Raw genomic sequence first — 115,343 nt, forward strand, 5'->3', positions numbered from 1 at the left:
CCGGATACTTCCTGTTCGCTGCCACTGCACACTTCCTTCCTCCAGGCTCTCAAGATCAAACCTGGTTCGGAAGTCTCCGAGAAACCGGGGGAAGCACAGGTGCCGATGGCCGTGGTGTTCTGGCCCAGAACATTGGTTGCCACCAGCGTCGCCAACTGGTCGCGGTTGGCGATCACCAGAGCCGGCGGCACCGTCGCGGCGAACGCAGCCTCATAGGCGGCCGCTGCCGCACGAGCCCCGCTGGCAGCCTGCTCGGCCTGCGCTCCCGTCGCCGTCGCCCATGCCAGGTATGGTGCGACGGCACTGCCCATTGCCGCCGACGCACTGCCCGACCAACTTTCGCCTTGCAGCTGCGAGATCACGACGCAGTACGCGCGCGATGTGGACTCCAAGCCTGCGGCGAGTGCCTCCCAGGCTGCGGCGGCCGTCGGCATTGACGCCGACCCAGGACCCGAATACATTCTGCCCGAGTTGATCTCGGGCGCCAGGGCCCCGTAGTCAAGTATCAGTCTTTCACCTTCCTCAGTTCCGCCCTCGGTTCCGCCCTCAGTTCCGCTCAGGTCGCGACAAGCCGAGCTGCGGGACTCGCTGAGCACGCGTGGCTAGGTCAGGCAATCGGCGGCTGACCGGGATGTTGCCAAACACAACGGATGCCCCTACAGCGGTTGTGTTGCAACGACTGTGGCTGTCAACGACCACGCGCAGTCAAGGGCGAGCGGGGCTGCTAACGGACGTTGACCATCCGCTGCGTACTCACCTTGACAGCGCCAGTCTCACTGACCAGTCAATAGTCGCATGCAATTATTGCATATAGACATCAAAAGTCGACGACGCACAGGAGATTTACAGCTAACCTTCGGGTGTAACGATGTGGCCTGGCGGCCCGCCGTCGGGGAACTGTCCGGAAGCCCGATCGGCGTGACACGAATTGCATTGGGGGTGGAAGTATTTCGAATCACGGATTGCTGGCAGCGGGACATGTCCGCGGCGACTCTGCTACGGCAGTACCGAATTGACTGTTCGACTGGGTTTCAGTGTTTACGAAAGTCCGGGTATGGTTACGCGGCAAGCTATTTCGACCAGCCAGGCGAGTGCCGCAATTCGGCTGAGGGCTAGATCGGCGGAAAGCGGTGCGGCTCTGCATCATCGCCGCTGCTCGGGCGTCGGCCGTGGCCCGAGGCCGAGCCGGGCCCGAGTGAGGTCCCGAGTGATGTGAAGCCTCGGCTCGGCTGGCAGTACTGGCCGAGTGAGCTGAAAATCTCCTGTGCGTCAGCGATGTCTAGTTGTCGGGTGACCGCGATTGGGCTTCACTATCGGGTGGTCGGTGTGACGGCGTGCAGCGGTGCCGTGTTCGTCATTGCCCAGGTACCACCGGTCGTCTCAATAAGCCCCTGAGAACCGCATTGCGTGGCTGTCCGAACGGGTGGTCATTCGTGACGCGGAGGAAGAGCAAACGCACCGACCCACTGTTGCCTGATCTTCCCGAGTGAATGCACACTAAGCCACCCATGTATTGCCGCTCGGTGGTACGCCGGCATCGTCTGTGAAAGGTAAGTACCGTATGGCGCGACCACACCGCATCGCGGATTGGGATGCGGAGGACGCCGCCGCCTGGCGCGACGGCAACAACGTGATCGCCCGTCGCAATCTGATTTGGTCGAACGTGACCGGGCACATCGCCTTCTCGATCTGGTACCTCTGGTCGGTGATGGTGCTGTTCATGCCGGAGAGCGTCTACGGTTTTTCGACCGGCGACAAGCTGCTGCTGGCGGCCACCGCGACGTTCGTCGGGGCGATCGTGCGCATCCCCTATGCGATGGCTACCACCAGGTTCGGCGGACGCACGTGGGCCGTTTTGTCGTCACTGGTGTTGCTGATCCCCACCGTCGGCGCGATGGTGTTGCTGGCTAACCCCGGCCTGCCGTTGTGGCCATATCTGGTGTGCGCCGCGCTCACCGGATTGGGCGGCGGCAACTACGCCGCATCGCTGGGGCACATCGAAGCCTTCTACCCGCAGCGGCTCAAGGGCTTTGCGCTGGGCTTCACCGGGGGTTTCACCAACCTCGGGTCGGCGGCCATTCAGGCAGTCGGGCTCGTGGTGCTGGCGACCGCCGGCCACCAGGCGCCCTACCTGGTGTGCGCGGTTTATCTGGTGCTGCTGGCCGTGGCGGCTGTCGGCGCGGCACTGTTCCTGGACAACCTCAGCCACGTGATCGACGTGGGCCATGTGCGATCGGTGCTGCGGGTTCCCGACTCGTGGGCAATCTCATTTCTCTACCTGTGCTGCTCCGGCTCGTTCCTTGGCTTCGCGTTCGCTTTCGGCCAGGTGCTGGTGCACAATTTCGTGGCCGCGGGGCAAACCCACGCACAGGCGTCGCTGCACGCGGCGGAGATCGCCTTCATCGGTCCGCTGCTGGGATCGGTGGCGCGGATAGTCGGCGGCAGGTTGGGCGACCGCTTTGGTGGTGGTTACGTGACCCTCAGTGCGGTGGCCGCCATGGCGGGAGCCGGTGGGTTCCTGGTCGCGGTCAGCGCCCACGACGACCTCACTCAGGGGACTCGCGGAGGGCCCACCGTCCATACGATGATCGGCTACATCTTCGGCTTCATCACGCTGTTCATCTGTTGCGGCATAGGCAAGGGCTCGGTGTTCAAGCTGATCCCGTCGATTTTTCAGAATCGCAGTCGTGCGCTGAACGTCACCGCCGCCGAACGCCGCGACTGGGAGCGGGTCATGTCGGGAGCGTTGATCGGGTTCGCCGGGACACTCGGCGGGTTGGGTGCCATGGGGGTCAACCTGGTGCTGCGGCAGTCGTATGTGAGCGCCGGCACCGAAACCCCGGCATTCTGGGTCTTTCTGCTGTGCTATATCGGCGCCACGACGTTGACCTGGTGGCGCTACGTACGCCCACGCGGGCCGGCACCGGCGTTGCGACAACAAACTACGGGGGAGCCGGTCGGAGGGGCTGCCGCCTAACACGGGAGGGAGCATCAACGTGCTCTCCGTGGGAAACCTCCGGCAAGGCCGCAGCCGAATCCTGCAGCGCGCGCATCAATGTCGGTGAATTGATCGCCGGCCCAGGATAATTCGATTTAATGCGGTCCAAACAGCGTGATTTCGCAATGATGTACATAGCCAGGTGTTCCTAAAATACGGCATCACAACAGAATCTGATTCCGAAACGCCGTAAGTACAATATCGTTGACGCATCTCTCTCGTGTGTATGGGTTCGATCACCACAACCGAATAGCGTCGGCATCAACGCGATGTAGTCGAAACACGCAGGGAGTAAACGCAAATGACGAACCGCGTATTGTCTATTATCGGCACGGCAACTTTGATCCCTTGTCTTCAGGTCTTTCTTCCGATGGCTAACGCCTATGCGCATGGCTTTGTCTCGTCTCCGCCCAGCCGTCAAGCTCGGTGTGCACAGGGCGCAGTTCAGTGCGGCGCGATCAAGTATGAGCCGCAGAGTGTGGAGGGCCCCAAGGGGCTTAATTTAACAGCTGCAATGGCGGCCTCGGGCAGTTCGCCGACCTCAATGACGACAGCAAGCCGTGGCGGCCGACGCCGGTCGGCAATACCGTCTCGTTCACCTGGACCAACACCGCCCTACACCGGACCGCCGGCTGGGAGTATTACATCGGTGCCACCAAAGTCGCCGGCTTCGACGGCAAAACGCGCCTCCTGGTGCGACGGTCACGCACACGGTCAATCTGAGTGGGTTCAGCGGTCGCCAGAAGCTGTTGGCCATATGGCTTATCGGCGACACTCCCAACGCGTTTTATTCCTGTGTCGACCTGCAAGTCGGCGGCGGCCAACCGTCCACCAGCACAACGTCCCCGCCGGCCGGCACAACGACGACAGTTGCGCCGCGGGCCAAGGCGTGGGCCGCCGGCGCGACCTACGCGGTGGGTGACACCGTCACCTACAACGGCAAGACCTACCGATGCCTGCAGGCGCACACCGCCTACGACCCGACCTGGACCCCGGCTGCAACGCCGGCGCTCTGGAAGGAGACGTGACCGTTGCCGTCGAGCGTGGGCTCGGCTCCGACCCAGCGCCGGTAAGCGTGCCGAGCCGTCGTCGCGGGTGCGGCATGCGGCGGCGCAACCCGGCGATGTGCCGGGACGGCATCACCTAATCCTAATGAGGCAGCCCGTCCCTTTCGGCATCCGCTCGATAGCGGTCCACCCACTCGTCGGAACGCTGATCGGCCTGCCGCTCCAGCACCGGCGCGGGCGCCAGCCTCGGGTCGAGCCCCAACGCCTCGAGGATGGTGCCGACCAGTTCGGTCAGGTTGCGCCACAACACCGGATAGGCGATCTCCATCGGTGTGATGTTCTCCGCGGCGAACCAGCTGCGCCAGCCCGCTTCCTGGGCGCGCAGCATGGTGACGACATGGGCGATCGCCCCGGCGTGATAGACGGCACGAGCGTCGCGGACCGGATCGGGGCGCCCCCGCCAGACCCGCGTCTGCACCGCACGCCAAAACGACACCGCCTGCGACACGACGTCGGGACGGTAGACATAGACAAGGAACGGGTTCTCACCGACGACGTCGCGGATGGCCGCCTCGAGGCCCTCGCCCGAGCGATCGGGAAGCTCGCTCGCGCGATTCACCAGCAGCGGGGTCTGATTCCACATCAGCTTGCCGCCCCAGACACCGTTGGGCGTTCTGCCGACCGCGCGGATGTAGTCGCGCCAGATCTCGGCCGGAGCGAGGTTCGGCTTACCGCAGTCCAGCGGATCGAGCAGGCGCAGGATCGACTCGTCGTCAACTCCGGCGAACCACTCCCGCGGTTGCGGCGGCTGGCTCGTCGTCGACAGATATTGGAAGAACTCCTGGGGTTCGCCGGCTACGCCGGTGGCGCGCAACGATTCGACCAACAGCGTGCTGCCGCTACGCTGCGATGCCAACACCAGGTATGACGACGGGCGGTCTGCCACGAAAAAAAGAGTATCCGGAAGAAAACTGACTCCGCGCGTGATTCGGCTTCTGTCAACCAGACCGTTCGGTCACGCGCAACCCCAGCGAAAAGAGCAGCCGCACATCGGGATCAGCCAACGACGTCGACAGCAGCTTCTCGATCCGCCGTACTCGATAGCGAACCGTGTTGGGATGCACCTGCAGTGACTGCGCGGCGGCGCCGATATCACCGAAGCTGTCCAAGTAGACCCGTAACGTTTCGGCCAGCGTCGGATCCCGGGCGCGCAGGTCGGATATCCGCGGGTCGACCAGCCGCGCGTGGGTGCCGACCAGCGTGACGATTTCGTCGAGCAGTACGGCGGTGCGTGCTTCGGCCACCGAGGTCACCTGCCCTATCGAGATGGGGTGGCGCACAGCGCTGTCGAGCACGCCCTCCACCTCGGTGCGTGCCGCGGCGATCCCCCGCAGACCCGCGACCGGCGCGGCGATCGCGGCCCGCAGCTGCACGCCCAGCTCGGCGCGCAGCGAGCCGACCGTGCCGCGAACCCATGAGGTGACCGCGCGGGCCGTCGCGGTCTGCGGCAGCACCACATAGATCCGCGATCCGTTGGTCCCCACCTGGGCGTCACGACGAAAAGCGCTGGCGCTCAACGCCAAGACGTCGGTGAGCCGAGCTGGCTGGTTTTCGGCGGCAATGGTGTCGAAGCCGATCAGCGCGGCGTTCCCGTCGCCGGGCAGCCCAAGTTCGCGCGCGATGACGGCCACCTCGACCGGTTCACCATCGGCGAGGCCGAGCAGTTGCTGTACCCGCCGCGCGTGTGTGGAGGGCCGGGCCGCCAGCCTCGCCATGATCCGAGCGGCCAGCACCGCCGCGCCCTGCAACATCTCGTCGGCATCGTCGGCCAGCGGCTGCGAGCCCTGCTGGACCCAGATCACGCCGGCGAATACCGGTGAGTGCCGCGGGGTGATTGCTGGTTGGTGAATCCCGATCGCCAGCCGCGGACGCAGGGCCAGTTCCGGGCGCTCAGCCACCCGGACCACCTCGCTGCTGGCGCGAAGGGCATCGAAAATGCCCCATTGAGCCAGCCATTCCAGATGCTCGGGTGGGCCGGCGCGGCCCAGGATGGACAGCCGGCGCAGCTCGTCGGCGTCTTCGTTGGACGCCGAGTAGGCCAGCACATGAGACTGCGCGTCTTCGATGCTGACCATGCCGTGGATTCGGTCGGCCAGGGACTGAGCCAGGCCGAACAGGTCGGTGCCCGAGTCGTCCATGGGATCGCCGCGGTCCCCGTGATGCTCCAACACGTGATTGACCAGCCGGTAGAGGCGTTCCCAGCGAGCACGCGGTTCCACGGCAACCACCGCCGAGCCTGCTCGGACCGCTTGGGCCACCACCGCGTCGGACGGGTCCTTGACGAAGATCGCCACCGGCGCGCGGGCCTGGTCGTCGACCCAGCGCAGCGCCTCGTCGTCGGTGACGCCGAGCAGAAAGAAGGCGTCGGCCGAGCCCGCCGCTTCGGCCAGGCCCAGCCGTACATCGTCGGAATCGACCAGCGCCGCCGAGGCCACCGTGAGATCCAGCCCCCGCGGGGCTTCGACCAGGCTGACCAGGGTCGCATCCAGGGCAAGGAGTAACTGGCCCAATCCGACACCGGCTACCCGCATATTGTCCGATCCTACTAGCAGCGGTGGCAATCCCTGTCGAATCGGCCAATCGATTCCGGTCCTCGGACGGGGAACCTGGCAGGCATGGACGCGATTACCCAAGTGCCGGTCCCGGTCAACGAGCCGGTACATGACTATGCGCCGAAATCGCCGGAACGCGCCCGACTGCGCGCCGAGCTGGCCTTGCTGTCCGATCATCCGATGGACCTGCCGCACGTCATCGGCGGCCGGCACCGGATGGGCGACGGCGAGCCGATCGACGTCGTCGCGCCGCACCGGCATGCCGCGCGGCTGGGCATCCTGACCAATGCCGACCACGCCGATGCGGCGGCGGCGATCGCGGCCGCCATGGCCGCCAAAACCGCTTGGGCCGCTCTGCCTTTCGACGAGCGTGCCGCGGTATTCCTGCGCGCCGCCGATCTGCTCGCGGGGCCGTGGCGGGAAAAGATCGCCGCCGCCACCATGCTCGGCCAGTCGAAGTCGGTGTACCAGGCCGAGATCGACGCGCCCTGCGAGCTGGTGGATTTCTGGCGATTCAACGTCGCGTTCGCCCGCCAGATCCTGGCCCAGCAGCCGATCAGCGGCCCAGGGGAGTGGAACCGCACCGACTACCGTCCGCTGGACGGCTTCGTCTATGCGATCACGCCGTTCAACTTCACCTCCATCGCGGGCAATCTGCCCACCGCGCCGGCGCTGATGGGCAACACCGTGGTATGGAAACCGTCGATCACCCAGACCTTGTCGGCCTATCTGCTCATGCAACTGCTCGAAGCCGCGGGATTACCGCCGGGTGTGATCAACCTGGTCACCGGCGACGGCTTCGCGGTTTCTGAGGTGGCGCTGGCCGATCCGCGATTGGCCGGCATCCACTTCACCGGATCGACGGCCACCTTCTGCCACCTGTGGCAGCAGGTCGGCACCAATATCGGCCGCTACCAGAGCTATCCGCGGCTGGTCGGGGAGACCGGCGGCAAGGACTTCGTTGTGGCACACGCGTCGGCGCGCCCGGATGTGTTGTCCACCGCCTTGATTCGCGGAGCGTTCGACTATCAGGGCCAGAAGTGCTCGGCGGCGTCGCGGGCGTTCATCGCCCACTCGGTATGGCAGCGGATGGGTGATGACTTTCTGGGGGCCGTCGCTGAGCTGAAATACGGTGACATCACCGACCTGTCGAATTATGGTGGGGCGCTGATCGACCGGCGCGCTTTCATCAAGAACGTCGACGCGATCGAGCGGGCCAAGGGTACGGCCGGTGTCACGATCGCGGTTGGCGGCGAATACGACGACAGCGTCGGCTATTTCGTGCGTCCCACGGTGTTGCTGTCCGACGACCCGACCGACGAGGCGTTCGCAACCGAATACTTCGGGCCGGTGCTGGCGGTGCACGTCTACCCCGACGGGCACTACGAACGCATCCTCGACGTCGTCGATACCGGATCGCGCTACGCGCTGACCGGCGCAGTCATCGCCGACGACCGACGCGCGGTGCTGACGGCACAAGACCGGCTGCGGTTCGCCGCGGGCAACTTCTATGTCAACGACAAGCCGACCGGTGCGGTCGTCGGGCGCCAGCCGTTCGGTGGCTCGCGCGGATCGGGCACCAACGACAAGGCGGGTTCGCCGCTGAACCTGTTGCGTTGGACCTCGGCGCGCACCATCAAGGAGACGTTCGTCCCGGCAACCGACCACCACTACCCGCACATGGCTGCCGACTGATGGCCCGGTTGTTCGCCCGCACCCTGCGCCCGGCCCTGCTGGCGGCCGGCCGGTCCGATAGGTTGCGGCTCATGACCGGGCGCTCGTCGGTGACCCGACGGGTGGTGCGCCGGTTCGTGCCCGGTGAAACGTTGGATAGCGTCCTGGAAGTGGTTGCTGAGCTGCGTGATTCGGGACGTTATGGCAGCATCGACTACCTCGGTGAGAATGTCGCCGACACCGACGGTGCCACGGCCACCGTGCGGGCCTACCTCGACCTGCTCGACGCGCTGGGCCGGCGGGCGGACACGGCATTCGACGGTGTGCGGCCGCTGGAGGTGTCGGTCAAGCTGTCGGCGCTGGGGCAGGCGCTGGATCGCGACGGCCAGAAGATCGCCTTGGACAATGCCCGCACTATCTGCGAGCGGGCCGAGCAGGTCGGGGTGTGGGTCACCGTGGACGCCGAAGACCACACCACCACCGATGCCACCTTGTCGATCTCGGGCGACCTGCGGGTCGACTTCGGTTGGTTGGGCACGGTTGTGCAGGCCTACCTGCGGCGCACGCTTGCCGATTGCCGAGAGCTGGCCTCGGTGGGCGCTCGGGTCCGGCTGTGCAAGGGCGCCTACGACGAGCCCGCAGCGGTGGCCTACCGTGACGGCGCCGAGATCACCGACTCCTACCAGCGATGCCTGTACGTTCTGCTGTCCGGTTCCGGGTATCCGATGGTGGCGTCGCACGACCCGGCGATCATCGGCGCGGCCGGCAGCATGGCTCACGAATTAGGGCGTAGCGCGAGCGATTTCGAATACCAGATGCTGTATGGCATCCGCGACGACGAGCAGCGGCGACTGGCCGCCGACGGTAACCAGGTGCGGGTTTACGTGCCGTTCGGCAGCCAGTGGTACGGCTATTTCATGCGCCGCCTGGCCGAACGCCCGGCGAACCTGGCGTTTTTCCTGCGCGCCTTGGCGCAGTGAGTGCATCGAGTGTGCGTTGTTGGCGCCGAGTGTGTGTTGGTGGCGTCGAGTGCGCCCACCGGGCGGGTTTTCCGCGGCGCGGCCGCCCTGGCCGCACACTCGACGCCGCCGCTGCACACTCGACGCCGCCGCTGCACACTCGAAGCCCTGGCTGCACACTCGACGCCGCAACCACCCACCCGACGCCGCCAGCCGCACACTCAGCGCAGCTTCGACGCCGCGGGCAGACCGCGGCCGGTCACCGCAAAAACCCCGTACCACATGCGCACGCACGAAATCGGCTACGGCTTCCGGGGCATCGGGGTCGTCCAGATTGCGGATCGGCGATGGCGTGGTGAACAACGAGAATAGGATGCGCGCGAACCACTCCCCGGCGGCCTCGACATCGAGGTCCTTGCGTACCTCGCCGGTGAGCTTGGCCGCGGCGAGGTAGGGCGCGAAGAAGTCGATGCTTTCGCGCAGCAGCTCGGCGGCATCCTTGGTCAGCAACAGGTTGATCGCGTCTTCATCGACATAGGTTGCCGACGTGATCGCCCGCCGTCCCGAGTAACGAATACCGCTGCGCAGCAAAGCTTTTCCTCCAACGTGCTCACTCGGCTCATCGACTGGGCCATTTCGCGGTAGAACTGGTGGGAAGCGTGTTCGGCACAGGCCTCGACAATGGCTGCCTTGTCCGGGAAGTACTCGTAGACGGTGCTGCGGGATACCCCCGCCAGCCTGGCGATGTCGACAATGGTCGCCTTCTGCAGTCCGTGCTCGCGGAAACAGACGTATGCCGCCCCGATGATGAGCTCGCGCGTATCGCCCGCCTGGAGCACCGCGGAAGCCCGAGTCGTCACGCGCTCACCCGGCTGGCGCGAGAATCAGGCCGCTGGTGGGCACCCCGGTTCCCGACGTGACCAGGACATGTTCGACGCCGTCGACCTGGTTGCAGGAGGTGCCGCGCACCTGACGAACCGCCTCGGTGATGCCGTTCATGCCGTGGATGTAGGCCTCGCCCAGCAGACCACCGTTGGTGTTGATCGGCAGCATCCCGCGCAGCGACAGGTTCTCGACGGTGGCGAAGTCCTTGGCCTCACCGCGCGCGCAGAAGCCGAGTTCCTCGAGCTGAACGAATACAAAAGGCGTGAAATGGTCGTAAAGGAAAGCGGTTTGGATATCGGCGGGCTTGAGACCCGAATTCCGCCACAGCCGCCGGGCCACCACCCCCATCTCCGGCAGGCCGGTGATGTCCTCGCGGTAATAGCTGGTCATCATCTCGCCCTCGGCGGCGGCGCCCTGGGCGGCCGCGGTGATCACTGCCGGTGGCTGCCGGAGGTCCCGCGCCCGCTGCGTGCTGGTCACCACCAGCGCCACACCGCCATCGCTTTCCTGGCAGCAGTCCAGCAGTCGCAGCACGGGTTCGACGATCCAGCGTGAATTCTGGTGGTCTGCCAACGTGATCGGACGCTGATAGAACCACGCGTCGGGGTTGCGGGCCGCATGGGCACGGTCGACGACGGCGATCGCGCCGAAGTGTTCGTTGGTGACGCCGTAGGCCGACATGTAGCGCTGGGCGTGCAGCGCGACCCACGCTGCCGGAGTGAGCAACCCGAACGGTGCGTAATGCGCCATGAACAGCGGAGTTTCGCTGCTGGTGCGCCCGCTGCCGCCGAACCGCAGGCCGGAACGCTCGTTGAACGCGCGGTAGCACACCACCACGTCGGCCACACCCGTGGCTATCGCCATTGCCGCGTGGACCACCGTCCCGGCTGCCGCGCCGCCGCCGTGCGGCACCCGGCTGAAGAAGTTGAGGTCGCCGATTCCGACGTTGCGCGCGACGGCGATCTCGTCGCTGGCGTCCATGGTGAAGGTGACCATGCCGTCGACGTCGCCGGGCGCCACACCGGCGTCGTCGAGTGCGGCGCTGACCGCTTCGCACGCCAATTGCAGCTCGCTGCGCCCGGATTCCTTGGAGAACTCGGTCTGGCCGATTCCGGCGATGGCCGCGGCACCGGCCAGCGAGCCGGTCATGCACCTGCCTTGTCGAGCAGGCTGAGGATGGCGGTGCCGGACACGTGCTTGCCCAGGCTGTTGGCGGCCTGGAACGTCACTTCGACGAAGTTCTCGCCATCGGAGCCGGCCGACTTGCCCGTCACGCTGCCGGTGAAGCGCAGCGGGTCGTCCGGAAAGCACGGTACGCCAAGGCGAATCGAGAGCTTCGTGACCATCGCCTCGGGCCCGGCCCAGTCGGTGAGGAAACGGACGCACAACCCGTTGGTGGTCAGGATGTTCATGAACACGTTGGGCGAACCCTGCTTGTTGGCGTAGTCACGGTCGTGATGCACCGGCATGAAGTCTCGCGATGCGATCGCGCCGGCGACGATAACTGTTACAGTGACCGGGATTTCGAGCGGGGTCAGCTCGTCGCCCACGGCCACGTCGGCCCATCTCAGAGTACTGACCGCCGTCATCGAGATCCTCCCGGGACTCGCCGGCCGGGCCGGAATTGGTGCAGCACCAGGTCGTTCTCGAAGGTCTGGTAGTACACCTCGACCGGCATCCCGACTACGACGTCAGCCGGATCGATCTCACCCAGATTGGACACCAGCCGCACCCCTTCGGCCAGTTCCACCAGCACGACGATGTAGGGGTAATCGAAGAATGGAAACCGCGGCTGGTGCGGCATCACGTAGCTGTAGACGGTGCCGCGGCCCGACGACTCGACAGCCGTCCAGTCCAGGGAGCGGCACCCCGGACACATGGGACGCGGCGGGTGGCGCAACGCTGCGCATCCGTTGCAGCGCTGGATCAGTAGTTTGTGCTCACGCAGGCCGCGCCAAAAGAATTCGGTGTCCGGGCTGATTGCCGGGGCCGGGCGGGTCGCCATCAGCGCTTAGGCCTGAATCGCAGGACCCGGAATCGTTGGCGACCCAACACCTCTGAATGCTGGTCGACATAGGTCGTCACCCAGGTGAGGAAGAAGCCGGTGCCCAGCGCGGTCTCCTTTTCGTCGGAGACGTCCTCGTACACCGTCATCGCACTGATTACGTCGCCCAGCCGCGGGTAGCGTTCGATTTCGAACTCCGAGTTCACCGCCACCGTGCTGGTGTAGCCGGCCTCGTCGAGGAATGCCGTTGGATTGGAAGTGATTTCGGTCGGAGCTCCGCCCCGCTCCCGGATCCCCTCGAGCTTCGGGGCCGGCATTGTCCACGTCTGGAGCATGACCGGCGGCGACACGATGCCGCCGAACCTCGACGTGGCCGCGAACTCCGGATCCAGATACACCGGGTTCATGTCGTCGAGCGCATGCGCCCAGTGCCGAATCATCGGTTGGTTGACCGGATCCGGCGCCACCAACGGCTTTCCGGTACCACCGGTGTGCTGCCCGACGAGAGCCCGCACCTTGGCGCGGAACTCGGCTGACGCCACAGCGCCCTCCCGTTGCAGATCGGTCAGAGAACCAGCGAATCCGACACATCGACACAAGATGTTCGCCAATTGTTGTTTACCCGGGGGCGACGTTGCTTGTCAATATGCCTGAAATTGCCGGTAATTCGGGCTGACGCTCGTTGACTCCGGACTGCGGCCGGTGTACACCAGGGGTTGATATGACCGATATGCGGTTTGGGGATGCGGATGGCTGAATCACCTCTTGTCGACAGCTACCAGCTCTATATCGGCGGACGCTGGGTCGAACCGCACAATGGCCGCTACGACGACATCTCGCCATCCACCGGCGCGACGATCGCCACCGCGCCGGACGCCAGCGTCGGCCAGGTCGCCGAGGCGATCGAGGCCGCCCGTCGCGCATTCGACGAAGGCCCCTGGCCGGCGATGAGCCACCAGCAACGCGCCGGCTGCCTGACTCAGCTCGGCGAGGCGCTGAAACAGCACGCCGACGAGTTCTTCAGCTTGTCCCAGGCCGAATGGGGCTGCACGGCCAACGAGCGCATGATGCAGATCGACAGCGTGTCCTTCATCGTGCAGCGCGCCGGCCAACTCGCCACCACGCTGCGCGAGGAGCCGATCGGATCGGTAGGCGCCGGTGCCACCGTGCTGTGTCACGAGCCGCTGGGTGTCGTCTCCATTCTGACGCCGTGGAACTTTCCGCACAGCCTCAACGCCATGAAGGTCAGCCGGGCGCTGGCGGCCGGCAACACCGTCGTGCTCAAGCCGTCGCCGCTGACCCCGCTGGCCGGGTTGGCGCTGGCCAAGATGATCGACGAGCACACCGACATCCCGCCCGGGGTGGTCAACGTCGTCACGCCCGGCAGTATCGAGGCCAGCAAGCTGCTGGCCGTCGACCCGCGAATCGACATGGTCAGCTTCACCGGCAGTTCGGCGGTCGGGCGGGAGGTGATGGCCGCCGCGGCCGGCACCATGAAGCGGGTCCTGCTGGAGTGCGGCGGCAAGTCGGCGAGCATCGTGCTCGACGACGCCGCGCTGACCGACGAGTTGCTGCAGCGGATGCTGTTCGAGTCCTGCCTGTTGCATGCCGGCCAGGCGTGCATCCTGCAGAGCCGGCTGCTGCTGCCCGACGCGATGCACGACGACGTCGTCGACCGGCTGGTGGGGCTGGCGCGTCAGGTGAAGGTTGGCGATCCCGCCGATCCGGGGGTCCAGATGGGCCCGTTGATCAGTGAGCAACAACGGCAGCGAGTCGAACACCTGATCTCCCGGGCGCTCGGCGACGGCGCCACCCTGGCCACCGGGGGCCGGCGCCCGCCGGCGCTGGAAACGGGCTTCTATTACGAGCCGACGATCCTGACCGGCTCGACCCCGGACGCGACCATTGCGCAGGAGGAAGTCTTCGGGCCGGTGGTGACCGTCATGCGTTACCGCGACGACGACGAGGCGGTCGCGATCGCCAACAACTCGCAGTACGGCCTGTCCGGCGCGGTGTGGGGCACCGACGCTGAACGCGCCGTCGGTGTCGCGCGCCGCATCCGCACCGGCCAGATCGCGGTGAACGGTTTTGGTCCCGGCGACGCGCCGTTCGGCGGCTTCAAGCAGAGCGGCCTGGGCCGCGAGGGCGGCGGAATCGCCGGCCTGCACCAGTACATGGAGCCCAAGGCGATCGGGATGCCCGCCTGACCGGATGCGGCAAAACGGCCCGTGCCGGACCCATTCCGGATTGTCACAGCAAAGTTCGCATGCGAAGCTCTCGGGATGGTCGTCGCAATTGCCCGTCCCAAGATCGAGGGAAACATCGCGGTGGGGGAGGACCGCCAGATCGGTTTCGCCGAGTTCGGCGCCCCGCAGGGACGTGCGGTTTTCTGGCTGCACGGCACCCCCGGGGCCCGCCGGCAGATTCCGACCGAGGCCCGGGTCTATGCCGAACACCACAACGTCCGGCTGATCGGCGTCGACCGGCCCGGCATCGGCTCGTCGACCCCGCATCAGTACGAGACCATCTCCGCGTTCGCCGACGACATGCGGACCATCGCCGACACGCTAGGAATCGAGAAGATGGCCGTCGTCGGCCTGTCCGGCGGCGGTCCCTACACGCTGGCCTGCGCCGCCGGGCTGCCCGACAAGGTGGTGGCCGCCGGGGTGCTCGGTGGCGTGGCACCGACGCACGGTCCCGACGCGATCACCGGCGGCGTGATGAACCTCGGTGTGCGGGTGGCGCCGTTGCTCAAGCTGGGCGGTAGCCCGCTGCGGCTGTCGGCCAGCCTGCTGATCCGGGCGGCCCGGCCGGTCGCGTCCCCGGCACTGGACGTGTACGCGCTGCTCTCACCCCAGGCCGACCGGCATCTGCTGGCCCGTCCCGAGTTCAAGGCGATGTTTCTGGACGACCTGCTCAACGGCAGCCGCAAGCAACTGGCCGCGCCGTTCGCCGACGTCATCGTGTTCGCCCGGGACTGGGGATTCCGGCTCGAGGAGGTGAGGGTCCCGGTCCGCTGGTGGCACGGCGACCACGACCACATCATCCCGTTCTCCCACGGAGAGCACGTCGTTTCGCGCCTGCCCAACGCCGAGCTGTTGCACCTTCCGGGAGAAAGCCACCTCGCCGGGCTCGGCCGCGGCGAGGAGATCTTGGCGACCTTGATGAAGGTCTGGGACGAGGAGGGCTGACCCATGTCCACGACCAACCCCGTCAGCGCCCCGCCACTGGCGCTCTACCTCACCGACATCCCGCGCGCGGTGGCCGAGTACGGGCAATTGGTCAGTGTGCTGCCGCTGCGCCGGATGCTGCCGGTCGGCGACGGGCATCCGGTGCTGGTGCTGCCCGGCCTGCTGGCCGGCGACGGTTCCACCTGGACGCTGCGGCGGCTGCTGCGCCGCCTCGGGTATCGGGCCCACGGCTGGGGCCTCGGCCGCAACATCGGTCCCACGCCCGAAGCGGTGCGCGGCATGGAACTGCGCCTCGATGAGCTGCACGCCCGCTACGACGTTCCGCTCTCCCTGATCGGCTGGAGTCTGGGCGGCATCTTCGCGCGCGCGCTGGCCCGCCGTCATCCGTCGGCGGTGCGTCAGGTGATCACCCTCGGCAGCCCGTTTCGGATGGAGGACGAAGGCCAGACGCGCGCGACCCCCAGCTTCAAGCGTTACGCCCACCTGCACTCCGAACAGCATGTGCTGCCGTTGAAGTCCGAAGCCGAACCCATGCCGGTCCCCGCGACGGCGATCTACTCGCGCTTCGACGGTATGGTCGCCTGGCAGACCTGCATCAATCCGCCCGGGCCGCGCAGCGAGAACATCGCGGTGCTGGCCAGCCACATCGGTTACGGCCACCATCCGGCGACGGTGTGGGCCATCGCCGACCGGCTGGCGCAACCGCGGGGCAGCTGGACCCCGTTCCGTCCGCCGGCGATACTGCGGCCGCTGTTTCCGGCCGTCGACTGGTCTGGGTAGCCTGCTCAGGTGCTGCTGGCCTCGCTGAACCCCGCTGACCCATCCGCCGCCGACCTCGCCGACGCGGTCAGCATCGACGGCGTCACACTCAGCCGCAGCGACCTGGTCGGCGCCGCGACGTCGGTGGCCGAGCGGGTCGCGGGCGCGCACCGGGTCGCGGTGCTGGCCACGCCGACCGCCGCTACCGTGCTGGCCGTCACCGGTTGTCTGCTCGCCGGCGTGCAAGTCGTCCCGGTACCGGCTGACGTCGGGGTGGCCGAACGCCGGCATATGCTCACCGACTCCGGCGCGCAGGCGTGGCTGGGACCGGTACCCGGCGAAACCGAAGGGCTGCCGCACATTCCGGTGCGGTTGCGGGCCCAGTCCTGGCACCGTCATCCCGAGCCGTCTCCCGATGCCGTCGCGATGGTGATCTACACCTCGGGCACCACCGGCCTGCCCAAGGGCGTGCAGCTGAGCCGGCGCGCGATCGCCGCCGACCTCGACGCACTGGCCGACGCCTGGCAGTGGACCGCCGATGACGTTCTGGTGCACGGGTTGCCGATGTATCACGTACACGGCCTGGTGCTCGGTCTGCTCGGTTCGCTGCGGGTCGGAAATCGGTTCGTGCACACCGGAAAACCGACGCCGGCCGGATACGGGGCCGCGGGCGGCACGCTGTATTTCGGGGTGCCGACGGTGTGGTCGCGGGTGGCGGCCGACCAGGCTGCCGCCGAGGCGCTCAAGCCGGCGCGGCTGTTGGTGTCCGGCAGCGCGGCGCTGCCGGTGCCGGTTTTCGACAAGCTGGTCGCGGTGACCGGGCACCGGCCCATCGAACGCTACGGCGCCTCGGAGTCATTGATCACCGTGTCGACCCGGGCCGACGGCGAACGCCGCCCGGGTTGGGTGGGCCTGCCGGTGGCCGGTGTGCAGACCCGGCTGGTCGACGACGGCGGTGACCCGGTCCCGCATGACGGCGAAACCGTTGGCAGGCTTCAGGTTCGGGGCCCGACGATGTTCGAGGGCTACCTGAATCGACCGGATGCCACTGCTGAAGCCTTCGAAGCCGACGGTTGGTATCGCACCGGTGACGTCGCGGTCGTCGACGCCGGCGGCATGCACCGCATCGTGGGACGCGAGTCGGTCGACTTGATCAAGTCGGGCGGATTCCGCATCGGTGCGGGCGAAATCGAGACGGTGCTGCTGGGGCATCCTGATGTGGCCGAGGCCGCAGTCGTCGGAGTCCCCGACGCGGACCTGGGCCAGCGCATCGTTGCCTACGTCGTCGGCTCAGCCAACCCCGATGACTTGATTCAGTTTGTCGCTGACCAGCTTTCGGTCCACAAGCGCCCACGTGAGGTGCGGATCGTGGCGTCGCTGCCGCGCAATGCGCTGGGCAAGGTGCTCAAGAAGCAATTGCTGCCGGAAGGCTGAATCGGCTCGAATTGGCTCGAATTGGCTCGAATTGGCTAAGCCGGCACGCCGTCGTCGTGACGAGCGGGTGCGGGCAGATTGCCGATGTTGGTGCCGCGCCACCTCAGGGCTTCGAGCGCGACGGCGACCTCGACGGAGGTGCGGCCCAAAGGCCGCGGCAGGAGTCGTTGAGCGGACTCGATTCGGCGCAGCAAGGTATTGCGGTGTGTGTAGAGGCGCTTGGCGGCGCGGGAGGCGTTGCACTGCTCGTTGATGAACGTCAGTAGCGTCGTCTGCAGCTCCGGGCTGGCCGATTCCAGGTCCCCGAGCGTGCTGGAGATGAATTCGTTTGCGGTTTGCGGGTTTTGGGTGACCAGAGCGACCATCTGCACGTCGGAGAAGAATGCCACCCGCTGGCCGGACTGCAGTCGGATCAGGGTGCGCTGCGCGGTCAGCGCCTCGAGGTGGCTGCGCCGGAACCCGCCGGTCCCGGTTGCGGTGGTTCCGATGGCGATGCGCGCCCCGGCAGTGTTGTCCAGCGCCCGCTCAACCGCGGCGATGTCGAGGCCGGCGGCGTCGGCCAGCCACACCCAGCGGGTGGCCGCACTGGCGACCACGGTGAGCTGTTGCGCATAGCCCACGGCGTGGCTGAACGCGTCGGCGGCACGATCGAGATCGCCGTGGTCGCCGTCGATCTCGTCGCTCCAGACGATGGCCGCAGTGTGCGCCCGGTTCAAAGGGTAGCCCAGCCGAGCCTCGGCGCGCTCTCGGCTGATCGGGGCGCCCTCGAGAAGGAGCCCGACCACCTCGAGGCGCTCGGCATGGCTGCCACGGTTGAGTTCGTGGTGTTCGAGCTGGATTTGAGCGGCGATGCCGGCAAGTGTGGCCTCGATGAAGTCGTTGACCGACCGGGCGGAAACGTCGAGAAGCTCGCGCAGCTCCGCAGGATCGGCGGTGAGATCGAACGCAATATGCAGCCACAGCCTCCAGGCGATGTATTCCCCGGCTCGATAGACGTCGTGCGCCAAGGTGTCCAGGCCCCGGCGCACCAGGTCGCGGGCCATGCGAAGCGGCTCCGTACCCAGGTTGGGCGGCACCGCTGCGCCGGGGTCGCGCATATTGGCGGCCGCCCAGTGCACCAGGTTGGCGCGGTTGGCCTTTTGGACGACCTTGGACAGGACAGGATCATCGGCGATGGCCGGGTTGGCCGCGACCGTGGCACGATCCAGCTCCGCGATCCATTCCGGGCCGGGGTTGAGGGCGATCCGGGCTCCTTCTCGGATGAGCTCGCGAACTCGCGGCGAGGGTCGTTGCCGTACCACGCGCTGATTCTAGGATCGGCAGTTGGTGCTGTAGGTTATGGTTTTCCGCTGTCGGGTCGGACTTCCTTTTGTCGCCCTTGCCCTCTCGGATTCACGGCGGCAGTGCCATTGTCCGTTTGCCGCCGACGTGGTATGCGCCACGGCCGCAGTCGCGGATTCGCGAAGTCGCTGGTTGCGCGGGCGCCAAGCCACTTGGCCGCGTGGACCGGGGACACCATTGCAGTGGCCGGCTTACGGGACCCGACAATTGTGCTCGTCGGGAGGCGAAAGGTAACCCGGCAACCAGCCCCGGTTGCGGTGGTGCCGATCCGCTCAATTCAGGCTGAACATATCTCGGCTACTGCTTGATTGGCTCGATTGGCGGGGCGCCGCCGCCAGAACCGTGCTCATCAAGCATCCCCGTTTGGAACGGGTTGCGGCGCAGTGCGATAGCCGACCCGCGATGAACCCGCCGGCCGGTCCGGGACAACGTGCCGCGCTGTACACCCACGGTGCACTTTGCACCTGCGGCCGGGCCCAATGGGGAGGATTTCACCGCTGGCCGGACCCGTTGGTGCAGTTTGCACCTCCGGCCGGCCTGTTCGGGTGAGATTAACCTGTTGCGGTCGTTGCCTGTTCGCAATCATCAGCGCCAGTTCATCACCGCCGACCCGACCCGTGGCGGAGAGCGTGGGCCACCGGTGACCCGACGATCAACGGTATTGCCGGGCGGATGCCCGGCTCTCGAGGAGGTAACCGCATGTCCTTTCTGACGGCACAACCAGACGCGCTGGCGGCCGCAGCGGCCAATCTCGGGTCGGTCGGTGCGGCACTGAGCGCCGGCAATGCCGCTGCCGCGGCTCCGACGACGGGTGTGTTGCCTCCGGCCGCCGACGAGGTCTCGGCACTGGTCGCAGTGCAGTTCGCGGCGCACGCGGCCAACTATCAGGCGGTGAGCGCGAAGGCCGCCGCGATTCATGATCAGTTGGTCGCGACTCTTGCCGCGAGCGCCGGCTCGTATGCCGCCACCGAAGCCGCCAACGCCGCGGCCGCCCAGTAACCGGCCGCGTTCCGAGAATAGGACTGACGATGGATTTCGGAGCATTGCCGCCGGAGATCAACTCCGCGCGGATGTACACCGGGCCCGGAACGGGCTCGCTTCTGGCCGCCGCGCAGGTCTGGGATGGCGTGGCTGTCGATTTATACAGCGCTGCGTCCACTGTTCAGTCGGTGATCTGGGGATTGCTCGTCGGGCCGTGGCGGGGTTCGTCGGCGGGCTTGATGGCCGCGGCCGCTGCGCCGTACGTGACGTGGCTGGGGATCACCGCAACGCAGGCCGAACTGACCGCCGACCAGGCCCGGACGGCGGCGACAGCCCATGAGACGGCTTTTGCCATGACGGTGACGCCGGCCGTGATCGCCGAGAACCGTGTCCAGCTGGTGACGCTGATCGCGACCAACCTGTTCGGGCAGAACACCCCGGCGATCGCGGTCACCGAGGCCGAGTACGGCGAGATGTGGGCTCAGGACGCCGCCGCGATGTATGGCTATGCGAGTTCGGCGGCAGTGGCGGCCGAGACGCTGACGCCGTTCGACGAGGCCCCGGAGATCACCAACGCCGGCGGGCTGGTGCAGCAGGCCGCGGCGGTCGAGGAGGCCACCGACACCGCCGCGGCGAACCAGCTGATGTCCACCGTGCCGCAGGCGCTGCAACAGCTCGCCGAGCCCACCCAAGGCACCACACCCTTCACAACCGTGGGAGAGCTCTGGAAGGCGATTTCGCCGCATCTGTCGCCGATCAGCAACATCGTCTCGATGCTCAACAATCACGTTTCGATGCTCAACTCCGGCATGTCGATGACCAACACGGCGAGTTCACTGATGAAGGGCATGGCTCCGGCGGCCGCCAAGGCGGTCGAAGCCGCGGTCGAAACGGGAGCCAGGGCCATGGGGTCGCTGGGAAGTGGGTTGGCTCCCTCGGGGATCGGTGGCTCCGGGGTCGCGGCGGGTTTGGGCCGGGCGCTGTCGGTCGGCTCGTTGTCGGTGCCGCAAGGGTGGGCGGCGGCGAATCAGGCGGTCGTCCCGGCGGCCCGGGCATTGCCGTTGGCCGGCCTGGCCAGCGCCGCCGAAACTGGGCCCGCGCCCATGCTCGGGGGGCTGCCGCTGGGGCAACTGGCCAACGCGGGCGGTGGCAACGGCGTCAGCGGCGTCAGCGGCGTGCTGCGGGTCACGCCGAGGCCCTATGTGATGCCACGGACGCCGGCCGCCGGGTAGCGGCCGAATCCCGGCGCCGAGTGTATGTTGACGGCGCCGAGTGTGCCGTCAGGGACGGCCGATCGTGAACGTTGTTGCCCTACAGGCACACTCAAAGCCGTCACGGCACACTCGATACGCCGCCATGACGGCCCGGTGCGGGGTAGCTGGGATTCCCTGGGCTCGGGGGTCGGCGCTCGACGGCCGCACATCGGGAATCGGCGATCAGGACTCTCGAGCCCGGGGCACGTCCTCGGGCGTGCGGGGCAATGCATAGAGTGCCATCCGACGATTCGCCATGTCGTGTTCGCCGAGAAATACACAGCCGGCGCTCTCACAGAACCTGCGCGCCATCTTGTTTCGGTAGTCCGGGTCGAACATGACTCGCCGACAACGCGGTTCGGCGTTGAGCACACTGGCCACCAGGTGCGGCAACACGAATTGGGCGATTCCCTTGTTCGTGATCTCCGGGTCGGCCATGCCCGCGTGTATGCCCAGATCATATGGAGCCCACTCGTACCGGGTAGCGATGGAATCCTTGGCAGCCCAATAGAGTTCGACGTAGGCGTGGTCTTGTCCGTCAATGCTGCCGATCATCGGTCGCGAATAGCTGCCGTCGAGCTGGGCGCGCAGGTAGCGCTGCCACCGCGACACCGGCCACACGTATTCCCATGCTTCGGCCAGGTGGGGCCGGCGCATCCACTCGGCGATCATGTCCGCGTCGGCATCGGGATCGGCCAGCCGGAATGCATATGGTTCGGGCACTTCGGGTTTGGCGGGCGGCGGCGGGATGTTTCGGACCTCGTCGGGTAGGTCGGTCAATTCCCGCGGCAGGATCACGTCGGGTTCACTCATGTCATCTCGGGTTTCGGTTGATGTCCTAGGTGTCGCGATTCGGGAATCGAAGTCGCAGCGCGGGCTGGCCCGGCTAACGAGACTGCTGCGAATTCACTGCTTCGCGCAGGCTCTTCGGCCGCATGTCGGTCCAGTGTTCCTCGACGTATTGCAGGCAATCCGCCCGGCTGGCTTCGCCGTACACCTTGCGCCAGCCGGCCGGGATCTCGGCGAACGCGGGCCACAGGCTGTGCTGCTCATCGTCGTTGACCAGCACGCAAAAGGAGCCGGTCTCGTCATCGAAGGGATTGGTGCTCATCGTTTCTCCTAATCGAAGGGTCGTTTTCGGGCAGCTCGGCGCCCAGCACCCGGTCGGAAAGCAGGCCCAGGCAGCTGAGGTTGGGAAATCCGGGTCCCTGGTTGAGTCCGGCCAGGCCGGGTAAAAACAACTTCGGCGTGACGCTGTTGACGGCGAGGTCGTAGCCGATCGACTCCTGCAAGCGTTCGCTACTGAGCGGCCCGCCCAGCCCGAGTTCGAGCAGGTCGAGCGCATCCTGGCTCAGCAGCGTGGTAAACCACAACGCGTCAACTCCCGAGCCGTCGATGACCAGGTCGAAACCGTGCACGGTTTCGAAGTTTTCGGTGCCCCGGTCGGTGCTCAGGGTGAGCCGGATCTGCTGGCCGCGATCGACCGCGTGCGCAACCCGGCCGCGCAGGTGCCGGATCCGGTCGTCGGCCATCAGCGCATCCTGCACGCTCGACGAGAACACTCCGCGGTCGGTGCGTGCGATCGCGTCGCGTCGTTCCGGCAGAGTCAGGGCGGACCAGTCGGATGGGTCGGAGAACAGCGAGTTCTCGAAGAAGCCTTCGCCCCGGGTGAACAGCGTGACCTGCGGTGAGATGACGGTGATCGTCGAAATCGGGTGCCGGAACAGCTCATGGAGCATGGCCGCGGCCGTCTCGCCGCCGCCGATCATCGCGACTCGCTCGGCGCTGATCCGGTCGTGTTGGGCGGCGCGATGCCAGAACTGCGCGATGGAGAGCACCCGCGGATTGCCCGGCAGCAGAGTCCGTTCGGCTTGGCCGGGCCCGGTGATCATCAACCCGTCGGCGTGCACGGTGCGCTCGGCGGTGCGCAGCGCCCAGCGTCGGCCGTCGAGCGCGATTCGTTCGACTTCGCCGTAGACCACCGTCATGTCAATTCGCTCGGCGACCCAGCGCAGATACTGGCCCCATCGGCCGTGGGTCGGCGCCGGACGGCCGCGGTCGATCCATTGGGCGAATTGACCGGTGGCGATGAGATACGCCTGCCAGCTGTAGCGCGTCATCCGCTCGTCGAGCTCGGCGTTGCGGCGCGGCACCAGCGATGAGCGATACGGGAAGCCGACGTCCTTTTCCGGGCTGGTGCCCAGGCTTTGGGCGCCGTCGGTCCAGCCGCCGCCGGCCTGCCAGTTGGCGGCCACTGCGGTGCGTTCGATGGCGACGACGTCAGGTGTGTCGACACCCATGGCGCGTAACACCGACGCCTTGGCGGCGACGGCCACCGCCTTGGCCCCGGCGCCGACGACCGCTAGTGTAGTCATGTCACGGACTCCTTGAGAGATTCATTCCAAAGATCCTGCAGCGCAGCCAGATCCGACTCGCTGAGGATATCGGGCAGGGCGCGCCACTGCGTCAACAAGACTTGCTGGTCGCCGGAGCCCAGCAGGGTGGCCATGATGACCAGTTCGTGACGCACCGCCACGTTTGGTTCGGGCAGCGGTGGCAGTCCGCCCAGCAGCTCGCGGTCCAGGCGCACGCTGGCGCCGGCGTCACCGACGTCGGTGCGGCCCAGGTAGTTCAGCAGCAGCTGCGGCCCCGGAACACTGTTGAGCGCAGCCGCGGTGTCGGCGCGCAGGTAGCGCAGCAGACCGTAATCGATTCCGGCGCCGGGGACAGCCGCCAATTGCTCGGTCACACGATGCGGGTCGGTGGAATGCACTCGCAGCGGATAGATCGCGCTGAGCAGGCCCACGGTGTCGGTGGTGTCGATCGTGCCGTCGGGGTCGACCAAGGCGGCGGCGCGGCCGTGAGTTTCCAGCGCCAGCAGCGGCGCCGGCGTCGGCTGACCCCGGCGCTGCCGCCACCGGGTCACCGTCCGCGCTGCCGCCGCGACCAGCAGGTCGAACATCGGCACACCCGAGGCCAGCAGTCGACCGGTGATGTCGGTGTCGGTCACTGCGGCCCGGATCAGCAGGCCAGCGACCCGGTCACGGTGGGCATGGACCCGTCGGGCGCCCAGATCCGGGTCGTCACCCTCGAGCTGGGAAAGCCAAAACGACATGGTGTCAAGGGTTTCGGCGCGCCGCAGGAGCGCTTGCGCCCACCGCCGGTAGCTGGTGTGCTCGGGGACAGGCGCGGGTGAGTGGCCGCCGGCCAGCGCATGCAAGGCGGCGTCGAGTTCACCCAGCACCACCCGCCACGACGCCGGGTCCATCGCCAGCACATGCGCGGCCAGCAGCAGCACGCCCGGTCCGCTCGGCGGCCGCAGCCATCTGGCGGACAGCAGCGAACCACGTTCGGGGTCAAGGCGTTCCAGGGCCGCTTCGGCATGTACGGTGACCGCAGCCTGCAGATCACCGGACACCGCTGCCTCGTCGAAGAAGTCGCCGACCGGAGTGGGCACCAGGGTCATGCTGGTGCGGTCCAGGCGGGTGCGCAGCACTTCGTGGCTGTCGACAATAGCGGCCAGCGCGGCTCGCAGCTGCTCTGCGGTGATCCCTTCGGGCAGCCTGATGGCTTCGACCTGTCCCATCCGCCGCGGCTCGCCGAATTCATAGACCCAAAGCGCGTTGGGCAGCAACGGGATCGGTTCGCTGCTGTGCTCGGCGTCGCGGGCCGCGCCGGTGGCTTCGGCGTCGACCGCGGCGGCGAGTTCGCGAATATTGTTGCATTCCAGGGTGAGCCGGGCGCGTAGCGGGATGCCGCGGCGTCGCGCCGCCTGGACCACCGACAGCGCCACGATGCTGTCCAGTCCCAGTTCCAGGAAATCGGCGGTCACGTCGACCTCGGGAGTCTGCAACATCTCCGAAAGCAACTCGGCCAGAGCGGATTCCGTGGCCGTCTCGGGTGCCGAGCCAACGGCGCCGGCATCGGCGTCGGGCAGCGCGGCCTCGTCCAGCTTGCCGTTGGCGGTCAGCGGGATCTCATCGACGACGACGATGCGCTGCGGCACCATGTAGCGCGGCAGCCGCTCACCGAGCATGGCCCGCAGTTCGGCTTCGGTGGGCTCGGAGCCGTTCGCGGTCGCGGCGCAGGCCGTCAACCGAGCGCCGCGCTGGTGTTCGCGGACCACCACATGGGCGTGACGCACCCCCGGGTGCGCCTGCAGCGCCGCGGCGATCTCGCCGGGTTCCACCCGGTAGCCACGGATCTTCACCTGCTCGTCAGCGCGGCCCAGATAGTGCAGCGAGTCGTCGGGCTGGCGGCGCACCACGTCGCCGGTACGATACATCCGCTCCCCGGAACCGAACGGGTCGGCGATGAATCGATGTGACGTCTCACCGGGGCGTCCGAGATAGCCGCGCGCCAATTGCGCTCCTGCCACATACAATTCGCCGGCCACACCGTGGGGCACCGGGCGCAGCGCGGAGTCCAGCACATAGGCGCGGCTCTGCTGGGTCGGACGCCCGATCGACGGCGCGGGGTGCTCGGTGATGTCGGCGACCACTGCCTCGACGGTGGTTTCGGTGGGGCCGTAGCAGTTGTAGGCCGCCATCCCGTTGCGCGCGCATTCCTCGCGAATCAGGTTCCACGTCGGCGGGGCAACAGCTTCGCCACCCAGCGCGAGCACCGCCAGCGGAACGGTCGTGAGCAAGCCGAAGGCCCGCAGTTGGGCGAACATCGACGGGGTGGTGTCGATCATGTCGATGCGGTGCTCGGCGATCGCGTGGACCAGCGACTCGGCGTCGCGCTGGGTGCGTTCGTCGACGACGTGCACGGTGTGGCCGTCGAGCAAGGCGACCAGCGGTTGCCAGGCGGCGTCGAACGCGAACGACCAGGCGTGCGCGATACGCAGCCGACGCCGCAGTCGGGTGGCGGCCGGCCGCAGCACGGAGTCGATGTGGTCGTCGGCGTAGGCACCCAGCGCGGCGTGGGTTCCGATGACGCCCTTGGGTTCCCCGGTGGTCCCGGAGGTGAAGACGACGTAGGCGGCTTGCCGGGGGTCGACGTCGACGGGGCGGAAATCGTCGGCCTGGTCGGGCGCCTCGGAGGCTGTCACCAGGTCCTCGTCGACGACAACGGTGGCACCGGTCTGGCGCAGGATCGACTTCACCCGTTCCGGCGGCGTTCCCGGTTCCAGCGGCACGCACACCGCGCCGGATTTGAGCACCGCAAGCAGCGCGACGACATACTGCGGGCTACGGGAAAGCCGTACCGCCACCGGCGATTCCGGCTCGGCGCCGCGATCGATCAGTACCGCGGCCAGCCGGTTGGCCGCCGCGTCCAGCTCGCCGTAGGACATGGACCCGGAGGTCCAGCTCAGCGCCTCCTGGTCGGGACTGGCCTGCGCAACCGCGGCGAAGCGGGTGTGAAAGCAAGCTGTCGGGCGGGCCGGTGCTGTGCCGGCGGCGCGCAGCGGCCGGGTCTCTTCGTCGAACAGCACGCTGACCTCGCGCAGTGGGTCCTCCCATTTCGCCAGCAGCCGCTCGGCGGTGGCCAGCACGCGGCGGCCGAGCTTTTCACCGGTGGTAGCGCCGAGCGCGCCGTCGAGCACCTCGACGAACATGACCAGCTCGCCGTCGTCCAGGTGGGCGGCCAGCGCGACCGGGAAATGCGTCACGCTCTCCAGCCCCGCCGGCCGGAATGTCACACCGCGAGCCCTCAATTCACCGGATTCGGCCAGTCCGGCGGTAGGAAAATTTTCGTAGACCAGCAGCGTGTCGAACATCTCGCCGACGCCGCCGATCGCCCGCAGTTGCGCGTGGCTGAGGTAGCTGTGGTCCCGCAGCGTCGCTGCATTGCGTTGCAGCGCAACGCATTGCGAATCGACAGCGGCGTGCTGATCGAGTCGCACCCGCAGCGCCACGGTGTTGATGAACAACCCGATCATGGTTTCGACGCCGGACAGTTCGGCGGGCCGGCCCGACACCGTGACGCCGAACACCACGTCGTCGCGGTCGGTCAGCCGTGACAACACCAGCGCCCAGGCCATCTGCATCAAGGTGTTCACGGTGATTCCGCGGGAGCGGGCACCGTCGCGCAACCGCGCGGTGGTCTGACGGTCGGTGCGTAACTCGGTGCGCCGCGGCAATCCGGTCCGGGGCGCTTCGGAGGACATCGACGCCGCCAGCAGCGTCGGGCCGGGCAACCCGGCAAGGTGCTCGCGCCACACCCGCTCGCTGGCCGAGCGGTCACGCGCGGCCAGCCACCCGATGTAATCCCGGTACGGCCGCGGCTTGACCGGCAGCGCGTCCAGGTCACCGCCCGCCCCGTACAGCGCGATCATCTCCGCTGCGAACACCGGCAGCGACCACCCGTCGATCACGATGTGATGCGCGGTGATCACCAAATGCCAACGGGCATCCGGCAATTCGATTAGCAGGAAGCGGATCGCCGGTGTCTTTTCGAAGTCGAACGGCCGAGACCGTTCCGCGGCCGACAGTTTTTCGATATCCGCGGGCTCGGCGGCAACGTGACGCCAGGGCAACTCGACCCGCGACGGCACGATCTGCACGGGCCGGGGGATGTCGCGGCTGACGAAGCAGGCCCGCAGGTTCGGGTGGCGCATCAACATTTTCGCCGCGCAGTCCTTGAGCAGCTCGACGTCGAGCGGACCGGCGATATCGGCGGCGATCCCGACCAGGTACGGGTCGTCGACCGGAGAGCCGTCATGGGCATCGGCCAGCCCGGAAAGCACGGTCAGCGAATACAGCCCTTCCTGCAAAGGGCTCAGCGCCATCACATCGTCGATGCCTGATTGCGCACCGGTTTCGGTGGCGGTCATTGGTTACTCCACGATTGCGTCACCGCCGCCAGCTGTTCGGCGGACAACCCGGATGTGCTCATCGGCTCGTGGTGGGTATCGGCGTCGGCAGCACCGTCGCCGTCAACGGCGCCACCGGATGCCGCACGCGATTCCACTGCTGCAGCCAGCTGCTGCACGGTCGGGTTCTCGAACACGATCCGCGGACTGACCGGCAGACCGGCGGCCCGCGCCCGGGCCGCCAGCTGCACCGACAGGATGCTGTCGCCGCCGAGGGTGAAAAAGTCGTCGAAGCGCCCGATTTCGGTGATCGGCAGCAGGTCGACGAAGACCTCGGCCAGCGCCCGCTCGGTGTCGGTGGCCGGCGGCTCGCGGTGGCCGGTGGTGCTGACCGCCGGCCGCGGCAGGCCGGGCCGGTTCAGCTTGCCCGACTCGGTCTTGGGCATCTCGTCGAGCACGGTGATCGACGACGGCATCATGTAGCCCGGCAGCACCGCGGCGACTTCGGCCCGAACCGCCGATGCGAACGCGGATTTCGCTTCCTCGCCGGCGGCGCGGTGACGCGGCACCACATAGCCTGCCAAGGTGGTGCTGCCGTCGACGTCCCAGGTGCGTGCCGCCGCCACGGCCACTCCGTCCGCGGCCTTCAGGGCGGCTTCCACTTCGCCCAGTTCGACGCGGAACCCGCGCACCTTGACCTGATGGTCGGTGCGGCCAACGAATTCGAGTCGACCGTCGTGCGTCCAGCGAGCCCGGTCACCGCTGCGGTAGAACCGTGCACCGGGCTCGGCGGCGTACGGGTTGGCCACGAACCGCGCTGCCGTCAGGCCGGGCCGTTTCCAGTAACCGCGCACCAATTGACCACCGGCGTAATACAATTCGCCGACTACGCCGGGCGGCACCGGGTTCAGGCCATCGTCGAGCAGATACACCTGCGCGTCGGGCATCGGGGTGCCCAGCAGCGGCACCGGCGGGGTCATCGGTCCGCGGACCAGCGCGCCGGACGTTTCGGTGGCGCCGAAGTTGTTCAGCAGCTGCGGTCCCGAACCCGAACCGCATGAGCCGTAGTTGGCCAGCAGCCGCTCCTGCAGTGACGCGGTCAGCGGCTCGGCGCCGCACACCAGCCGGTACAACGACCGCAGCGCTTCGGGCCACGTGTCGACGATGGTCGAGACCAGGCTGGGCACCGCGGTGACCTGGGCCACCGAGTGCCGCTGGATCAGCGAGGCCAGCGCCTCGGGGTCGCGGTGCTCGGCGTCGTCGGCCAGGATCGTGGTGGCCCCGGCGGCCAGGCCGCCCAAGGTTTCCATGCAGCCCTCGAGGAAGGTCCACGACGCCTGCGCCAGCCGGATATCCCGGTCGGGCACCGGGTAATTCCATAGCTGCCAGTTCAGCCGGGTGGTCATCGCCCGGTGGGTGCCCAAAACCCCCTTGGGGGTGCCCGTCGACCCGGAGGTGAATACCAGATACATCGGGTCGTCGGGATGCGCGGCGGGCAACGGATCTGTCGACGGCTCGCGGTCCTGAGCTGCTTGCACCGCCGGGTCGTCGAGCGAAATGAACGTCACCTCAGGCGATTCCGGCATGGTGTCCAGAGCCTCGGACGTCACCACCACGACCTGCGGTGCGACGTCGTCGAGCATCAGCTGTTTGCGCGCCGCCGGATACCCGGGATCCAGGGGGAAGAAGCCGGCGCCGGCCTTCATGATGCCGACCAGCGCGACCACCATGTCGATGCCGCGCCGCGTCGACAGGCCCACCAGCGATCCGGGCCCCACGCCTCGCTCGACGAGTAGGTGCGCGAAGTTGTCCGAACGACCATGCAGCGTGGCGTAGTCGATCTGCTCGTCGCCGCAGCGCAGCGCGATGCGGTCGGTGCCCCATCGGCGGCTGGGCTCGAGCAGTTCGGCGATCGTGCGCGGACGCTCGGCCGGCGGCTCGGGGCCGCGGCTCCAGTGCGTGAGAATGCGTTGTCGTTCTTCGGCGTCGAGCAAGTGCACGTCGCGCAGCCGTTGATCGACGTCGCCGGCGAACGCGTCGATGACCTGCATCAGCCATCCGACTAGCCGCTCGATCGTGCTGCGGTGATACAACTCGGTGCGGTAGAGGATGTTGCCCTGATATGCGGCTTCTTCAGCATCGGCAGTGGCGAAGAAGTTGACGCTCAGGTCGGCGTGGGCGATGTCGAATGTCGGCTCCAGCGCGGTGAATACGGTGTCGCCGGCCGCACTGGTGTCGATCACCCGTTCGCCGGGCAGGTGATCGCGGACGTGTACGACGGTCTGGAACAGCGGGTTTCGCGACAGCGTCCGTACCGGGCTCACCGCGTCCACGACCCGGTCGAACGGCAGGTCCTGGTGGGCGTAGGCGGCCAGCGCCGTTTCGCGGGCCCGGGTCAGCACCTCGCGCAGCGACGGGTTGCCGTCCAAATCGTTGCGCAGCACCAGGATGTTGATGAAAAAGCCGATCAGTTGGTCGAGTTCGGGCTCGGTGCGCGCCGCGATCGGCGTGCCCAGCGGAATGTCCACGCCGCCACCGGCTTTGTGCAGCACCACGGCGACCGCCGACTGCAACAGCATGAATTCGGTGACGCCCAGCTCCCGGCACAGCCCGGCGAGCCTGGCGCGAGTCTGCGCGTCGATGCTGAATTCGACGGAGTCACCGGCCCCGCTGGGCATCGCCGGGCGGGGGAGGTCGGGCCGCAGCCCGGTGTCCTCGGGTATGCCTTCCAGCTGGCGCACCCAGTAGTCGCGTTGCGTCCGGGCGAGGCTGGAGTGTTCGTCTGGCTCCGACAACAACTCGCCCTGCCAGGCCGCGTAATCGGCGTATTGCAGCGGCAGCGGTGCCCAGGACGGCTGTTGCCGGGCGTGGCGAGCGCGGTAGGCGGTGAGCAGGTCGGCGAAGAGCACTCCGCCCGACCAGTGGTCGATCGCGATGTGGTGCACCACCAACGACACCACGTGCTCGTCACCGGTGTGCAGCACTGCGGCGCGGATCGGCCATTCGCGGTCCAGCTGGAAACTGTAGTGGCGCTCGCTGTCCAGCTGCTGCCGCAACCACTGTTCACCCTCCCCGGAGGCCTGCCGCACCGGCAGTTCAGCGGCCGGTTGCACCACTTGATATGGCACACCATCGATTTCGGTGTAGGTGGTGCGCAGGATCTCGTGGCGCCGGACCACGTCGCCGACGGCGGCGACCAGCGCGTCGACATCGCAGGGCCCGCTCAACCGGGCGGCGAAGGGGATGTTGTTGACCTTGCTGGGTCCCTCGATCTGGTAGGCGAACCAGGTTCGCAGCTGGGCGGCCGACAGCGGCAGCGGACCCCCGTGTGAGGTCTTGACCAGCTTGGGCCGTTTGAAAGTGACCGCACCCGACTGCAACTGGTCGACCCGTTCGGCCAGCCGCGCCACCGTCACCAGCTCGAAGACGTCGCGGATGCCGAGTTCGACACCGCATTCGGAGCGGATCGCGGCGACCAGCTTGGTGGCCACCAGCGAGTGCCCGCCGAGGTCGAAGAACGAGTCGTCCACGCCGACCCGGTCATGGCCCAGCAACTGGGTGAACAAGCCGGCGACCGTGCGCTCGGATGCCGTGGTGGGTTCGCGATATTCGGCGGCCGACGCGATCTCGGGATGCGGCAGCGCGTCCCGGTCGATCTTGCCGTGCGTCGTGATCGGGATTTCGTCGAGGACGACATAGGCTGCGGGGGTCATGTAGTCCGGCAGCGCGGCGGCCACCCGGGCCCGGATGCGGTCCACGTCGACGGTTTCGGTGTTGCCGTCGGACGGGGTGACGTAGCCGACCAGGCTCTTGCCGAGCCCCGGCAGATCGGTGGCGATCACGACCGCCTGCCCGACGCTGGGGTCGACCGAGATGGCCGCGGCGATCTCGCCGAGTTCGATGCGGAAGCCGCGGATCTTCACCTGTTCGTCGGCCCGGCCCACGAATTCGATGTCGCCGTCGGCGTTGCGGCGCGCCAAGTCCCCGGACCGGTACAGCCGGCCGCCGGGGGTGAACGGGTCGGCGACGAAGCGTTCGGCGGTCAGTGCCGGCCGGCGGTGGTAACCGTGCGCCATATGCGTTCCGCCGATGTAGATTTCGCCGATCACCCCGACCGGGACGGGCTGCAGCGCATCGTCGAGCAGATACACCTGGGTGTTGATCTTGGGCCGGCCGATCGGGACGATCCGGGTGCCCTGGGTGCCTTCGACCTGGTAGCTGGTGGCGTTGATGACGGTCTCGGTCGGCCCGTAGAAGTTGTACAACAGCGCGTCGAAGGTGGCGTGGAACTTGTCGGCGACCTCACCCGGCAGCGGCTCGCCGCCGATCGGCACCCGGCGCAGGGTGCGCCACTGGTTGACGCCGGGCAGCGACAGGAACAGGCCGAGCAGCGACGGCACGAAATGCATCGAGGTGATGCCCTCGCGGTAGAGCAGGTCGGTCAGATAACCGATGTCGCGCAAACCGTCCGGCCGCGGAATCACCAGCCGCCCGCCACAGATCAGCAGCCCGAAGATCTCGGCGATGGACACGTCGAACCCCGGCGAGGCCACCTGCAGCAGCCGGTCGGTCTCGTCGACCTGGTACTCGTCGCCGAACCAGACGAAGTATTCGGTGACCGGGGCATGCGGCACCGGCACCCCCTTGGGCAGCCCGGTGGATCCGGAGGTGTAGATCAGGTAGGCGGTGTTGTCCGGCCGCAGCGGCCGGACCAGTTCGTCGGGGGCCGGGTCGGCGGGCGAATACCCGGCCAGGTCGGTAACCGGTTCGCGCAGCACGAGTTTGGCCTCGGCGTCGCCGAGGATGTAGGACAGCCGGTCCTCCGGATAGGTCGGGTCGACCGGCAGGTAGACGGCTCCGGCTTTGAGGACGCCCAACGCGGTGATGACCAGCTCGGGAGATTTGTCCAGCAGCACGGCGACCCGGTCCTCGGTGCCGATACCCTGGTCGATCAGCCAGTGCGCCAATCGGTTTGCTTCTTCGTTGAGCTCGCGGTAGCTGTAATGACGGCCCTCGTAGACGACGGCGACGGCATCGGGCGACGTCGCTGCGCGTCGGGTCACCAACGCCGGCATGGTGGTCGGTGGTGTCGAGAACTCCTGGCCGGTGGCGACGTTCCGCAGCCACTCGGCCTCGCCGGCACCGAACAGCTGCAATCGATTCAGCTCGGTGTCGGGGTCGGCCAGGGCGCTGTCCAATAGGATGGCGTAATGCTCGAGCAGCTGAGCGGCCAGCGACGGATCGAGCACCTCGACGAGATACTCGGCCTCCACCAGCGCCCCGGTTCCGGACAGTTCCAGGGTGAAGCTCAGGGGCAACTGGCTGAATTGACCGCACAGATGGCCACGCTCACACTGCACGCCGGGCGGGCAGAAGCCGCCGCCATCGGATTCGCGGAGACCGAAGCTCACCCGGGTCATCCGGTCGGCGCCGTGGCGGCGGTCGGGGTTGGACTCCCGCACCAGCCAGTCGAGGTTGACGTGCTGGTGGGCGAAAGCCCCGGTAGTGATGTCGCGGGTGTGCGCCAGTAGGTCGCGGAATGTTTGCCGGGGTTGCGGTTGGGCGCGCACCACGACGGTGTTGCCGTAATAGCCGATAGCATTCTCGGCTCCGGCGTTGCGGTCCGTCACCGGTGCTGCGATCAGGAAATCCGTGGCATGGGTGTAGCGGTGGATCAGCGCGGCGAATGCGGCGAGCATCACCAGGTATGGGCTGGCGCCGCACTCGCCGGCCAGCGCCGTGACCCGGTCGAGAGTGTCTGCGGACAGGTGCGTCGACACCCGTTGCGCTCGCCAGGTGCTGGGCACCGCCGATCCGTTGGCGCCCGGAAGTTCCAGCGGCTCGGGCAGATCCGACATCAACGATCGCCAATAGGCGAGATCTTCGTCGAGGGTGCCGGCGGCAGCGGCCGATACCGGCGGCGTCGCGCCGTCGAGGCCGTCGGGGTCGGCATAGGCACGGGTCAGGTCCGTGAAGAACGGGCCCCACGATCCGTCGTCCCAGGCGATGTGATGGGCGGTGATCAACAGCATCAGCTCATCGGCGCCCAGCCGCACCGCGGTGACCCGCAGCGGGGAGTCGGCGGTCAGATCGAAAGGACGGCGAAACTCCCGTTGCGCCAGCACTTCCAGCCGCAACCGCCGGGCTTGCTCGGCCAGCCCGGAAAGGTCGTGTTGGGCCCAGCCGGGCTGTAGGTCAGTGTGCACCACCGGGCGCGGATCTCCGTCGTCGTCGGCGTGATACGTGGTGCGCAGCACCGGGTGCCGAACCGCCACGGCGTCCAGCGCCCGGTGCAACCGCCCGACGTCGACGGTTCCCGTCAGCCGGTAGGACGCGCAGACGTTGAGCAGTGAGCTGCTCGGATCGATCGACTGCACGAACCACAGCCGGCGCTGACCATCGGACAACGGGGGGCCGGGGTCCTGTTGTGAGTCCTGGGTAGGCGACGCGGACCAGGCCAAGTCAGGCTCGGCCAACCCACGGCGCAACGACGTCAAGTCTTGGTGGGTGTCAGTCACGCGAGGATCTCAACCTTTCTCGTGTTTCGGGATTTGCGGTAGACCCGGGCTCCGCCGTGGGTTCCGGGCTTGCGGCTGGGCCGTCCGCGCCGGGGGCCGACTTCAGAATCGCGATCAGCTCGGCGCCGGTGATACCGCCGAGCAGTCGGGACGCGGGCACCGATTGGCCGGTCCATCGGCGCAACCGGTCACGCAGGTCCAGCGCCAGCATCGAGTCCGCGCCGAGGTCGACCAGCGCCACGTTCAGGTCGACCGCCGCCGGACCATCGAGACTGAATGCCGCAGCGATCTCGGCGCGTACCAGCTCACTGATCGGTCGCTGGTCCGGACTCTGGGTGTCGGCCGCCGAATCGTCGTCGCGTTCGCTGGTTGCCGTCGCGAACGGCATTGCGGCGCCCTGGCTTTCGAAGAACACCCGAAGGCGGTCGAAGTCGGCGGCCAGAATCAGCGGGTCGCCGTGACGGCACCCGAGACTGGTCGTGACCGCCGCGTCGGGGTCCATGGCGATCAAGCCGGACCGCTCGATGCGGGCGACGTCGTCGGCGCCGGCGATGGTGGTGCCCTGCCATAAGCCCCAGCGCACCGACATGCAGTTCAGTCCGTTGCCGCGCAACTGGGCGGCCATGGTGTCGAGCATCCGGTTGGATGCCGCATAGCCGGCGTGCCCGTAGCCGCCCCACACTCCGGATACCGAGGAACACAGCAGGATCCGCGCATCCGGCCGCAGCGGCCATGCGTCGGTCATTCGGACCAGTCCGGTTACCTTGGCGGAGAACATATCTGCCCACTCCTGGTCGCCGAGTTGGTCGTGGGGGGCGAAGCGGGCCGCGCCGGCGGCGTGGATCAACAGCGACGCGCCGTCGCCGGCGTACTCGCCGGCAACCGCCGCCAGCGCGTCGGCGTCGGTGATGTCGCAAGCCGGGGCGTGCACCTGCGCGGGGTATCCCGCAGTCAACCGGTCCAGCTCGTCCCGGTCGACACCGTTGCGGCTCAACAGCGTGACGCGCCGGGCGCCGCGTTCAACGCAGTGCCGGGCGTACCGCAGGCCGATGGTGCCGTTGCCGCCGGTGATCACCACATTGTCCAGCGCCGCGGTGGCGACGCCCTCGGGCGCGGATTCGGCGGACTCGCGCAGCGTCCGCGTGAAGCAATCGAGCCCGGTGCCGGAATCGTGGGCGCGCACCGCGACTTCGGTGTGATCGTCCAGCAGCACATCGACGCACCGGCGAGCGGTCGCCTCGTCGATATCCCGGCTCGGCACGTCGAGGTGGGCGAATGTCTGATCGGGGAACTCGAAACCGACGCTGCGGTGCATCGCGGCCAGCGCGGCCTGCGCCGGCAACGCCGCCGGTGCGCCGGCGTCCACCTGCTCACCGCAGCTGGTGACCAGCCACACCCGTCGACAGCGCGCCCCGACCGCGTGGTGATAGTCGAGTTGACGTGCGCCGCTGCGGAGTTGGCCGGCTGCGGCGATCGCGTCCGGCTGCATCAGAGCCGGTGCGATGATCACAGCGATCTCCGCCTCAGCGGGTCCCGTCAGGTCGCACCCTGGATGCGCCGCGACCGCCTCGGTCAGCCGCCGCGCCACCGGATCGTCGGCGGAGTCGGGCGTCACGATCGCGACGGCGGTGGTCGGCCGATCAGCCGCGTGGTGTTGACTCTGGTCGCTCGGCGGCAATTGCTCCCACCGCTCGTGGGCGACCATCAGAGCCGACCCGGGTGCCGGCGGCAACGGCTCGGGGGTGGCCCACAGATGTATGGCCCGCATCGGCGCGGTCGGGAAACCCCGCAGCAGCGGCTGGTCGCTGACACCGGCGACGTCGCGCCAGCGGTAACCCGGATTGGCCACCGCGGCAGCGGCAATGTTGGCGGACAAGTGCTCCACGACGGGTTCGTCACGGCGGCCCGAACCCACGATCAGGGCGTCTTCGGCCAGTTCGGCGAGTGCGTAGCGCAGCGACGGATGCGCCGACATTTCCACGAACGTGCCCGCGCCGCGTTTGCCGGCCGTTGCCGCGGCCTGATCGAATCTGACTGTGTTGCGCAGGTTTTGGTACCAGTAGTCGGTGAAGTCGGTGTCGGGCGTGACCACGTCGCCGCGTGCCGAGCTGACGAACTCCACCGGTGCGTCCAAGAACTTCGATGCGGGCAGCAGTTCGCTCAACGTGTCGCGCAGCGATTCCAGCTTGCTGGTGTGCCCCGGATAGTCAACGGTCAGCTCGCGGGCGAAAATGCCATTCTGCTCGGCCCGTCGCACGATGGCGGCCACCGCGTCGCGGTCCCCGGAAACGACACTCGACGACGGCGAGTTGACTGCCGAAACTTCCAGCCAGCCTGGCGTTTCGGCGATCAATCGCTCAGCCTGATCGGCGCCCATGCTGAGGACCGCCATGCCGTAGCGGCCCGACAGCCGGCCGACCACGGTGGCCCGGGCGGCTACGACGGCGACCGCGTCCGCCAGCGTGATGGTGCCGGCCACATAGGCGGCCGCCGCCTCTCCCAGACTGTGCCCAATGGTGAGGTCGGGCAGCACTCCGCAGGATCGCCACAGCTGCGCCAAACTGGCGGCGTGGGTGAATTGTGCTCCCTGGATGTCGATCTGCGACCAGCCGTGGTCCGTGTCGGCTGACGAGCCGGCTGAGCCGGCTGGCACCTCGGCTGGCACGTGGCCCAATAGATAGGGCAGCGGCGACGGCAACCCCGCGGCGACGAACGCTTGCGCGCATCGGTCCGCCTCCGCCCGGTACGCCGGAAGACGCTGGTACGCCTCGGCTCCCATCGAGAGCCACTGATTGCCCTGGCCCGGGAACGCGAACGCGGTTCGCGTTGTGGCGTTCTCCGAAGACCGAGCGACCAGCGGATGCTGTTCACCAGCGGCCAGTGCGCGCAGCCCGGCCTCGAGTTCGGCGCGGTCGGCGGCCCGCACGACCGCGCGGTGGCGGCGCACCCGCCGGGTGCGCAGCAGCGTGGCCGCCACCGCCGGGGTCACGTCGTCGGTTCCGGGTTGCGCCCCGAGGTGCCCGAGGTAGTCGAGGATGGCCGCCGCGTCCTGACCGATCAGCTCTTCTTCATGTGCGCTGAGCAGTACCGGCACGCGGTTATCGGGAAGTCGGTGCGTCGCCATCATGCGGCCTCTGCCGTCGAGGCCATCGAGACGATGAGATGGGCATTGGTGCCGCTGATGCCGAAGGCGGAGACGGCACCGATCCGTTGCCCGTCCGCGGCCGGCCACGGGGTCAGTTCCTGCGCTAGTCGCAAACCCTGTCTGGCCCAATCGATTTCCCGACTCGCCTCGGCGGCGTGCAGGGTGGGTGGAACAGCGCCATGCTCGGCGGCGACCAGAACCTTGGCCAGCCCGAGCGCGCCGCCGGCGGCCTGCGCATGGCCGAAGTTGGACTTCACCGACCCCAGCAGGGCGCCGCGGCCCGGTTCGGTGTTGCCGTAGGTTTCGGCCAGCGCCTGCAATTCGGTGCGATCACCGAGCCGGGTGCTGGTGCCGTGTCCCTCGATCATGCCGATCTGCTCAGGCCCGAGCCCTGCTTGGGCCATGGCCCGCAGAAACAGGCGGCGCTGCGCCGCACTCGACGGGGCCGCGAGCCCCGCGCTGCGACCGTCCTGATTGAGCGCGCTGGCGCGGACCTCTGCGACGATTCGCCTGCCGTTGCGCAGCGCAGCCGACTTCCGTTGCAGGACAAACATTGCCGCACCCTCGGCCCAGACGGTGCCACTGGCCTGGGCGCTGTAGGGGCGGCAGTGGCCATCGTCGGACAGGGCGTGCTGCTTGGAGAACTCGACGAAGAAGCCGGGAGAGCCCATCACGGTGACCCCGCCGGCCAGGGCCATGTCGCAGTCGCCGGCCCGCAATCCCTGGATCGCAACGTGAAGTGCAGCCAGCGCAGACGAGCAGGAGGAGTCGATCGTCAACGCCGGGCCGGCCAGCCCCAACAGGTAGGAGATCCGGCCGGAGATCACGCCGGATGCGGTCCCGGTGAGCAGGCGTCCGCTGTGGCCGGAGAACTCCGCCATGTCGGGTCCGTAACCAGTGAGGTAGGCGCCGACATAGCAGCCGACGTCGTGTCCGGCCAGGTCGTCGGGGTTGATGCCGCTGCCTTCCAGGGCGCGCCAGGCGACTCGCAGGGCAACCCGCTGCTGCGGGTCCATCGAGATGGCCTCGCGCAGCGAAATGCCGAAGAACGCCGGGTCGAAGGTCGCCGCCCCGGTCAGAAAACCGCCGCAATTGTGGATCCGCTTGAAGCCCTCACGGCAGGATCCGGTTAGCAGGTCGCGAATCGGCCAGCCCCGGTCGGTGGGCAGCGGGCACAACCCCTCCCGTCGTTGCGACAGGAACTCCCAGTAGCCCTCCGCGGTGTCGACACCGCCGGGTGCTTCGATCGCCATGCCGACGATGACGATCGGATCCGGGTCGACGACGATGCTCGGCTGGTGGTCAGACATCTCAGGCATCTCAGACATTCCCGGGTGCCCCGTCTCCGCGCGCGGCGAACGATCGGCGCACGGCGGGTCTGGCGCGGCCGCACCCAACTGGGCCCCCTCCGGCCGAGCCATCGGTTCGTCCATACCCATCCCATGCTGGTCCCGGCCAAACCTCGGGGAACCCAGGTGCAATGCCGCCATAGCCACCTCCCCCCACCGATCAGCTCCGAATATCCATCTGTTGGCCGGCCGGCAGATCGGCTGGCGATACAACGCCGACGAGCCAGCCACCGGCCGAAGTTCCGAAATCAAACGCGTGTGCGATCAGCCCATAAGCTGACCGTTGAGACCCGGATACCCGCCGCTGCCAGCCGGTAAACACGCAGCTGAGAGGGCACTGCGACGGTATAGGGACGCACCCCGATGAACGGACGTCACCGCCCCGCCCGCCACACGTGTGCAACCATCTGCGCAACATCGTGCGGCGCATCCCGGTCATCGCCGTCGCCGACGCCGAGATGACCTGTCACGGACATCGTGAGGGCCCGCTATTTCGTTACCCACGTCATGGTTTTGACTGCGTCTGCGCAGGGAATCGCAGTGAATGTGTTCGAGCGGCTCGGCGGGCAGCAGTTGGCGCGGATTGGGTCCGCGTCGGTGTTGGTCGCGCCGGCCGCCTTTGAAGCCGATGACGCCGATGGCGCCGAATCCAGCCAGGGCCGCAGCGGCACTCGATCCCGAATTAGATGCCGTGTGACGGCGCCGTCGCGAGTCGAACACGACGCCCGCAACACACCAGAGCGCACCGACAACCAAGGAGGACCCGGTCAAGAAAGCCGGGCCGCCACCAAGCGATGCCCCACGCGGCACCCACTGACGCACTGACGATCGATGAAAGGACAAATATGTCAACCACATTCGCGCCCTGGATCAAACACGTCCCAGGGCCGGACCGACAACCGCACCGCGGCGCTATCGTAGTGTTCCCGCACGCCGGAGCGGCGGCCACCAGCTATCGGAAATTAGCGACGGCCCTAGCCGCCGGCGGCGACACGTTCATCGTCCAGTACCCGCAGCGGGCCGAGCGGCTGAACCATCCGGCGCCCAGAGATATCCACGACCTGGCCCGGGGGTTGTTCCAGGCAGGCCCCTGGCACCAGGCAGCGCCGCTGCGGCTGTTCGGGCACAGCATGGGCGCGGTGGTCGCTTTCGAGTTCGCCCGGATCGCCGAACAGCGCGGTATTGCGGTGCGCAAGCTGTGGGTGTCGGCCGGCCCGGTGCCATCGGCCGTCGCGGACCTGCCCCAGCTGCCGACCAGTGACCCGGAACTGCTTGCCGACCTTGCCAACATGGGCGGGACCGACCCGCGGTTATTGGCCGACGAGGAGTTCGCTGCGCTGCTGACCAATGCGGCGCGCTGCGACTACGAGGCGCTCAACCGGTACGGCTGCGGCTGCAGTGTGCGGATTCGCGCCGATATCCACGTCATCGGCGCCCGGGATGACAACCGCGTCGATGCCGGGTCACTGCACCGGTGGGGCAACCACACCCGCGGCAAATTCACGTTGTCGTTTTTCGACGGCGGGCACTTCTACATCAACGATCACACCAACACCGTCGCCAACCGCGTCGTGACCAATGTCTGATTCGCGTTCGGCCGCATCGGCAAAGCATGCGAAACGGATTCCGGTGGCCATCGCCGGCAAGGAAGTCATGCCGGCGCGAGGCGCCGGCCTGACCCGTTGACCGCGGGTGCGGGTGTTTGCCCGGCGACATAACTCGCAATCGATCGGAGGCCGACAAGTGCCAGTCCAGATACGTCCGGCGCGTGCGCTGCAGACGCTCCGGAAAGGCAATGCACCCATCGGCGAAGTACCGCCGGACAATCAGCTGTCGTCCATGGACCAAGCCATGTTTGCGCTGCTGCGCGCCATGGACCGGGCCGCTGTCGTCCAGTGTGTGTGGGTATACGAACATCCCGTCAACTTCGAGGCACTGAAACGCTTCCACCACAACCTCGGCTATGGATTGCTGGGGCGGCGCATCGAGCGTTCGCCACTGCCGTTCGCCCGCCATCGTTGGGTCTGTGACCGGGGGCCGGCTGAGATGGACGTGGCCGAGTGTCCGCGTCCGCGCGGTGAACTCAGCGACTGGATCGACGAGCGCGCTCAGCAACCGATCGATCCGGAGCGCGGGCCCGCCTGGCACCTTGGTGTGCTTCCGCTGACGGACGGCTCGACCGCGGTCAGCCTGGTGGCGTCGCACTGCCTGATCGACGGGCTGGGAATAGGTCTCGCGGTCGCCGAGGCGGCCATCGGCAAGACGCGCAACCTGGGCTATCCGCCGCCGCATTCCCGCACCCGGCTGCGGGCGCTGGCCCAGGACGCCCGCCAAACCGTGCGGGGCGCTCCCGAGGTTGGCCGGTCCCTTGCCGGGGCGGCGAGAGCGGCCCGGCGTCGTCGCCACGAGGAGGCGACTGCCACCGCGTCGACACCGTCGCGGTCCGTCGCCGCCGGGAGCGGCTACGGCGACGAACGTGTCGTGGTGCCGGCTATCGCCATCCACGTCGATCTGGATCAGTGGGATGAGCGCGCCAACGCCCTTGGCGGAACCAGTCACCACCTGGCTGCCGGGTTGGCGGCCAAACTCGGCGAGCGGATGGGGCGCCGACGCTCCGGTGACGGCACGGTCACCTTGCAGGTGCCGCTCAGCAACCGCACCGAAGACGACGCCCGGGCCAACACGCTGTCGTTTGTGAGCGTGAGTGTCGACCCGAGTGGGGTGACGACCGACTTGTCGCAAACCCGCGCGGCCATCAAGCGGGCGTTCAACACCATGCGCGAAACCCCGGAAGTGGCCTCGCCGATGCTTCCGCTTGCCCCGCTGGTGCCGTACGTCCCGAAGCGGGCGCTCAAACGGCTGGCAGAAGCCGCGTTCGGCTACGACGATCAGCCCGTGGCGTGTTCGAGTCTCGGCGATCTGGCCGCCGTGGCGGCCTGCCCCGACGGAACCGAAGCCGAATACGCGTTCGGCGGTGGTGTGATCCAACGGGTTATGCGGGAGCATCTCGAGCGCCACGGCGAACTATCGCTGGTGTTTGTGCGGATCAGCGGCAAGATGTGCATCACCGTCGTCGCCTACCAGGCCGGTGAGGTCTGCTCCAAGCCCCAATTGCGTGAGCTGGCGGCACGCACCCTCGCCGAGTTCGATCTCAGAGGGGTGATCGAGTAACCGAGATCCGCTGCCGGGCATAACAAACTCATAAAACTGTCAACTGTTTTAGACGTATTCTGCCGGGTACCCGTCGTTTATGACCCTCGCACCAGCCGCCGGGCTCGCGATCACCGTCTCCCATAGTTGCCGAGATGAGTGAACCGGTTGGCCCGGCAACCACCACGGCCAAGTTGCCGCCGGCGCCACCGCCGATAATCCCGAAGGGACTGCAGGGCATCGCATTCTTCGCGGCGCGGCGGTGGGCCACCGAGCAGCTCGCACGCCGCTACGGCGGTGCGTTTCGGCTCGATGTGCCGGTATTCGGACGCCTGGTCGTCGTGGCCGACCCGAGGTTGGCCAAAAAGGTATTCACCAGCACGACAGACGAACTCGGCGCCATTCAGCCCAACTTGAGCCGGCTGTTGGGCTCGGGTTCGGTATTCGGGCTCGACGGCGAAGAGCACCGCAGGCGCCGAAAGCTGCTGGCGCATCCCTTCCGTGCCAGCAACATGAGGAATTACGAGCGGATCGTCGAGCAGGAGACGCTGCGCGAAATCGCCGATTGGCCCGATGGCACGGCCTTCCCGACGCTGCCGGCGATGAAGCGCATCACCCTCAACGTGATCTTGCGCGCCGTGTTCGGCGCCGAGGGGGACGACTTCGACGAGCTGCGCCAGGTCATCGTGCCGTGGGCGAAGTGGGGTTCACGATTGTCGACGCTGCCCCTGCCCAACCGAACCTATGGTCGCTACACCCCGTGGGGCCGGCTAGCGGAATGGCGGGGCAAGTACGACACGATCATCGACAGGATCATCGACAAGTCCCAATCAGGCTCGGAGTTGGAGGACCGCGCCGACATTCTCTCGCTGATGCTGCGCAGCGCATACGACGACGGTTCACCCATGTCGCGCGAGGACGTCCGGGACGATCTGCTCACTCTTCTGGTCGCCGGACACGAGACCACCGCAACCACCTTGGCCTGGGTGTTCGAACGGCTGACCCGCCAGCCCGAGGTGTTGTCGGCGCTCGTGGAGGAGGCCGACACCGACGACAACGAGCTGCGCCATGCGGCGATCTACGAGGTGCAGCGCACCAGGTCGGTGATCGACTTCTCCGGTCGCCGGGTGCGCGCGCCGTCGTTCGAGTTGGGTGAGTACGTCATTCCCGAGGGCTATTCCATCGTCGTCAGCATTTCGCGGTGCCATGCCGACGCCGGCACGTTCCCAGATCCTGATCGGTTCGATCCGCAACGCTACATCGAGGGGAAACCGTCGCCCTTTGCCTGGGTTCCGTTCGGGGGCGGAACCCGGCGCTGCGCGGGGGCCGCGTTCGCCAAGATGGAAATGAACGTGGTGCTGCGAACCATCTTGCGCCACTTGACCATCGAAACCACCACGGCACCGCCGGAGAAGATTCGGGCGGGTGGCCTCGGCTTCCTGCCGAAAGACGGCGGGCGGGTCGTCGTGCACCACGTCAGGCGGTGAACAGTCGCCGGATTTCCGGCGTGCGCCCGGGCCGGTGACGTACACATGCCGGGCAAGTGCGGGCGACCGGCCGATCAACGGGGTTTGCCCCCGGCGCACGGGGGAGGGGGATGTGCCGGGGGCAAAGCAGCGGTTCGATCAGGGCACAAGTGCCCAGAACGGATGGGTGACCGACCAAATCGGGTGGGTCAAGTGATCGGTGTGGTGATAGATCGGGTGGGTTGGCGGCGGCACCGGGTGCATCGGAGCCACGCCCGGGCGCATCGGACCTGACGCGGGGTCCATCGGCCCCCGGCCCGGGTGAAGCGGACCTGCTGCCGAATTCATCGGAGCCCCGCCCGGATGCATCGGACCCGCGTTCGGTTGCCCCGGGGCGGCCGACGCTATAGCGGGTTCCGCTACCGTCCCCGCGAGCGAAAGGCCAAGGGCACAGAGGACACCCGCCGACAAGGTGCGAATGGTTGACATGTCGAACTCCCTTCGGCTCAGGGTGAGGCTGTTGGGCTCGAAAAGCCCGTCGTGTCGACGCTGAATGAACCGGGTCTGCTGTAACCCGTTGCCGTGTCGTCGAGCTCACCTCGGCTCCTGGCTGTCATACATGGTTGACAATCTGACGGTAGGGTGGCGCGTCTACAATGTCAACCTCGGTTGCTTAATATGACGATCGTCGCACACCGGACGAGCCGGCGCCTCAGCTTGCTGCGCAACGGGTTTCGCTGGGCTAGGTAGCGATCCGCGAGCTCGGAACGGCCTTGCTCAGCATATTGGCACTAAATTCACGGCCCTGGAGCGGAATCCGGTCGGCTTCGTAGCTTATCGTCATCGCCGTGTATGGAACCGCGGAGGCGGCCAGCGGCGCGGTGGCCGGTATCGGGACGAGTGAGCCCGGCCCGCTGGTAACACCGATGAGAAGGGTGGCGCTCGCCTGCGTCGTCGGCTCAGCGGTCGAATACTACGACTTCTCCATCTACAGCACCGCGGCCGCGCTGGTGTTTCCCTCGGTGTTCTATCCCGGTCTCGGCCCTGCGATGGCCACCGTCGCCTCGATGGGGACATTCGCCACGGCGTTTCTGTCGCGGCCGCTCGGTGCGGCGGTGTTCGGACATTTCGGGGACCGACTGGGCCGTAAGGCGACCCTGGTCGCCACGTTGCTGATCATGGCCGTGTCGACGGTCACCGTCGGCGTGGTGCCCGCGACCGCCACCATCGGGCTGCTAGCTCCACTGATTCTGATACTGCTTCGTCTGCTGCAGGGTTTTGCCATCGGCGGTGAATGGGCCGGATCGGCGCTGTTGAGTGCCGAGTCCGCGCCCACGCACAAACGCGGCTATTACGGGATGTTCACCGCGATCGGCGGGGGTGTCGCGCTGGTGCTGAGCGGCCTCACTTATCTGGGCGTGAACTACACCGTCGGAGCGGACAGCTTCGCATTCGTGGACTGGGGATGGCGTAGCCCGTTCCTGCTGAGCGCGGTGCTGATCGTCGTCGGTTTGTATGTGCGCCTCAAAATCGGGGAGACCCCGGTCTTCGCCGGCGAGATGGCCAAGGCCGACGCCGGTGAAGCAACCCGCAACCCCGCGCCGTTGGCCGAAGTGCTGCGCCGGCAGCGCCGCGAACTGGTCCTGGCTGCTGGCAGCGTGCTCGCGGTCTTCGGCTACCTGTATCTGGCCAGCACCTACCTGCCCTCCTACGCGCAAACCCGGCTGGGCTATTCCCGCGACTTCATCCTGCTGGTCGGGGTGCTGGGCGGGCTGACCTGCATCGTGTTCGCGTCGACGACGGCGACGCTGTGCGACCGGTTCGGGCGCCGGCGCCTCATGCTGGTCGGATGGGCAGCGGGCCTCCCGTGGTCGCTGCTGGTGATGCCGCTGATCGACTCCGGCGATCGCACCTGGTTCGCCGTGGCGATCCTCGGCGTCTACGCCATCGCGGCGGCTGGTTTCGGACCCGTCGTTGCACTGCTCCCCGAACTGTTCGCCACCCGCTACCGCTACACCGGCACCGCCCTGTCGATCAACCTCGCCGGCATTGCCGGTGGCGCGGCGCCGCCGTTGGTCGCCGGCACCCTGATGGCCGTCTACGGCAGTTGGGCGGTCGGCGTGATGATGGCCGCGCTGGTGGCGGTCAGCCTGGTTTGCACCTATCTGCTTCCCGAAACCACGGGCACCGCGTTCGGCTCGCTTATTTGAGGGTTAGTTGGCGTGCAGATCCTCGTTGAGTGTGATGCCTTCCCGGTCGCGGGCTACCACCTCGACGGCCCCGGTCACCGAATTGCGGCGGAACAGCAGGTTGCTGTGGTCGGAAAGTTCGCGCGCCTTGACCGCGGTTCCGTCCGCCATGGTGACCTTGGTGCCGGCGGTGAGGTAGAGGCCGGCCTCCACCACGCAGTCGTCGCCCAGGGAGATGCCCAGCCCGGCGTTGGCGCCGAGCAGGCAGCGTCTGCCGATCGAAATGACCTGGGTGCCACCGCCAGACAGGGTCCCCATGATCGAGGCCCCGCCGCCGATGTCGGAGCCGTCGCCCACGACCACGCCCGCCGAGATACGGCCCTCGACCATTGAGGCGCCCAGGGTTCCGGCGTTGTAGTTGACGAAGCCCTCGTGCATCACGGTGGTGCCGGGCGCCAGGTGGGCGCCCAGCCGCACCCGGTCGGCGTCGGCGATGCGCACCCCGGTGGGCAGGACGTAGTCGACCATCCGCGGGAACTTGTCGACGCCGTAGACCGTGACCGGTCCGTGGCGGCGCAGCCGTGCCCGCACCGCTTCGAACCCCTCGATGGCGCACGGTCCGCGACTCGTCCACACCACGTTCGTCAACACCCCGAACAAGCCACCGGCGTTCAGCCCGTGCGGCACCACCAACCGGTGCGACAGCAGATGGAGCCGAAGGTAGGCGTCGTACGCGTCGGCGGCGACCTCGTCCAGTGAGCCGATGACGGTGCGGACCGCGACGACTTCGGTGCCGCGATCGTCGTCGCGGCCGATCAGTGCGACCAGGTCGGGGGGAATGTCGGACAGGGCCAGTCGGGAGGTTCCGCTGCCATCCGATTCCGTCAGCTCCGGTGCGGGGAACCAGGTGTCGAGGACCGATCCGTCGGCGGCGAGAGTCGCCAAGCCGATGCCTGCTGCTCCAGTCACGCCTCGACACGCTACTTGCTGGCGCGAGCAGACATAGAATCGCATCCCGGGGCGCCCGGGAGTGCGATTCTATGTCTGCTCGCCGCAAGGGGTGACCCACTACCCTGGTCGCTGTGCTGGACTTACGCGGGGACCCGATCGAATTGACCGCGGCACTGGTCGACATCCCCAGCGAGTCGCGCCACGAGGCCCGCATCGCCGACGAGGTGGAGGCCGCACTGCGGGCCCAGACCACCGGCTTCGAGATCATTCGCAACGGCAATGCCGTGCTGGCGCGCACCAGCCGCAACCGGCCGTCACGGGTGCTGTTGGCCGGACACCTCGACACCGTGCCGGTGGCCGGCAACCTGCCCAGCCGGCTCGAGAACGGCGACCTGTATGGTTGCGGCGCCGCCGACATGAAGTCCGGTGACGCGGTTTTCCTGCATCTGGCCGCCACCGTGGCCGATCCGGTGCACGACCTGACGCTGGTGTTCTACGACTGCGAGGAAATCGAGGCTGCGGCAAACGGGTTGGGCCGCATCCAAAATGAGCTGCGGGACTGGTTGTCGGCTGACGTGGCCATCCTCGGCGAGCCGACCGCCGGCTATATCGAGGCCGGCTGCCAGGGCACGCTGCGCGTCGTGATCAGCGCCACCGGCACCCGCGCCCATTCGGCGCGTTCCTGGTTGGGCGACAACGCAATTCACAAACTGGGCGCGGTCCTGGACCGGTTGGCGCGATACCCGGCCCGGAGCGTCGACATCGACGGTTGCACCTACCGCGAGGGATTGTCGGCGGTGCGGGTCGACGGCGGCGTGGCCGGCAACGTGATTCCCGATCGCGCGTCGGTCACGGTGAACTACCGCTTTGCCCCCGACCGGTCGGTGGCTGCGGCCCTGCGACATGTCCACGCGGTATTCGACGGGCTCGACGTGCAGATCGAGCAGACCGACGCCGCCCCGGGTGCCCTGCCCGGGCTGGCGGAGCCGGCCGCTAAAACACTGGTCGAGGCCGCCGGCGGCCAGGTCCGGGCGAAGTACGGCTGGACCGACGTGTCGCGCTTCGCGGCGCTGGGCATTCCTGCGGTCAACTACGGACCCGGTGATCCCAACCTGGCGCACCGGCGCGACGAGCGGGTTCCGGCCGCCCAGATCACGGTGGCCGTCGACATGCTGCGGCGCTACTTGAGCGGCTAGCCCGACTGGTTCGCCGCTGCCGCTGCTGCTGCGTCCGAAGCCGCGGCGGCCATCCCGATCGCGGCCAGCTCGTCGGCCACCGCGGTCAGCTCGGCAGCATCTCCATCGGCCAGCGCACGGGCGTGTCTGGCCACGAGATCGCCTACCGGGCAGTCGATTTCGGTGGCCAGCCGGGTCACCGGCACTATTGCCCGAATGTCGCCGAGGCGAACGGCATCATGCCAGGCCCGCAGTGCCACCGTCGACTGCCCGCCACGCTCAGCGGTCCGGGCCGCCTCGCGGGCATCGGCGATGGCGCCGGCCCTGTCCCGGGCGGCCGCTTTGGTCCACGCGCGGGCGAGCATCAGTTCGGGGGCGAACAACGCTGACTTGGTGCCGTGTCGGGTTTCGGCGCGCCGCAACGCTTTCGCGGATTCGGCGATGCGGCCCTGCTGCGCGATGGCGGTGGCCAGTAGCATCAGCGACAGCGGGCCCCAGGAATAGCCGCTGCGTTCCAGTTCGGCGGCGGCGGGCTCCAATAGCGATGCCGCAGCACCGAATTCGCCCTTGGTGAGCAGCACGTGTCCCAGCAAAACCTCACCGATGGCGCGACCGGGCTGCTGCAGCTCGGCAAAGTCGGTGAACTGCTGGGCCAGCGTCTGAGCCTGGGCGATCTCACCCGCCATCAGCAGCGAGGTGATCTGAGCCAGGCCCACGGTGAACCGCAGCAGCCCAGGATGCTCGGCGGCCGACGCCCGCTGGGCCAGCGGCTCGACGTCGCGGAACCGACCCATCCGAGCCGACGACAGCGCGGCGGCGCTGGCCGCCCACGCCACGGCCGTGTCGCCGGGGGACGGTTGGGACAACACCTTGCTGGCCAGCGTGATGGCCCGCGGCAGGTTGCCGGCGTTCATGGCGAACGTCGCCGTCAACGCGTCAAGCTCGGCCTGCGCGGTGGGCTCGCTGATCCGGTTGCGGGTGGTCTGCAGGAACGCCGTGGCCCGCTCCGGCTCGCCGAGCATCCAGAACTGGTTGGCCGCCCGCGGTACCGCCCACGCCCTCAGCTCGGCCTCCGAAAGGCCGTCAGGGTCCACAGCCGCCAGCACCCCGGCGGCTTCCCGGCCGCGTCCCTGCCAGCTCAGCGCCTGGGCCAGGACCAGCCGTGCGTCTAGCCCGGCCGACCGCTCCAGCGCCGCTCGGGCCAACCGCTCGGCAAGCCGCACGTCACCGAGGCGCAGCGCCTGCTGCGCGGCGTCGACGACCTCTGTCACCGGCTGCGCGGCTTCGCTGTCCAGTGCGAGCGACGCCAGTCGCAGCCGGTCGCTGAGGTGTTCGGTCGGATGCCGCGACAGCAGCGCGACGATGTCGGTTCGGCGTCGTCGCGCGCCGTCGGGCCCTAGGCCGGCACGCGCGCGTTCGGCGAACAGCGGGTGCGCCGTGTAGACCATCGGGTCCTCGGCGTGTCCGCCGCGTACCCGGGTTTCCACCGCACCCAGCTCCTCCGCTTGCCGCACGGCGCCGTCACCGACGAGGTAGGTCAGGTCGGCGAGCGACAACGGTTCGGCGATGGCGAGGTAATCCAGCACCGACCGCGCCGCGGCGGGCAATTCGGCGATGAATTCGTCGACCTCGGCCGGTTCGGTCGCTCCGCCCGGCGGCTCGATGTCGATCCGGTCCAGCAAACCGTCGGTCCACAGCGCGGTGATGGCCTCGGGCGCGGTGGTGACATCCCCGCTGCGGGCGGTGACGATCATCCGGGCCGTACCGGTCAGCGCCAACTGGTACACCAGGGTGGCCGACAGGATGTCCAGGTTGTGGGCGTCGTCGACGATGAGCAGCAGGTCGCCTTGCTGATCGTCGCCGCTCAGCGATGCCCGGGCGGCCCGCAGTAAGGCGGCCGGCTTGCCAAGCTCGGCGATGTTCACCAGATGGCCGAAGGCGCCGAATGGCACCACGCGTTCGGTCGGGGTGCCGATGACCCAGCGGATGAGAGTGGTCGGGTGCCGGCGGCAGAATTGTTCGGCGGCTAATCGGGCCAAGGTGGATTTGCCGACGCCGTCAGGTCCGAGTACGACGGCCCCTCCGGTAGCCGATGCATCACCCAAGGAAACATCCAGCCGCTTCAACGCGGCCGCATGTTGCGGGACGTTCCATCGAATGGGCACCGCTGGAATCTTATGGCGCTCGATATGAACTGGCGCAATGGTGGCCCAATTCTGCTCGCGTTCCGCCGTGTTGGTCTACGTTTCGGTATATGTGCCCACGACTCGACTCAGCCGAAAAAGAGTGGGCGATATGTGTCTACTGCGCGGCTGGACCGACGCATCCGGAATTGCTCGAACTCGCCGCGGAGCTCGGGGAGGCAATCGCCGACTGCGGCTGGACTCTGGTTTGGGGCGGCGGCAACCTTTCGGCCATGGGCGCGGTCGCCGGCGCGGCGCATGCGCGCGGCGGCCGGACCGTCGGAGTGATTCCCAAGTTGCTGATCCGCCGCGAACTGTCCGACGCTGACGCGGCCAACGAGCTGATCGTCACCGACACCATGCGCGAGCGTAAGCACATCATGGAGGAACGCGCCGACGGATTCATCGTGCTGCCGGGTGGCCTAGGGACGTTGGACGAGCTCCTCGATGCCTGGACTACTGGCTATCTCGGTATGCACCGCAAACCGATCGTGATCCTCGACCCGTGGGGACACTACGACGGTCTATTGGCGTGGCTGAACGGATTGGTCGACACCGGTTTCATCGCGCAGGTAGCGATGGAACGGCTGATGGTGGTCGATAAGGTGAGCGCGGCGCTGGAATTGTGCGCACCCGTGTGACCGGGCAAGGGCGCCGCGCCCGTCACTTCTCAAGCGAATCGAGGGAGAACGTGTCCGATCACCAGGGTGGCGCGCGGGCACGGGTCAAGCTCACCGACGTTGCGGCCCGGGTGCCCGGAGTACTGGCAGACACCCCGTCGATCGTGCGGGGGGCGGTGACCGGGTTGCTGGCGCGGCCAACGTCCAAGGCATCGATCGGGAGCGTTTTTCAGGACCGGGCCGCCCGCTTCGGTGACCGGGTCTTCGTGAAGTTTGGCGAGCAGCAGTTGACCTATCGCGAGGCCAACGCGATCGCCAACCGGTACGCCGCAGTACTGGCCGCCCGGGGCGTCGGCCCCGGCGACGTGGTCGGCATCATGCTGCGCAACTCGCCCAACACGGTGCTGGCGATGCTGGCCGTCGTCAAGTGTGGCGCCGTCGCCGGCATGCTCAATTACCACCAGCGCGGCGAGGTGCTCGCCCACAGCCTGGGTCTGTTGGACGCCAAGCTGCTGCTCGTCGAGTCGGACCTGGTCAGCGCCGTCAGCGAAAGCGGCGGCCCAGCCGGCCAGGTGGTGACCGTCGACGACTTGGAGCGCTTCGCCGCCACCGCGCCGGCCGGCAACCCCGCGTCGGCCGCGGCGGTGCGGGCCAAGGACACCGCCTTCTACATTTTCACCTCGGGCACCACTGGCTACCCGAAGGCCAGCGTGATGACCCACCACCGGTGGCTGCGGGCGCTGGCGGTGTTCGGCGGCATGGGGCTGCGGCTGAAGAGCTCCGACACGCTGTACAGCTGCCTGCCGCTGTACCACAACAACGCGCTGACCGTGGCGGTGTCGTCGGTGATCAATTCCGGGGCGACGTTGGCTCTGGGCGCATCGTTCTCGGCATCGCGGTTCTGGGACGAGGTAATCGCCAGCGGCGCCACCTCGTTCATCTATATCGGCGAGGTCTGCCGTTACCTGCTCAACCAGCCGGCCAAATCGACCGACCGCGCGCACCGGGTGCGGGTGATCACCGGCAACGGCTTGCGGCCGGAGATCTGGGACGAGTTCACCGAGCGGTTCGGCATTGCGCGAGTCTGCGAGTTCTACGCTGCCAGCGAGGGGAATTCCGCTTTCATCAACATCTTCAACGTGCCCAGGACCACCGGCGTTTCGCCGATGCCGCTGGCCTATGTGGAATACGACCCGGACACCGGAGCTCCGCTGCGCGACGGGAGCGGCCGGGTACGCCGGGTGCCCCCCGGTGAGCCGGGACTGTTGCTCAGCCCGGTCAACCGGCTGCAGCCGTTCGACGGCTACACCGACCCGGCGGCCAGCGAAAAGAAGTTGGTGCGCAACGCTTTTCGTGACGGCGACTGCTGGTTCAACACCGGCGACGTGATGAGTCCGCAGGGCATGGGGCATGCCGCGTTCGTCGACCGGCTGGGCGACACCTTCCGGTGGAAGGGCGAAAACGTTGCCACCACGCAGGTGGAAGCGGCGCTGTCGGCCGACCCCGCGGTCGAGGAGTGCACGGTCTACGGCGTGGAGGTGCCCAACACCGGCGGCCGCGCCGGCATGGCCGCGGTCAAGCTGCGCGACGGCGCCCAGTTCGACGGGCAATCGCTGGCTCGGGCCGTATACGGTCAGCTGCCCGGCTATGCCCTGCCGCTGTTCGTGCGGGTGGTCGAGTCGATGGCGCACACCACGACGTTCAAGAGCCGCAAAGTGGAGCTGCGCCAGCAGGCTTACGGTGCGGACGTCGATGATCCGCTGTACGTGCTTGCCGGCCGCGACGAGGGCTATGTGCCGTACTACGCCGAGTACCCGCAAGAGGTCGCGGCCGGTAAACGCCCCCGGGGCTGAGCGGCGCCAGGGTAGCGCACCCGTCAATCGAGCTGGTTGGCAGCCCTCGCAGTCACGCGTTGGCGTCGAGCCTGCGCTGACAGCGCCGAAACTGCGTCCACAGTGCGCCCGCCCACCGTTGAGTAGCGCTGAGCGCAGGCTCGATGGTCCGGCACTATGTAGACGTGCAGTCAACGCTGTGCGGCCGCCCAGTCGCCGCGGATCGTCCACTGATCATGGCGATCGTCAACCGCACCCCGGATTCGTTCTACGACAAGGGTGCGACCTTCAGCGACGGAGCCGCCAGAGAAGCCGCCCACCGGGCCATCGACGAAGGGGCCGACGTCATCGATGTCGGTGGCGTCAAAGCCGGCCCCGGCCAGGACGTCGACGCCGACACCGAGATCGCCCGGCTGCTGCCCTTCGTCGAGTGGCTGCGTGCTGCCTACCCGAACCAGCTGATCAGCGTCGACACCTGGCGCTCGGAGGTGGCCCGGCTGGCCTGCGCGGCCGGCGCCGATCTGATCAACGACACCTGGGGGGGTGTAGACCCGGCGATAGCCGAGGTGGCGGCCGAGTTCGGCGCGGGCCTGGTGTGCGCCCACACCGGGGGAGCGCTGCCGCGCACCCGTCCGTTCCGGGTGAGCTACGGCTTGACCGCCCGCGCTGTCGTGGACGACGTCGTTCGCGAGGTCACCGCCGCGGCCGAGCGAGCGGTCGCGGCCGGAGTAGCCCGCGACCGGGTGCTGATCGACCCGGCGCACGACTTCGGGAAGAACACCTTCCACGGGCTGATGCTGTTGCGCCACGTGGACGATCTTGTTAAGACCGGGTGGCCGGTGCTCATGGCTTTGAGCAACAAGGACTTTATCGGGGAGACTCTGGGGGTGGACGTGACCCAACGCCTCGAGGGAACGCTGGCAGCCACCGCGCTGGCAGCGGCTGCCGGAGCGCGCATGTTTCGGGTGCACCAGGTCGCGGCCACCAGGCGGGTGCTGGAGATGGTTGCCGCCATCCAGGGGACGCGACCTCCGATGCGCACGGTGAGGGGACTCGCATGACGGCCTCGGAGTTGGTCGCTGACCGGGCACTGGCGGCGAAACCCGGTGACACCTGGTTGTCGGACCGTAGCTGGAACCGTCCCCGCTGGACGATCGGCGAACTGGTGGCGGCCAAGGCGGGGCGGACGATCTCGGTGGTGCTGCCGGCCCTCAACGAGGAAGAAACCATCGAATCGGTGATCGACAGCATCTCGCCGTTGGTCCGGGAGTCCGGCGGCCTGGTCGACGAGCTGATCGTCCTGGATTCCGGCTCCACCGACGACACCGAGATCCGTGCCGTCGCCGCCGGCGCCCGCGTCGTCAGCCGTGAACAGGCGCTGCCCGAGGTTCCGACGCGCCCGGGCAAGGGTGAGGCGCTGTGGCGCTCGCTGGCCGCCACCAGAGGCGACATCGTGGTGTTCGTCGACTCCGACCTAGTCAACCCGCACCCGATGTTCGTTCCGTGGCTGGTCGGCCCGCTGCTCACCCGCGACGGTATTCATCTGGTCAAAAGCTTCTACCGGCGACCGCTCACCGTCAGCGATGCCGGCGGCAGTGCGGGAGCCACCGGTGGGGGCCGGGTCACTGAGCTGGTGGCGCGGCCGCTGTTGGCGGCGCTGCGGCCCGAGCTGGGCGGCGTGCTGCAGCCGCTGGGCGGTGAGTACGCGGCCAGCCGGGAGCTGTTGACGTCGCTGCCGTTCGCCCCCGGCTACGGCGTGGAGATCGGTCTTTTGGTCGACACCTTCGATCGGCTGGGCCTGGACGCTATCGCGCAGGTCAACCTTGGCGTGCGGGCCCACCGCAACCGGCCGCTGGCCGAACTGGGCGCGATGAGCCGCCAGGTCATCGCTACCCTGCTGTCCCGGTGCGGAATCCCCGACTCCGGGGTCGGGTTGACCCAGTTCTTTGCCGTCGGTGACGGCTACACCGAGCACACCTGGCCGGTCTCGCTGGCCGACCGGCCGCCGATGAAAGTGCTGAGACCCCGCTGAACACTGGATTGTCGGCCGCTTAGGGCAAGATCGACGACGTGGCGTTGGTATTGCTGTACCTGGTGGTGCTGGTCCTGGTGGCGATCGTGTTGTTCGGTGCGGCGAGCCTGCTGTTCGGGCGCGGCGAGCAGTTGCCGCCGCTGCCGCGGGCGACGACGGCGACGGTGCTGCCCGCGTCCGGCATCACCGCGGCCGACGTCGAGGCGGTCAAGTTCACCCAGGTGCTGCGCGGCTACAAGACCAGCGAGGTCGACTGGGTGCTGGAGCGGCTCGGCCGTGAGCTGGATGAGTTGCGCGGCCAGCTGGCCGCCGTCCACGGATCGCCCCCCGCCGGTGAAGCCGAGGCCTGGCTGGAGAGCGCCGAGGCAGCTGACGTGGACGCCGTCGCTTACGACCGTCCCAACCCGACGTGAGCGACGACGACCTGGTGCGCTGCGGCTGGGCGGTGGTTCGCGCCGGTCCTGACGCCGAGCTTTACCGCAACTACCACGACCGGGAGTGGGGGCGCCCGCTGTACGGCGGGGTGGCGTTGTTCGAGCGGATGAGCTTGGAGGCCTTCCAGAGCGGCCTGTCGTGGTTGACCATCTTGCGGAAACGGCAGAACTTTCGGCGCGCGTTTTCCGGGTTCGACATCGAGGCGGTCGCCAACTACACCGACACTGATGTGCAGCGGTTGCTGGCAGACGCGGGCATTGTGCGCAACCGGGCCAAGATCGAGGCGACCATCGCCAACGCGCGCGCTGCTGCCGAGCTCGGGTCATCACAGGCCCTTTCGGACCTGCTGTGGTCGTTCGCGCCCCCGCCCCGGCGGCGGCCGGCAACCCCGTCCGACATCCCTTCAGCCACTGCGGAATCCACGGCGATGGCGCGCGAATTGAAACGGCACGGGTTTCGCTTTGTCGGGCCCACCACCGGCTACGCGCTGATGCAGGCCACCGGGATGGTGGACGATCACGTCCGCACGTGCTGGGTGCCTTACCGGTGAGTGCGGCGCGGCGCCGGGCGATCGCGGACGGCGAAAGTCCTCATATCAGAGGTGTTGCGGCCATCCCCTGAAGGCGGGCGTCGAAAATCCCGACCAGCGACCCGCAGGCGGGTTCGACAGCCCTGCGCGGCCACAGAACAGGGTCTTGTGCACCTGGTGAACCGGAATAGGGAACAATGGAGGGGTGATTTGGCAGTTCAATGTCGGGTACGGCTGGGAATCCACTTACGGGGCATGCTCGGCGCCGACCAGGTCCGCGAGGGCGGGCCAGCTCGAATCTGGAGGGAGCACTCGATGGCGGCGATGAAGCCCCGGACCGGCGACGGTCCTCTGGAAGCAACCAAAGAGGGGCGCGGCATCGTGATGCGGGTACCACTCGAGGGTGGCGGCCGTCTCGTCGTGGAGCTGACACCCGACGAAGCCGCGGCACTCGGTGACGAACTGAAGAGCGTTACCAGCTGAATCAGCTGCGGGGCGGGTGGTGCGTCACTGGCAGACCTTCCGGTAGATGTCCAGCGTCTGCCCGGCGATGTGCACCCAGGAGAACTCCTCGATACAGCGCTGACGCCCGGCCTGGCCGTAACGCTTCGCTGTGGCAGGGTCGGCGACGAGCGCATTGACCGCCTCGGCCAACCCGGCCTCGTAACCGCTCGGGTCATCAGGGTTGTAATGCACCAGGGACCCGGTGACCCCGTCGGCGACCACCTCGGGCACCCCCCCAACGTCGGAGGCCACTACCGCGGTAGCGCAGGCCATTGCCTCCAGGTTGACGATGCCTAACGGCTCGTACACCGAAGCGCATACGAAAACCATTGCAGCAGAGAGTATTTCACGTAGTTTTCCGATCGGTAGGATGTCGCGGACCCAGAACACCCCGGTGCGGGTGTGGGCCAGTTGAGCCACCGCGGACCGCACCTCATCGGCGATCCCGGGGGTGTCGGGAGCCCCCGCGCAGAGCACCACCTGAATATCCGGGCTGAACTGATGGGCCGCCGCCAGCAAATGTGGAACGCCTTTTTGCCGGGTGATCCGGCCGACGAACGCCACTATCGGCCGGTTTGGATCGACTCCGAGTTCGGCCAGTACCGACCCGGTGCGCACGGGTCCGGCCGGATACCACACGTCGGTGTCGATCCCGTTGCGGATCACATGCACCACGTCCGGGTCCAGTGTCGGATAGGTGCGCAGCAGGTCGTCACGCATACCGGCGCTGACGGCGATGACGGCGTCTGCGGCGAGCACGGCGGTGTTTTCGACCCATGACGAGACCTGGTAGCCGCCGCCCAGTTGCTCGGCTTTCCATGGCCGCATCGGCTCGAGCGAGTGCGCGGTCAACACATGCGGGATGTCGTAGAGCAGCTTGGCCAGATGGCCGGCCAGGCCGGTGTACCAGGTGTGTGAATGCACGACGGTGGCCGCACTCGCAGCGTTGGCCATCACCAGGTCCGCGGACAGGGTCGACAGTGCGGTGTTGGCGTTGCGCAGCCGCGGGTCGGGCTGATGTGTGATGGCTCCCGGGCGAGGCGCGCCCATGCAGTGCACGTCGACTGCACATAAACGCCGCAGTTGGGATACCAGTTCGGTGACATGTACCCCGGCGCCGCCGTAGACCTCCGGTGGGTATTCCCGAGTCATCATCGCTACCCGCATACGCAGCACCGTAGTTCGGCGACGAGGCGGCCCGCATCGCGGGCAGCTGAGGAGCCGGACTAGTCGGTGGTGTCGGCGACGAGGCGGCCCGCATCGCGGGCAGTTGAGGAGCCGACGGACCGGCCAATTACCTTGGCCAGCAGCCCGTCACAACGGCGGCTAGACGGGGATGCCCCTGGCAGCGGTTCGCGGGTGCCGATAGGTTTGAGGCCATGAGGGAAGCGCCGCACGTGCTGGGCGTCGTTTTGGCCGGCGGTGAGGGCAAGCGGCTTTATCCGTTGACGGCGGACCGGGCCAAACCCGCGGTTCCCTTCGGGGGCGCCTACCGGTTGATCGATTTCGTGCTTTCCAATCTCGTCAATGCCCGATACCTCAGGATCTGTGTTCTCACCCAATACAAGTCACATTCGCTGGACCGTCACATTTCGCAGAACTGGCGGTTGTCGGGTTTGGCCGGTGAATACATTACCCCGGTGCCGGCGCAGCAGCGTCTGGGTCCGCGGTGGTACACCGGCTCCGCCGACGCGATCTACCAGTCACTCAATCTCATCTACGACGAAGATCCCGACTACCTGGTGGTTTTCGGGGCCGATCACGTGTACCGGATGGATCCGGAACAGATGGTCCGGTTCCACATCGACAGCAGTGCCGGCGCTACGGTGGCCGGCATCCGGGTCCCGCGTGCCGGTGCCAGCGCGTTCGGCTGCATTGACGCCGACGACTCCGGAACCATCCGCAGCTTCCTCGAGAAGCCGCTGGACCCACCCGCCACCCCCGATGACCCCAGCTCCACGTTCGTCTCGATGGGCAATTACGTGTTCACCACCAAGGTGCTGATCGACGCAATTCGCGCCGACGCCGATGACGATCACTCGGATCACGACATGGGCGGGGACATCATCCCGCGGCTGGTGGAGGACGGGATGGCGGCGGTATACGACTTTTCCGACAACGACGTGCCGGGCGCCACCGACCGCGACCGGGCTTACTGGCGTGACGTCGGGACGCTGGATGCGTTCTACGACGCCCACATGGATCTGGTGTCGGTGCACCCGGTGTTCAACCTGTACAACCGGCGCTGGCCCATCCGGGGTGAGTCGGAGAATCTGGCGCCGGCGAAGTTTGTCAACGGAGGTTCGGCGCAGGAGTCGGTGGTTGGTGCCGGCAGCATCATTTCGGCGGCCTCGGTGCGCAACTCGGTGTTGTCGTCCAATGTCGTTGTCGACGACGGCGCCATCGTGGAGGGCAGTGTGATCATGCCCGGCACCAGGGTCGGCCGTGGCGCGGTGGTACGCCACGCGATCTTGGACAAGAACGTCGTCGTGGGGCCTGGAGAGATGGTGGGAGTGGACCTGGACCGAGACCGGGAAAGGTTCGCGGTCAGCGCCGGCGGCGTGGTCGCGGTGGGCAAAGGCGTCTGGATCTGAAGCGTGTCGAACGACACCTGAGTGGTCAGCCGCCGATCAGCGTCCGATCACGCTTGGGTGGCCGCATTCATCACAGCCGGCACGGTTCCAGCGGGTTTGGTAGCGGCGCGGGCCTGCAACGTGTCGCGTGCGGGCTTGTCCGGCCGTGACCGGGTCAGGGGATTTCCGGGACCAACAGGTGGGCGTCGTAGCGGGGGCCCCAGCGCAGCGTGATTCGACTGCGCGGCGAGTCCGGATAGGCGGCCGGGAATTGACCGGTGAGCGGGTTGCGCGGGGACAACCAGCGACCGGCGATCACCAGGCGCAGTTGCTCTCCGGCACGAAACAACGTCGCCGACGGACCCAGGGCGACATCGACGGCGACCACCTCGCCCGGGGTAGCCGGCTGCGCCCGGACGCACGCCGGGACCGGCTGCCAGGGCCGGGAGGCTTCGGGGTCCAGCTCGCGCAGCGAGACCCGCTGCCAGCCGGTGGTGACCCGGTCGCGGCCCCAGCCGTAGGACCCTTCGAATCCGACGAACCGCCCGTCGCGCCACTTCTCCACGCCGACGAACAGGTTCGCGTCTTGGCCGCCGTCCAGCTGCACCCAGAGCCGGGCCGCCATAGGTCCGGTCAGTTCGATGTCGGATGGCACGGTCCAGTTGAAAGCTGCTGCACGAGAATGTGTTTCGAATGTAATGCTGCCGGCTTTCGGCGGCCTTTCGGTCGTCAGCATTCCAGCTGCGGCGAGATACATTGGCCGCCAATGGATGCGGGCGAGCGGCCATTCGGCCTCCTCGCGCACCTCGGCGATGGTGTCGCGATCCTCGCGAACCTCGAGGCGAACGCTGCGGGTCATGGGTGCTCCGTCGAGCACGTCGCGGAAGAACTTGAGCTGCTCGGCCAACGCGGACTCGGAGTAGAACGTCGCCCACTTGCCGCCGCGATGGGTATAGAGCCGGGCGCATCGGGAACCGCCATCGGTGAAGGCCCGGATAGAGCCCCGACTGTGCAGGTTGTTGTCGGAGAAGCTGCCACAGACCAACATCGGCACCGTGATTGCCGATAGATCGGGAACGATTGCGCGCCATACCTCGTCGCGCATAGGATGACCGGCCTGCATCTGCTCCAGGTCGTAGGCCTGCCGGGTACGACGCACGTTGCGTGACCAAAACCGGGTGAAGCCAACCTCGCGAATTCCGCCGGGAAACGCCAGGTCACGGTAGGCATCGGTGAAGCCCTCCCACGGGCAGATCGCCCGCAGTGCCGGTGGCTGCAGGGCGGCGACGGCGTACTGGCTGATGGCCAGGTAGGACACCCCGAGCATGACCACCCGGCCGTCACACCAGGGCTGGTCGGCCACCCACTGCACCAGGTCGTAGGTGTCTTCGGCCTCCTGGGCGGAGAGCAGCCTCCCCGTGCCGTTAGAGCGACCGCAGCCGCGCGAGTCGGCATTGACCACGGTGAACCCGTGTGCGGTCCACCAGACCGGGTCCGGCGCCTCCCAACCGGTCAGGGCGGAGAATGTCACCGCCTCGGGTTGGCGCAGCACCCGGTATAGCCGGGGGACGGTCCAGCGCTTGCGCCGCCTGGTAGGCAAATCGTCCTTGCCGTAGGGATGGATGCTGACGATGACCGGCCGGGCGGCCCCGCCGGGTCGCCGGAATACGTTGACCCGCAATACGGTCCCATCGCGGGTAATGACGTCGACGTCACGCTCGACGAGGACGTCGGCCGGGGGATCGGTAACGGCGACCGCGGGTTTGACGATTCCGTGAATCCGGCTGAGTGCGTACCGAAGAGCCCCCGGCCGTCGCCACGGCCGGTCCAGGGCGGGTGCCGGATCTCTGGCCACGCCGTTACCTTAGAACGTGCCGGCTTGGCAGCAACCGAATTTCGCCACTCCGACCCGACTTGCTACCAGACGTGAGGTAGTAGCCGATAGCGCACACGCTGCATGTAGTCGCGATATCCATCCAGTTCCACGGCGAGTGCCTTCTCCTCGTCCAGAATGCGGAGAACGAGGACGAGCATCCCCGGGATGACACCCAGCAGCCCCCAATAGGAGCCCAGCGCAAGCGGCATGCCCACCATCAAGATCACGTTCCCGACGTACATCGGGTGCCGCACGAACCGGTAGAAACCGCTGGACACCACTTTCTGACCCGCCTCCACCGTCACCGTCGCGGCGGCGTAACTGTTCTGGACGACCACCAGCATGGCGATTGCAAGTCCGGTCGCGACGAGTAGGTCGCCGACCACGCACAGCGCCACCGGCACTGCCGACCAGCCGAATCGATGGTCGAGCGCGCTGAGCACCATCATGGCGACGACGCCGATGAACGCGCCCATGATGATGAATTTCTGGGCTGTCCTGGTTTCCGCGCGCGGTCCCGCGTGCATGCGCCGCTGCAGCGCGGCCGGGTTTGTCCGGGCCAGGTAGATGCTGGGCACGATCGTTGCAACCGTGAATACGGCGATGAAAACCCATGCCTGCCAATAGTTGAACGTGCCCGCAGGGTAAAACAGCACAAATCCGAATACGATCAGACCGGCCAGCCCCGAGACAACGGCCCGCAGACCAGTTTTCATTTCCCCTCCCGATGCTCTCGGCTAATTCCGCATGTCACGTCGTTGAAAAGCCATGGCGCCCAATGTGGTCAATCCCGCATCTATAGCCAGCAGCCACAGCAGCGGCTCGGCGGTGAAGTCGCGGCCGCCAACTCGTGGGGTGTGTGCGAACGGTTCCAAGTCCAGCAGCCACTGCGGGAAACCCGACAACGAACCAAGCAGGTACAACGCGACGAAGCCGACCAGGACGCCCCACGCTACCGGTGTGAACCGCGGTGCCACACCGAACAATGCGATGGTCACCGCGGACAGTAGCCAGACGCCCGGTAGCTGTACCGCCGCGGTGGCGACAGCGGTGGTCAGCTTGCCGCCGAGGTCGCCGGCGGTGGCGCCGTAGGTGAGTCCGGCCACCACGCCGGAGAGCAGTATCGCAGCCGCCGGACCGGCCAGCGCGATCACCAAATGGCTTGACAGTAACCGCATCCGGGATACCGATCCGGCGAGCAGGGTCTCGGCGCGCTGAGCGAGTTCCTCCTGGTGCAGGCGTAGCGACAGCGAGACGGCGAACGCGGCGGCGACCATGCCCAGCATGGTGAAGCCCACCGCGACAAAGGCTTGCTCCAGCACGCTGGTGCCGCCCAACCGCGCGACGATGTCTCGTACCGCGGTGCCACTGCCCAACTCCTGTCCGATGCCGTGCACGATGCTGCCGATCAACAGCCCGTAAAGCACCAGACCCACGGTCCAGACCAGCACCGCGCCGCGGTCAAGCCGCCACGCCAGCCCGAAGATGTTGCCCAACCAGGGTGCCGCGGTGGCCGGACCGCCGCGTTCGGCGATGAGCCCGGCGCCGACGTCGCGGCCGGCGAGCAGCCGATAGGCCACCACGGTCAGCGCGGTGGCCGTCGCCAGATGCAGTATCAACACCCACCAGCGATCCCCCGCATAGGGCCTGACCTGAAGTGACCATCCCAGCGGGGAAAACCACGACAACGCCCCCGACCCGGCGTCACCGACGGCCCGAAGCGCGAACACCGTGCCGAGCACGGCGAACGCGACACCGCGGGTCACCCGGGCGCTGGGCGATAGCTGCGCGGCGACGCCGGCCACGGCGGTGAACACCAATCCCGACCCGGCCAGGGCCGCGCCGAAGGCCAGCGACCCGGACGGCGCCACCTTGGTGGTCAGCAGTCCCGCCGCACCGATAGCACCGGTTGCGACCGACGCCGAAAACGACAACAGCAGTGCCGCACTGAGGCTTGCGTAGCGGCCGACGGCGGTGGACTCGATCAGCTCGGCCCGGCCGGTCTCCTCGTCGGCCCGGGTGTGGCGGATGACGGTGAGGATGACCGCCACCGCGATGAGGGTGTGGAACATTCCGGCTTTCCAGATGCCGACGGCGCCGAGACTGTCGTTGTAGACCTGGCCATAGAGCGCTCGCTGGGCCGGGCTGGCAGCGATCGAGGCCACGAACCCCGCACGATCCTGCCGGGCGGGGTAGACCTTCTCGATACTGCTTACATACACCGTGGCCAGCGGCACCGACAGCAGAAACACCCACAGCGGCAACACCACGCGGTCGCGCCGTAAGTAGAGCCGCAGCAGTCCCAGGGTGCCGGTGAAAGCCGACTCGCGTTGCGGTGCAGATTGCGGTTCGGGGCGTTGGCGATTCAGCGTTGCGGTGCTCATGTCGCCGGTACCTCCTGGCTGCGTTCGCCGACGCGCGGGCCGACGCTGTAGTGGCGCAGGAATAGTTCCTCCAGCGAAGGTGGTTGACTGACCAGACTGCGCACCCCGGCGTCGCCGAGCACCCGGACCAACTCGCCCAGGCTTTCGCCGTCGACCTGGGCCCGCACCGTGTTGCCTTCGACCGTGACGTCCTCGACACCCTTGATCCGGGTGAGATCGCCAGGGTCGCCGATCATTTCGGCCTTGATCGAGGTGCGGCTGAGGTGGCGCATGGATTCCAATGAGCCGCTCTCGACGGTCTTTCCGGCCTGAATGATGGTGACCCGTTCGCACAGGGCTTCCGTTTCGGCCAGAATATGGCTGGACAACAGGATGGTGACCCCACGGCCCCGCGCCTCCTTGACACATTGCTGAAAGACGTTCTCCATCAACGGGTCCAAACCGCTGGAGGGCTCGTCGAGCAGCAGCAGCCTGGCCCGCGACGAAAATGCCGAAATCAGGGACACCTTCTGGCGGTTGCCTTTCGAGTAGGTGCGTACCTTCTTGCACGGGTCGAACTCGAAACGCTCGATCAACTCAGCACGAAGCTTCTCGTCGATACCGCCCCGCATCCGAGCCAGCAGATCGATGGTCTCGCCACCAGTCAACGTCGGCCACAACGTGACATCGCCTGGAACATAGGCAATTTGGCGGTGCAACTGAACCGCGTCCGCCCAGGGGTCGCGACCCAGCAGCCGCGCACTGCCGCCGTCAGCCTTGGCCAGGCCTAACAGAATCCGGATGGTGGTCGACTTCCCGGCGCCGTTGGGTCCGAGGAAGCCGTGGACTTCGCCTTCGTGCACGGTGAGGTCAAGGCCGTCGAGCGCACGCACCGCCCCGAAGTTCTTGATCAGCCCCCGAATATCGATAAGGGCCGAGGCGTTGTCACTGGACATCGGATTCTCCTTGCTTCGCTTCGGCGAGGAAGGCCTCGTACATGGAGCGATCAGCCAGCAGGCCCTCGGTGTAGAGCTCCAGCGCCGGCAGCACCATGTCGCGCGCGTAATCACGGAGTACCGCACGCAGATCGGTTGGGGTTGCATGCATTTGCAGGTACAACAGAAAGCCGCCACCCCCGGTGATGGCCAGGTATTTGGCCCTGGCCTGCGGGTCGCGGCTGGGTTTGACGGTGCCGGCCCGCACTCCGTCCTCGAGGTAGTCTTCCGCATTGTCGATCATCTTCTGCCACAATGTCATTGCCAATTCACCGCCGGATTGCATGCTGCGCACCAGGTAGGCCATCAGCGGTGCGTAGGACTCGACTTGGGCGAGTTGGCCCAGCCAGGTGGCCGGGTCGTTGGACTGCATCGCCGCCGACTTTTCGCTGCGGATCTCTTCGGCGACGTAGTCGTCGCAGGCCTTGCGCAGACCCTCCTTGGAGCCGAAGTGGTGGATGACCAGGGCGGCGCTCACTCCCGCGGCTTCGGCGATGCTTCGCAGTCCAACGCCGAAACCGTGCTGACCAAACTGCTCGATGGCCGCATCCCTGATGCGGGCCGCCGCAGTCAAGTCGACTGAACGCATGTTCAGTACACTAAACGTATGTTCAGTCGAGAGTCAAGGGAGGGACCGTCAGGAATCCGTTAAAGGTTGGTTGATGGGCTTGAGGGACCACACCGCCGTGTCGTTACGGCACGACGGTGCCGTTGGAGCCGGTGCTGCCGCCCAGCCCACTGAGCCCAGGGAGAGAAAAGCCGGTGCCGCCCGTGCCGCCGGCTCCACCGGCGCCGCCGTCGCCGGCTTGAGCAGGGGGGGCGTTGCCGCCGGAAGAGCCGGTATCGCCGCCGTTGCCTCCGGTGCCGCCGTTGCCGCCGGTGCCGCCATTTGCCAACCCGGTGTTGTCAGGTGACCGCACCGGCATGGAACCGGTGCCGGTGTCGCCGCCGCCGCCACCGGCACCGCCGTCGCCGCCTTGACCGCCGTTACCACCGGCCAACTGGCCGAAAACGATCGCACTTGTGGTGTCGAAGGGCCTGACCAACCGGGAGATCGCAGAGGTCCTGTCGCTGTCGGTCCGCACCGTCGAAGGGCACATCTACCGCGCCACCTTCAAGGCCGGAATCGCTAGTCGCGCCGAATTGGCGAAGGTGGTCCAGCAGTTCAATCACTGAGTCGCGCACTTCGCCGAGCAGACGCAAAATCGCGCTAGAATGCTCGGTCCAGGGCGATTTTGCGTCTGCTCGGCGAAATTAATCCCGGACTGCGGCCAGCACCCCATCACCCAGCGGCACCAGCGCCGGGGTGAGCCGTTCGTCCTCGGCGATCAGTCGGGCCGCCTCCCGGACCGCGGTCACCTCGGCGTCGCGCGCCGCCGGATCACCGGCCCGTCCGCCCAGCGCTGCCCGGTGCACCACGATGACCCCGCCGGATCGCAGCAACCGGACACCCTCGACCACGTAGTCCGGTTGATCGACCGGGTCGGCGTCGATGAACACCAGGTCGTAGGCTTCGTCGGCGAGTCGGGTCAGCACCTCTTGGGCACGCCCGCCGATCAGCCTGGTGCGCGACGGTCCGATTCCAGCCTCGTGGAAGGCCTGCTTGGCGAGCCGCAGGTGCTCGGGCTCGATATCGATCGTGGTCAGCACGCCGTCATTGCTCATGCCGGACAGCAACCACAGTCCGCTGACACCCGCTCCGGTACCCACCTCGGCGACCGCCTTGCCGCCGCTGAGCTTGGCCAGCAGGCTCAGCAGGGCGCCGACCGCGGGAGTCACCGCTCCGGCGCCGATGTCCATGGCGCGCTCACGGGCGCTGGTCAGGATCGCGTCTTCAGATATCGACCCCTCGGCGTGCGCAGACATCAGTTCGGCCCGACTGGGGGCCTGCGGGCCGTGGGCGACCGAGCTGTCACCGGTGCCGTCCATGTCGGCAGCGTATGCCGGATCGGCGACGCCGTCGGGCAGGCGCGCCCGATGGCCGGGACCTGAGCCCGCACCGCCGCGGCCGCTGCCGACACGCCCGGGACGCACCGCGCGACCAAGGTCACCCCGCACCCGAAAAGCCCAGGAAAATCCAGGTAACGAAATGGTTTCTCAGCCAAAGCTCAGTTTGCTCATATACCGCCCACACGCCGGTACGCGACGGTATCGGTATGGAACGAGGCGGACGCTGGGCGGGGAATACCGAGTGGCAACTTCGCGTTGCCGGGAACGAGCTGCCAACGCTTGATGGCACGGGAATTCCGGAGGGACACGACATCGCCACTTTGAGCACGACAACCATGTCTCACCCCCAACAGATCCGCGACGACGAGTGGGTCGAACCGTCTGACGGGTTGCTGGGTACTGCGGTATTCGACGCGACCGGGGACAAGGCCGCAATGCCGTCGTGGGACGAACTCGTGCGTCAGCACGCCGACCGGGTGTACCGGCTGGCCTATCGGCTCTCCGGCAATCAGCACGATGCCGAGGACCTGACGCAAGAAACGTTCATCAGGGTTTTCCGGTCGGTCCAGAACTACCAGCCGGGGACCTTCGAGGGCTGGTTGCACCGCATCACCACCAACCTCTTTCTCGACATGGTCCGCCGCCGGACCCGCATCCGGATGGAGGCGTTGCCCGAGGATTACGACCGGGTGCCTGCCGACGACCCCAACCCCGAGCAGATCTATCACGACGCACGGCTGGGGCCCGATTTGCAGGCTGCCCTCGATTCGCTGCCGCCGGAGTTCCGCGCCGCAGTCGTGTTGTGCGATATCGAAGGTCTGTCCTACGAGGAGATTGGTGCCACCCTCGGTGTCAAGCTCGGCACCGTGCGGAGCCGGATCCACCGCGGACGCCAGGCGTTGCGCGACTATCTCGCCGCCCATCCCGAACACGGCGAGGCCTACGCGCGATCGGTGAGGACAGGCGGTTAAGACAAGCGCCAGGAGCCGAACCATCGGTTTGGCTGCTGCATGGTTGCCAACTGGTCCCAAATCCTCTGGTTTTACTTGCTGATGATGGTTATCCGGCACCGGGCCGCGCTACATTCGAAATACCAAGGCGAGAAACGACCCGATAACGCCTGGAAATGGCTCGAAAGCGCGGAAGGAGCTGGTGATGGCCGACCGGGGACATGTGTTTCGGCGCGCGTTCTCCTGGCTTCCCACCCAATTCGCTTCGCAAAGCGATGTGCCGGTCGGTGCGCCGCGCCGGTTCCGGTCCACCGAGCACCTCTCCATCGAGGCCATCGCCGCGTTTGTCGATGGTGAGCTGACAATGAACGCCCACCTGCGCGCGGCGCATCACCTGTCGCTGTGCCCGCAGTGCGCGGCCGAAGTAGACGATCACAGCCGTGCTCGCGCCGCGCTGCGCGACTCGTGTCCGATCCGCATCCCCAGCACGCTGCTCGGGTTGTTGTCGGAAATCCCGCATCAGCCGTCCGACGACGCGACGCCGCTGCCGGATCCTTTCGCTCTGCGCGATGTCCGTGGCCAGCGCAAGCGTCGCTAGCTTGGCTGGCTGCACCCCGGATGAAGGCCGGCCGCCTGCTGGCTTCAGCCATCAGAAATGTCACGGATACTAGGGTGGACACCGATAACGCCGCGTCCGGCAGGGCGGGCCGTCATGGTCCGTGTCGCCAACGCTCAGCAGAGAACCAGAAGAGGATCACGTGACCTCCGACCAAGGCAAAAACAGTGGCAGTACCGGTGTGGGGGACGGCGGCCCCCGCCTGGCGCCGCGTCCCGTCTTTCGGCCACCGGTCGATTCCGCATCGCGTCAAGCGTTCGGGCGACCATCGGGGGTGCAGGGTTCGTTTGTGGCGGAGCGGGTTCGTCCGCCGAAGTACCAGGACCAGGCCGAGTTCCGAGTGCACGAGCAACCAGCCGACCCGGTGCTGGAGGAAGCCTTCAGCCGGCCACCCGGCGGCGTCGACTCGCTGCAACGCCACCCCATCGACGCCGGGGCGCTGGCCGCCGAAAAGGACGGTCAACAGGACGAGCCTGATGATCCGTGGCGCGATCCCGCCGCGGCGGCCGCTCTGGGAACCCCGGCACTGACCCCACCGCCACCACACAGCGCGCTCGGCCAGCGGGGCAAGCTCGGCGTGCGCGATGTGCTGTTCGGCGGCAAGGTGTCCTATCTGGCGCTGGTCGTCCTGGCCATCATCGCGCTGGTGATCGGCGTGACCGGCGGTGTGATCGGCCGCAAGACCGCCGAAGTCGTCGAGGCGTTCACGACATCGAAGGTGACGTTGTCGACCAGCGGCAACGCCGAGGAGCCGGCCGGCAGGTTCACCAAGGTGGCCGCGGCGGTCGCCGACTCGGTCGTGACCATCGAATCGAAGAGCGACCAGGAGGGCATGCAGGGTTCCGGTGTCATCATCGACGGTCGCGGCTACATCGTCACCAACAACCACGTGATCTCCGAAGCCGCGAACAACCCCAGCCAGTTCAAGACGACCGTGGTGTTCAACGACGGCAAGGAGGTGCCCGCCAGCCTGGTGGGGCGTGACCCCAAGACCGACCTGGCCGTGCTGAAGGTCGACAATGTCGACAACCTGACCGTGGCCCGGCTCGGTGATTCCGGCAAGGTACGAGTCGGCGACGAGGTGCTGGCCGCCGGTGCGCCGCTGGGACTGCGCAGCACCGTGACGCATGGCATCATCAGCGCGCTGCACCGTCCCGTTCCGTTGTCGGGGGAGGGTTCGGACACCGATACGGTGATCGACGCCTTGCAGACCGACGCCTCGATCAACCACGGCAACTCCGGCGGTCCGCTGATCGACATGGATTCGCAGGTGATCGGCATCAACACCGCCGGCAAGTCGCTCTCGGACAGCGCCAGCGGCCTAGGCTTCGCCATTCCGGTCAACGAGATGAAGGTGGTCGCCCAAACGCTGATCAAAGACGGAAAGATCGTCCACCCGACGCTGGGTATCAGCACGCGTTCGGTGAGCAACGCGATCGCATCGGGTGCGCAGGTGGCCAACGTGAAGGCCGGAAGCCCCGCCCAGAAGGGCGGAATTCTGGAAAACGATGTGATCGTCAAGATCGGCGACCGTAAGGTGGCCGACTCCGATGAGTTCGTCGTCGCCGTACGGCAGCTGACCATCGGGCAGGACGCGCCGGTGGAGGTGGTCCGCGAGGGTCGCCACGTCACGCTGACGGTCAAGCCCGAACCCGATACCAGCTCGTGATGATCGCAAGCGCGGCACAGCCGGGCGCAGCGGGTCATCACCGTCCGATCTGATGTTCGCCAACATCGGCTGGGGGGAGATGCTCGTACTCGTCGTGGTCGGGCTGGTGGTGCTTGGCCCGGAACGGCTCCCCGGCGCGATCCGCTGGACCGCGGGCGCGCTGCGTCAGGCTAGGGAATACCTCAGCGGTGTGACCAATCAGCTGCGCGAGGACATGGGACCCGAATTCGACGACCTTCGCGGGCACCTCAGCGAGCTGCAGAAGCTGCGGGGCATGACGCCGCGTGCGGCGTTGACCAAGCACCTGCTCGACGGCGACGATTCCCTCTTCACCGGCAACTTCGACCAGCCGGCCGCCGCGACTCCCGCGCAGCCGGCCGACCCGCCGCCCGGGACGGAACGGCCCGTTCCTGACGAGCCCGCACGTCCTCCGTTCGATTCCGACGCGACCTGAACAGCCGCTCAGCGCCGGGTCGGGTCGAGCCCCAGCGACATGCCGGCCAGCCCGCGGCGCCGGGCCGCCAAACTCTCGGCAATGTTGAGCAGCTCTTTACCCACCGCCGAATCCGGCGCACTCAAGACCAGCGGCACGCCCGTGTCACCGGCGGTTACCAGCGCGGGGTCCAGTGGGATCCGGCCCAGCAGCGGCACGTCGGCGCCGACCGCACGGGTCAGCCGCTCAGCCACCTGCTGACCTCCGCCCTCGCCGAACACCTGCAGCGTGCTGCCGTCCGGAAGCGTGAGTCCCGACATGTTTTCGACGACGCCGACAATCCGCTGCCGGGTCTGCAGGGCAATGCTGCCGGCCCGTTCGGCCACTTCGGCAGCGGCCAGCTGCGGCGTGGTCACCACCAGGATCTCGGCGTTGGGAATCAGCTGAGCCACCGATATGGCGACGTCGCCGGTCCCGGGCGGCAGGTCGAGCAGCAGCACGTCCAGATCACCCCAGTACACGTCGGCCAGGAACTGCTGCAGCGCCCGGTGCAGCATCGGCCCGCGCCACACCACCGGCGTGTTGCCCTGGGTGAACTGCGCGATCGAGATGACCCGCACCTCGTGGGCGATGGGCGGCAGGATCATCGACTCCACCTGCGTCGGCCGGTCGGTGGTACCCATCATCCGGGGAATGGAATGACCGTGAATGTCGGCGTCCAGCACGCCGACCGACAGGCCACGGGCGGCCATCGCCGCGGCCAGGTTGACCGTGACGGTGGACTTGCCGACGCCGCCCTTGCCGGAAGCGACGGCATAGACCCGGGTCAAGGAGCTGGGCTGGGCGAACGGGATGACCGGTTCCCGCGCGTCACCGCGCAGCTGTTTGCGCAATTCGGTGCGCTGCTCGTCGCTCATGACGTCCAGGCTGACCCGGACGGCTCCGGTGCCGGGAACGTCGGACACCGCCCGGGCGACGCGCTCGGTGATCTCAGTCTTCTTAGGGCAGGCGGCAGTGGTCAGGTAGATACCGACATGGACCTCGCCCTGCGGGCTGACGTCGACACCCTTGACCATTCCGAGTTCGGTGATGGGTCGCCGAAGTTCCGGGTCGATCACTTTGGCCAGTGCGGTGCGCACAGCGGCAGTGAGGTTGGCGGCGTCGTCTCGAGTTCCGGACATCACCGCCGAGTGTATGCGGCCCTGGTGTCGGCCAGCCGGTCGACCGGTCAGCTCACCGGAGTGAGCACCGGCCCGCCCGGCACCGGCGTGGTCGGCGCAGGTGCGGGCGAAGGCCCGGCCGGTTTCGGCGACGCCGAGCCGGACGGGGCCGGGGCTGCCGGTGGCGGCTGGCCAGGGTCGCCGAGCGCGGGCAGCTCGGCTGGCGGGGGAGCGGCGGGAGCAGCCGGCGGTGTAATCACGATGCCGCCGAACGGGATTGGGGGACCCCCGGGCGCAACCGCGTCCGGCGGGTTCTGCGAGGTGATGCAGATCAGCGTGCACCCGGGTTGCGGCGCCTGGGGCTGGGGGGTGGGTTGTTGCAGCCACGGCCACAGCGGCGGCGGCGTGTTGGCCAGCTGCGGCGGGCCGAAGTCGATCAACGGAATGTGGCCCATCGGGTCGTAGGCGCCCAGGCCGTTGACGTTCATCGGCAGGTTGGGCCCAAGCCCCTCCGGATGCTCCAGGTGTGCGTCGCCGATCGGCGGCGGCGGCCCGGTGATCGGCGGCAGGTCGACCGGCACCACGCCGGTGGCGTACGCCGCCGCCCAGCCCAGCACGTTCTGGGCATAGGGCATCGAGTTGTTGTAGCGCAAGATGGCGGCCATGACCTGCGCGGGGTCCCGCAGGTTCAGTCCGCCGCTGCACAGGTAGCGAGCGGCCGCCAGCGTGGAGTCGAACAGGTTCTGCGGATCGGGTACGCCGTCGTTGTCGCCGTCGACGGCGTAACGCGCCCAGGTGCCGGGCAAGAACTGCATCGGGCCCATGGCGCGGGCGTAGGTGACGCGGTTGCCGATCATGCTCTGGATGATGACCTCGTTGCCGGGCAACGTGCCGTCCAGGGCGGGCCCGTAGATCGGGCTGACCGCGGTGCCGCGTGAGTCGACCGCGCCGCCGTTGGCGTGCATCGACTCGATCCGCCCGATCCCGGCCAGCAGGTTCCAGCTGATGCCGCACGCCGGCGCGGCAACGGCCATCTTCTGTTCGGCGTTGCGATAGGCCGTCAGTGCCATAATTGGAATGCCAAGCGCGCCGGGCGAATTCACGATCATGGGTGGCGGTGGGGCGGCGGTGGTGGCCGCGGCGACGTGGAAGCCGGTCGGCGGACGCGGGACGGCGATGACCGTCGGTCCGGACAGGTCGACGAGGGGGGACGGGGCGACCGCGGCCACCGGTGTGATGGCGGTGCGCGCCGACGGCGTCCGTCCGTGGGACGCAGGTGCCGCGCCGCCGACCGCTCCGGCGAACACCAGGGGGGTGATCATGGCTATGCCGAATACCGGTGACTTCGTGAGGCGCATGGCCCGCTGGCGCACCGAATCCCACAACTGGGTGGCGCCTTCAGTAACGGCCGGGTGAGCACCCCAGCGGCCCCCTATGCGCACCTCGACCGTCCTCAATTATGCGAGCCGTCGAATAACTATGCTTCTTAGCCTCGTGAACTAGATCACCATACATAACTCTTGTGACGGGAGTGGCGCAATGGGGGAGTTGGTTCTCACAGGGTTTTCCTCGCTCGGCGTTCCGTCCCGTCAGTCGCCCGCGCCGGGTCGGCGTCCGGATGGGCAGACTGCAAATCGGCCATCAGAGTACGCAGGCTCTCCAGTTCGTGTCGCAGGTAGTCCCGCGTCGGGACCTCGCCGATGGCCAACCGCAGGGCAGCCAGCTCCCGCGCCAGGTATTCGGTGTCGGCCTTTGTCTGCGCGGCGCGGCGGCGGTCCTCTTCCAGGGCGACGCGGTCACGGTTTTCCTGACGGTTCTGGGCCAGCAGGATCAGCGGTGCCGCGTAGGCGGCCTGGGTGGAAAAGGCCAGATTGAGCAGGATGAACGGGTAGGGATCCCAGCGCCAGTGAGCCGCGAACAGATTTAACGCGATCCAGGTCAGCACCATCAGCGTTTGCAGCAGCAGGTAACGGCCGGTGCCGAAAAACCGTGCGATGCGTTCGGTGACTTGCCCGAGAGCCTCAGGGTCCAGCCGCGGCGTGAACCTGCGCGACGTCCGCGGGGTGTACAGCCGCCGAGGTGCTGAGGGCTTGCTCACAGGTCTCCTCCGGATCGGGCGGGTCGGCCGGCGGGATCGAGCTGCTGCACGTCCACGCGCCAGTCAGGCGGCAGCAGATGATCGAGCAGGTCGTCGACCGTCACCGCGCCCAACAGGTGGCTCTGATCGTCGACCACCGGCCCGCACACCAGGTTGTACGCGGCGAAATAACGGGTTACGGCGGCCATTGGGGTCTCCGGTGTCAGGGTCAGCAGGTCGGTGTCGACGAGTCCCCCCACCAGGTCGGCCGGCGGTTCGCGAAGCAGTCGCTGCAGCTGCACGCAACCCAGGTAGTGGCCGGTGGGGGTGGCCGTCGGCGGGCGCGCCACAAAGACCATGGACGACAGCGCGGGGGTCAGGTCGGGGTCGCGGACCCGGGCCAGCGCTTCGGCAACCGACGTGTCCGGGGTGAGCACCACCGGATTCGAGGTCATCAACCCGCCCGCGGTGTCGGGCGAGTGCTTCAGCAGCCGTCGCACCGAATTGGAGTCGTCGGGGTCCATTCGGGTCAGCAACGTCTCGGCATCGTTCGGATTCAGCACCCCGAGCAGGTCGGCGGCGTCGTCGGGATCCATCTCCTCGAGGACGTCGGCAGCGCGATCGGTCCCGAGTTGGGACAAAACTTCGGCCTGATCCGATTCGGGCAGCTCCTGCAGGATGTCGGCCAGCCGTTCGTTGTCGAGCGCCCGGAACACCTCGTAGCGGCGTTTGGACGGGAGACCGCGGATGGCGTCGGCGACGTCGACCGGGCGCCGCCCCTCGAACTGGTCCAGCAGTTGTGCCACGGCCTGACCGGGCATGGCCAGGGCAGACGGCGTCAATCCGCGTACGTATTGCCAGTCCACGATGTGTACCGGTCCCCGCCGTCCCAGCCGTCGGTGGGCGCGAACGGCGACCCTGGTCACCAGCCAGTCGCGGGTTCGCGTTTGCTCGATGCCCAGGTCGGTCACCACCAGGTCGGCGCTGGCCAGCTCCGGCAGGGCCGGGTCGTTGACCTTGACGGGTGTGTCGAGCACTTGGCCGATTGCCAGGACCTCACCCGGCCGCTGTTCGAAGTGGCGTAACGACACGCTGCCGGTGGCGAGTGTCACCGCGTCCGGCTCGATCGCAGCGACTCGCAGGATCGGTATGAAGATGCTGCGGCGGGTCGCCAGATCGACCACCAGCCCCAGTACGCGCGGCTGCTGGCGGACAATGCTGATGCTGATCACGACATCGCGAACCCGGCCGAAGGATTCGCCGAGCGGACCCAGCACCATCATCCGCGACAGCCGCGCCACATAAACCCTGTTGACCGAGCCCATGATTGAGAGCGTAGGCAGCCCGATGGCAGGTGCTGACGGGTGCTAACGGGTTCTAATGGGACGGAAGGCTGAAGATCGCGACGATCAGATAGACCAGCAGCGTCGCAACGCCGATCACGATGCCGGCCACCGCCAGGCCATAGCCGTCTTCTCGGGTTTGCTTGATCTGGTTGAGCGCGATCGTGCCCATCACGATGGACACGATCGAGCCGATGCAGCAGAACACGCCCACGAACGACGACACAAGCGAGACGATCGCCATGGTGTTGGTGCCCGGCATCGTTGGGCCCGGCGGGGAGTAATAGCCGCCCATATAGTCCGGCGGCGGGTACGGCGGCGGGAAATTGCCGCCCGGGTAGGAGGGCGGCGGGTATGCGGATCCGCCGTACTGCGATGCCATGGGTGTGGGATACGGGCCCGGGTAATCTGCCGGCGGCGCGCCGTACGGCGAATATCCCGGCGGCGCGTAGGTGGGCGGCGAAGTCGGTGGCGGATACCCGGGCGCGTAGCCAGACGGATACCCCGCCGGGCCCGGCGGGCCGGGCGGATAACCGGGCGGATACCCGGGCGGATAACCGGGCGGATACGCGGGCGGGTAGTCGGCGGGTGGCGACGATGTTTCCGGGGCCGCCCACGGGACGCCGGAGCTGGAGGAACCGGGCTGCTCAGGGCGCTGCTCACCGGCCGCGGGAGGTGAGGTCGTGCCGTCGTGGGCACCCTCGTCGGAGGAGCCACCGGAAGCTGTCATGGTGATCAACCTAGCCGACGGGACCGGGCCGACGCCCGGGTGCGGGCGGCGCCGGTGGCCCCCTGAAATGACGGCATACTCCTTCGTCGGGCGAGGCCCCCGCCGGGCGAAATATGGGTAATACCCGGTGCGAGGCGACCGGTTCGCGGTCGTCCTGATAATGCGCGGGCGTCCCGAAGATGAAACGATGGCCAGGGCATAGCACGGCAGAGGAGAATGAGAACCGATGACTAGCCCATTCCAGCCGGGACAGGTTCCCGGTGCCACACCGCCCACCGGGCCTGCTGGTCGACGGGTTGTGCCCGGATTGCCCACCCCGCCCAAAGGCTGGCCGGTCGGGTCCTATCCCACCTACGCCGAGGCGCAGCGCGCTGTCGACTACCTGTCGGAGCAGGAATTCCCGGTCCAGCAGGTGACCATCGTCGGCGTCGACCTGATGCAGGTGGAACGCGTGACGGGCCGGCTGACCTGGCCGAAGGTGCTCGGCGGCGGTGTGCTCAGCGGAGCGTGGCTCGGTCTGTTCATCGGCTTGGTGCTCGGCTTCTTCAGCCCCAACCCGTGGGCCGCGCTGGTCACCGGTTTGGTCGCCGGGGTTTTCTTCGGGCTGATCACCTCCGCGGTTCCGTATGCGATGGCGCGCGGCACCAGGGATTTCAGCTCGACTATGCAATTGGTGGCCGGCCGCTACGACGTACTCTGCGATCCGCAAAACGCGGAGAAGGCACGCGATCTGCTGGCGCGTTTGGCGATCTGACGCCGGTGCCGGTGGCGAAGGTGAGGCGGCTGGGCGCGGCCGTGCTGGCGGCGCTGACGGTCGCGTCCGCGGTCTCGGCCTGCGGGTCGCGCGGCCACGGACTGGTGCTCAGCTTCTACACCCCGGCCACCGACGGGGCCACGTTCACCGCTATTGCGCAACGCTGTACCGAGCAAGCCGGCGGCCGATACGTCATCGAGCACGTGAGCCTGCCCCGGTCACCCGACCAGCAGCGGCTCCAACTGGCCCGGCGGCTGACCGGAAACGATCACACCCTGGACGTGATAGCGATGGACGTCGTCTGGACGGCCGAGTTCGCCGAGGCCGGGTGGACGGTGCCGCTGTCGGCGGATCCGGCCGGGCTGACCGAGGCCGATGCCACCTCCGACACGCTTCCGGGCCCGATCAGGACGGCCACCTGGAAGCACCGGCTCTTTGGCGCGCCCGTCACCACCAATACCCAATTGCTTTGGTATCGGCCGGATTTGGTGCCTCAGCCGCCGGGGGATTGGAACGCCATGGTGGCCGAGGCGGCCCGACTGCGCGCCGCCGGTTTGCCGAGTTGGATCGCGGCGCAGGCCAACCAGGGCGAGGGTCTGGTGGTGTGGTTCAACACCGTGCTGACCAGCGTCGGCGGTCAGGTGCTCGACGAGGACGGCAAACGGGTCACCCTGACCGACACCCCCGAGCATCGGGCCGCCACCGTCGCCGCACTGCGGGTCTTGAAATCGGTGGCCACCGCACCCGGAGCCGACCCGTCGATCAGCCGCGCGGAGGAGGGCACCGCCCGGCTGGCGTTCGAACAGGGAAAGGCGGCCCTGGAGGTCAACTGGCCGTACGTGTTCGCCTCCATGCTGGAGAATGCGGTCAAGGGTGGGGTGCCGTTTCTGCCGCTCAACCGCCTTCCCGAATTGGCCGGCGCCGTCGACAACGTCGGTACCTTCGTGCCCAGCGACAGACAGTTCCGCATTGCCTATCAAGCCAGCCAGAGGGTGTTCGGTTTCGCGCCCTATCCAGGCGTCCTGCCGGGCCAGCCGGCCAAGGTGACGATCGGCGGGCTGAACCTGGCGGTGGCCAGCACCACCCGCCATAAAGCCGAGGCGTTCGAAGCGGTCCGATGCCTGCGTAACCTGCAGAACCAGCAATATCTCTCGATCCAGGGCGGTCTTCCCGCGGTACGGACCTCGCTGTACTCCGACCCGCAGTTCCAGGCGAAATATCCGATGTACGAGATCATCCGCCGACAGCTCACCGACGCCGCCGTGCGGCCGGCGACGCCGGCCTACCAAGCGGTGTCGCTGCGGCTGGCGGCGGCGCTGAGTCCGGTCACCAAGATCGACCCGGAACGCACCGCCGACGAGCTCGCCGCGCAGGTGCACAAGGCCGTCGACGGCAAGGGCCTGCTGCCGTGACGCACGCTTTCGTGCGCTCGGGGAATCGCCGAGCCGAGCAGCGCCTGGCGTTCATCCTGGTGGCACCGGCGGCGCTGTTGATGCTGGCGGTGACGGCCTACCCGATCGGCTATGCGGTGTGGCTGAGCCTGCAGCGCAACAATTTCGCTAACCCCGGCGACACCGCGTTCATCGGACTGGGCAACTACCAAACGGTTCTGACCGACCGGTATTGGTGGACGGCGCTGGCGGTCACGCTGGCGATCACGGTGGTCTCGGTGACGCTCGAGTTCGTGCTGGGCCTGGCGCTGGCGCTGGTGATGCACCACACGCTGATCGGCAAGGGGCTGGTGCGCACCGCGGTGCTGATCCCGTACGGGATCGTCACGGTGGTCGCCTCGTACAGCTGGTACTACGCCTGGACCCCGGGCACCGGATACCTGGCCAACCTGCTGCCGCACGGCAGTGCGCCGCTGACCCAACAGGTCCCGTCGCTGGGCGTCGTGGTGATTGCCGAGGTGTGGAAGACCACACCGTTCATGTCACTGCTGCTGCTGGCCGGTTTGGCGATGGTCCCCGAAGATCTGTTGAAGGCCGCACAAGTCGACGGGGCCGGCGCCTGGCGACGGCTGCGCAAGGTCATCCTGCCGATCATCAAGCCGGCGGTCGTGGTGGCGTTGCTGTTCCGGACTCTGGATGCTTTCCGCATTTTCGACAACATCTATGTGCTGACCGCCGGCGAGAACAACACCCAGTCGGTGTCAATCCTGGGCTACGACAACCTGTTCAAAGGCTTCAACGTCGGTCTCGGCTCGGCGATCAGCGTGCTGATCTTCGGCTGCGTGGCCCTCATCGCGTTCATGTTCATCAAGCTGTTCGGCGCCCAACGACCGACAGCAGCTGTAGGGACGGACGTGGATGGCCGCTGAAAAGTTGGCAGCCCGTCGCGCTACGTTTTGGGCAGTCGTCGACACGGTGGTCGTGGTGTATGCGTTGCTTCCGGTGCTGTGGATTTTCAGCTTGTCGCTCAAGCCGACGTCAACGGTCAAGGACGGCAAGCTGATTCCGTCGTCGGTGACCCTGGACAACTATCGTGGGGTCTTCCGGGGCGAATTCTTCAGCTCGGCGCTGATCAACTCCATCGGAGTCGGGCTGATCACCACGGTGATAGCGGTGGCGCTCGGCGCCATGGCGGCGTATGCGATCGCCCGGCTGGAGTTTCCGGGCAAGCGGGCGCTGATCGGGGCCACGCTGCTGATCACCATGTTCCCGGCAATCTCGCTGGTGACACCGCTGTTCAACATCGAGCGCGCCGTCGGCCTGTTCGACACCTGGCCGGGCTTGATCCTGCCGTACATCACTTTTGCTCTGCCGCTTGCCATTTACACGCTGTCGGCGTTCTTCCGGGAGGTCCCCTGGGATCTGGAGAAAGCGGCCAAGATGGACGGCGCGACCCCTGGGCAGGCCTTCCGCAAAGTGATTGCGCCGCTGGCGGCTCCGGGGCTGGTGACCGCCGCGATTCTGGTGTTCATCTTCGCCTGGAATGACCTGCTGCTCGCGCTGTCGCTGACGGCGACCAGGGCGGCGATCACCGCGCCGGTGGCGATCGCCAACTTCACTGGTAGTTCGCAGTTCGAGGAGCCGACGGGATCGATTGCGGCCGGAGCTATCGTGATCACGGTTCCGATCATCGTCTTCGTTCTCGTCTTCCAACGACGGATTGTCGCCGGCTTGACGTCCGGGGCTGTGAAGGGATAGTGCAATGGCCGAAATCGTGCTCGAACACGTCAGCAAGAGTTACCCCGACGGCGCGATGGCGGTAGCCGACCTCAGCCTCACCATCGCCGACGGCGAATTCCTGATTCTGGTCGGGCCCTCCGGCTGCGGCAAGACCACCACGTTGAACATGATTGCCGGACTTGAGGATATCTCGTCGGGAGAACTGCGCATCGATGGGCAACGGGTCAACGAGAAGGCGCCCAAAGACCGCGATATTGCCATGGTGTTCCAGTCGTATGCGCTCTATCCGCATATGACCGTGCGGCAGAATATCGCGTTTCCGTTGACCCTGGCGAAGATGAAGAAGGCCGACATCGCGCAGAAGGTCTCCGAGACGGCCAAAATCCTTGACCTGACCGACCTTCTGGATCGCAAGCCCTCACAGTTGTCGGGCGGGCAGCGCCAGCGGGTCGCGATGGGCCGGGCGATCGTGCGCCATCCCAAGGCCTTCCTGATGGACGAGCCGCTGTCGAACCTGGACGCCAAACTCCGGGTACAGATGCGCGGCGAGATCGCCCGGCTGCAGAAGAGGCTGGGCACCACCACCGTCTACGTCACCCACGACCAGACCGAGGCCATGACGCTGGGCGATCGGGTGGTGGTGATGTCCGGCGGCGTTGCGCAGCAGATCGGCACTCCCACAGAGCTTTACGAGCATCCGGCCAACGTGTTCGTGGCGGGCTTCATCGGCTCACCGACGATGAATTTCTTCCCCGCGAAGTTGACGGCTATCGGGCTGACCCTGCCCTTCGGTGAGGTGACACTGGTACCGGACGTGCAAGGGCTGATCGCCGCCCGCGCGAAAACCGAGAACGTGATCGTCGGCGTGCGGCCCGAGCATATTCGGGACGCCGCACTGATCGATGCCTACCAACGCATCAAGGCGCTGACCTTCCAGGTGGGCGTCGACTTGGTCGAATCGTTGGGGGCGGACAAATACGTCTACTTCACCACCTCGGCTCCGGCCGTGCACTCGGCTCAGCTGGATGAGCTGGAAGCGCAGGGGGAAATGCGCGAAAACCAATTTGCGGCAAGGGTTCCCGCGGAATCGAAGGCGGCGATCGGGCAGCCGATCGAGTTGGCTTTCGACACCACCAAGCTGGCCGTTTTCGACGCCGACTCCGGTGTCAACCTGACAGTTCCCCCGTCCTGACGGCGCGGTCGAGTGTGCGTCCTGGGCCCTGACGGCGTGGTCGAGTGTGCGTCCTGGGCGGGCGGTGTGGTCGAGTGTGCGTCCACGGCGTCCAGCGTGCATCCAGGGCGGCAGAATCGCGAGAATGCCGCCGTGGACGCGCACTCGACGCCGTGGACGCACAGTCGACGCCGTCGACGCACCCTCGACGCCGCAGGTGCACACTCGATCGCGTCAGAGCCAGTTCCGGTTGCGGAAACTGAGGTAAAGGACCAGGCAGACGACGACCATGCTGCTGATCACCGCCGGGTAACCCCACCTCGAGTTCAATTCGGGCATGAAGTGGAAGTTCATACCGTAGATGCCGGCGATCATGGTCGGCACCGCGATGATGCCGGCCCAGGCCGAGATCTTGCGCATGTCCATGTTCTGCTGCATACCGACACGGGCCAGCGCGGCCTGCACCAGCGAGTTGAGCATGTCGTCATAGCTGGCGATCTGCTCGGCGGCCTCGGTCTGGTGGTCGGCGACGTCGCGCAGGTAACGCCGGACTTCCTTGGAGATCACGTCCTTGTTCTCGGTCTGCATCCGCTGGAACGCCGTCGACAGCGGGTTGACGCAGCGGCGCAGCTCGAGAACCTCCCGCTTGAGCAGATAAATCGGCTCGACGTCGAGCTTGCGGCCGGGCGCGAAGGCCACTTCCTCGATGCTGTCGATGTCTGTTTCGATCAGCGACGTGACCGCCAGGTAATGGTCGACCACGTAGTCGGCGATGGCGTGCATCACCGCGTACGGTCCCAGCCGCAGATGCTCGGGGTCGGCGTCCATCCGCTTGCGCACCTCCGACAATCCGCCGTGTTCGCCATGCCGGACCGTGATCACGAAGTCGTTGCCGACAAAGATCATGATCTCGCCGGTTTCGACGATCTCGCGGGCGAGCACCACCGAGTCGTGCGGTACGTAGTTGACGGTCTTCAGCACGAGAAACAGGGTCTCGTCGTAACGCTCCAGCTTGGGCCGTTGGTGGGCGTGCACGGCGTCCTCGACAGCCAGCGGGTGCAGCCCGAAAACGTCGGCCACGTCCTGCATTTGCTGCTGGTCGGGCTCGTGCAGCCCGATCCACACGAATGCCTGCTGTCCCGCCTGGCTCCGCTCCCGCACCTCCCGCGATGCGTCGGTGTAGGCGTACTTGCCTGGCATCCGCCGGCCGTCGACGTAGACACCGCAATCAACCAGCGCCTGCGCCGCCGGACCGCGTGTGGGATGGACGTGCTGCGGCCGGGATCGCGCGACCGTCCGCATCGATTCGGGCAGCGCGTCAAATCCTTGAAACATCATCAGTCTCCGATCGCAGCGCAGGTCTGACCGGGCGGTGGTCCATGCTACGCCGTTTTGCCACGTCAACGTGGCAGCAGCGGTGTCGGCGCGGGTCCGTAGATTTCCGGTGGGTCCGGTGCGCTAGTTTCGACCCGACACATCACCCCCTGTGAAACCCTGTTACGCAGATTTCTCCACAAGGAGCGAACCGACGTGAGCGCAAGTCCCCTCAAGGTCGCCGTCACCGGTGCTGCCGGCCAGATCGGCTACAGCCTGTTGTTTCGCCTGGCCAGCGGCTCGCTGCTGGGTCCCGACCGCCCGATCGAGCTACGGCTGCTCGAGATCGAGCCGGCGCTCAAGGCGCTCGAGGGTGTGGTGATGGAACTCGACGACTGTGCGTTCCCGCTGCTGGCCGGTGTCGAAATCGGCGCAGCCGCCAACAAGATCTTCGACGGCGTGAACCTGGCCCTGCTCGTCGGCGCCCGCCCGCGCACCAAGGGCATGGAGCGCGGCGACCTGCTCGAGGCCAACGGCGCCATCTTCACCGCGCAGGGCAAGGCTCTCAACGAGGTCGCCGCTGACGACGTCCGGATCGGCGTGACCGGCAACCCAGCCAACACCAACGCCCTGATCGCGATGAGCAATGCCCCCGACATTCCGCGCGAGCGCTTCACCGCGCTGACCCGTCTGGACCACAACCGGGCGATCTCGCAGCTCGCCAAGAAGACCGGAGTGAAAGTCACCGACATCAAGAAGATGACGATCTGGGGCAACCACTCGGCCACCCAATACCCCGACGTGTTCCACGCCGAAATCGGCGGCAAGAACGCGGCCGAGGTGGTGGGAGACCAGGCCTGGATCGAGAACGACTTCATCCCGACCGTCGCCAAGCGCGGCGCGGCGGTCATCGAAGCCCGCGGGGCGTCCTCGGCCGCCTCGGCCGCCTCGGCCACCATCGACGCTGCCCGGGACTGGCTGCTGGGCAGCCCCGAGGGCGACTGGGTGTCGATGGCGGTCTTTTCCGACGGTTCCTACGGCGTGCCGGAGGGCCTGATCTCGTCGTTCCCGGTGACCACCCAGGACGGCGACTGGACGATCGTCCCAGGGCTGGAGATCGACGACTTCTCCCGCGTCAAGATCGACGCGTCCACCGCCGAGCTCGCCGACGAACGCAGCGCGGTGACCGGGCTGGGCCTGATCTGAGCCGTGCCGCAGCCGGGAGCAGTCGCGGGCACAGTAACCTGATGCGGTGCCAAACAGCGTGCCTACAGCAGTGATCAGCCCACCGATCGTCATCGGAAACGACGAGATCTTCGAGGCCCACGTAGCGGGGAAGCTTTCCGTAGCGCTGAAGGCGCCGCTGGACACCCAGCGGGCTCTGTCGATCGCCTATACCCCGGGCGTGGCGCAGGTCAGCCGCGCGATCGCCGCCGACCAGACGCTGGCCGCGCGCTACACCTGGGCGAACCGGCTGGTGGCCGTCGTCAGCGACGGCAGCGCGGTACTCGGCCTCGGTGACATCGGGCCCAGGGCCTCGCTACCGGTGATGGAGGGCAAGTGCGCCCTGTTCCAGGCGTATGGCGGCCTGAACGCGATCCCGATCGTGCTGGACACCAAGGATCCCGACGAGATCGTCGAAACCCTGGTGCGGCTGCGGCCGACGTTCGGCGCCGTCAACCTCGAGGACATCGCCGCGCCCCGCTGCTTCGAGATCGAGCGACGGCTCATCGAGGCGCTGGACTGCCCGGTGATGCACGACGATCAGCACGGCACGGCGATCGTCGTGCTGGCCGCGCTGATGGGCGCCACCAAGTTGCTCGGCCGCGATATGTCCTCGCTGCGGGTGGTGGTATCTGGTGCCGGGGCCGCGGGTGTCGCGTGCACGAATCTCCTTCTGGTCATGGGTGTTTCGGACATCACTGTGCTGGACTCGCGCGGCATCCTGCACGCCGGGCGCGACGACATGAATAGCGTCAAGGTCGATGTGGCGCAACGCACCAATCCCGACGGTCTCACCGGCGGCCTGGTCGAGGCGCTCGAGGGCGCCGACGTGTTCCTCGGGGTATCGGCGGGTGTGGTCCCCGAGGAGTTGATCGCCACCATGGCGCCCGGCGGGATCGTCTTCGCGCTGTCCAACCCGGACCCCGAAATACCCCCACAGGTCGCGGCCAGGTACGCGGCGGTGGTGGCCACCGGCCGCAGCGATTTCTGCAACCAGATCAACAACGTGCTGGCCTTCCCCGGCGTGTTCCGCGGCGCGCTGGACGCCGGGGCACGCCAGATCACCGAAAAGATGATGGTGGCCGCGGCCGAGGCGATCTACTCCGTCGTCAGCGACGATCTTGCCCTCGACCGGATCGTTCCCAGCCCACTAGACCTGCGCGTCGGGGATGCGGTGGCCAAGGCGGTGGCTCTCGCCGTGGAGCCCTCAGACATCGCGGGGTGAGGATCAGCAGGTTGGCCCCGTTGCTAGTCGCGGCGGTGTTCGCGATGGCCGGCTGCGCGGCCGACACCGGCGAAAGCCACCCCGAGCTGGTGGTCGGAGCCAGGCCCGGCTCCGAATCGGTGCTGCTGGCCGACATCTATGTGGCCGCGTTGCGGTCGTACGGTTTTGCTGCGCGAAGCGAAACGGCCGGCGACCCGACGGTGAAACTTGACTCCGGGGCGTTCGCCATCGTGCCGGCGTTCACCGGCCAGATGTTGCGGACCCTGCAACCCGACGCCTCGGCGCTCTCCGACAAGGCCGTGTACCAGGCGCTGGTCGCCGCGCTGCCCGAGGGCGTCGCCGCCGGCGACTACACCACCGCGGCCGAGGACAAACCCGCAGTCATGGTGACGCCGGCGACGTCGACGGCCTGGGGCGGCAGCGAGCTGGACCTGTTGCCGCGCCACTGTGACGGGCTGGTCGTCGGGATGGTCACCGGAGTCGACACGCCTTCACGGGTGGGGTCCTGCCGGCTGCCCACGCCCCGTGAATTCCCGGATGACGCAACGATGTTGGCGGCGCTGCGAGCAGGACAGCTGACCGCGGCCTGGACCACCACCGCCAACCCCGCCAATCCCGCCGATCTGGTGGTGCTGAATGACGGGAAAGACGCGCTGATCCGGGCCGAGAACGTGGTGCCGCTGTATCGCCGCAACGTGCTGACTGACCGGCAACGGCTGGCTATCAACGAGGTGGCGGGTGTGCTGGACACCGCCGCCCTGACCGACATGCGCCGCCAGGTGGCCGCCGGCGCCGAACCGCAGGCGGTGGCCGGCGCTTGGTTGGCTGAGCACCCGCTGGGCCATTGAACATCGTGCTTACGGCCTCGAGGCTGCGCCAACAGCATCGAGCCTGCGCTCACAACATCGAACCTGCGGTCATAGACGCCACGAGCGACCAAGTGGCGCGCTGAGCGCAGGCTCGATGTCAACTCGGCAGGGTCAGCGATGCGGCGCCGGGATCAACTTGCCGAAGAGCGGCATGAACAGCCGCTGATACCCGGAGCCGGTCACCCGCACCACCAGGTCCAAGACCTTGGCGTCCGCGCCGACGAGCACGCGCGCCCTGTTCTTGCGTACCGCTTCGAGGATGATCTTGGCGGCTCGCTCCGGGCTGGTGCGCGCCGCCCGCTTGTCGAACAGCTTGGCCAATTCGGCGGCATCCAGCCCCTCGGCAGCGGTGGCGTTACGGGCGATCGCGGTTTTGATGCCGCCCGGGTGCACGGTGGTCACCCCGACCGGATGGCCGGCCAGGATCATCTCTTGGCGCAGCGCCTCGGTGAAGCCGCGGACGGCGAACTTCGCCGCGTTGTAGGTCGCCTGCCCGGGGCACGAGAACAGTCCGAACACACTGGAGATGTTGACGACGTGGCCGTCCCCGGAGGCGATCAGGTACGGCAGGAAAGCCTTGGTGCCGTTCAGGACGCCGCCGAAATCGACGTCCATCACCCGGTCGATGTCTTTGAATTCGCAGACCTCGATGTCGCCGGTGTGGCCGATACCGGCGTTGTTGTAGATCTGGTTCACCTTGCCGAAATGCTCGTTGACCGCCTCGGCGTAGGCCAGAACGGCCTCGCGTTCGGTCACGTCGAGCCGATCGGCCTTGACCGGGGCGCCGATCGCCTTCAGCATTTCCTCGGTCTCCGCCAGTCCCTCGATATTGACATCGCTGATCGCCAGGCTGGCGCCGGAGCGACCCAGTTCGACGGCCAACGCCCGTCCGATGCCCGATCCCGCGCCGGTTACCACGGCGACTTTTCCGGCGAACCCCTGCATTGAGCACCCTCCCTCTGTCGGCTCTCGTCGAGGTTAACCGGTACCGCGGGTCCCCCGGTAATGGCGGGTGGTTCAGCCGGGGAGGCCGGGGAGGCTGCGCGGCGCGCATCGTCGTCGAGCTAGGCCAGAGCTAGGCCTGAGCTAGGCCCGATTACCCAAACGCCGTGTCGAGGATTTCCTGCTGCTCGACGGCGTGCACCTTCGACGAACCCGAAGACGGCGCCGACATCGCCCGGCGCGAAATCCGCTTGAGTCCGGTCAGCTTGTCGGGCAACAACTCTGGCAGCTCTAGGCCAAACCGCGGCCAGGCACCCTGATTGGCCGGCTCCTCCTGCACCCAGAAGTACTCCGCGGCATTGGCGTAGCGGTCCAGGGTTTCGTTGAGACGGCGTTTGGGCAGCGGGGCCAGCTGCTCGATGCGCACAATCGCGATGTCGTCGCGGTTGTCCTTGGCCTTGCGTGCGGCCAACTCGTAATAGATCTTGCCGCTGGTCAGCAGAATCCTCCGGACCTTACTGCGGTCGCCGACGCCGTCCTCGTAGGTAGGCTCCTCCAACACCGAACGGAACTTGATCTCGGTGAAGTCCTTGATGTCGCTGACCGCGGCCTTGTTGCGCAGCATCGACTTCGGCGTGAACACGATCAGCGGGCGCATGATCCCGTCCAGAGCGTGCCGGCGCAACAGGTGGAAGTAGTTGGATGGGGTCGACGGCACCGCGATCGTCATCGACCCCTCCGCCCACAGCTGCAAGAAGCGCTCGATGCGCCCGGAGGTGTGGTCGGGCCCCTGTCCCTCGTGTCCGTGGGGCAGCAGCAGCACCACATTGGACAATTGGCCCCACTTGGCTTCGCCGGAGCTGATGAATTCGTCGATGATCGACTGCGCGCCGTTGACGAAGTCGCCGAACTGCGCCTCCCACAGCACCAGGGCATCCGGGTTGCCCACGGTGTAGCCGTATTCGAAGCCGACGGCGGCGTACTCCGACAACGGCGAGTCGTAGACGAGGAACTTGCCGCCGGTGGGGGTGCCGTCCTTGTTGGTGGCCAGCAGCTGCAGCGGCCAGAACTCCTTGCCGGTGTTGCGGTCGATGATCACCGAATGCCGTTGGGAGAACGTGCCGCGGCGGGTGTCCTGCCCGGACAGCCGCACCAGCTTGCCCTCGGCCACCAGCGACCCCAACGCCAGCAGCTCGGCGAACGCCCAGTCGATCTTGCCTTCGTAGGCCATTTCGCGGCGCTTTTCCAGCACCGGTTGGACGCGCGGATGCGGGGTGAAGCCGTGGGGGAAGGCCAGGAACGCGTCGCCGATGCGGGCCAGCAGCGCCTTGTCCACCGCGGTGGCCAGGCCGCGCGGAACCTGCTGTTCGGACTCCACCGACATGCTCGGGTGCACGGCGTGTTTCTCCAGCTCGCGGACCTCGTTGAAGACCCGCTCCAGCTGGCCCTGGTAGTCGCGCAGCGCGTCTTCGGCTTCCTTGAGCGAGATGTCGCCGCGGCCGATCAGGGCTTCGGTGTAGCTCTTGCGGGCCCCGCGCTTGGTGTCGACGACGTCGTACATGTAGGGGTTGGTCATCGACGGGTCGTCGCCCTCGTTGTGCCCGCGGCGCCGATAGCACAGCATGTCGATGACGACGTCCTTGTGGAATTGTTGCCGGAAGTCCACGGCCAGCCGCGCCACCCACTCGCACGCCTCCGGGTCGTCGCCGTTGACGTGGAAGATCGGCGCGCCGATCATCTTGGCGACGTCGGTGCAGTACTCGCTGGACCGCGAATACTCCGGCGCGGTGGTGAAGCCGATCTGGTTGTTGACGATGATGTGGATGGTGCCGCCCACCCGGTAGCCGGGCAGGTTCGTCAGGTTCAACGTCTCGGCGACCACACCCTGGCCGGCGAAGGCGGCATCCCCGTGCAACATCATCGGCACCACCGAGAAGCGCTGTTCGCCATCGGGATCCAGCAGATCCTGCTTGGCCCGGACCAGACCCTCGAGCACCGGGTCGACGGCCTCCAGGTGCGACGGGTTGGCGGTCAGCGACACCTGAATGTCGTTGTCGCCGAACATCTGCAGGTATACGCCGGTGGCGCCGAGGTGGTACTTGACGTCGCCGGAGCCGTGGGCCTGCGACGGGTTCAGGTTGCCCTCGAACTCGGTGAAGATCTGTGAGTACGGCTTGCCGACGATGTTGGCCAGCACGTTGAGCCGGCCGCGGTGGGGCATTCCGATGACCACCTCGTCGAGGCCGTGTTCGGCGCACTGGTCGATCGCCGCGTCCATCATCGGGATCACGCTCTCGGCGCCCTCCAGCGAGAAACGCTTCTGTCCGACGTACTTGGTCTGCAGGAACGTTTCGAACGCCTCGGCGGCGTTGAGCTTGCTGAGGATGTATTTCTGTTGGGCCACAGTCGGTTTGACGTGTTTGGCCTCGACCCGTTGCTGCAGCCACTGCTGTTGTTCGGGCTCGAGGATGTGGGTGTACTCCACGCCGACGTGGCGGCAGTAGGCGTCGCGCAGTATCGAGAGCACGTCGCGCAGCTTCATGTAGGGCGATCCGCCGAAGCAGCCGTCGACCTTGAACAGCCGGTCGAGGTCCCACAGCGTGAGCCCGTGGGAGCACACGTCGAGGTCGGGGTGGCTGCGGAACCGGGTCTTGTCCAGCCGCAGCGGGTCGATGTCGGCCATCAGGTGGCCGCGGTTGCGGTAGGCGGCAATGAGTTCGATGACCCGCGGGTTCTTGTCGACGATCGAGTCTGGGTTGTCGGGGCGCCAGCGCACCGGCAGGTAGGGGATGCCCAGCTCGCGGAAGATCTCGTCCCAAAAATCGTCGGCAAGCAGCATCTGGTGGATGGTGCGCAGGAAGTCCCCGGATTCCGCGCCCTGGATGATGCGGTGGTCGTAGGTCGACGTCAGCGTGATCAGTTTGCCGATGCCCAGTTCGGCGATGCGCTCCTGGCTGGCCCCCTGAAACTCGGCCGGGTATTCCATGGCGCCGACGCCGATGATGGCGCCCTGCCCGGCCATCAGCCGCGGCACCGAGTGCACGGTGCCGATGGTGCCGGGGTTGGTCAGCGACATCGTCACGCCGGCAAAGTCTTCGGCGGTCAGCTTGCCGTCGCGGGCGCGGCGCACGATGTCTTCATAGGCCGTGACGAACTGGGCGAATCGCATAGTCTCGCAGCGCTTGATGCCGGCCACCACCAGTGAGCGCTTGCCGTCTTTGCCCTGCAGGTCGATCGCCAGACCCAGGTTGGTGTGGGCCGGGGTGACGACATTCGGCTTGCCGTCGACCTCGGCGTAATGCCGGTTCATGTTGGGGAACTGCTTGACCGCTTGCACCAGCGCATAGCCCAGCAGGTGAGTGAACGAGATCTTGCCGCCGCGATTTCGCTTGAGCTGGTTGTTGATGACGATCCGGTTGTCGATCAACAGCTTGGCCGGGACGGCACGGACACTGGTCGCCGTCGGCACGTCCAGCGACGCCGACATGTTCTTGACGACGGCCGCGGCGGCCCCGCGAAGCACCTGCAGTTCGTCGCCCTCGGCCGGCGGCGGCGCGGCGGCCTTGGCGGGCGCCGCGGCGGGTAAGCCGTTGCCCGCGGCGGCGGCTTCGGTCGGCTTTGCCGCGGGCCGGACGGGCTCTGCCGCGGGCCGGACGGACTCGGCCGGCTGGGCGGTCGCAACGTGCTGGTTGTCAGCGGGGGCCGGGGCGCTCTGAGCGGGCTCCGGGTTGTAGTCAACCAGGAACTCGTGCCAGCTCGGATCGACCGAGGAGGGGTCGTCGCGGAACTTGCGGTACATCTCCTCGACCAGCCATTCGTTTTGCCCGAACGGTGAACTTATGTTGGCCACGGCCGCTGCTCGCCTCGATTCTCTGTTCTTGACGTCCTACCAGCGCCATGGCGCGACGCCTGCGATTTCTTGCCCGCCCCGGCTGATGGGGCACCTCATATCCTTGGCGGTCCGGCACGCTTCCGCCCCCTAAAGGCTAACGCTTTGCTGGCGATTCGCCAGAGACGCCCGAGCCGGACCGCCCGCTAGCTGGCGTCCCGAACAGTCGGCAGTACGTACAGGGTGACCGGCCAGCGAGCCGGCGGCGCGCCGAACGCTGAGCGCGCATTGCGGACCAGCTTCTTGCCCACCAGCCGGTTGCCGATGGCGCCGATGACGGCGCCGATGCCGACCGGCAACAGCTTGCCGAACATCAGCGCCCCGCGCTTCAGCGCGAACCTCTTGGCGAAATATTTGAACATTCGGGTGTTGAACTTCGACACCGCCGGAAGCGGCAGTGCCGCGACGCTTTCCGACACCCAGCCGCCGCTGGTGCGTCCGGAACCCATCAGTTCGGCGACCGCGCTCTTGCTGTTGTCGCCGACCAGCACTGCCAGCACCAGGGCACGTCGCCGTTCCCGGTGGTCGAGCGGAATGCCGTAGACCGAGGCCAGTGCCAGCACCAGGAGCGCGGTGGCCTCGAGGAACACCGCGGTCTCGCCCGCGGCCGCGAGCAGCGCGGCCAGGGTGCCGATTCCGGGCAAGGTGGCGACCATACCTATTGCCGCCCCGCTGGCCGTCACCGCGGCCACGAAGCGCTTCTCGATCTTGGCGACAATCTCGGCCGGGCCGGCAGCCGGGTGCGCTCGACGCAGCCGGGCTACGTAGGCCTCCGCCGCCGGGGCCTGGAGATGTGAGCTGCGTTCGATGACCTGTGCCAACGCCCGCGAGGACGCTTTGTGCCGGCCGGTGCCGGCCGGCTGCTCGTCGGGGTCGGACCTCTTGGTTCGTCGAGCGCTCATGTTGCCTCTCCTGAGAACGGCGTACCTTCAGGCTAGCGCCCGTCGCACGAATTGCGGACCGAGCGGAGTCACACCTACAGGGTATTCAGGTGCATGGCAGTCGATGGGGCTCCGGAATAATGCACGTGGATTCGGTAGCCGAAACGAGGTGGGTAGATGACCACGGCCACGAGCCGGATGCCCGCAGCCAGCTGCTCGGGAAGCCCGTGGAACGCGCTGTGGTCGATGATGATCGGTTTTTTCATGATCATGCTCGATTCGACCATCGTCGCCATCGCCAATCCGACCATCATGGCGGTGCTGCACGTCGGCTACGCCACCGTGGTCTGGGTGACCAGCGCCTACCTGCTGGGGTATGTGGTGGTATTGCTGGTGGCCGGCCGACTCGGCGACCGGTTCGGGCCCAAGAACCTTTACCTGACCGGGCTGGCGGTGTTCACCGCCGCATCGATGTGGTGCGGCCTGTCGGGCAGTGCCGGCGCGCTGATCACCGCTCGAGTGGTGCAGGGTGTGGGCGCCGGGCTGCTTACCCCGCAGACGTTGTCGATCATCACCCGGACCTTTCCCGCTGCCCGTCGCGGTGTCGCGATGAGCATGTGGGGAGCGACTGCCGGGGTCGCCAGCCTGGTCGGGCCGCTGGCCGGGGGAGCGCTGGTCGGCGGACTGGGTTGGGAGTGGATCTTCTTCGTCAACATCCCGATCGGCCTGCTCGGCCTGGCGCTGGCGGCCTGGCTGGTCCCGGTCCTGCCCGTCCGCGCGCAACGGTTCGACCTGATCGGGGTGGCGTTGTCCGGAATCGGGATGTTCTTGCTTGTTTTCGGGCTGCAGGAGGGTCAATCCGCCGGGTGGCAACCGTGGATCTGGGCGGTGCTCGTCGCCGGTGTGGGATTCATGTCGGCGTTCGTCTACTGGCAATCGCTCAACCGGCGCGCGCCGCTGATCCCGCTGGAGATCTTCCGGGACCGTGACTTCAGCCTGTGCACCGTCGGGGTGGCCATCACCGCCTTCGCGACCACGGCGATGATGCTGCCGCTGATCTTCTATGCGCAGTCGGTGTGCGGGCTGTCGCCCATTCGCGCTGCGCTGCTGATTGCACCCGTGGCGATCAGTAGCGGCGTGCTTGCCCCATTCGTCGGCCGTATCGTCGACACGTCCCACCCACTGCCGGTGGTCGGGTTCGGCTTTTCGGCACTGGCGATCGCGATGACGTGGCTGTCCATCGAGATGCGACCGGATACCCCCGTCTGGCGGTTGGTGTTGCCGTTTTGCGTGATAGGCGTCGGGATGGCGTTCGTCTGGTCGCCGCTGGCCGCCACCGCCACCCGCAATCTGCGGCCCGACCAGGCCGGCGCGAGCTCCGGCGTCTACAACGCCACCCGGCAGCTCGGGGCGGTGCTGGGCAGCGCCAGCATGGCGGCGTTCATGACGTCGCGGATCAGCGCCGAGGTGCCGCACCCGCCTGACGGGGCGCCCGGATTCGGCGGCGAGGGTGGCGGCCTGCAGTTGTCCGAGTTCGCGCGCGCGCCGTTCTCGGCCGCCATGTCGCAGTCGATGCTGCTGCCCGCGTTCATCGCCTTGTTCGGAATCGTGGCCGCGCTGTTCCTGGTCGGCGGCATGGGTGCGACGGCCTCCCGCCGGCTGCTGTCGGAAGAGGACCACGGCCAGGGTGACTATGAGGACGAGGACGAGGATTTCGATGACGACGATTACGTCGAGTGCATCCTGCGTCGCGAACCCGATCGGTGGCACCGGCCGGATGGCGAAATCCCCTGGGCCTACGGGCACTCACGCGGCGAACCGGTTGACGTCCCAATTGACGTCGTCGGCAACGGCTCCCACATCGACTCGTCGCCACTGATGTCGACGCCGTCGCTGCTCGGGTCAGGCCAGGCAGAGTACCGCACGCACTACCTCGACGATCCGCACGGCCCTGCCCGCTAGCCTTTCTCCGGTGGGATCAGCCGGCCGTATCATTTCGGTTCGGCGCTGTGCGCTGCAATATGCGATCGGCGGCTCGGCCAGCGGTATGTAATCAGGGCCGAGCGATCCATTATTTCGCCTGAAAATAGAACCGCGGGAACCGGCTGGGCCGCCGTGGTGGCGACCCATAATAGAATTCAATTCTGTGAAAAAATGCCTCCACGCTGCACCAAGGCGCAACGGCCGAACATTTCATCCCGGCATCGATTCGGCCAATATCAGCAGCTTGAACAGCAATGCTAAGCATCCCGCAAAAACGTGATGTCGAGAATTAGAAGATTACCTACCGATATCGGTTCGAGAAAGATCCGGAAGCTCTGGGCGAAATATCACCGGCCGGGGTCATACGTTAGGCCGATGCCAAATTCAATTCGATTCGAATTACGAAAACTCTGGCAACCATCGCTTGTCGCGGTCCTGTCGATGTTTCTGGTGGCCGTCTGCGTTGTCGTCGTCACTCCGGCGGCCCGAGCCGCCGGGGTGACGGCGAAGCTGGCGGTGACATCGCAATGGAGTACCGGCTTTGTCGCCAACTACACGATTACCAACTCGGGCGCGACTGCGCTGTCCGACTGGAAGGTCGAGTTCGACCTGCCCGCAGGCGAATCCATCACCAATGCGTGGAGCACCAAACTCACCCAGTCCGGCACGCACTACACGCTGACCCCGGAAGACTGGACGCGAACGATCGCACCCGGCAGCTCGGTCACCGTCGGGTTCCAGGCCGCCCAGACCGGGACGTATTCACCGCCGGCGAACTGCATGGTCAACGGACAGCCGTGCAGTGGTGCCGGGGCGACCACCACCACGTCCACGCCACCTTCGACAACGACCACGACGACCACGTCGACCACCCCGACGACCACCCCGACCACAACTTCCACCAGTCCGGCCACCACTACCGTGCCGACCGGGGCTGCCGGCGCCTACACCGCCGCGTTCGCCAAGACCAGCGACTGGGGCAACGGTTTCAACGGCAACTTCACGATCACCAACCCCGGCCCGACGCCACTGAGCGACTGGAAGCTCGAGTTCGACATGCCGGCCGGCCAGACCGTGACCAGCGCCTGGAACGCCAAGCTTGCCGCGCAGGGGACCCACTACGTGCTCACGCCGGAGGATTGGACGCGCACGGTGGCCGCCAACGGGGGCACGGCAAGCCTCGGCATGCAGGGCGCATACGCGGGTAGCTTCACCGCGCCGACGAACTGCACGCTCAACGGCCAGGCCTGCACGGGCGGTGGTGTCACGCCACCCCCGACGACGAGCACGCCACCCCCGACGACCACCACGGCCCCTACCACTACCACCACCACCCCGCCCGTCACCCCCAGCGGCGCAACCCCGGCGCGATTCACCCCCTACGTCGATATGACGCTCTACCCGCAGTTCGACTATGCGTCGGCCACTCGCGCGGGCGGACTCAGGCACGTGACGCTCGGTTTCGTCGTCAGCGGCGCACCGTGCACGGCATCCTGGGGCACCTACTACGGGCTCAAGGACCAGTGGGTCACCTCGGCGATCGGAGCGCTGACCGCTGGCGGCGCCGACGCGATCGTCTCTTTCGGCGGAGTCGCTAACCAGGAGCTGGCGCTGACCTGTACCAGCGTCGATGCGCTTGTCACGCAATACAAGTCGGTGATCGACGCCTATGGGATCCGCGATCTGGACTTCGACATCGAGGGTGCGGCCCAGAATGACGTCGCATCACTGACCCGCCGGTCGCAGGCGATCGCCAAGTTGCAGGCGGACGGCAAGGCCGCCGGCAACCCGGTGCGCGTCTCGTTCACCCTGCCGGTGCTGCCGACCGGTCTGACCGCCGACGGGTTGCGGGTGGTGCAGAACGCCATTGCCAACGGTGTGGACATCGGCCAGGTGAACGTGATGGCGATGGACTATTACGATCCGGCCTTCGACTACAACGGCAAGATGGGGGACCTCGCGATTCAGGCGGCCCAGCGCGTCCACGATCAGCTGGCTCCGCTGTACCCGTCGAAGTCCGACGCCCAGGTCTGGGCGATGGTGGGGGTGACACCGATGATCGGAGTCAACGATGACCCCAGGGAAGTGTTCACCGTTGCCGACGCCGACAAGCTGACGGCTTTTGCCCGGCAGAAGGGTCTGGGCCGGCTTGCCATGTGGTCGGCCAACCGCGACTCACAATGCCCGGCCGGAACTCCGCAACCGTCGAACACGTGCAGCGGTGTGACCCAAACCGCCTGGGCCTTCTCGAGTTCTTTCAAGCAGTTCGGCGGGTGATCCACGCCGGTTCATTGGCAGGCCGTCCCCGGCTAGCTATGGGGGCGGCCGCGAGGTCAATGCCAGGAAGGCCCCCAAGTCGATCAATCCCGCGGGTGTGGTCGGCAGATATTGGGTCAGCAACTCGGAGCGCACGACGACCGCCGCGTACTGTGCCCGGCTGATGGCCACATTGAGTCGATTCCTGTTGAGCAGGAACGATATTCCGCGGGGGACGTCGCCTGCCGAGGAGGCCGTCATCGAGATCAGGACGACGGGCGCCTGCCCGCCCTGGAACTTGTCGACGGTGCCGACTCGAATTCCGTCCAGGCCGGCAGACCTCAATCGCTGCCGCAGCAACCCCACTTGGGCGTTGTACGGCGCCAGCACCAGCAGATCGGAAGCCGCCAATGGCCGGGTACCGCGCTCGTCGGTCCACGACCGCCCGAGCAGCGCCGAGATCTCGGTCAGTATCGCCTCGGCCTCTTCCGGGCTTTCGGTTGAATTACCTTGGTGTGCAATGGAAAGCACATGCACGCCGGGCGGGTAGCCGGCAACGCGACGGGCGGCGGTGCACTCGGTGTGGGACTGCAATCTGCCCTCGTAGGACAGCGTCGAAACGGCGGCACAGACCGCCGGATGCATTCGATATGAGCGGTCCAGAAAATAGCCACGTTCGTCGGGCAGGGTGCGCTGCCCGTCGACCAGCCAATCCAGCGCCGAGGCGTCGACTGGTTCGGGATGAGTGCCCTGGCTGACCTGCGGAAGCTGTTGCGGGTCGCCGAGCAGCAACATGTTCGTCGCCGCCGGCGCCACCGCGATGGTATTGGCCAGACTGAACTGGCCGGCCTCGTCGATCACCAGCAGATCCAGACCGCCGCGGGGCACGCGTTGCTCGTTGGCGAAATCCCAGGCGGTGCCGCCGATCACGCATCCCGCATGGTCAGCGATGAATGCCGGGTAGTGCTTCTCGTCGATCTGCTGCCAGCGCGAAGCAGTGCGGTCATATTTTTTCTTGGCGACGCATTCGGGATCCAAGTCGGCGTCGATCACACAGTCCAACAGGTTCTCGACTGCGGCGTGCGATTGCGCGACGACGCCGATGCGCCAGGAATGCTCGACGACCAACCGCTTGATCACCCGTGCGGCGGTGTGCGTCTTGCCGGTCCCCGGCGGTCCATGTACCGCGACGTATGAGGCGTCCAGTCCCAGCGCCGCCGCCGTGATGTCGGCGACAATGTCGGTTCCGCGCGGTAGCCGGGTGCGTGGCGGATGCCGCAGCAGCACGTCGACCAGCGCGGTGCGGGGCAGCCGGGGCAGCCCGGCGGCGACCGCGGATGCCGTGGCCTCGATGGACTTGCGCAGCACCGTTGTCGGTACCGGTGGCCCGGGAGTCAGCGCGAACGGCAGTTGCTCAAACATGTTGCCGTCAGTGCCGGTTCGCTCCAGGATGACCACCTCGGTAGGCAGACTGGGGTCGTCGACCCCGACAACCTCGGCGTGGCCCGCGGCCCGACGGTCGGGGTCGTCGCTCATGCCGGGCGGAGCCGGCGGGTCGTAGAGGGCGAACACGCTCGTCTTGAGGTCGCCACGCGCCAGCTCGCCGGTCAGCCGCACCCGCCGTTGCGGTTTGCGCGCTCGCGCAGGCGTATGCCAGGCGGCAACCACCGACTTTTCGTCGGCAACGAAAACGTCTGTGCTGTCCGACCATTCGTCGACCGGATAGTTCAGCCGGTCGAAGTGCGCCCACCAGAACGGCTTGTCCTCGCGGCGGTGGTAGCCGCGCGCCGCCGACAGCAACGCGACAACGTTCTGTTCCGATGTGCGGTTGAGCGCTGCGCCGGTACCGACGAAGTTCGCCAATGCTGCGGCCAACTCATCGTGATCTTCGACCCGGCCGCTGTCGGCAACCGGTTGGACCCCGATCGGTGTGACGCCTGCTTCCCAAGCGCGCATCAGTAACCAGTCGCGCAGTTCGCGGGTGGAGCGGCAGTCGTAGTGGTTGTAGTCCTCGATCTCCTTGAGCACCGTCGCGGCCTCATCCGTGCGGCCTTCGGCGCGCAATTCGCAGTAGCGCGCGTAGCAGGTGATCGAGTCGGCGGCCGTCGTGACCTCACCGGCACGCAACCGGGCGCCCATATAGAGCGGCTCCAGCGCCTTGAGGCTGAATGACTCCGTGCCAGCGCGAAGGCTTTTGCGCACCAACGGGTAGAGGTCGACGAGCACACCGTTGCGCAACATCTCGTCGACGTCGTCCTCACCGACGCCGTAGCGCCCGGCAAGCCGCAGCAGTGCCGTCTTCTCATACGGCGCGTAATGGTAGATGTGCATGTTGGGATGGCGACGGCGACGTTTGGCCACCATCGCCAGAAAATCCTTGAGGGCCTGACGTTCCTGTGCCCGGTCATGCGCCCATAGCGGCCGGAAGGCTCCCGCCGGTCCGGCTTCCAATACGCCGAACAGGTATTCCAGCCCCCACTCGTGGCCATCGGCGGTCCATAGCGGATCGCCTTCGAAGTCGAAGAACAGGTCGCCGGGGTCGGGTTCCGGCAATAGCGCCAGCGGCTGCGGGTCGACGATCTCGCATTGCGGTTCACCGGTATTACGTTGCCACACTTGTAGTTTGGCTTGCGCAGTCAGCTTTTCTAGTGCGCGGGGCGCCAGGCCGGGCACCTGCCGGGTGTGCTTGGCCAGCTCGTCGATGGTGGTGATACCGGTGTCGAGCAGCTTTTCCCGCTGGCTGACACGCATCCCGGCGACCAGTAGCAGGTCGTCGGTTGCGCGCAGTTGCTCTGTGCACAGCGGACAGCGAAAACAGGCGCGAACGCCAGGATCGTCCCAGCGCACCGCGGTGCCCGACGCGTGATGATCGTCGAGCAGCCGCTGCAAGAGTTCGCGCTGGGACCGGTAAACGGGGATCAGGTCGCTAATCCGGTACCGCGCGACGGTGCCGTCGCCAAGTTCCAACTCGGCCTCCGGCGCTATGGGCACCCCGCAGCCGGCTAGTGCGTCAGCGTAGGCCGCCAGCTGCAGCAGTGCGGTGACTTGGGCCGAGCGCGCCAGCTTGGTGTCGGCGATCCGATAGTGTTCACCGTCTCGGATCAGGAAGTCGGCGAACCCAACGAAGCTGCCGTCGAACAGCGCGGCCTGGTATACCACCCGGGCGCGGTTGGCGATGGCACGCTGAGTCGCCTCGGCGGCTGTCGCGAGTCCGGCGAGCGTGTATGCCGGGCGACCGATCACGGCGACGCCGTCGCCGAACTCGTCGCGCAGTTGGTCGAGCCGGCGTCGTTCGTGTTCGTTCCCGAGTACGGCTGCTCTGGCAAGCAGTTCGTCCTGGACGGGCACAGCCGGGCCGCGGCCGAGCTTCGCGTCGAAATCCCTGAGCAGGGCATACTCACAACGCGCGGCGGAGGCGAGATCCGATGCGCTGCAGACCAGGGTGCCGTCGCTGAGGAACACAACCGCAACGGTAGGTCAAGGGTCCGACATCGATGACGAACAGGCGTAACAACGGCCCCTGGCGCCCCTAGCGATCAGGGTGGCTCCGGCGGGCATGGCTTTCCCGCCGGTCCGCCAAACGGTTGGGTCGGCGGCGGGGGCGGCTGGGCCGGCGGCTGACCGCGCTGCAGCATGGGCACCCCATGGTGGGCAGGCCAGGTGCCACCGCTCGGCGCGAAAAGTCGGTGGTTTGACCGAAAATGTGGCGGTCAGCGCCGCCGATTATTCGGTTATGCGCCTGGTGTGTTGCCGAGGACTTCGACGCCGCTGCCGTTCCACCGGAATTTCACCAGGCTGTTCAAGCCGGTGATCCCGCCGGAGTACGTCAACGCGACCGTGTCTCCCGTGCTCTGCGACTCGTCCACACCGGTGAACCCATAGGTGTCGGGGACTCCTTGCTTGATGTATTGGCCGAGGTGGAACATCACCGCGCGAGTGGTGGGATTGGTGTCGTTGGTGTTGGCCTTGATGATCACCGCGGACAGCTGCGCACACTGGTTATAGTTGCCCGCCAGCGGTTCCGGATTCCAGGGCTGCTGACTGCGGGGATCGCGAGGCAGCTCGGACACGACCCGGACGATTGCGGGCGAGGCGAGGTCGACCGCACACGGGTCGGCCGCGGCCGCGCTACTGGTGGGTGGAGCAGCCGTCGCCGGCGACGGGATCGTCGGGCTCGACGCGCTGGAGGCAGCGACGGGAGGGGTGGTTGCCTGCGGTGTCTTCGCGACCGTGGAATCCCCCGAACCACAGCCCGTCAATGTCGCGGCGACCAGTGCCGTCGCAGACACGCCTATCAGTGGCGCGGCACGGCGGGGGAGCGACCACACACCGGGCACCGTACCGCTATCGGGCTGCCGATTGTGTCAGGCGTGGCCGTGCCAGCGAGATCTGGCGCTTGGTGACCCGCTGTGCCCGGCGTCGCCGGGCTCGCGATCACCACTGTCGTTCGCCGAGGGTAACGCCACGGCGAAATTTCGACGCAAATCTCGCCGTGGCGTTCCGCTCGCGGTACACGACCCCGGCGTAGGCCGGCTTGACCCGCTGCGCCCGCGCCGATGATGCGGTCACCACCCGAGTGATCACTGCTGCGGCCTGCCGGGCGCCACGGCGTCGGTGAGGACGACATCGACGGCTATTGCGAAGACGTCTTGGCCGACCTGAATTAATCGACGGCCATCTGGCCCGTGTCCCGTCCGGACGCTTCGGCACCAACTCCGCCTGGGTCCTGTGCGCGGTCATCGCCCGAACCTGTTGCGCGCCGCCGGAGTTCTCACCGGCGGCCGATACGGCAAGGCCCGCGAAAGCAACACTGCGCCGCCGCCACCTGGTCAACATCCCCGCCCAGCTCGCCGGACCGCAACGCAAAGCACAGCGGCAGCTGCGCGGTCACCGACGCTGGGAGCCAGTATGGCTTGTACTGTGGCACAACATAATCAGTCACACATCCACACTTGACTGACACCGCCCGACCGCGCGACCCGGAACCAACAGGAAAAGCCGGGCAGACCAGCGGAATCGACATACCGCAGCCCACTGAATCAAGATCAAACGATCAACAATTTCGCGCACGATCCATCGGTGGTTTGAGGTGAAGCCTGAATCACATATGCCACAGGCGTCACCGGCGGAGACAGGGTTGTCTTTATGCCCGGCTACTAGCGACAATCTCCGAAGCGAATGCGCGGCAGCACGATTTGTCGCTCGAAGCCGGGCAAAAAGACACACCCGACCTCGGGGGTGGTTGTGGTGACTGGTGGGACTGGTGACGCGCCGAAGGTCCGCGCGCCACGTGGAGATAGCCAACCTTGCCGCCGCCCCGTCGACACACGGGGCACACCCGGTATGTCCCTGGTCGAGCCCGCTGTTGGCCCGCGTGACTGCGTGCCGGAAATGATGCTGCAAGCCCACATGTTTCGTGTGTTTGTCGATCAGCTGACGGGCGGCAAACCCGCATGTCTCGCTCCGCGGTTAACCGTAGTTGTCAATCGTGAGCAAGGTCGTTGTACTTCCTGTCCGCGTCAGCGACGCGGTGTCGTGTCCGATGGGCCGACACAGAACACCATGTGCCAAAGTGACTACGCGAAAAGCATTGCATCGAGCCACAATCTGCGATTGCCTACTTGACCGGTGGCGGCATCGGCGCGTACTTCGACGCCTCGACGACCCTGAAGGTCGCCTTCCTCATCGTGTCGTACTTATCGCTGGTAACGAAACCGAACATGTCCTTGCGGGTGGCTTGACCCGGCGCAAGCGCCTCCACGAAAGCGGTGTCGGCTGCGATGCGATTTCCGTTGGCATCCAAGGCTTCAACGTCGACGCTGAAGGATGCGCTCTTATTGCTCTTGTTGCGAAGCGTCACAACCATCTTGCCGGGCTTGTACGGATCGTCATCGGTGACAAATCGACCGAACTGCACGTCGAGATCGTTCCGCAGAATATCTTCCGTGCTCTGGCCCGTTATGGCCTTCCGTGAATCGCCTCGGTCCTTGAAGGAGTTGGCGATGACAACAATCCAAAAGGTCCCCAGGATCAGTGCCAGCATGCAAAGGAGCGTGCCGGCAATGGCCATGGCTTTGCCCGCCCGGACTCCTTTGCTCGCCCTTACCACCGCGATGACGCCAAACGCAAGGCCCACAACGGCGAACGGGAAGGCCGCTATCCCGAGGCCGGGAACCAGCCCTAAACAAGAACCAAAGACGCCACACACAAGGGCAGTCACCGCCAAACCGTTGACTCTTTGTGGTTGCGGCGGGTGCTGCCAAGGACCGCGGGGGGGCAGTCCACCCGCTGCTCGGGCCTGTTGCCACTGTTGCGGTGGCGGTTGGCAAGACATGCAGACCCCGATCGGTGAAAGCATCGTTGCTTATGGACGGAAAGCTAAGCCGCCGTGCCTGCGGCACCAGTAGTGCCGGAAGTCCCTGACCAGAAGCTAAATGGCCCTTTCCGAGCAGCAGGGCCAAGACGCGGCGAAGCCAGGCTCCGTAGCAGGACACGAGAACTGACGGTCGGCGGCGCGAACAGCAAACGCTCGCCGCTCACGCCGACAGTGATCACTGTCAACGTGATTGTCTACTGGGCGGCCCGGGTGGCCGTGTTCCTGGCGAAAGTTCGTAAGGTGTCATCGATCGCCGAGGGGATCTGTGCAGACCCGAATCCGTCATCGAGATAACGAATCGCCGCGACCATTCCCCTTGGCAGCCGACCGGCCACGTGCCGTACGGCATAGCGGTGGATCCCGGCTAAACTCCGTGTGAAATGGTCACCCCGGACAACACGCCCGTCGCGTCTCCCGAAACCTTCGTCGACCTGCAGATCCATCCCTCGGTCCTGCGGGCGATCGCGGCTGTCGGCTACGAGTCGCCGACGGCCATCCAGGCCGCGACCATCCCGGCGCTGATGGCCGGCTCCGACGTGGTGGGGCTGGCGCAGACCGGCACCGGCAAGACCGCCGCGTTCGCGATCCCTATCCTGTCCAAAATCGACGTCACCAGCACGGCGACCCAGGCGCTGATTCTGGCGCCCACCCGGGAGCTGGCGCTGCAGGTCGCCGAGGCGTTCAGCCGCTACGGGGCGCATCTGCCCAAGCTCAACGTGCTGCCGATCTACGGCGGGTCGTCTTATGCCGTGCAGCTGGCCGGGCTGAGGCGCGGCGCGCAGATCATTGTCGGCACGCCCGGTCGAGTCATCGACCACCTGGAGCGCGGGACGCTGGACCTCTCCCGGGTGGACTACCTGGTGCTCGACGAGGCCGACGAGATGCTGGCCATGGGTTTCGCCGACGACGTCGAGCGCATCCTTTCTGACACCCCGGAATACAAACAGGTGGCCCTGTTTTCGGCGACCATGCCCCCGGCGATCCGCAAGATCACCACCAAGTACCTGCACGACCCCCTGGAAGTCACGTCCAAAGCGAAAACAGCCACCGCAGAGAACATTTCGCAGCGCTATATCCAGGTGGCCGGTCCGCGCAAGATGGACGCCCTCACCCGAGTCCTCGAGGTCGAGTCATTCGAGGCGATGATCGTCTTCGTCCGCACCAAGCAGGCGACCGAGGAGGTCGCCGAAAAGCTAAGGGCCCGAGGCTTTTCCGCGGCGGCCATCAACGGCGACATTCCGCAGCAGCAGCGCGAGCGAACGATCACGGCGCTGCGTGAAGGCGGCCCCAAGGGCATCGACATCCTGGTCGCCACCGACGTGGCGGCTCGCGGCCTCGACGTCGAACGCATATCGCATGTGCTCAACTACGACATCCCGCACGACACCGAGTCCTACGTGCACCGCATCGGGCGCACCGGCCGGGCCGGCCGTTCCGGAGCCGCGCTGTTGTTCGTCTCCCCGCGGGAACGCCACCTGCTCAAGGCGATCGAAAAAGCCACCCGGCAAACGATGACCGAGGCCGAGTTGCCCACCGTCGAGGACGTCAACGCCCAGCGGGTGGCTAACTTCTCCGATTCGATCACCGACGCGCTCGCAAAACCCGGAGTCGATCTGTTCCGCAAGCTGGTCGAGGACTACGAACGCGAGCATGATGTCCCGATGGCCGACATCGCCGCGGCCTTGGCGTTGCAGTCGCGAGACGGCGAGGCATTCCTGCTGGCACCCGAACCACCACCCGAGCGACGCGGCGAGACCAGGAAACCCGCAACTGACCAGCGTGCCGAAAGGCGAAGAAACGGCCCGCAGCTGAGCACGTACCGGATCTCGGTCGGCAAGCGCCACAAGATCGGTCCGGGCGCGATCGTCGGTGCGATTGCCAACGAAGGAGGGTTGCACCGCAGCGATTTCGGCCACATCAGCATTGGGGCGGACTTCTCGCTGGTGGAGCTGCCCGCCAAGCTGCCGCGCGCGACCCTCAAAAAGCTCGAAACCACCCGGATCTCGGGTGTGTTGATCGACCTGCGGCCGGAACGGCCAGCCGACAAGGCGCGCCGCTCCGACAGTGGCACGCCACGCCGGAAACGGGTCGAATGACCCTGTCCAAAGCCGAGGACGACCAAGGCGGACTCGAGCAGATCTCACACGTGGACCGCGTCGCGTCGCTGACCGGAATCCGGGCAGTCGCGGCCCTTTTGGTGGTCGGCACCCACGCGGCCTACACCACCGGCAAGTACACCCACGGCTATTGGGGCCTGGTGTCGTCCCGGATGGAGATCGGCGTGCCGATCTTCTTCGTGCTGTCCGGCTACCTGCTGTTCCGTCCCTGGGTGCGCTCCGCCGCCACCGACGGCCCGCCACCGTCGCTGAGCCGCTATGCCTGGCATCGGGTCCGGCGGATCATGCCGGCCTACGTCGTCGTCGTGCTGATCGCCTACGTGATCTATCACTTCCGCACCGCCGGACCCAACCCCGGGCACAGCTGGATGGGGCTGGTGCGCAACCTGACGCTGACCCAGATCTACACCGACGGCTATCTCGGTTCCTATCTGCATCAGGGGCTGACCCAGATGTGGAGCCTGGCGGTGGAGGCAGCCTTCTACGTGGCCCTGCCGTTCCTGGCCTACGTGCTCCTCGTGCTGGTCGGCCGGCGGCGCTGGCAGCCCAAGTTGATGGTCGGGGCGCTGGCGGGAATGGCGACCATCACACCTCTGTGGTTGGTCCTGATACACACCGTTGGCTGGTTTCCCGACGGTGCTCGCCTCTGGTTGCCCAGTTACCTGGCCTGGTTTCTCGGCGGCATGATGCTGACCGTCTTGCAGGCGATGGGAGTGCGCTGTTACGCGTTTGCCGCACTGCCGTTGGCCGTCATTTGCTATTTCATCGCCTCCACACCGATCGCCGGCGCGCCCACGACATCGCCGTCGGCGGTGACCGAAGCAGTGGTCAAGGCGTGCTTCTACGCCGTGATCGCAACGCTGGCGGTGGCACCGCTGGCCCTTGGCGATCAGGGCTGGTACTCGCGGCTGTTGGCCAGCCGACCAATGGTGTGGCTTGGTGAGATCTCCTACGAGATCTTCCTGGTCCACCTGGTGACCATGGAATTCGCCATGGTTCACGTGGTCCGCTACCGGGTATACACCGGATCGATGCTGAACCTGTTCATCGCGACGATGGTGGTGACCATCCCGGTGGCCTGGCTGCTGCACCGGTTTACCCGAGTCAAGACGTAGCTCCGGCACCGTCCGGTCGTTCAGCATTTTAGGTTACCCTGCCCTAAATTGATGCGAATGCGACGAAGGAACAACAACGACTCATGACCGAACACAAGGCATCACGGGGCTGGCAGGGTGCGGTGTTGAAGCTCATGCGCGCCGGGGACTACCGGCTGACGGTGACCGGCTGGCGCGAGATCAGCCCCCACTACCTGCGGTTGAGCTTCGACGACGGCGGAATGTTGGGTGAACATGCCGTGCATCCGACCATGTGGATCCGGATGTGGTTCTCCGATGGCGACAAGTCGCACCAGCGCGGTTACACGCTGGTCGACCCCGATCCGGCTGCGGGTGCATTCGACGTCGAGTTCGCCCTGCATGAGGGCATCGCGTCGGACTGGGCACGCAACGCGCAACCCGGCGACACCATCGAGGCGACGGTGCTGGGCAGCAAGTTCGCCATCCCAGATCCGCCACCCGGCGGCTACGTCATCGTCGGCGACACCGCGTCACTGCCGGCGATCAACTCCTTGCTCGAATCGATCGGCGACGCCCCCGCGCGAGTGTTTCTCGAGGCCGGCTACGACGAGGACAAATCGCTACCGGTCGCCCGCACCGACGACGTCACGTGGGTGGATCGCAAGGACGACGGCAACGCGCTGCTCGAGACGGTGCGCGGAGCGGCGTTCGACGCGGGCGATCACTTCGGCTGGGTTGCCAGCAGCACCCGCACCACCCGCTCGGTCGCAAAGGCGCTGCGTGAGGACTTCGGTATTCCGCGCAAATCCATTAAGGCACAAGCTTATTGGATGGCCTGACCGGCGAAGTGGCCGTAACGAAGCTGCGGATCACCTGCGCTAGCTAGGGCCGAAATCGCCCGCTATTACCCCGACTGGCCGGTATTGCCCGGCGCGCCGGCGGCGCCGTCGGCGCCGGTGTTGCCCGCGACACCGTCGATACCGTTGGCTTGGCCGCCTACGCCATGGGCTCCGCCGCTGCCACCGGCGCCGCCAGCTCCACCGGTGCCGCCGACTCCCGCGGTACCGCCTTCGCCGGAGCCGCCCGATTGGCCGAACAATCCGTGCCCGCCGCCCTTGCCGCCGTTGCCGCCATCGCCTCCGACACCGCCGATGCCGCCGGTGCCGCCAGCACCGCCGACGCCGCCATTGCCGCCGAAGTCACCGGTAAAGATTTGACTCGTATTCCCACCGCCGCCGCCGTTGCCGCCGGGTCCGCCCGCACCGCCGGCGCCGCCCATGCCGCCAGCGCCACCTAGACCACCCATGCCACCGTCGCCGACCAGCAGCCCACCCCGGCCGCCGGCGCCGCCGACACCGCCGGTGCCGCCGAGGCCGCCTTGCGCGCCGGCGCCGCCGGCACCGCCGGCGCCGCCGTTACCGCCGACTGTGAAAGGGGTTCCGCCGCCGCCCCCGTCGCCGCCGGCGCCCCCAGCAGCGCCAATACCGCCGGTGCCGCCGGTGCCGCCGTCACCGGACACACCCAGGGTCCCGCCGGCGGCCGTCCCGCCGCTGCCGCCGTCGCCGCCTGGGGCGCCGGCCCCGCCGGCACCTCCAGCACCGCCGTTGCCGCCGAAACTCGTGGTGTTGATCGACGTACCTGTGGCAGCGCCGCCGTTGCCGCCGTTTCCACCGGGTGCTCCGATGCCGCCGATGCCTCCATTACCGCCGTTTCCCGCGGTGATTGTCCCGCTGGAAAACTGCCCATTGCCCCCGTTGCCGCCGGTGCCCCCGGCGATCCGGGGAGTGCCGTCGGCGCCCGCGCCGCCGTCGGTCCCATCGCCGTTCGCGTTGCTGGGACCGTGAGCGCCGCTGGCCGCTATGCCTGCCTGATCGACGCCGGGGGCGACGCCGGTAGCCCCGGTCGCGCCGGCGCCGCCGTTGCCACCTGCACCGCCGGCGCCCCACAAGCCAGCGTTGCCTCCGGCACCACCGTATCCGCCGCTGCCTCCGGCGGTAAGGGCGTTGCCTCCGGCGCCGCCGGCGCCGCCGTTGCCGTACAGCAGCCCACCGGCTCCGCCGTGACCGCCCGGCTGGCCGGGCGCGCCGGTTCCTCCGATCCCACCGTTGCCAATCAGCCCGGCATCACCGCCGGCTCCCCCAGCTTGACCGGTCCCGCCGGCCGTTCCGTTGCCACCATTTCCATACAGCAGACCGCCGGCTCCACCGGCCTGGCCCGGTGCGGATCCGTTGGCGCCGTTGCCGATCAGCGGCCGCCCGAGCAGTGCCTGGGTCGGCGCGTTGACCAGGGCCAGCACGTCCTGCTCGATGGTCTGCAAGGGCGAAACATTGGCCGCCTCGGCACTTGCGTAGGAGCCTGCGGCTGCGCTCAAGGCCTGCACGAACTGGTTGTGAAACGCCGCCGCCTGGACGCTGAGCGTCTGATAGGCCTGGCCATGCAGGGAAAACAGCGACGCCACCGCCGCCGAGACTTCATCGGCACCCGCAGCCAACAGTGCTGTTGTCGGGGTTGCTGCCGCCGCATTTGTCGAACGCAGCGACGAACCGATACCTACGAGATCAGCTGCTGCCGCCGCCAGTGCTTCCGGGCTAGCCAACACGAACGACATCTTCGATCCCCTTTGAGCGAGTGGGGTTTGGCTACCGAGCCAGTACTCCACTGATCACCTTCGCCCGATTGGGGCCGCAGCGCCCTCGGCCTAAAGGTGGGTTTGAAGGATGAAATTTCCTCCCCTTATTGGAGGAGGACAACGCAGCCGTCAGCTCCGAGAAGGAAGGCAACGAGCCCGCGCCGCCAATCGATCGGATCCGGACCGACGGGTCATGTCAGGCCCCGATTGCGTGGCTAACCGCTTCACCCAACCTCGCCGGACCCGTCGTTGATGCTGGCCCGCCGTCGCCTCCTTTGAGGTCGGCCATACCCGAGCCCGCGCACCGCCGTCGCCCAGCACCGCCCGCCGGGCGCGCCGCTAGCGGTCAGCGGGCGCCCGAGCAGTATCTGGGTCGGGCGTTAAACAGGCTCAGCACGTCCTGCCCGATGCTGTGCTGCGGCAGCGCTCGCGGATTGCACGAACTGGTTGTGAAACGCTGCCGCTTCGACGCACCGCACTTAGCGCCTGATAGCCCCGGCAATGCCGGGAAACGGCTACGCGATTGGCGCCGACACTTCGTCGGTACCAGAGCCAGTATCGGTGCGGTAGGAGCAGCCTGAGTCTGAATCCGTGGATGAGCCGATGTTGGCCATTCGCCGCCGCCGGCATCTTGTCCGGCGCTGCCGTCACAAACGACATCGCTGGCCTACCACCTGGTCGGGGGACCCGGGAGGTCAAGGGATGCTACGCGAGCGGTACAGCCAGTTAGACGATTTCACTCGATCCTCGCGGCTTGTCGCGCGGTGACTATGGGAGGCCGATACCGGAGCCACGACCGGGACGACGAAGTCTTCGATCATTGCCCGCTCGTCGGCTTCGTCCTGTCCGGGGAACAGCAGTAGCGAGGTGATCACGCGGACCGCCCAACGGGCTCGGCGGTCGACGGCGGCGTGGTCACCGGAGCCTAGTGAATGCAGGAACGCTGCGGCCAGGGCGGTGATCACCTCAGACTGTCCGGCCAACTCGCCACCGATCGGCGGGCGGCTCGCAGCGAACCACGCCGCCAGTGCGGGGCTTTCGCGAACCATCCGCAACGTCGCGGTAATGCTCGCGACCAGCCGCTCGCGTGGATCGTCGACGTCGTGGATCTCCTGCATGATCTCGCGAGCGACCCGACGGGTCTCGCGGTGCACATACGCGGTTCGCAGCGCCTCGCGACTCTCGAAGTAGCGGTACAGCGTCGCGCGCGAACAGCCTGCCGCCCTGGCGATTTCATTCATCCCGATCGATGCCGGGTCATGCTGGGTGTAGAGCTGCGCGGCGGCGTCGAGGATGCGGTCCGCGGCTACCTCGGTGCGACGCTCGGCCAGCCAGTCGGTCCCGGCCATCAGGACTTCACTTCAAACGGCACCGACAGCGGACGCCGGACGTAACTGCCGCCGGACCACACGATGGCTGACTCATCGATCCCGAAGTCCGGACAGCGGGCCAGCAGCTCGGTCAGCGCGACGCGCGATTGCATACGTGCCGCGGCGGCGCCCAGGCAGTGGTGTGCGCCGTGACTGAAGGTCAAGATGTTGCGCGGGCACCGGGTCACGTCGAATTCGCCTGCGTCCGGCCCATATTGGCGCTCGTCACGATTGGCCGAGCCGTAGAGCAACAGCACCCGTCGCCCCGCGGGGATGGTGGTATCGCCGATCGTCACGTCATCGGTCACCGTGCGAGCCAGGCCCTGCACGGGCGACGTGAGCCGCAGTAGTTCCTCGACGGCGTCGGGTATGCGGTCGGGGTTGTCGGCTAGCAGCCGACGCTGGTCTGGACGCTCGTGCAGCAGCGGCATCGAGCCGCCGAGCATTCCGGTGACGGTGTCGTTGCCTCCGGTGACCATGGTGAACGTAAAGGCAAGTATCGAAAGCGTGCCGGCGATGTCGCCGTCTGCCCCGACCCCGGCGGCGACCAGGTGTGAAATCGTGTCGTCCCCGGGTTCGGTTCGGCGACGCTCGATCAATCCGGTGAAGTAGGCCATCATCGAGCCGACCGCATCGCCGACCGTTTCCAGTGCGCCGGCGATGCCGCCTTCGGCGGTGTTGGCCGCGACGATGGCTTGGGTCCAGCCGTCGAACTGGGCCCGATCCTCTTCGGGAACCCCGAGATAGTGCGCCACCACCATCGACGGCAGGGGTTTGAACAACTCGGCGGCAATGTCGCCGCCACCGGCGGCGCGCAACCTCTCGATGCGCTCGACGACGAACTCGCGCACCTTGGGCTCGACCGCCTCAACCTGGCGTGGGGTGAAACCGCGCGACACCAGCTTGCGAAACTCGGTGTGTACCGGCGGGTCCTGCATCACCATCGGCGGGTTGTCTTGCAGCCCAATCATTTCCAGCTCACCGTAGTTGACCGTCAAACCCTGGGCGGAGGAGAACGTCTGGTGGTCGCGGGCCGCTGCCCACACGTCGGCATGCCGGGACAGCACGTAGTAGTCATGGTCCGGACGCCCCGGCGGGACGACGTGGTGCACGGGGTCGTGGTCACGCAGGGCCCGGTACATCGGCCAGGGATTTGGCCAGGTTTCAGCGGTGGCGAGCAGAAAAACCGGCGGTGCATCGTGAGACATAATAGCTGTCATGTCTCATTGATACGACAGGTATCGGCCGTATGTCAACAGTGCCGCATCGAGTGTGCGTCCCGGGATTCCAAAGTGTATGTGGGGCGGGCACATCCGCGATCGGCCGCCCTGACGGCGCACTCGACGCCCTGAGCGCATACTCGACTCCGAAACTGCGACCGATCAGATCCCGCTGCCGGGGTTGAGGATGCCAAGCGGGTCCAATGCCTGCTTGATGCGCCGGTTGAGATCCATCGCGTCCGGCCCGAGGTAACCGGCCAGCCACGGCCGCTTCAGCCGGCCGACGCCGTGTTCGCCGGTAATAGTGCCGCCCAGCCCGACCGCCAGGTCCATGATCTCTCCGTACGCCACTCGGGCGCGCTCGGCCATTGCGACGTCTGCGGGGTCATAGACGAGCAGCGGATGGGTGTTGCCATCGCCGGCATGGGCGATCACCGAGATCATCAGCTCGCGTTCGTCGGCGATCCGGGCAATCCCGCTGACCAATGAGCCCAGCGCGGGCAAGGGCACCCCGACGTCTTCCAGCAACAGCGATCCCTTGGTCTCCACCGCCGGGATACAGAATCGGCGAGCGGCGACGAACGCCTCGCCCTCGTCCGGGTCGTCGGTCGAAAACACTTCTGTGGCACCATTCTCGGCGAAGACGCCGGCCATGACCGCGGCGTCTTCGGCGCCGGCGCCGCCGCGCTCGTCTGAGCCGGCGACCAGCATGGCCGCCGCGCCGCGATCCAAGTCCATCCGCATGGTGTCCTCGACGGCGTTGATGGCCACCGAATCCATGAACTCCAGCATTGACGGGCGAAGCCGCGCGGTGACGCCGAGCACCGCGTCGACGGCCGACTCCACCGAGGCAAAGCTGGCCACCACGATGCTCGATGAATGCTGCGCGGGCAGCAGCCGCAAGGTCACCTCGGTGATGACGCCCAGCGTGCCTTCGCTGCCGACGAACAGCTTGGTCAGCGAGAGCCCGGCCACATCTTTCAAGCGGGGTCCGCCCAACCGGACCGCGGTGCCGTCGGCCAGCACCACCTGCATGCCCAGCACATAGTCGGTGGTGACGCCGTACTTCACGCAGCACAAGCCACCGGCGTTGGTGGCGATGTTGCCGCCGATGCTGCAGATCTCGAACGACGACGGGTCCGGCGGATACCACAGGCCGTGTTCGGCGGCGGCCTGCTTCACCTCGGCATTGAACAGACCCGGCTGGCATACCGCGGTCCGGGTGACCGGGTCGATGCTGATGTCGCGCATCTTCTCCGTCGACAGCACGATTCCGTTGTCCAACGCGGTGGCCCCGCCCGACAATCCGGTGCCGGCTCCGCGGGTGACCACCGGTACCCGGTTGGCGGTGGCCCAACGCAGGATGGTCTGCACCTCGTCGGTGCGGCGCGGCCGGACCACGGCAAGCGGCTTGCCCGCCGACGGATCCAAAGCGCGATCGTGACGGTAGCCGTCGGTCACCGCGGGGTCGGTGACCACCATCCCGTCGGGCAGCGCGGCGATCAAGCTTGCCAGCGCCGGTGCGTTCAGGGCGTCGACGGCGTTCACCGAACCGATCCTACGGGCGGCCGCTGTACAGTGAAGCGGTCCTGGGACGGGTTCGGGCAGAGTTGGTGTCGGTTGTTTGGAGGAAGGAAACTCGCGTTCGCGCGGTTGCCGATGTGTTGAGCGCTGAGCAGTCGATCATCTCGATCACCATCGCCAACCCGAACCCGGTCAGTAACCCCGAGATTCGTTGGACGCTGCGGCTGCGGGTCATACCGGAAACCGAGCCGTCGTTCGAGGCAAACCTGACTGCGGTGTTCCCGGAGTCGACCAGGCCGCGGCCCGGAATGCGACTGGCGGTGATCTATGACCCGAAAGACCACAACCGAATCGAATTGGACCACCAGCGGGCGGCAGCAGCCGACGTGGGCTTGGATGCCGTCACCGCGGCGGCTCAACCCGACCTGGCCGACGCTCAGGTGATGGGGATGCCCCTTGGCGACATCATCCGCCAAGCCATGGCCGACCCGAACGCGTTGCGGGAAGAGATTATGCGCCGGGGCATGGAGATGCAGGACCAGGCGGTAAATGTGGTCTGGTCCAGCGCGCCACCGCAGAGTTCGGACCCGATCGACAGGTTGGAAAGATTGGCCGCGCTCAAAGAGCGCGGCATGCTCACCGACGCGGAATTCGAGCAGCAGAAGCGCCGCATCCTCGGCACCTGACCGGCTACACCGGCGAACTTTGCCGAGGCATTTCTTCGGGCGCACGGTCCAGTTCGCGCAGTGACGGGATCCGGATACACACCATCCCGGTCAGCAAAATCGGCAGCGCCAACGCCAAGAACGTCACGTTCAATCCGGCGGCATCGGTCAGCGGGCCGGCCAGCAGCAAACCCAGCGGGCCGGCGGCAAAGGCCAGCGACGTCATCACGCCAACCACTCGGCCGCGCAGGTAGTGCGGCGCCCGGGTTTGCATCACGTAGTTGTAGATGGGCTGGATCGGCCCGTAGACCAGGCCGATCAGGGTGCAGCACACCAGGATGACCGGCAACGGCGGCAGCAGCGCAATAACAGCCGTCGCGGCACCAAGGGTGAGCACCGCGGTCAGCATGATCGTGCGCCGGCTCACGTAGTTCGACACGGTCGCGTAGCCGAGCGCGCCAACCAATCCGCCGAGGCAGATCGCCATCAACACCGAGCCCAGCTGGGCGGGCTGCTGGCGATCGGCGAAGTACTTGGGGAACAGCACGCTTTCCATCGGCAGATAGAGCGCTGTGACGGACAGGTCGATCAGCGCCAGCGCACGCAATACCCGCAAACTCCACACGAAACGAAGTCCCTCGGCGACTCCGGAGACCAGCCCCTCGGGGCGGGTCGCGTGATGCGGCTTGCCGGTGCCCTCGAGCCGCAGGGCGGCAATGGCAAGCATGGACAAACCGAATGCCACCGAGGTGATCCACATCGTGTTGATGCCGCCGACCGTCGCGATCATGACACCGCCGATGCCCGGACCCACCACAAAGGCGAGGTTGAGGATGGCCTCGTAGGCGCTGTTGACCCGATCCAGCGACCACTCCGCACGGGCGGCGGCCTCGGGCAGCATGGACTGGCGGGCGGTGATCCCGGCCGGGTCGAAGGCGGCCGAACAGGCGCCCAGCGCCGCAAGCACGGTCACGTTGACGGCGCCGGTGCCCAACGCCCAGGCCACCAGCGGGACGCCGGCCACCGCCGTCCCGGATAGGGCGTCGGACACCATCGACACCCGGCGACGGCCGAAGTAGTCGACCGCGGTGCCGGCGATCAGCGTCGAGAACAGCAGCGGCAGCGTCGTCGCACCGGCCACTATCGAGGCCTGCCCCGCGCTGCCTTCGCGCTGCAACACCAGCCACGGGAACGCCACGATCGAGATACCGTCGCCCGCACACGCCATCAAGGTGGCGAACAGGATCAGAAACACCGGGCCGCGGCTGTTGTTCTTGTTCATGGGTATCGCGGCTGAATCTAACGCCATAGCCGTATCGGGGACCACTGAATTTCGGCGCCGTGCAGGATGTTGGTGTGCTCATGCATCCGAATACCGGCCAGGCGTTCGGGTCTCCGGTCGATCCGGGCACCGGCTGGCCGGGCGATCCGGCGACACCGCAGACCCCGGTGGCGGCCGATGCCGCGCAAGTCGTGCAACTGGCCGGTGCGGCACGCTCGATTCACGAACTCGATGCCCTGGTCAGCGTGTGCCGGGCCTGCCCCCGACTGGTGAGCTGGCGGGAACACGTCGCTGCCGTCAAACGCCGGGCCTTCGCCGATCAGCCGTATTGGGGACGGCCGGTGCCAGGCTGGGGGTCGGAGCGGCCCCGGCTGTTGATCGTCGGCCTGGCTCCGGCCGCCCACGGAGCCAACCGGACGGGGCGCATGTTCACCGGCGACCGGTCCGGAGATCAGCTGTATGCGGCGCTGCACCGCGCCGGCCTGGTGAACCAACCGACCAGCGTCGACGCCGCGGACGGCTTGCACGCCAACCAGATTCGGATCGTCGCGCCGGTGCGGTGCGCGCCGCCGGCCAACGCGCCTACCCCGGCCGAGCGGTTGGCCTGCTCGCCCTGGCTGGACACCGAATGGCGGCTGGTTTCCGAGGAGGTCCGGGTGATCGTCGCCCTGGGTGGGTTCGCCTGGCAGATCGCGCTGCGGATGTCTGGCGCGTTCGCCAAGCCCAAGCCGCGGTTCGGCCATGGTGTTGTGGCCGAGTTGGGGTCGGGACTGCGATTGCTCGGCTGCTACCACCCGAGCCAGCAGAACATGTTCACCGGTAAGTTGACACCGGAAATGCTCGACGACGTAATCCGCGACGCCAAGACTCTGGCAGGAATTGAGTAAGGGTGCGAACAGTTCTGGTTTCCGGTGCCAGCGTGGCCGGTATTGCGGTTGCGTATTGGCTTGAACGGCAAGGGTATTCGGTCACGGTGGTGGAACGCCACCCCGGGCTGCGGCCGGGCGGCCAGGCGATCGACGTCCGCGGTCCGGCGCTGACGGTGCTGGACCGCATGGGGCTGCTGGCCGCCGCGCAGGCGTGCAAGACAGGCATCCGCGGCGCCTCGGTCGTCGACCGCGACGGCAACGAGTTGTCCCGGGACACCGAATCGACACCGACCGGCGGTCCCATCGACAATCCCAATATCGAGCTGCTGCGCGACGATCTCATCGAATTGCTCTACGGCGCAACCCAACCGACGACCGAGTACCTCTTCGGCGACAGTATCACCGCGTTGGACGACGACGGCGCCTCGGTCGCGGCGAGCTTCGAGCGCGCCGATGCCCGCAGCTTCGACTTCGTGGTCGGCGCCGACGGATTGCATTCCAACGTGCGTCGGCTGGTGTTCGGTCCCGAGGAGCAATTCATCAAGAGGCTGGGCACTTTCGCGGCGATCTTCACCGTGCCCAACTTTTTGGAGCTCGACTATTGGCAGAAGTGGCATTACGGGGACGCCACCATGGCCGGGGTCTACAGCGCGCGGGGCAACACCGAGGCCCGCGCCGCGCTGGGATTCATGGACCCCGAACTGCGGATCGATTATCGCGACAAAGAGGCTCAATTCGCCGAGCTGGAACGGCGGATGGCCACCGACGGCTGGGTGCGCGCGCAGTTGCTGCACTACATGAAGTCGGCGCCGGATTTCTACTTCGACGAGATGTCGCAGATCGTGATGGAACGCTGGTCCAAAGGCAGGGTCGCGCTGGTCGGCGACGCGGCATACTGCTGTTCGCCGTTGTCCGGGCAAGGGACCAGTGTCGCCCTGCTGGGCGCCTATATCCTGGCCGGCGAGCTCGCGGCGGCCGGCACCGACTACCAGCGCGGCTTTGCCAACTACTACGCCGAATTCAGCGGTTACGTCGAGCGCAACCAATGGCTGGTCAGCGACAACATCCCCGGTGGCGAACCGATACCCCAGGAAGAGTTCGAACGCGTCGTGGATTCGATCACGCTCGAGGACTACCAACGGTGCTGACCCGGCCGCCAACCGGGGGCGAGCAGGGGCCGCTCGCCGGCTGATCGACAGCACGGCCACCCGTCGGCGTCCTGCGCCGCGCCGGACGTGTGATCGCTCACAGCGACAGGTTTCGCGGTCCAGGTCCCGACAGGTCGTCGTCGGCGCCGGTAAACTGTGCGATGACTGGTGGGTTGGGCCTGTCGGCCTTTCTTGTGGTGGTCAGTCGAGGCCGCGCTGCACCGCAAACCCATTGTCTCTTAATAAAGCTCAGCTTTGACCGTGTGTGGCAGGCCGTGATCGCCGGCGTTATCCAAGATGAACGTTCCCACGATGAACAAAGGAGCTCCTGTGAATGGTTGACCGCTACAACTACTGCGTCGTCTGGTCGCCTGGGCACGGCAAATACGCGGCCCACTGCAACGAGGTTCCGGTCGTGTCGTCATTGGCCGGCACGCCGCAGGAAGCTCTCGACCAGATCGTGCGACTGGTTGCCCACGGCGACGATGCCACGGACGGCCCGGTCACGAGCACGATCCCGGAGAGGCCCGCCGGCTCACGACGATCGCTGCATCGGCCACGGGTGGTACCTCGGTGGCGCACTCGCTGCTGAGCTGCCGCTGAGCCGACGAGAGCGGACGTCAAGCCGGATCCGGCACGTGACTGTTGATCCACTGCACCAGCATCATCCGCCGGCAGCGGCGGACTGTGCACGAAACCCTGGGTGATGGTGCAGCCGTAGCGCCGCAGCGCGCTCAAGGTCACCTCGTCTTCGACTCC

General features: G+C 67.1%; 87 protein-coding genes and 3 pseudogenes (1 of these 90 running past the window's edge). 46 read left to right on the forward strand and 44 right to left on the reverse strand.

All coding sequences use genetic code 11. The annotated features are described in order from the left end of the window. Positions 1-506 (reverse strand): PPE family protein (locus CDN38_RS20465; RefSeq protein ID WP_142361363.1); only part of this gene is annotated, 506 nt, incomplete at its 3' end. 1,055 nt (positions 507-1,561) lie between these two features. Between CDN38_RS20465 and CDN38_RS20470 the strand changes: the two genes are divergently transcribed. The 3 genes and pseudogenes from CDN38_RS20470 (at position 1,562) to CDN38_RS31100 (ending at position 4,026) form a co-directional block, all read left to right on the forward strand. After that, positions 1,562-2,977 (forward strand): MFS transporter, encoded by a 1,416-nt coding sequence (locus CDN38_RS20470; protein WP_075513486.1) that lies wholly within the window; start codon positions 1,562-1,564, stop codon positions 2,975-2,977. Positions 2,978-3,565: 588 nt separating this feature from the next. Then, positions 3,566-3,744: pseudogene (locus CDN38_RS32480) on the forward strand (hypothetical protein); the annotation flags it as partial. 3 nt (positions 3,745-3,747) lie between these two features. Further along, a complete protein-coding gene (locus CDN38_RS31100) occupies positions 3,748-4,026 on the forward strand; it encodes a carbohydrate-binding protein (RefSeq protein WP_233027214.1) in 279 nt (92 codons plus the stop codon). Between the two features lie 121 nt (positions 4,027-4,147). Here CDN38_RS31100 and stf0 read toward each other — a convergent pair whose 3' ends face one another. Both stf0 and CDN38_RS20485 read right to left on the reverse strand, forming a co-directional pair. Beyond that, positions 4,148-4,951 carry a trehalose 2-sulfotransferase gene (stf0, locus tag CDN38_RS20480; RefSeq protein ID WP_075513487.1) on the reverse strand — a complete coding sequence of 268 codons (804 nt, stop codon included), beginning with the start codon at positions 4,949-4,951 and terminating at the stop codon, positions 4,148-4,150. A gap of 52 nt (positions 4,952-5,003) precedes the next feature. Next, positions 5,004-6,596, reverse strand: a complete 1,593-nt coding sequence (locus CDN38_RS20485) for a PucR family transcriptional regulator (RefSeq protein WP_099319149.1) — start codon at positions 6,594-6,596, stop codon at positions 5,004-5,006. An 84-nt stretch (positions 6,597-6,680) separates the two neighbouring features. On the opposite strand from CDN38_RS20485, the gene pruA reads away from it, so the two are divergent. Then, positions 6,681-8,312: an L-glutamate gamma-semialdehyde dehydrogenase gene (gene pruA / locus CDN38_RS20490; protein WP_075513489.1), complete on the forward strand. Its 1,632-nt coding sequence runs from the start codon at positions 6,681-6,683 to the stop codon at positions 8,310-8,312. Then, entirely contained in the window at positions 8,312-9,271 is a 960-nt protein-coding gene (locus CDN38_RS20495) for a proline dehydrogenase family protein (protein WP_075513490.1), read from the forward strand. The genes pruA and CDN38_RS20495 overlap by 1 nt, the downstream gene beginning before the upstream one ends. A gap of 228 nt (positions 9,272-9,499) precedes the next feature. Here CDN38_RS20495 and CDN38_RS20500 read toward each other — a convergent pair. The 5 genes and pseudogenes from CDN38_RS20500 to CDN38_RS20520 form a co-directional block, all read right to left on the reverse strand. Continuing rightward, positions 9,500-10,110: pseudogene (locus tag CDN38_RS20500) on the reverse strand (TetR/AcrR family transcriptional regulator); the annotation flags it as partial. Positions 10,111-10,114: 4 nt separating this feature from the next. Further along, a complete protein-coding gene (locus tag CDN38_RS20505; protein ID WP_075513491.1) occupies positions 10,115-11,284 on the reverse strand; it encodes a lipid-transfer protein in 1,170 nt (389 codons plus the stop codon). Continuing rightward, positions 11,281-11,724: a MaoC family dehydratase gene (locus CDN38_RS20510; RefSeq protein ID WP_075513492.1), complete on the reverse strand. Its 444-nt coding sequence runs from the start codon at positions 11,722-11,724 to the stop codon at positions 11,281-11,283. Before CDN38_RS20510 ends, CDN38_RS20505 begins: the two co-directional genes overlap by 4 nt. Further along, positions 11,721-12,140, reverse strand: a complete 420-nt coding sequence (locus tag CDN38_RS20515; RefSeq protein ID WP_075513493.1) for a Zn-ribbon domain-containing OB-fold protein — start codon at positions 12,138-12,140, stop codon at positions 11,721-11,723. Before CDN38_RS20515 ends, CDN38_RS20510 begins: the two co-directional genes overlap by 4 nt. Continuing rightward, on the reverse strand, positions 12,140-12,682 hold the full coding sequence (locus tag CDN38_RS20520; RefSeq protein ID WP_099319443.1) for an FAS1-like dehydratase domain-containing protein: 543 nt from the start codon (positions 12,680-12,682) through the stop codon (positions 12,140-12,142). The genes CDN38_RS20515 and CDN38_RS20520 overlap by 1 nt, the downstream gene beginning before the upstream one ends. A 207-nt stretch (positions 12,683-12,889) precedes the next feature. On the opposite strand from CDN38_RS20520, the gene CDN38_RS20525 reads away from it, so the two are divergent. The 4 genes from CDN38_RS20525 (at position 12,890) to CDN38_RS20540 (ending at position 17,524) form a co-directional block, all read left to right on the forward strand. Then, a complete protein-coding gene (locus CDN38_RS20525; protein WP_075513556.1) occupies positions 12,890-14,347 on the forward strand; it encodes an aldehyde dehydrogenase family protein in 1,458 nt (485 codons plus the stop codon). 75 nt (positions 14,348-14,422) lie between these two features. After that, positions 14,423-15,331, forward strand: a complete 909-nt coding sequence (locus CDN38_RS20530) for an alpha/beta fold hydrolase (RefSeq protein ID WP_075513494.1) — start codon at positions 14,423-14,425, stop codon at positions 15,329-15,331. Positions 15,332-15,334: 3 nt separating this feature from the next. Continuing rightward, entirely contained in the window at positions 15,335-16,111 is a 777-nt protein-coding gene (locus CDN38_RS20535; RefSeq protein WP_075513495.1) for an esterase/lipase family protein, read from the forward strand. Between the two features lie 9 nt (positions 16,112-16,120). Next, positions 16,121-17,524: an acyl-CoA synthetase gene (locus CDN38_RS20540; protein ID WP_075513496.1), complete on the forward strand. Its 1,404-nt coding sequence runs from the start codon at positions 16,121-16,123 to the stop codon at positions 17,522-17,524. A gap of 35 nt (positions 17,525-17,559) precedes the next feature. Here CDN38_RS20540 and CDN38_RS20545 read toward each other — a convergent pair whose 3' ends face one another. Next, the gene (locus tag CDN38_RS20545) at positions 17,560-18,825 is read right to left on the reverse strand and encodes an Rv1453 family transcriptional regulator (RefSeq protein WP_075513497.1); all 1,266 of its coding nucleotides are present in this window, start codon (positions 18,823-18,825) and stop codon (positions 17,560-17,562) included. Positions 18,826-19,564: 739 nt separating this feature from the next. On the opposite strand from CDN38_RS20545, the gene CDN38_RS20550 reads away from it, so the two are divergent. Next, positions 19,565-19,864, forward strand: a complete 300-nt coding sequence (locus CDN38_RS20550; protein ID WP_075513498.1) for a PE family protein — start codon at positions 19,565-19,567, stop codon at positions 19,862-19,864. Positions 19,865-19,893: 29 nt separating this feature from the next. Further along, the gene (locus tag CDN38_RS20555) at positions 19,894-21,078 is read left to right on the forward strand and encodes a PPE family protein (RefSeq protein ID WP_075513499.1); all 1,185 of its coding nucleotides are present in this window, start codon (positions 19,894-19,896) and stop codon (positions 21,076-21,078) included. A gap of 204 nt (positions 21,079-21,282) precedes the next feature. On the opposite strand, the gene CDN38_RS20560 is transcribed toward CDN38_RS20555, so the two are convergent. From CDN38_RS20560 to CDN38_RS20590, 7 genes are all read right to left on the reverse strand, one after another. Further along, positions 21,283-21,912: a GNAT family N-acetyltransferase gene (locus tag CDN38_RS20560; protein WP_075513500.1), complete on the reverse strand. Its 630-nt coding sequence runs from the start codon at positions 21,910-21,912 to the stop codon at positions 21,283-21,285. Positions 21,913-21,985: 73 nt separating this feature from the next. Then, positions 21,986-22,210: an MbtH family protein gene (locus tag CDN38_RS20565; protein ID WP_075513501.1), complete on the reverse strand. Its 225-nt coding sequence runs from the start codon at positions 22,208-22,210 to the stop codon at positions 21,986-21,988. After that, positions 22,188-23,474: an NADPH-dependent L-lysine N(6)-monooxygenase MbtG gene (gene mbtG, locus CDN38_RS20570; protein WP_075513502.1), complete on the reverse strand. Its 1,287-nt coding sequence runs from the start codon at positions 23,472-23,474 to the stop codon at positions 22,188-22,190. The genes CDN38_RS20565 and mbtG overlap by 23 nt, the downstream gene beginning before the upstream one ends. Beyond that, positions 23,471-27,877: a non-ribosomal peptide synthetase gene (locus tag CDN38_RS20575; RefSeq protein ID WP_099319150.1), complete on the reverse strand. Its 4,407-nt coding sequence runs from the start codon at positions 27,875-27,877 to the stop codon at positions 23,471-23,473. Before CDN38_RS20575 ends, mbtG begins: the two co-directional genes overlap by 4 nt. Further along, complete coding sequence (locus tag CDN38_RS20580; RefSeq protein ID WP_099319151.1) at positions 27,874-34,374, reverse strand: non-ribosomal peptide synthetase; 6,501 nt, start codon at positions 34,372-34,374, stop codon at positions 27,874-27,876. Before CDN38_RS20580 ends, CDN38_RS20575 begins: the two co-directional genes overlap by 4 nt. Beyond that, entirely contained in the window at positions 34,367-37,498 is a 3,132-nt protein-coding gene (gene mbtD, locus CDN38_RS20585; protein ID WP_099319444.1) for a mycobactin polyketide synthase MbtD, read from the reverse strand. The genes CDN38_RS20580 and mbtD overlap by 8 nt, the downstream gene beginning before the upstream one ends. After that, on the reverse strand, positions 37,498-38,829 hold the full coding sequence (locus tag CDN38_RS20590; protein ID WP_075513557.1) for a beta-ketoacyl [acyl carrier protein] synthase domain-containing protein: 1,332 nt from the start codon (positions 38,827-38,829) through the stop codon (positions 37,498-37,500). The genes mbtD and CDN38_RS20590 overlap by 1 nt, the downstream gene beginning before the upstream one ends. Before the next feature lie 884 nt (positions 38,830-39,713). Between CDN38_RS20590 and CDN38_RS20600 the strand changes: the two genes are divergently transcribed. The 4 genes from CDN38_RS20600 to CDN38_RS20615 all read left to right on the forward strand — a co-directional run bounded on the left by CDN38_RS20600 (position 39,714) and on the right by CDN38_RS20615 (position 45,694). After that, on the forward strand, positions 39,714-40,454 hold the full coding sequence (locus CDN38_RS20600; RefSeq protein WP_180276362.1) for a thioesterase II family protein: 741 nt from the start codon (positions 39,714-39,716) through the stop codon (positions 40,452-40,454). 253 nt (positions 40,455-40,707) lie between these two features. Next, positions 40,708-42,039 (forward strand): wax ester/triacylglycerol synthase domain-containing protein, encoded by a 1,332-nt coding sequence (locus CDN38_RS20605; protein ID WP_142361302.1) that lies wholly within the window; start codon positions 40,708-40,710, stop codon positions 42,037-42,039. A gap of 134 nt (positions 42,040-42,173) precedes the next feature. Further along, positions 42,174-43,505, forward strand: a complete 1,332-nt coding sequence (locus CDN38_RS20610) for a cytochrome P450 (RefSeq protein ID WP_099319152.1) — start codon at positions 42,174-42,176, stop codon at positions 43,503-43,505. A 905-nt stretch (positions 43,506-44,410) separates the two neighbouring features. Continuing rightward, positions 44,411-45,694: an MFS transporter gene (locus tag CDN38_RS20615; RefSeq protein ID WP_075513559.1), complete on the forward strand. Its 1,284-nt coding sequence runs from the start codon at positions 44,411-44,413 to the stop codon at positions 45,692-45,694. Positions 45,695-45,697: 3 nt separating this feature from the next. Here the strand turns inward: CDN38_RS20615 and dapD are convergent, their stop codons facing one another. Beyond that, positions 45,698-46,687 carry a 2,3,4,5-tetrahydropyridine-2,6-dicarboxylate N-succinyltransferase gene (gene dapD, locus CDN38_RS20620; protein ID WP_099319153.1) on the reverse strand — a complete coding sequence of 330 codons (990 nt, stop codon included), beginning with the start codon at positions 46,685-46,687 and terminating at the stop codon, positions 45,698-45,700. Between the two features lie 68 nt (positions 46,688-46,755). Here dapD and dapE point away from each other — a divergent pair, with 68 nt between their 5' ends. Then, positions 46,756-47,820 carry a succinyl-diaminopimelate desuccinylase gene (gene dapE, locus CDN38_RS20625; RefSeq protein WP_075513510.1) on the forward strand — a complete coding sequence of 355 codons (1,065 nt, stop codon included), beginning with the start codon at positions 46,756-46,758 and terminating at the stop codon, positions 47,818-47,820. On the opposite strand, the gene CDN38_RS20630 is transcribed toward dapE, so the two are convergent. Continuing rightward, entirely contained in the window at positions 47,817-49,964 is a 2,148-nt protein-coding gene (locus CDN38_RS20630) for an AAA family ATPase (RefSeq protein ID WP_075513511.1), read from the reverse strand. The genes dapE and CDN38_RS20630 overlap by 4 nt on opposite strands. An 89-nt stretch (positions 49,965-50,053) precedes the next feature. Between CDN38_RS20630 and log the strand changes: the two genes are divergently transcribed. From log to CDN38_RS20665, 7 genes are all read left to right on the forward strand, one after another. After that, the gene (gene log / locus CDN38_RS20635) at positions 50,054-50,623 is read left to right on the forward strand and encodes a cytokinin riboside 5'-monophosphate phosphoribohydrolase (RefSeq protein ID WP_075513512.1); all 570 of its coding nucleotides are present in this window, start codon (positions 50,054-50,056) and stop codon (positions 50,621-50,623) included. Positions 50,624-50,673: 50 nt separating this feature from the next. Further along, positions 50,674-52,455 (forward strand): long-chain-acyl-CoA synthetase FadD6, encoded by a 1,782-nt coding sequence (fadD6, locus tag CDN38_RS20640; RefSeq protein ID WP_075513513.1) that lies wholly within the window; start codon positions 50,674-50,676, stop codon positions 52,453-52,455. A gap of 143 nt (positions 52,456-52,598) precedes the next feature. Then, positions 52,599-53,495 (forward strand): dihydropteroate synthase, encoded by an 897-nt coding sequence (gene folP, locus CDN38_RS20645; protein WP_099319154.1) that lies wholly within the window; start codon positions 52,599-52,601, stop codon positions 53,493-53,495. After that, complete coding sequence (locus CDN38_RS20650; RefSeq protein WP_075513514.1) at positions 53,492-54,466, forward strand: glucosyl-3-phosphoglycerate synthase; 975 nt, start codon at positions 53,492-53,494, stop codon at positions 54,464-54,466. Before folP ends, CDN38_RS20650 begins: the two co-directional genes overlap by 4 nt. Positions 54,467-54,504: 38 nt before the next feature. Next, the gene (locus tag CDN38_RS20655; protein WP_099319155.1) at positions 54,505-54,879 is read left to right on the forward strand and encodes a DivIVA domain-containing protein; all 375 of its coding nucleotides are present in this window, start codon (positions 54,505-54,507) and stop codon (positions 54,877-54,879) included. Continuing rightward, positions 54,876-55,451 carry a DNA-3-methyladenine glycosylase I gene (locus CDN38_RS20660; RefSeq protein WP_075513516.1) on the forward strand — a complete coding sequence of 192 codons (576 nt, stop codon included), beginning with the start codon at positions 54,876-54,878 and terminating at the stop codon, positions 55,449-55,451. The genes CDN38_RS20655 and CDN38_RS20660 overlap by 4 nt, the downstream gene beginning before the upstream one ends. 294 nt (positions 55,452-55,745) lie before the next feature. Further along, complete coding sequence (locus tag CDN38_RS20665; RefSeq protein WP_011211259.1) at positions 55,746-55,913, forward strand: DUF3117 domain-containing protein; 168 nt, start codon at positions 55,746-55,748, stop codon at positions 55,911-55,913. Positions 55,914-55,937: 24 nt separating this feature from the next. Here the strand turns inward: CDN38_RS20665 and glgA are convergent, their stop codons facing one another. Continuing rightward, positions 55,938-57,101, reverse strand: coding sequence for a glycogen synthase (gene glgA, locus CDN38_RS20670; protein ID WP_075513517.1), 1,164 nt, complete (start codon positions 57,099-57,101; stop codon positions 55,938-55,940). A 212-nt stretch (positions 57,102-57,313) separates the two neighbouring features. Here glgA and glgC point away from each other — a divergent pair, with 212 nt between their 5' ends. Beyond that, complete coding sequence (gene glgC, locus CDN38_RS20675) at positions 57,314-58,528, forward strand: glucose-1-phosphate adenylyltransferase (protein ID WP_075513518.1); 1,215 nt, start codon at positions 57,314-57,316, stop codon at positions 58,526-58,528. 154 nt (positions 58,529-58,682) lie between these two features. On the opposite strand, the gene CDN38_RS20680 is transcribed toward glgC, so the two are convergent. From CDN38_RS20680 to CDN38_RS31940, 6 genes are all read right to left on the reverse strand, one after another. Continuing rightward, entirely contained in the window at positions 58,683-60,362 is a 1,680-nt protein-coding gene (locus CDN38_RS20680; protein ID WP_075513519.1) for a CocE/NonD family hydrolase, read from the reverse strand. A gap of 62 nt (positions 60,363-60,424) precedes the next feature. Continuing rightward, on the reverse strand, positions 60,425-61,099 hold the full coding sequence (locus CDN38_RS20685) for a methyltransferase family protein (protein WP_075513520.1): 675 nt from the start codon (positions 61,097-61,099) through the stop codon (positions 60,425-60,427). A 21-nt stretch (positions 61,100-61,120) separates the two neighbouring features. After that, complete coding sequence (locus CDN38_RS20690; RefSeq protein WP_099319156.1) at positions 61,121-62,767, reverse strand: ABC transporter permease; 1,647 nt, start codon at positions 62,765-62,767, stop codon at positions 61,121-61,123. Beyond that, positions 62,764-63,702: an ABC transporter ATP-binding protein gene (locus CDN38_RS20695; protein WP_075513521.1), complete on the reverse strand. Its 939-nt coding sequence runs from the start codon at positions 63,700-63,702 to the stop codon at positions 62,764-62,766. The genes CDN38_RS20690 and CDN38_RS20695 overlap by 4 nt, the downstream gene beginning before the upstream one ends. Continuing rightward, entirely contained in the window at positions 63,692-64,330 is a 639-nt protein-coding gene (locus CDN38_RS20700; protein WP_075513522.1) for a TetR/AcrR family transcriptional regulator, read from the reverse strand. The genes CDN38_RS20695 and CDN38_RS20700 overlap by 11 nt, the downstream gene beginning before the upstream one ends. Before the next feature lie 103 nt (positions 64,331-64,433). Then, entirely contained in the window at positions 64,434-64,787 is a 354-nt protein-coding gene (locus CDN38_RS31940) for a hypothetical protein (RefSeq protein WP_161951714.1), read from the reverse strand. Here CDN38_RS31940 and CDN38_RS20710 point away from each other — a divergent pair. Next, on the forward strand, positions 64,768-64,917 hold the full coding sequence (locus CDN38_RS20710; RefSeq protein WP_244307488.1) for a response regulator transcription factor: 150 nt from the start codon (positions 64,768-64,770) through the stop codon (positions 64,915-64,917). The genes CDN38_RS31940 and CDN38_RS20710 overlap by 20 nt on opposite strands. A gap of 78 nt (positions 64,918-64,995) precedes the next feature. Here CDN38_RS20710 and CDN38_RS20715 read toward each other — a convergent pair whose 3' ends face one another. Beyond that, complete coding sequence (locus tag CDN38_RS20715) at positions 64,996-65,670, reverse strand: O-methyltransferase (RefSeq protein WP_075513562.1); 675 nt, start codon at positions 65,668-65,670, stop codon at positions 64,996-64,998. Between the two features lie 227 nt (positions 65,671-65,897). On the opposite strand from CDN38_RS20715, the gene sigE reads away from it, so the two are divergent. The 4 genes from sigE (at position 65,898) to tatB (ending at position 69,380) form a co-directional block, all read left to right on the forward strand. Then, positions 65,898-66,662, forward strand: coding sequence for an RNA polymerase sigma factor SigE (sigE, locus tag CDN38_RS20720; RefSeq protein ID WP_075513524.1), 765 nt, complete (start codon positions 65,898-65,900; stop codon positions 66,660-66,662). Between the two features lie 184 nt (positions 66,663-66,846). Beyond that, on the forward strand, positions 66,847-67,239 hold the full coding sequence (gene rseA / locus CDN38_RS20725) for an anti-sigma E factor RseA (protein WP_075513525.1): 393 nt from the start codon (positions 66,847-66,849) through the stop codon (positions 67,237-67,239). 160 nt (positions 67,240-67,399) lie between these two features. Continuing rightward, a complete protein-coding gene (gene htrA / locus CDN38_RS20730; RefSeq protein ID WP_075513526.1) occupies positions 67,400-68,926 on the forward strand; it encodes a serine protease HtrA in 1,527 nt (508 codons plus the stop codon). A 52-nt stretch (positions 68,927-68,978) separates the two neighbouring features. Beyond that, positions 68,979-69,380 carry a Sec-independent protein translocase protein TatB gene (gene tatB / locus CDN38_RS20735; protein WP_075513527.1) on the forward strand — a complete coding sequence of 134 codons (402 nt, stop codon included), beginning with the start codon at positions 68,979-68,981 and terminating at the stop codon, positions 69,378-69,380. 8 nt (positions 69,381-69,388) lie between these two features. Here the strand turns inward: tatB and CDN38_RS20740 are convergent, their stop codons facing one another. From CDN38_RS20740 to CDN38_RS20760, 5 genes are all read right to left on the reverse strand, one after another. Beyond that, the gene (locus CDN38_RS20740) at positions 69,389-70,540 is read right to left on the reverse strand and encodes an Mrp/NBP35 family ATP-binding protein (protein ID WP_075513528.1); all 1,152 of its coding nucleotides are present in this window, start codon (positions 70,538-70,540) and stop codon (positions 69,389-69,391) included. A gap of 47 nt (positions 70,541-70,587) precedes the next feature. Next, positions 70,588-71,961 (reverse strand): lytic transglycosylase domain-containing protein, encoded by a 1,374-nt coding sequence (locus CDN38_RS20745; RefSeq protein ID WP_075513529.1) that lies wholly within the window; start codon positions 71,959-71,961, stop codon positions 70,588-70,590. A gap of 113 nt (positions 71,962-72,074) precedes the next feature. Beyond that, the gene (locus tag CDN38_RS20750; RefSeq protein WP_075513530.1) at positions 72,075-72,617 is read right to left on the reverse strand and encodes a DUF1003 domain-containing protein; all 543 of its coding nucleotides are present in this window, start codon (positions 72,615-72,617) and stop codon (positions 72,075-72,077) included. Beyond that, the gene (locus CDN38_RS20755) at positions 72,614-73,921 is read right to left on the reverse strand and encodes a magnesium transporter MgtE N-terminal domain-containing protein (protein ID WP_075513531.1); all 1,308 of its coding nucleotides are present in this window, start codon (positions 73,919-73,921) and stop codon (positions 72,614-72,616) included. Before CDN38_RS20755 ends, CDN38_RS20750 begins: the two co-directional genes overlap by 4 nt. Positions 73,922-73,973: 52 nt before the next feature. Continuing rightward, positions 73,974-74,669 (reverse strand): DUF4190 domain-containing protein, encoded by a 696-nt coding sequence (locus CDN38_RS20760; RefSeq protein ID WP_075513563.1) that lies wholly within the window; start codon positions 74,667-74,669, stop codon positions 73,974-73,976. A 226-nt stretch (positions 74,670-74,895) separates the two neighbouring features. On the opposite strand from CDN38_RS20760, the gene CDN38_RS20765 reads away from it, so the two are divergent. The 5 genes from CDN38_RS20765 to CDN38_RS20785 are packed head-to-tail and all read left to right on the forward strand — an operon-like array spanning position 74,896 to position 79,746. Further along, positions 74,896-75,423 carry a general stress protein gene (locus CDN38_RS20765; RefSeq protein WP_023366448.1) on the forward strand — a complete coding sequence of 176 codons (528 nt, stop codon included), beginning with the start codon at positions 74,896-74,898 and terminating at the stop codon, positions 75,421-75,423. Positions 75,424-75,434: 11 nt separating this feature from the next. Then, positions 75,435-76,835 (forward strand): extracellular solute-binding protein, encoded by a 1,401-nt coding sequence (locus CDN38_RS20770; protein ID WP_408633020.1) that lies wholly within the window; start codon positions 75,435-75,437, stop codon positions 76,833-76,835. Further along, entirely contained in the window at positions 76,832-77,743 is a 912-nt protein-coding gene (locus CDN38_RS20775; RefSeq protein WP_180276363.1) for a carbohydrate ABC transporter permease, read from the forward strand. The genes CDN38_RS20770 and CDN38_RS20775 overlap by 4 nt, the downstream gene beginning before the upstream one ends. A gap of 4 nt (positions 77,744-77,747) precedes the next feature. Then, a complete protein-coding gene (locus CDN38_RS20780; RefSeq protein WP_099319445.1) occupies positions 77,748-78,572 on the forward strand; it encodes a carbohydrate ABC transporter permease in 825 nt (274 codons plus the stop codon). A gap of 4 nt (positions 78,573-78,576) precedes the next feature. Further along, entirely contained in the window at positions 78,577-79,746 is a 1,170-nt protein-coding gene (locus tag CDN38_RS20785; RefSeq protein WP_075513534.1) for an ABC transporter ATP-binding protein, read from the forward strand. A gap of 213 nt (positions 79,747-79,959) precedes the next feature. On the opposite strand, the gene corA is transcribed toward CDN38_RS20785, so the two are convergent. Continuing rightward, positions 79,960-81,060 carry a magnesium/cobalt transporter CorA gene (gene corA / locus CDN38_RS20790; RefSeq protein ID WP_075513565.1) on the reverse strand — a complete coding sequence of 367 codons (1,101 nt, stop codon included), beginning with the start codon at positions 81,058-81,060 and terminating at the stop codon, positions 79,960-79,962. Positions 81,061-81,255: 195 nt separating this feature from the next. Between corA and CDN38_RS20795 the strand changes: the two genes are divergently transcribed. From CDN38_RS20795 to CDN38_RS20805, 3 genes are read left to right on the forward strand one after another with little or no spacing between them, the layout of a single operon-like run. Then, positions 81,256-82,245, forward strand: a complete 990-nt coding sequence (locus CDN38_RS20795) for a malate dehydrogenase (protein WP_075513535.1) — start codon at positions 81,256-81,258, stop codon at positions 82,243-82,245. Between the two features lie 58 nt (positions 82,246-82,303). Further along, complete coding sequence (locus CDN38_RS20800) at positions 82,304-83,488, forward strand: NAD(P)-dependent malic enzyme (protein ID WP_233026966.1); 1,185 nt, start codon at positions 82,304-82,306, stop codon at positions 83,486-83,488. Beyond that, positions 83,485-84,336 (forward strand): glycine betaine ABC transporter substrate-binding protein, encoded by an 852-nt coding sequence (locus tag CDN38_RS20805; protein WP_075513537.1) that lies wholly within the window; start codon positions 83,485-83,487, stop codon positions 84,334-84,336. The genes CDN38_RS20800 and CDN38_RS20805 overlap by 4 nt, the downstream gene beginning before the upstream one ends. Positions 84,337-84,468: 132 nt before the next feature. Here CDN38_RS20805 and CDN38_RS20810 read toward each other — a convergent pair whose 3' ends face one another. The 3 genes from CDN38_RS20810 to CDN38_RS20820 all read right to left on the reverse strand — a co-directional run bounded on the left by CDN38_RS20810 (position 84,469) and on the right by CDN38_RS20820 (position 90,090). Then, complete coding sequence (locus CDN38_RS20810) at positions 84,469-85,302, reverse strand: SDR family NAD(P)-dependent oxidoreductase (RefSeq protein WP_075513538.1); 834 nt, start codon at positions 85,300-85,302, stop codon at positions 84,469-84,471. A gap of 151 nt (positions 85,303-85,453) precedes the next feature. Continuing rightward, on the reverse strand, positions 85,454-89,149 hold the full coding sequence (locus CDN38_RS20815; RefSeq protein ID WP_075513539.1) for a multifunctional oxoglutarate decarboxylase/oxoglutarate dehydrogenase thiamine pyrophosphate-binding subunit/dihydrolipoyllysine-residue succinyltransferase subunit: 3,696 nt from the start codon (positions 89,147-89,149) through the stop codon (positions 85,454-85,456). A gap of 185 nt (positions 89,150-89,334) precedes the next feature. Next, positions 89,335-90,090, reverse strand: coding sequence for a hypothetical protein (locus CDN38_RS20820; RefSeq protein ID WP_075513540.1), 756 nt, complete (start codon positions 90,088-90,090; stop codon positions 89,335-89,337). 156 nt (positions 90,091-90,246) lie between these two features. On the opposite strand from CDN38_RS20820, the gene CDN38_RS20825 reads away from it, so the two are divergent. Both CDN38_RS20825 and CDN38_RS29645 read left to right on the forward strand, forming a co-directional pair. Then, positions 90,247-92,031 (forward strand): MFS transporter, encoded by a 1,785-nt coding sequence (locus CDN38_RS20825; protein ID WP_082277426.1) that lies wholly within the window; start codon positions 90,247-90,249, stop codon positions 92,029-92,031. A gap of 396 nt (positions 92,032-92,427) precedes the next feature. Next, positions 92,428-94,329, forward strand: a complete 1,902-nt coding sequence (locus CDN38_RS29645; RefSeq protein ID WP_180276364.1) for a cellulose binding domain-containing protein — start codon at positions 92,428-92,430, stop codon at positions 94,327-94,329. Positions 94,330-94,365: 36 nt separating this feature from the next. Here the strand turns inward: CDN38_RS29645 and CDN38_RS20835 are convergent, their stop codons facing one another. Together CDN38_RS20835 and CDN38_RS20840 are read right to left on the reverse strand one after the other, a co-directional pair. After that, positions 94,366-97,770, reverse strand: a complete 3,405-nt coding sequence (locus CDN38_RS20835) for a TM0106 family RecB-like putative nuclease (RefSeq protein WP_075513543.1) — start codon at positions 97,768-97,770, stop codon at positions 94,366-94,368. Between the two features lie 269 nt (positions 97,771-98,039). After that, positions 98,040-98,645 carry an LppP/LprE family lipoprotein gene (locus CDN38_RS20840; protein ID WP_082277427.1) on the reverse strand — a complete coding sequence of 202 codons (606 nt, stop codon included), beginning with the start codon at positions 98,643-98,645 and terminating at the stop codon, positions 98,040-98,042. Between the two features lie 323 nt (positions 98,646-98,968). Here CDN38_RS20840 and CDN38_RS20845 point away from each other — a divergent pair. Further along, positions 98,969-99,268 (forward strand): annotated as a pseudogene (locus CDN38_RS20845) (IS1380 family transposase); the annotation flags it as partial. A 657-nt stretch (positions 99,269-99,925) separates the two neighbouring features. Here the strand turns inward: CDN38_RS20845 and CDN38_RS20850 are convergent. Beyond that, complete coding sequence (locus CDN38_RS20850) at positions 99,926-100,528, reverse strand: DUF4190 domain-containing protein (protein ID WP_142361304.1); 603 nt, start codon at positions 100,526-100,528, stop codon at positions 99,926-99,928. A gap of 536 nt (positions 100,529-101,064) precedes the next feature. Here CDN38_RS20850 and CDN38_RS20855 point away from each other — a divergent pair. The 3 genes from CDN38_RS20855 to CDN38_RS20865 all read left to right on the forward strand — a co-directional run bounded on the left by CDN38_RS20855 (position 101,065) and on the right by CDN38_RS20865 (position 104,716). After that, on the forward strand, positions 101,065-102,780 hold the full coding sequence (locus CDN38_RS20855) for a DEAD/DEAH box helicase (protein WP_075513545.1): 1,716 nt from the start codon (positions 101,065-101,067) through the stop codon (positions 102,778-102,780). After that, positions 102,777-103,916, forward strand: a complete 1,140-nt coding sequence (locus tag CDN38_RS20860) for an acyltransferase family protein (RefSeq protein WP_075513546.1) — start codon at positions 102,777-102,779, stop codon at positions 103,914-103,916. Before CDN38_RS20855 ends, CDN38_RS20860 begins: the two co-directional genes overlap by 4 nt. Before the next feature lie 83 nt (positions 103,917-103,999). Further along, on the forward strand, positions 104,000-104,716 hold the full coding sequence (locus tag CDN38_RS20865) for a siderophore-interacting protein (RefSeq protein WP_075513547.1): 717 nt from the start codon (positions 104,000-104,002) through the stop codon (positions 104,714-104,716). Positions 104,717-104,781: 65 nt separating this feature from the next. On the opposite strand, the gene CDN38_RS20870 is transcribed toward CDN38_RS20865, so the two are convergent. From CDN38_RS20870 to CDN38_RS20885, 4 genes are all read right to left on the reverse strand, one after another. After that, positions 104,782-106,485, reverse strand: coding sequence for a PE family protein (locus tag CDN38_RS20870; protein ID WP_075513548.1), 1,704 nt, complete (start codon positions 106,483-106,485; stop codon positions 104,782-104,784). A gap of 716 nt (positions 106,486-107,201) precedes the next feature. Continuing rightward, positions 107,202-107,855 (reverse strand): TetR/AcrR family transcriptional regulator, encoded by a 654-nt coding sequence (locus CDN38_RS20875; RefSeq protein WP_082277428.1) that lies wholly within the window; start codon positions 107,853-107,855, stop codon positions 107,202-107,204. Further along, positions 107,855-109,096 carry a cytochrome P450 gene (locus tag CDN38_RS20880; protein ID WP_161951715.1) on the reverse strand — a complete coding sequence of 414 codons (1,242 nt, stop codon included), beginning with the start codon at positions 109,094-109,096 and terminating at the stop codon, positions 107,855-107,857. The genes CDN38_RS20875 and CDN38_RS20880 overlap by 1 nt, the downstream gene beginning before the upstream one ends. Before the next feature lie 162 nt (positions 109,097-109,258). Then, a complete protein-coding gene (locus tag CDN38_RS20885; RefSeq protein WP_075513567.1) occupies positions 109,259-110,626 on the reverse strand; it encodes an FAD-binding oxidoreductase in 1,368 nt (455 codons plus the stop codon). A 131-nt stretch (positions 110,627-110,757) separates the two neighbouring features. On the opposite strand from CDN38_RS20885, the gene CDN38_RS30075 reads away from it, so the two are divergent. Then, positions 110,758-111,306: an SHOCT domain-containing protein gene (locus tag CDN38_RS30075; RefSeq protein ID WP_075513550.1), complete on the forward strand. Its 549-nt coding sequence runs from the start codon at positions 110,758-110,760 to the stop codon at positions 111,304-111,306. Positions 111,307-111,310: 4 nt separating this feature from the next. Here the strand turns inward: CDN38_RS30075 and tap are convergent, their stop codons facing one another. Next, the gene (tap, locus tag CDN38_RS20895) at positions 111,311-112,567 is read right to left on the reverse strand and encodes a multidrug efflux MFS transporter Tap (RefSeq protein WP_075513551.1); all 1,257 of its coding nucleotides are present in this window, start codon (positions 112,565-112,567) and stop codon (positions 111,311-111,313) included. Positions 112,568-112,626: 59 nt separating this feature from the next. Between tap and CDN38_RS20900 the strand changes: the two genes are divergently transcribed. Further along, complete coding sequence (locus CDN38_RS20900) at positions 112,627-113,454, forward strand: uracil-DNA glycosylase (protein WP_075513552.1); 828 nt, start codon at positions 112,627-112,629, stop codon at positions 113,452-113,454. 2 nt (positions 113,455-113,456) lie between these two features. Continuing rightward, complete coding sequence (locus tag CDN38_RS20905; protein WP_075513553.1) at positions 113,457-114,584, forward strand: FAD-binding protein; 1,128 nt, start codon at positions 113,457-113,459, stop codon at positions 114,582-114,584. Positions 114,585-114,935: 351 nt separating this feature from the next. On the opposite strand, the gene CDN38_RS31110 is transcribed toward CDN38_RS20905, so the two are convergent. Then, positions 114,936-115,343 carry the final stretch of an EAL domain-containing protein gene (locus CDN38_RS31110; protein WP_233027099.1) on the reverse strand. The gene runs 678 nt beyond the window's last position, so 408 of the gene's 1,086 nt are visible here — the last part of the coding sequence; its start codon lies off the right edge, out of view; the stop codon is at positions 114,936-114,938.

This window comes from Mycobacterium ostraviense (assembly GCF_002705925.1).
GTDB classification, from domain to species: Bacteria; Actinomycetota; Actinomycetes; order Mycobacteriales; family Mycobacteriaceae; genus Mycobacterium; species Mycobacterium ostraviense.

Bases quoted from the DNA above. Each gene is read 5' to 3' on its own strand.
- CDN38_RS20610 (WP_099319152.1), top strand. From the start codon at position 42,174: ATGAGTGAACCGGTTGGCCCGGCAACCACCACGGCCAAGTTGCCGCCG.
- CDN38_RS20575 (WP_099319150.1), bottom strand. From the start codon at position 27,877: ATGACCGCCACCGAAACCGGTGCGCAATCAGGCATCGACGATGTGATG.
- CDN38_RS20615 (WP_075513559.1), top strand. From the start codon at position 44,411: ATGAGAAGGGTGGCGCTCGCCTGCGTCGTCGGCTCAGCGGTCGAATAC.
- CDN38_RS20685 (WP_075513520.1), bottom strand. From the start codon at position 61,099: ATGAAAACTGGTCTGCGGGCCGTTGTCTCGGGGCTGGCCGGTCTGATC.
- CDN38_RS20865 (WP_075513547.1), top strand. From the start codon at position 104,000: ATGACCGAACACAAGGCATCACGGGGCTGGCAGGGTGCGGTGTTGAAG.
- CDN38_RS29645 (WP_180276364.1), top strand. From the start codon at position 92,428: ATGCCAAATTCAATTCGATTCGAATTACGAAAACTCTGGCAACCATCG.
- CDN38_RS20825 (WP_082277426.1), top strand. From the start codon at position 90,247: ATGACCACGGCCACGAGCCGGATGCCCGCAGCCAGCTGCTCGGGAAGC.
- sigE (WP_075513524.1), top strand. From the start codon at position 65,898: ATGGAACGAGGCGGACGCTGGGCGGGGAATACCGAGTGGCAACTTCGC.
- CDN38_RS20515 (WP_075513493.1), bottom strand. From the start codon at position 12,140: ATGGCGACCCGCCCGGCCCCGGCAATCAGCCCGGACACCGAATTCTTT.
- CDN38_RS20715 (WP_075513562.1), bottom strand. From the start codon at position 65,670: ATGGACGGCACCGGTGACAGCTCGGTCGCCCACGGCCCGCAGGCCCCC.
- CDN38_RS20880 (WP_161951715.1), bottom strand. From the start codon at position 109,096: ATGACAGCTATTATGTCTCACGATGCACCGCCGGTTTTTCTGCTCGCC.
- mbtD (WP_099319444.1), bottom strand. From the start codon at position 37,498: ATGGCGACGCACCGACTTCCCGATAACCGCGTGCCGGTACTGCTCAGC.
- CDN38_RS20820 (WP_075513540.1), bottom strand. From the start codon at position 90,090: ATGAGCGCTCGACGAACCAAGAGGTCCGACCCCGACGAGCAGCCGGCC.
- CDN38_RS20665 (WP_011211259.1), top strand. From the start codon at position 55,746: ATGGCGGCGATGAAGCCCCGGACCGGCGACGGTCCTCTGGAAGCAACC.
- rseA (WP_075513525.1), top strand. From the start codon at position 66,847: ATGGCCGACCGGGGACATGTGTTTCGGCGCGCGTTCTCCTGGCTTCCC.
- CDN38_RS20505 (WP_075513491.1), bottom strand. From the start codon at position 11,284: ATGACCGGCTCGCTGGCCGGTGCCGCGGCCATCGCCGGAATCGGCCAG.
- CDN38_RS20495 (WP_075513490.1), top strand. From the start codon at position 8,312: ATGGCCCGGTTGTTCGCCCGCACCCTGCGCCCGGCCCTGCTGGCGGCC.
- CDN38_RS20555 (WP_075513499.1), top strand. From the start codon at position 19,894: ATGGATTTCGGAGCATTGCCGCCGGAGATCAACTCCGCGCGGATGTAC.
- CDN38_RS20590 (WP_075513557.1), bottom strand. From the start codon at position 38,829: ATGTCTGACCACCAGCCGAGCATCGTCGTCGACCCGGATCCGATCGTC.
- CDN38_RS20560 (WP_075513500.1), bottom strand. From the start codon at position 21,912: ATGAGTGAACCCGACGTGATCCTGCCGCGGGAATTGACCGACCTACCC.
- log (WP_075513512.1), top strand. From the start codon at position 50,054: ATGTGCCCACGACTCGACTCAGCCGAAAAAGAGTGGGCGATATGTGTC.
- corA (WP_075513565.1), bottom strand. From the start codon at position 81,060: ATGTTTCAAGGATTTGACGCGCTGCCCGAATCGATGCGGACGGTCGCG.
- folP (WP_099319154.1), top strand. From the start codon at position 52,599: ATGGTCCGGCACTATGTAGACGTGCAGTCAACGCTGTGCGGCCGCCCA.
- CDN38_RS20755 (WP_075513531.1), bottom strand. From the start codon at position 73,921: ATGGGCTCGGTCAACAGGGTTTATGTGGCGCGGCTGTCGCGGATGATG.
- dapD (WP_099319153.1), bottom strand. From the start codon at position 46,687: ATGCGATTCTATGTCTGCTCGCGCCAGCAAGTAGCGTGTCGAGGCGTG.
- CDN38_RS20765 (WP_023366448.1), top strand. From the start codon at position 74,896: ATGACTAGCCCATTCCAGCCGGGACAGGTTCCCGGTGCCACACCGCCC.
- CDN38_RS20690 (WP_099319156.1), bottom strand. From the start codon at position 62,767: ATGAGCACCGCAACGCTGAATCGCCAACGCCCCGAACCGCAATCTGCA.
- CDN38_RS20700 (WP_075513522.1), bottom strand. From the start codon at position 64,330: ATGCGTTCAGTCGACTTGACTGCGGCGGCCCGCATCAGGGATGCGGCC.
- CDN38_RS20870 (WP_075513548.1), bottom strand. From the start codon at position 106,485: ATGTCGTTCGTGTTGGCTAGCCCGGAAGCACTGGCGGCGGCAGCAGCT.
- CDN38_RS20855 (WP_075513545.1), top strand. From the start codon at position 101,065: ATGGTCACCCCGGACAACACGCCCGTCGCGTCTCCCGAAACCTTCGTC.
- glgA (WP_075513517.1), bottom strand. From the start codon at position 57,101: ATGCGGGTAGCGATGATGACTCGGGAATACCCACCGGAGGTCTACGGC.
- CDN38_RS20860 (WP_075513546.1), top strand. From the start codon at position 102,777: ATGACCCTGTCCAAAGCCGAGGACGACCAAGGCGGACTCGAGCAGATC.
- CDN38_RS20550 (WP_075513498.1), top strand. From the start codon at position 19,565: ATGTCCTTTCTGACGGCACAACCAGACGCGCTGGCGGCCGCAGCGGCC.
- CDN38_RS20875 (WP_082277428.1), bottom strand. From the start codon at position 107,855: ATGGCCGGGACCGACTGGCTGGCCGAGCGTCGCACCGAGGTAGCCGCG.
- CDN38_RS20565 (WP_075513501.1), bottom strand. From the start codon at position 22,210: ATGAGCACCAATCCCTTCGATGACGAGACCGGCTCCTTTTGCGTGCTG.
- tatB (WP_075513527.1), top strand. From the start codon at position 68,979: ATGTTCGCCAACATCGGCTGGGGGGAGATGCTCGTACTCGTCGTGGTC.
- CDN38_RS20485 (WP_099319149.1), bottom strand. From the start codon at position 6,596: ATGCGGGTAGCCGGTGTCGGATTGGGCCAGTTACTCCTTGCCCTGGAT.
- tap (WP_075513551.1), bottom strand. From the start codon at position 112,567: ATGAACAAGAACAACAGCCGCGGCCCGGTGTTTCTGATCCTGTTCGCC.
- pruA (WP_075513489.1), top strand. From the start codon at position 6,681: ATGGACGCGATTACCCAAGTGCCGGTCCCGGTCAACGAGCCGGTACAT.
- CDN38_RS20525 (WP_075513556.1), top strand. From the start codon at position 12,890: ATGGCTGAATCACCTCTTGTCGACAGCTACCAGCTCTATATCGGCGGA.
- CDN38_RS20695 (WP_075513521.1), bottom strand. From the start codon at position 63,702: ATGTCCAGTGACAACGCCTCGGCCCTTATCGATATTCGGGGGCTGATC.
- CDN38_RS20785 (WP_075513534.1), top strand. From the start codon at position 78,577: ATGGCCGAAATCGTGCTCGAACACGTCAGCAAGAGTTACCCCGACGGC.
- mbtG (WP_075513502.1), bottom strand. From the start codon at position 23,474: ATGACTACACTAGCGGTCGTCGGCGCCGGGGCCAAGGCGGTGGCCGTC.
- CDN38_RS20605 (WP_142361302.1), top strand. From the start codon at position 40,708: ATGGACCAAGCCATGTTTGCGCTGCTGCGCGCCATGGACCGGGCCGCT.
- CDN38_RS20530 (WP_075513494.1), top strand. From the start codon at position 14,423: ATGGTCGTCGCAATTGCCCGTCCCAAGATCGAGGGAAACATCGCGGTG.
- CDN38_RS20510 (WP_075513492.1), bottom strand. From the start codon at position 11,724: ATGACGGCGGTCAGTACTCTGAGATGGGCCGACGTGGCCGTGGGCGAC.
- CDN38_RS20535 (WP_075513495.1), top strand. From the start codon at position 15,335: ATGTCCACGACCAACCCCGTCAGCGCCCCGCCACTGGCGCTCTACCTC.
- CDN38_RS20810 (WP_075513538.1), bottom strand. From the start codon at position 85,302: ATGCAGGGGTTCGCCGGAAAAGTCGCCGTGGTAACCGGCGCGGGATCG.
- CDN38_RS20600 (WP_180276362.1), top strand. From the start codon at position 39,714: ATGTCAACCACATTCGCGCCCTGGATCAAACACGTCCCAGGGCCGGAC.
- glgC (WP_075513518.1), top strand. From the start codon at position 57,314: ATGAGGGAAGCGCCGCACGTGCTGGGCGTCGTTTTGGCCGGCGGTGAG.
- CDN38_RS20470 (WP_075513486.1), top strand. From the start codon at position 1,562: ATGGCGCGACCACACCGCATCGCGGATTGGGATGCGGAGGACGCCGCC.
- CDN38_RS20740 (WP_075513528.1), bottom strand. From the start codon at position 70,540: ATGTCCGGAACTCGAGACGACGCCGCCAACCTCACTGCCGCTGTGCGC.
- CDN38_RS20760 (WP_075513563.1), bottom strand. From the start codon at position 74,669: ATGACAGCTTCCGGTGGCTCCTCCGACGAGGGTGCCCACGACGGCACG.
- CDN38_RS20650 (WP_075513514.1), top strand. From the start codon at position 53,492: ATGACGGCCTCGGAGTTGGTCGCTGACCGGGCACTGGCGGCGAAACCC.